The organism is Sediminimonas sp., from assembly GCF_024637375.1.
Lineage (GTDB): Bacteria > Pseudomonadota > Alphaproteobacteria > Rhodobacterales > Rhodobacteraceae > Sediminimonas.
The window spans coordinates 1-81,046 of record NZ_JAGXFK010000046.1 but is presented as its reverse complement, the minus strand read 5'-3'; the positions used below and the strand labels follow the sequence as shown (position 1 = coordinate 81,046).

66 protein-coding genes and 1 pseudogene are annotated in these 81,046 nt (G+C 66.6%); 38 read left to right on the top strand and 29 right to left on the bottom strand.

From position 1 onward, the window contains the following. Positions 1-559 precede the first annotated feature (559 nt). Positions 560-1,141: pseudogene (locus Q0L89_RS07425) on the top strand (transposase); the annotation flags it as partial. A gap of 334 nt (positions 1,142-1,475) precedes the next feature. Then, on the top strand, positions 1,476-3,374 hold the full coding sequence (locus tag Q0L89_RS07420) for an ice-binding family protein (protein ID WP_296763520.1): 1,899 nt from the start codon (positions 1,476-1,478) through the stop codon (positions 3,372-3,374). A gap of 561 nt (positions 3,375-3,935) precedes the next feature. Here Q0L89_RS07420 and Q0L89_RS07415 read toward each other — a convergent pair. The 6 genes from Q0L89_RS07415 to Q0L89_RS07390 all read right to left on the bottom strand — a co-directional run bounded on the left by Q0L89_RS07415 (position 3,936) and on the right by Q0L89_RS07390 (position 9,531). After that, positions 3,936-4,985 (bottom strand): permease, encoded by a 1,050-nt coding sequence (locus tag Q0L89_RS07415; RefSeq protein WP_296763519.1) that lies wholly within the window; start codon positions 4,983-4,985, stop codon positions 3,936-3,938. Positions 4,986-5,035: 50 nt separating this feature from the next. Then, complete coding sequence (locus tag Q0L89_RS07410; protein WP_296763518.1) at positions 5,036-5,353, bottom strand: metalloregulator ArsR/SmtB family transcription factor; 318 nt, start codon at positions 5,351-5,353, stop codon at positions 5,036-5,038. A 76-nt stretch (positions 5,354-5,429) separates the two neighbouring features. Next, positions 5,430-6,701 (bottom strand): organoarsenical effux MFS transporter ArsJ, encoded by a 1,272-nt coding sequence (gene arsJ / locus Q0L89_RS07405; RefSeq protein WP_296763517.1) that lies wholly within the window; start codon positions 6,699-6,701, stop codon positions 5,430-5,432. Further along, positions 6,698-7,696, bottom strand: a complete 999-nt coding sequence (locus Q0L89_RS07400; RefSeq protein ID WP_296763516.1) for an ArsJ-associated glyceraldehyde-3-phosphate dehydrogenase — start codon at positions 7,694-7,696, stop codon at positions 6,698-6,700. Before Q0L89_RS07400 ends, arsJ begins: the two co-directional genes overlap by 4 nt. Next, positions 7,693-8,538 (bottom strand): helix-turn-helix domain-containing protein, encoded by an 846-nt coding sequence (locus tag Q0L89_RS07395; RefSeq protein WP_296763515.1) that lies wholly within the window; start codon positions 8,536-8,538, stop codon positions 7,693-7,695. The genes Q0L89_RS07400 and Q0L89_RS07395 overlap by 4 nt, the downstream gene beginning before the upstream one ends. Positions 8,539-8,631: 93 nt before the next feature. Further along, positions 8,632-9,531: an MBL fold metallo-hydrolase gene (locus Q0L89_RS07390; RefSeq protein ID WP_296763514.1), complete on the bottom strand. Its 900-nt coding sequence runs from the start codon at positions 9,529-9,531 to the stop codon at positions 8,632-8,634. A gap of 252 nt (positions 9,532-9,783) precedes the next feature. On the opposite strand from Q0L89_RS07390, the gene Q0L89_RS07385 reads away from it, so the two are divergent. The 10 genes from Q0L89_RS07385 (at position 9,784) to Q0L89_RS07340 (ending at position 24,945) form a co-directional block, all read left to right on the top strand. Then, entirely contained in the window at positions 9,784-11,154 is a 1,371-nt protein-coding gene (locus tag Q0L89_RS07385) for a YcjX family protein (RefSeq protein ID WP_296763523.1), read from the top strand. Then, the gene (locus Q0L89_RS07380; protein ID WP_296763513.1) at positions 11,151-12,149 is read left to right on the top strand and encodes a YcjF family protein; all 999 of its coding nucleotides are present in this window, start codon (positions 11,151-11,153) and stop codon (positions 12,147-12,149) included. The genes Q0L89_RS07385 and Q0L89_RS07380 overlap by 4 nt, the downstream gene beginning before the upstream one ends. A 21-nt stretch (positions 12,150-12,170) precedes the next feature. Further along, a complete protein-coding gene (gene hrpB / locus Q0L89_RS07375) occupies positions 12,171-14,624 on the top strand; it encodes an ATP-dependent helicase HrpB (protein ID WP_296763512.1) in 2,454 nt (817 codons plus the stop codon). 154 nt (positions 14,625-14,778) lie between these two features. Beyond that, positions 14,779-15,258: an NUDIX hydrolase gene (locus Q0L89_RS07370; RefSeq protein WP_296763511.1), complete on the top strand. Its 480-nt coding sequence runs from the start codon at positions 14,779-14,781 to the stop codon at positions 15,256-15,258. A 64-nt stretch (positions 15,259-15,322) separates the two neighbouring features. Next, positions 15,323-16,804, top strand: a complete 1,482-nt coding sequence (locus tag Q0L89_RS07365) for an inorganic phosphate transporter (protein WP_296763510.1) — start codon at positions 15,323-15,325, stop codon at positions 16,802-16,804. Between the two features lie 148 nt (positions 16,805-16,952). Next, entirely contained in the window at positions 16,953-18,773 is a 1,821-nt protein-coding gene (locus tag Q0L89_RS07360; RefSeq protein ID WP_296763509.1) for an autotransporter assembly complex family protein, read from the top strand. Further along, positions 18,773-22,096: a translocation/assembly module TamB domain-containing protein gene (locus Q0L89_RS07355; RefSeq protein ID WP_296763508.1), complete on the top strand. Its 3,324-nt coding sequence runs from the start codon at positions 18,773-18,775 to the stop codon at positions 22,094-22,096. The genes Q0L89_RS07360 and Q0L89_RS07355 overlap by 1 nt, the downstream gene beginning before the upstream one ends. 117 nt (positions 22,097-22,213) lie before the next feature. Continuing rightward, complete coding sequence (locus Q0L89_RS07350; RefSeq protein ID WP_296763507.1) at positions 22,214-23,194, top strand: lauroyl acyltransferase; 981 nt, start codon at positions 22,214-22,216, stop codon at positions 23,192-23,194. Next, complete coding sequence (locus Q0L89_RS07345) at positions 23,191-24,222, top strand: N-acetylneuraminate synthase family protein (RefSeq protein WP_296763506.1); 1,032 nt, start codon at positions 23,191-23,193, stop codon at positions 24,220-24,222. The genes Q0L89_RS07350 and Q0L89_RS07345 overlap by 4 nt, the downstream gene beginning before the upstream one ends. Positions 24,223-24,258: 36 nt before the next feature. Next, on the top strand, positions 24,259-24,945 hold the full coding sequence (locus tag Q0L89_RS07340) for a sulfotransferase family 2 domain-containing protein (RefSeq protein ID WP_296763505.1): 687 nt from the start codon (positions 24,259-24,261) through the stop codon (positions 24,943-24,945). Here the strand turns inward: Q0L89_RS07340 and Q0L89_RS07335 are convergent. Continuing rightward, positions 24,933-25,664 carry a hypothetical protein gene (locus tag Q0L89_RS07335; RefSeq protein WP_296763504.1) on the bottom strand — a complete coding sequence of 244 codons (732 nt, stop codon included), beginning with the start codon at positions 25,662-25,664 and terminating at the stop codon, positions 24,933-24,935. The genes Q0L89_RS07340 and Q0L89_RS07335 overlap by 13 nt on opposite strands. 132 nt (positions 25,665-25,796) lie before the next feature. On the opposite strand from Q0L89_RS07335, the gene neuC reads away from it, so the two are divergent. From neuC to Q0L89_RS07320, 3 genes are read left to right on the top strand one after another with little or no spacing between them, the layout of a single operon-like run. Further along, a complete protein-coding gene (neuC, locus tag Q0L89_RS07330; protein ID WP_296763503.1) occupies positions 25,797-26,918 on the top strand; it encodes a UDP-N-acetylglucosamine 2-epimerase in 1,122 nt (373 codons plus the stop codon). Then, positions 26,911-28,215, top strand: coding sequence for a glycosyltransferase N-terminal domain-containing protein (locus tag Q0L89_RS07325; RefSeq protein WP_296763502.1), 1,305 nt, complete (start codon positions 26,911-26,913; stop codon positions 28,213-28,215). The genes neuC and Q0L89_RS07325 overlap by 8 nt, the downstream gene beginning before the upstream one ends. Next, on the top strand, positions 28,212-29,558 hold the full coding sequence (locus Q0L89_RS07320) for a glycosyltransferase N-terminal domain-containing protein (protein WP_296763501.1): 1,347 nt from the start codon (positions 28,212-28,214) through the stop codon (positions 29,556-29,558). Before Q0L89_RS07325 ends, Q0L89_RS07320 begins: the two co-directional genes overlap by 4 nt. On the opposite strand, the gene Q0L89_RS07315 is transcribed toward Q0L89_RS07320, so the two are convergent. After that, positions 29,555-30,262, bottom strand: a complete 708-nt coding sequence (locus tag Q0L89_RS07315) for an acylneuraminate cytidylyltransferase family protein (protein ID WP_296763500.1) — start codon at positions 30,260-30,262, stop codon at positions 29,555-29,557. The two genes, Q0L89_RS07320 and Q0L89_RS07315, sit on opposite strands and share 4 nt — an antisense overlap. Positions 30,263-30,375: 113 nt before the next feature. Between Q0L89_RS07315 and Q0L89_RS07310 the strand changes: the two genes are divergently transcribed. Then, complete coding sequence (locus Q0L89_RS07310; protein ID WP_296763499.1) at positions 30,376-30,624, top strand: sulfurtransferase TusA family protein; 249 nt, start codon at positions 30,376-30,378, stop codon at positions 30,622-30,624. A gap of 11 nt (positions 30,625-30,635) precedes the next feature. Here Q0L89_RS07310 and Q0L89_RS07305 read toward each other — a convergent pair whose 3' ends face one another. Together Q0L89_RS07305 and Q0L89_RS07300 are read right to left on the bottom strand one after the other, a co-directional pair. Further along, positions 30,636-31,331 (bottom strand): anti-sigma factor, encoded by a 696-nt coding sequence (locus tag Q0L89_RS07305; RefSeq protein ID WP_296763498.1) that lies wholly within the window; start codon positions 31,329-31,331, stop codon positions 30,636-30,638. Then, entirely contained in the window at positions 31,328-31,870 is a 543-nt protein-coding gene (locus Q0L89_RS07300; protein WP_296763497.1) for a sigma-70 family RNA polymerase sigma factor, read from the bottom strand. The genes Q0L89_RS07305 and Q0L89_RS07300 overlap by 4 nt, the downstream gene beginning before the upstream one ends. Before the next feature lie 179 nt (positions 31,871-32,049). On the opposite strand from Q0L89_RS07300, the gene cobS reads away from it, so the two are divergent. The 6 genes from cobS to Q0L89_RS07270 all read left to right on the top strand — a co-directional run bounded on the left by cobS (position 32,050) and on the right by Q0L89_RS07270 (position 38,178). Further along, complete coding sequence (gene cobS, locus Q0L89_RS07295) at positions 32,050-33,036, top strand: cobaltochelatase subunit CobS (RefSeq protein ID WP_296763496.1); 987 nt, start codon at positions 32,050-32,052, stop codon at positions 33,034-33,036. Between the two features lie 140 nt (positions 33,037-33,176). Beyond that, positions 33,177-35,048: a cobaltochelatase subunit CobT gene (cobT, locus tag Q0L89_RS07290; RefSeq protein WP_296763495.1), complete on the top strand. Its 1,872-nt coding sequence runs from the start codon at positions 33,177-33,179 to the stop codon at positions 35,046-35,048. 8 nt (positions 35,049-35,056) lie between these two features. After that, the gene (locus Q0L89_RS07285; RefSeq protein WP_366937903.1) at positions 35,057-35,341 is read left to right on the top strand and encodes a DUF2188 domain-containing protein; all 285 of its coding nucleotides are present in this window, start codon (positions 35,057-35,059) and stop codon (positions 35,339-35,341) included. A 2-nt stretch (positions 35,342-35,343) separates the two neighbouring features. Beyond that, complete coding sequence (locus Q0L89_RS07280; RefSeq protein WP_296763494.1) at positions 35,344-35,967, top strand: hypothetical protein; 624 nt, start codon at positions 35,344-35,346, stop codon at positions 35,965-35,967. Between the two features lie 11 nt (positions 35,968-35,978). Next, a complete protein-coding gene (locus Q0L89_RS07275; protein WP_296763493.1) occupies positions 35,979-37,781 on the top strand; it encodes an aminopeptidase P family protein in 1,803 nt (600 codons plus the stop codon). 52 nt (positions 37,782-37,833) lie between these two features. Continuing rightward, entirely contained in the window at positions 37,834-38,178 is a 345-nt protein-coding gene (locus Q0L89_RS07270) for a DUF427 domain-containing protein (protein WP_296763492.1), read from the top strand. A 579-nt stretch (positions 38,179-38,757) separates the two neighbouring features. Here the strand turns inward: Q0L89_RS07270 and Q0L89_RS07265 are convergent. Beyond that, positions 38,758-40,446, bottom strand: coding sequence for a chloride channel protein (locus tag Q0L89_RS07265; RefSeq protein ID WP_296763491.1), 1,689 nt, complete (start codon positions 40,444-40,446; stop codon positions 38,758-38,760). Positions 40,447-40,543: 97 nt separating this feature from the next. Between Q0L89_RS07265 and Q0L89_RS07260 the strand changes: the two genes are divergently transcribed. Genes Q0L89_RS07260 through nadC form a run of 4 tightly spaced genes read left to right on the top strand, consistent with a single transcriptional unit; the run spans position 40,544 to position 45,491 of the window. Next, positions 40,544-41,953, top strand: coding sequence for an FAD-linked oxidase C-terminal domain-containing protein (locus tag Q0L89_RS07260; protein WP_296763490.1), 1,410 nt, complete (start codon positions 40,544-40,546; stop codon positions 41,951-41,953). 40 nt (positions 41,954-41,993) lie between these two features. Continuing rightward, on the top strand, positions 41,994-43,046 hold the full coding sequence (gene nadA / locus Q0L89_RS07255) for a quinolinate synthase NadA (protein WP_296763489.1): 1,053 nt from the start codon (positions 41,994-41,996) through the stop codon (positions 43,044-43,046). Between the two features lie 13 nt (positions 43,047-43,059). Further along, positions 43,060-44,643 carry an L-aspartate oxidase gene (locus tag Q0L89_RS07250; protein WP_296763488.1) on the top strand — a complete coding sequence of 528 codons (1,584 nt, stop codon included), beginning with the start codon at positions 43,060-43,062 and terminating at the stop codon, positions 44,641-44,643. After that, positions 44,640-45,491 (top strand): carboxylating nicotinate-nucleotide diphosphorylase, encoded by an 852-nt coding sequence (gene nadC / locus Q0L89_RS07245; protein ID WP_296763487.1) that lies wholly within the window; start codon positions 44,640-44,642, stop codon positions 45,489-45,491. The genes Q0L89_RS07250 and nadC overlap by 4 nt, the downstream gene beginning before the upstream one ends. Positions 45,492-45,611: 120 nt before the next feature. Here nadC and Q0L89_RS07240 read toward each other — a convergent pair whose 3' ends face one another. Then, the gene (locus Q0L89_RS07240; RefSeq protein WP_296763486.1) at positions 45,612-48,116 is read right to left on the bottom strand and encodes an FAD-dependent oxidoreductase; all 2,505 of its coding nucleotides are present in this window, start codon (positions 48,114-48,116) and stop codon (positions 45,612-45,614) included. 267 nt (positions 48,117-48,383) lie between these two features. Here Q0L89_RS07240 and Q0L89_RS07235 point away from each other — a divergent pair, with 267 nt between their 5' ends. Continuing rightward, positions 48,384-48,581 (top strand): heavy-metal-associated domain-containing protein, encoded by a 198-nt coding sequence (locus Q0L89_RS07235; protein WP_296763485.1) that lies wholly within the window; start codon positions 48,384-48,386, stop codon positions 48,579-48,581. Positions 48,582-48,591: 10 nt separating this feature from the next. On the opposite strand, the gene Q0L89_RS07230 is transcribed toward Q0L89_RS07235, so the two are convergent. The 4 genes from Q0L89_RS07230 to def (Q0L89_RS07215) form a co-directional block, all read right to left on the bottom strand. Further along, the gene (locus Q0L89_RS07230) at positions 48,592-48,828 is read right to left on the bottom strand and encodes a GlsB/YeaQ/YmgE family stress response membrane protein (RefSeq protein ID WP_296763484.1); all 237 of its coding nucleotides are present in this window, start codon (positions 48,826-48,828) and stop codon (positions 48,592-48,594) included. 36 nt (positions 48,829-48,864) lie between these two features. Further along, positions 48,865-49,785 (bottom strand): methionyl-tRNA formyltransferase, encoded by a 921-nt coding sequence (gene fmt, locus Q0L89_RS07225; protein ID WP_296763483.1) that lies wholly within the window; start codon positions 49,783-49,785, stop codon positions 48,865-48,867. Between the two features lie 58 nt (positions 49,786-49,843). Further along, positions 49,844-50,338 carry a peptide deformylase gene (gene def / locus Q0L89_RS07220; RefSeq protein WP_296763482.1) on the bottom strand — a complete coding sequence of 165 codons (495 nt, stop codon included), beginning with the start codon at positions 50,336-50,338 and terminating at the stop codon, positions 49,844-49,846. A gap of 61 nt (positions 50,339-50,399) precedes the next feature. After that, complete coding sequence (def, locus tag Q0L89_RS07215; RefSeq protein WP_296763481.1) at positions 50,400-50,921, bottom strand: peptide deformylase; 522 nt, start codon at positions 50,919-50,921, stop codon at positions 50,400-50,402. Between the two features lie 134 nt (positions 50,922-51,055). On the opposite strand from def (Q0L89_RS07215), the gene Q0L89_RS07210 reads away from it, so the two are divergent. Together Q0L89_RS07210 and Q0L89_RS07205 are read left to right on the top strand one after the other, a co-directional pair. Beyond that, positions 51,056-52,228 (top strand): MalY/PatB family protein, encoded by a 1,173-nt coding sequence (locus tag Q0L89_RS07210; protein WP_296763480.1) that lies wholly within the window; start codon positions 51,056-51,058, stop codon positions 52,226-52,228. A 200-nt stretch (positions 52,229-52,428) separates the two neighbouring features. Beyond that, positions 52,429-53,634: an aminopeptidase P family protein gene (locus Q0L89_RS07205; protein ID WP_296763479.1), complete on the top strand. Its 1,206-nt coding sequence runs from the start codon at positions 52,429-52,431 to the stop codon at positions 53,632-53,634. 12 nt (positions 53,635-53,646) lie between these two features. Here the strand turns inward: Q0L89_RS07205 and Q0L89_RS07200 are convergent, their stop codons facing one another. Further along, on the bottom strand, positions 53,647-53,994 hold the full coding sequence (locus Q0L89_RS07200; RefSeq protein ID WP_296763521.1) for a hypothetical protein: 348 nt from the start codon (positions 53,992-53,994) through the stop codon (positions 53,647-53,649). A 285-nt stretch (positions 53,995-54,279) separates the two neighbouring features. Here Q0L89_RS07200 and Q0L89_RS07195 point away from each other — a divergent pair, with 285 nt between their 5' ends. Then, a complete protein-coding gene (locus Q0L89_RS07195; protein WP_296763478.1) occupies positions 54,280-55,266 on the top strand; it encodes a glutathione S-transferase family protein in 987 nt (328 codons plus the stop codon). 9 nt (positions 55,267-55,275) lie between these two features. Here Q0L89_RS07195 and Q0L89_RS07190 read toward each other — a convergent pair whose 3' ends face one another. Continuing rightward, positions 55,276-56,136: a crotonase/enoyl-CoA hydratase family protein gene (locus tag Q0L89_RS07190; RefSeq protein ID WP_296763477.1), complete on the bottom strand. Its 861-nt coding sequence runs from the start codon at positions 56,134-56,136 to the stop codon at positions 55,276-55,278. A 140-nt stretch (positions 56,137-56,276) separates the two neighbouring features. Here Q0L89_RS07190 and Q0L89_RS07185 point away from each other — a divergent pair, with 140 nt between their 5' ends. Further along, positions 56,277-60,179, top strand: coding sequence for a histidine kinase N-terminal 7TM domain-containing protein (locus tag Q0L89_RS07185; protein WP_296763476.1), 3,903 nt, complete (start codon positions 56,277-56,279; stop codon positions 60,177-60,179). Positions 60,180-60,206: 27 nt separating this feature from the next. Here Q0L89_RS07185 and Q0L89_RS07180 read toward each other — a convergent pair whose 3' ends face one another. The 3 genes from Q0L89_RS07180 to Q0L89_RS07170 form a co-directional block, all read right to left on the bottom strand. After that, positions 60,207-61,376, bottom strand: coding sequence for a UDP-N-acetylglucosamine 4,6-dehydratase family protein (locus Q0L89_RS07180; RefSeq protein WP_296763475.1), 1,170 nt, complete (start codon positions 61,374-61,376; stop codon positions 60,207-60,209). Then, positions 61,355-62,185: a hypothetical protein gene (locus tag Q0L89_RS07175; RefSeq protein ID WP_296763474.1), complete on the bottom strand. Its 831-nt coding sequence runs from the start codon at positions 62,183-62,185 to the stop codon at positions 61,355-61,357. The genes Q0L89_RS07180 and Q0L89_RS07175 overlap by 22 nt, the downstream gene beginning before the upstream one ends. 492 nt (positions 62,186-62,677) lie before the next feature. Beyond that, positions 62,678-63,103, bottom strand: coding sequence for a hypothetical protein (locus Q0L89_RS07170; protein WP_296763473.1), 426 nt, complete (start codon positions 63,101-63,103; stop codon positions 62,678-62,680). A gap of 247 nt (positions 63,104-63,350) precedes the next feature. On the opposite strand from Q0L89_RS07170, the gene Q0L89_RS07165 reads away from it, so the two are divergent. After that, positions 63,351-65,864, top strand: coding sequence for a cation:proton antiporter (locus Q0L89_RS07165; protein ID WP_296763472.1), 2,514 nt, complete (start codon positions 63,351-63,353; stop codon positions 65,862-65,864). A gap of 82 nt (positions 65,865-65,946) precedes the next feature. Here Q0L89_RS07165 and Q0L89_RS07160 read toward each other — a convergent pair whose 3' ends face one another. The 8 genes from Q0L89_RS07160 to Q0L89_RS07125 form a co-directional block, all read right to left on the bottom strand. Next, positions 65,947-67,740, bottom strand: a complete 1,794-nt coding sequence (locus Q0L89_RS07160; RefSeq protein WP_296763471.1) for an AMP-binding protein — start codon at positions 67,738-67,740, stop codon at positions 65,947-65,949. A 12-nt stretch (positions 67,741-67,752) separates the two neighbouring features. Beyond that, positions 67,753-70,128, bottom strand: a complete 2,376-nt coding sequence (locus Q0L89_RS07155; RefSeq protein WP_296763470.1) for an amidase — start codon at positions 70,126-70,128, stop codon at positions 67,753-67,755. Positions 70,129-70,130: 2 nt separating this feature from the next. After that, positions 70,131-70,847: an ABC transporter ATP-binding protein gene (locus Q0L89_RS07150; RefSeq protein WP_296763469.1), complete on the bottom strand. Its 717-nt coding sequence runs from the start codon at positions 70,845-70,847 to the stop codon at positions 70,131-70,133. Beyond that, on the bottom strand, positions 70,840-71,880 hold the full coding sequence (locus Q0L89_RS07145; protein WP_296763468.1) for a branched-chain amino acid ABC transporter permease: 1,041 nt from the start codon (positions 71,878-71,880) through the stop codon (positions 70,840-70,842). Before Q0L89_RS07145 ends, Q0L89_RS07150 begins: the two co-directional genes overlap by 8 nt. After that, positions 71,880-72,746 carry a branched-chain amino acid ABC transporter permease gene (locus tag Q0L89_RS07140; RefSeq protein ID WP_296763467.1) on the bottom strand — a complete coding sequence of 289 codons (867 nt, stop codon included), beginning with the start codon at positions 72,744-72,746 and terminating at the stop codon, positions 71,880-71,882. Before Q0L89_RS07140 ends, Q0L89_RS07145 begins: the two co-directional genes overlap by 1 nt. A gap of 99 nt (positions 72,747-72,845) precedes the next feature. Next, on the bottom strand, positions 72,846-74,072 hold the full coding sequence (locus tag Q0L89_RS07135; protein WP_296763466.1) for an ABC transporter substrate-binding protein: 1,227 nt from the start codon (positions 74,070-74,072) through the stop codon (positions 72,846-72,848). Between the two features lie 46 nt (positions 74,073-74,118). Further along, complete coding sequence (locus Q0L89_RS07130; RefSeq protein WP_296763465.1) at positions 74,119-75,747, bottom strand: flotillin domain-containing protein; 1,629 nt, start codon at positions 75,745-75,747, stop codon at positions 74,119-74,121. 136 nt (positions 75,748-75,883) lie between these two features. Further along, positions 75,884-77,008 (bottom strand): substrate-binding domain-containing protein, encoded by a 1,125-nt coding sequence (locus tag Q0L89_RS07125; protein ID WP_296763464.1) that lies wholly within the window; start codon positions 77,006-77,008, stop codon positions 75,884-75,886. Positions 77,009-77,113: 105 nt separating this feature from the next. Between Q0L89_RS07125 and Q0L89_RS07120 the strand changes: the two genes are divergently transcribed. The 6 genes from Q0L89_RS07120 (at position 77,114) to Q0L89_RS07095 (ending at position 80,804) form a co-directional block, all read left to right on the top strand. After that, the gene (locus Q0L89_RS07120) at positions 77,114-77,548 is read left to right on the top strand and encodes a MarR family winged helix-turn-helix transcriptional regulator (protein ID WP_296763463.1); all 435 of its coding nucleotides are present in this window, start codon (positions 77,114-77,116) and stop codon (positions 77,546-77,548) included. Between the two features lie 343 nt (positions 77,549-77,891). After that, positions 77,892-78,626 carry an IclR family transcriptional regulator gene (locus tag Q0L89_RS07115; protein WP_296763462.1) on the top strand — a complete coding sequence of 245 codons (735 nt, stop codon included), beginning with the start codon at positions 77,892-77,894 and terminating at the stop codon, positions 78,624-78,626. Then, positions 78,623-79,642, top strand: a complete 1,020-nt coding sequence (locus Q0L89_RS07110) for a thiamine pyrophosphate-dependent dehydrogenase E1 component subunit alpha (RefSeq protein WP_296763461.1) — start codon at positions 78,623-78,625, stop codon at positions 79,640-79,642. Before Q0L89_RS07115 ends, Q0L89_RS07110 begins: the two co-directional genes overlap by 4 nt. Positions 79,643-79,647: 5 nt before the next feature. Beyond that, positions 79,648-79,959, top strand: coding sequence for a hypothetical protein (locus Q0L89_RS07105; RefSeq protein WP_296763460.1), 312 nt, complete (start codon positions 79,648-79,650; stop codon positions 79,957-79,959). A gap of 7 nt (positions 79,960-79,966) precedes the next feature. Further along, a complete protein-coding gene (locus Q0L89_RS07100; RefSeq protein WP_296763459.1) occupies positions 79,967-80,425 on the top strand; it encodes an SDR family oxidoreductase in 459 nt (152 codons plus the stop codon). Positions 80,426-80,435: 10 nt separating this feature from the next. Next, positions 80,436-80,804, top strand: coding sequence for a cupin domain-containing protein (locus Q0L89_RS07095; protein WP_296763458.1), 369 nt, complete (start codon positions 80,436-80,438; stop codon positions 80,802-80,804). Positions 80,805-81,046: the final 242 nt, after the last annotated feature.

Sequence of the window (81,046 nt, the reverse complement as noted above, 5' to 3'; positions counted from 1 at the left end):
TGTCGGCGCAGGGCAAATGGCGCAAACTCGACGGCCAAAACCGCCTGCCCGAAATCATCGAAGGGGTTGAGTTCCGCGACGGGCTCCGCCACGTTCAAACCGCCGCCTGATGCAGCGTCACCAACTTCTGCGCATATCTCCTCACGTGGAGGCTCGTATTTCTGGTTGATGGGCATTGCGTATCTCCTGGTGTGACTGCCGGGAGATGGGTTCAGAAGCAGCTCCGCAAAAACTGCGATATGGCCCGTTCAGGTGGACGATCTATCCACAAGAAGTGTCAAACCGCCCGCAATGATGGCGACACCGAAAATTGTGCCTGCACTGCAATCGTACCCGCGGAAAGAAAACCCGCTCTGCCGGCGATCTTTTCCGAAACGATTGCAGGGAAACCCGTACTTATGGCTCCCGGCGGCGGTCAAGGCCTTGAGCTTGTGGGAAGAAGTGGCCAAAGAACGTATTGGAACGTCAAGAACCATGAGAACCCCCTGCAGGGTGGCTTTTACGGCTGCCGCGGATCCGAGGCCCGCAGACGGCGGCTTTGCCTTTTCAATGTGGTACGATACCCGCCAACAACGTCCTGCGTGAGAAGATCGCACATCAGTTGACCCGCCCCGTTGGGCGGCCGTCAAAGACCAAGGTGAAGCGGTTCTACGAGGACTTCCAGTATCAGGCGCAGAGCTGGGACAAGCCACGCCGCGTGATTGCCAAGATCGAGTGGCATCCGGGCGAACTGTTCCCCAAGGTCGGCTTCATCGTCAGCAACCTGCCGATGGAGCCGGATTGGGTGATGCGGTTCTACAACCAGCGCGGCACGGCCGAGCAGCACATCAAGGAAGGCAAATACGCCTTCCACTGGACACGGCTGTCGTGCAGGCGGTTCCGCGACAACGAGGTCCGGCTGCAACTGCACGCGCTGGCCTACAATCTGGCCACTTTCCTGCGGTGCATCGAACTACCCGAGGAAATGGCCGACTGGTCGCTCACCAGCCTACAACTCAAGCTGATCAAGATCGGGGCCCGCGTTGTGCGTCACGCCCGCGCCATTACCTTCCAGCTGGCCGAGGTTGCGGTCACAGGCCCGATGGTGCGCGCCATCCTCGCCGCCATTCACCGACTGCGAGCGCCACCGTCATGCGCGTGATCGCGATCCAGACCCAAACTGAACGAAAACGGCGGGACAGGTCTGTCCGCCGCGCTGAAAAACGTCGCCACCAAGCCGAGAAGATGCGGGTTCGTGGCCCGATCCGCCCAGTTTCAGCCGTTGGCGCGACCGCAGACGGCGCTCGGTGCAGGGAAAAATTGCCTCGCCGGCTGAATCATGCGACATTGACGTCAGAAGGCAGACCACTTGGGGTTTGTCGGGTAGTAAAGAGTGGCGCAAGATGGTAGACGATCGCGGCGTTAGGAGACGGTGCTCAAGGTCCAATTCAATCCGTAAGGTTGGCGGTTCTGTGCTTGCCGCAGCCGCCCTGAGCATGGCCCAAGTCGGCGAGGGCGCCGCGCAAGATTTGCAAAGTTTCGCCGTGATTGCCGGCCAGTCGCTGACCAACACCGGCCCCACCACGATCAATGGCAACATCGCGGTCAGCCCGGGGACCTCTTACACCGGCTCGGCCAGCGTGACGCAGACCGGAGACGCGTTCATCGGCGATGCCGTGGCCGTGCGTGTCCAGGATGATCTGACCACGCTTTACAACGCGCTGGCAGGACGTCCGACCTCACCTGGGGGCAATTTGACAGGGCAGGACCTTGGCGGCATGACGCTGTCTCCAGGCGTCTACAATTTTGACACATCGGCGTTGATTTCGGCGGGTAAGACATTGACGCTCGATGGTGGCGGCGATCCGAATGCGGTTTTCATCTTCAATATCGGATCAACGCTGACGGCAGGAAGCGGCGCCAACGTGTTGCTCCAGAACGGGGCACAGGGTGGCAACGTGTTCTATCGGATCGGCAGTTCCGCGACTCTGGATACGTCGGCCGACTTGGTGGGCCAGATTGTGGCGCTGACCAGTGCCACAATGAACACGTCTGCCACGCTCGGCTGCGGTGCCGTCTACGCGCGCAATGGATCGGTGACGCTTGACACCAATACCATCGGGATTTGCACCTTGGCGGCGCCGGACCTTGATGATGCCATCGACGAGTCGCTGCTTACAGAAGCCGAGCGCGCCATTGCCGAAACCTTGTCGGATTATGTGGCAGATGGTGGCGTGCTGCCAATCGGGATTGCCATTCTCGCAGCCACTCAGACACCAGAAGAATTGGCCGCAAGTCTCGCTCAGATCTCCGGAGAGGTGTCGACTGGGATAGCCCCGATGCAGACGCAGTCTATGGATGCGTTCCTTGACGTGGTTACGAGATCAGGTCGCAATCGGCGCGTTCAGGTTGCGCGCCCTCCACGCGATGAGGGGGTTCCGGCAGGTCTGGTGGTGCGCGATGAGGTCGCCACTGGTGGGAAGTATGGGAAGTATGGATCGGATGAACCGACCCGGGCCGCGCAACCGCTGGCATATTCGACGCCTTTGGTCCCCCAGTTGCGTCCCTGGGACGCTTGGGTGTCTGGCTACGGCTCTCACAGCGTGACCGATGGTAACGCCAGCATTGGTCAGCACAAGCGAACATCGGATAACAGCGGGTTTGCCGCAGGCCTGAATTTCTGGCCGAACAACAATCTGGATTTCGGCATCGCGGTGTCCGTCAATGAGGCTGATTTCGCTCTGAGCAATGGGTTCGGATCCGGCACCAGCGACACGGTTTTTGTTGCGTTTCGTGGACGTGCTTCGTCTGAACGGGCATACGTGGAAGGCACCTTGGCCTACGGGGACAGCGACATCACCACCGACCGCACGGTGACGATCGCAGGAACTGACCGGCTTATCGGCGAGACGACGGGGAACACCACAGCGGCGCATGTCGAAGCGGGCTACCACATGGGAATCTTCACGCCGTTTGCGGGTCTGCGCGCGCAGTCCACCACAATCTCAGCCTATTCAGAGAAGGCCGTGTCGGGCTCATCAAGCTATGCGCTGCGCTTTGAAAAACACACCACAACATCGCTTCGCAGTGAACTGGGCGTAGAGATGCAGTGGTCCACAGCCCGTGACGAACGCGGAACGGCGGCGTTTGGGTTCCGCGCGGCCTGGGCGCATGAGTTCGCGTCGAATGAACCGAGCGATAGATCGCTGCTGACCACCCCCGGCGTGACGTTTCCCGTGTCCGGGGCGACCGTTGACAGAGATTCCCTGTTATTGGCGGCAAACGCCGAGTGGACCGCTTCAAACGGCGTGTACATTGATGGGGCGATCAATGCGGAATACTCCGGTACGTCGCAAGACGCCGGCGGGTCGCTCACGGTCGGCTATCGCTGGTAGAGCAGCGGATAGTTCCGGTTTTGCAACTCACTGCTCATTCAGCACAGTCCATCGACATTCGGTCACCGCGAGAAACCGGCATAAATTAACCTTCGTCAGCTCGAGCCCAACTAAACACAGATTCATAGGTCAAGCTCTCTGATCTTGCCCCCATTTCACCGGACACTCAGGCGGTTGCGTTTTGAGCTGCGATGAACTCGCGGGGCGAGCGCCATTTCAGCCCTGAGTGCGGATGGTTCTCCAACCCGGCGATCCGGGCCACCGGGGTGCTTTACCTGACCATTAACGTCACCGGGTTCGACCTGGCGACGGTGGCCTGGCTGCATGTCGTGGTGACCTATGCGATGGCGATTCTCGTGGTGATCCATGTCTACATGGCCACCACCGGCGAAACGGTCACCGCCTACCTCAAGGCGATGATCACCGGCTACGAATGGGGTCAGCGTCGAGGAAACCCGCGACCGCGCCGGCAGATGACGACGGCGCGCCGGAGCCGATCCGGCGCGCCGCGTGGGTGGGCGTGCATGCGGGCGGGCGGGCGTGCAATGCCGTCGCCCCGGTTCAGGACAGCGTCCAGAGCTGGAACAGCAACCCCGCGGCGAAGGCGCCCGATAGCGACAGCGCGAGGTACAGCATGAAGACGCGCGGCTTGACCAGGGCCCAGACGGCGATGGCAGCAGGTAGCGATGTCACGCCCCCGGCGACGAGAAACGCGAGTCCCGCGCCATGTGCCATGCCCTGCTCGATCAACCCGCCAACCAGCGGCAGCGCGGCATAGCCGTTGAGGTAGGCCGGCACCCCCACCAGGGTGCCCAGCGCAATCGGCGCCAGCCCCGTGCCACCCAGCACCGCGGTCACCGTCTCGGCCGGCACGAAGGCCAGCATCAGGCTTTCCAGCAGGAAGGCCAACGTCAGCCACTTGGCCAGGAACAGCGTCACGCTCAAAGCTTCGCGGCCGAACCTGGCGCGCCGGTCGGCGTGCTGCCAGAAGCGCCAGACCACCGGCTTGGGCGCGCGCACCTTGCCGCCGCCGCAACCGCCATCGCCGATGCCCTCGCGCAACGGCTCCGACAGCCCGCCGGCCCGGCCCAGAAAATGCACCGTCCAGCCGCCGAAAAGGCCCAGCCCCACGGCCGCCAGCGTCTTGGCGATGGCGAACTCCAGCCCCAGCACCCCGGTGGTGAGCACGAACATCGACGGGTCCATCACCGGGGAAGCCAGCCAGAACGCCATCACCGCCGACAGCGGCACACCCATGGCCAGCAGGGCGGCGATGAGCGGGATTACCCCGCACGAACAGAATGGCGACAGCCCGCCCGCCAGCGCGGCGAGCCCGATCATCACCGCCGGTGCCCCGGTAAAGGCTCGTGCGATCAGGTTGTCGGCCCCGGTCGCCACCGCCCAGGACGCCACCACGATCGACAGGATCAGGAACGGCGCCGTGTGCAACAGCGATTCAGCCGTGAAGCGCAGGCTCGCCCCGGCCTGGTCGATGTCGAACACCGCCACCACGGCCAGGATCAGTGCCGAGGCCAACCAGACGCGATGGTCGCGCCACAGCGTTCGCAGGAATGCGCCCGGGCGCGACGGGGTCTGCGTGGCATCTGTCATTTCTAAATCTCCGGTTTTCTAGTTTCTATGGGGCAAAAAAGGGGTGGAAGTCAGGCCGCGTCCCCGGACCGGCCCAGATCGAGGCCAACGCAGCACTCCGATGTCAGAAAGCCGATCACCCGCTGCATCGCCGGGTAATCGGCCTTGTTGAATACTTCGCGGCCCTGCTTTTCCTGCACCACGAGCCCCGCGTCCACGAGCGTCGAGAGATGGTGCGCCAGTGTCGAGGGCGCCAGCCCGAGGTGTTCGCCGATTTCGCCAACGCGCAAGCCGTCCTCGCCCGCCTTCACCAGAAGGCGGAAGATCGCAAGCCGGGCATCGTGGCCAAGGGCGGCTAGCGCGCGGGCATGGGGGCTACTGGTTGTCATGGGGTCATATATAACTACAATACTGGTTTTGTAAAGGTTTCTTTTTCGACCGTACCGGCGCGGGCTTGGCCGGGGCTCATGCCGGCGTTGTGTGCGTGTCCCGAAGGCTCAGCCGCCCCGCAGCCAGCGCCGAGGCCGCAACCATTGCCGCCGCCGTCGCCAGCATCAGCGCCAGCCCGCCCGCTTGGTATGTCAGCCCCGACAGCAGCGTGCCCAGCAGCCGCCCGCCGGCGTTCGCCATGTAATAGAATCCCACATCCATCGTCACCCGTTCGTCTCGGGTGAACGCGAGGATCAGGTAGGAGTGCAGCGCGGAATTGATCGCGAAAGTCACGCCGAACGCCAGCAGCCCCGCGACCAGCACGCCGGTCAGCCACGGCGCCGGCCCGGGCGCCGCGAACGCGGCCACCGACAACACCGCGGGCACGACGAACAGCGCCCACGCCCAGCCGCGCGCGACAGAAATCAGCGCCGTCTCGGGGCGGCGGGCGGCGCCCAACAGGCGCGGTGCAAGCGCCTGAACGGCCCCGTAAAGGATGATCCAGGCGGCCATGAAACCGCCCACCATGAAGAACGCCGTGCGGTTACCCTCGTCGGTGCCATCGGACAGAACACCGTAGAAATAGACCGGCAGGCCGACCACGAACCACACGTCGCGCGCGCCAAACAGGAACACCCGCGCGCCCGACAGCCAGTTGATATTGGCGGACTTGGAAAACACTTCCGAGAACTTGGCGCCCTTGCGCCCGCGCGGCAGCCCGGGCGGCATGGCCAGCACCACCGCCACGAGGATCGCCGCCAGCACCATTGCCATACCCAGTACCGCCCAGACGAAGCCGACCCCGGCGAGCAGCGCCGCGCCCAGCAGAAAGCCCACGCCCTTGACCGCGTTCTTGGACCCCGTCAGCGCCGCAACCCAGCGAAACAGCCCGCCATCTTCCCTGGGCGCCAACAGTTTGACCGCCGATTTCGACGACATCTTGGCCAGATCCTTGGCCACGCCCGAAGCGCCCTGAACCGTCATCACGTAGACCACCGACAGGCCGATGGCCCAGCCCGGATCAAGCTGTGCCAGCGCAATCAGCGCCACCACCTGCAGCCCCAGCCCGGTGTAAAGCGTCGAGGTCAGGCCAAACCGTGCCGCGATCCACCCGGCCGACAGGTTGGTGATCATCCCCGCGACCTCGTAGAGAACGAACAGGTAGGCCAGTTGCACCGGGGTAAAGCCCAGCGTGTGAAAATGCAGCAGCACCAGCATCCGCAGCGCGCCATCGGTCAGCATAAACGCCCAGTAGGCCGCCGTGACGGCGATGTAGGCGGACAATCCTTCGGGGCGCGCTGCGCTCACAGCGACGCCCCGACCATGAATGCCACGTCGACCAGCCGGTGGGCATAGCCCATCTCGTTGTCGTACCAGGCGTAAACCTTCACCTGCGTGCCACCCACGACCATGGTCGAGGGTGCGTCGATGATGGCAGAGCGGGTGTCGCCCTCGTAGTCCGCGCTGACCAGTGGCCGCGTCTCGTAGCCGAGGATGCCCTTGAGCGGCCCCTTGGCGGCCGCCTCGAAAAGCGCGTTGACCTCTTCGGCGGTGGTCTCGCGCGCGACCTCGAACACGCAATCGGTAATCGACGCATTGAGCACCGGCACCCGCACCGCGTGGCCGTTCAGCTTGCCGGTCAGTTCGGGGTAGATCAGGGTGATCGCCGTGGCGCTGCCGGTGGTCGTGGGGATCATGCTGTTGAGGGCCGAGCGCGCGCGGCGCAGATCCTTCGCCGGGCGGTCGACGATGGTCTGCGTGTTGGTCACGTCGTGGATCGTGGTGATCGAGCCATGCCTGATCCCGACCCCCTCGAGCAGCACCTTGACGACGGGCGCGAGACAGTTGGTGGTACAGCTTGCCGCCGTCACGATGTCATGCGCCGCCGGATCATAGGTACCGTGGTTCACGCCATAGACGATGTTGGCCGTCGGCCCGTCCTTGACCGGGGCCGAGACGACGACCTTTTTCACGCCGGCATCGAGATATGGCTTCAGCTTAGCCTCGGACTTGAACACGCCTGTGCAGTCGATCACCACATCGACACCCTCCAGCGGCAGATCGGCCAGATCGCGCGTGCCGATGAACGGCAGGCGCACCCCGTCGATGGTGACGCTGTCGGCGTCGTGGCCAAACTCCGCATCCCAACGCCCATGCACGGTGTCGAACTCCAGCAGATGCGCGTGCATGGCCGCATCGCCCACGGCGTCGTTGATCCAGGCGACATGCGCGCCGCGTTCCAGAAGCGGGCGTAGCGCCAGCTTGCCGATCCGTCCGAGGCCATTGATGGCATAAGTGGTCATCGGGCCACCTCGGGGGTTTCGCCAGCCAGGTCATCGACCGCCTTTTGCAGCGAAATACGGTCAAGCGCATCGAACGGTAGCGCCGTGAAGGCGATGATACGATTGCGCAGGGCGCCATAGGCCTGCTGGAAGGCCAACGCCTTCTCGGCGTCTGTACCCTCGGCCTTGACGGGGTCGGGTATGCCCCAGTGGCCGGTGACCGGCTGCCCTTCCCATGCCGGGCACTCCTCGTTGGCGGCCTGGTCGCAGACGGTAAAGACGAAATCCATCACCGGCGCGTCGTCGCCCTGGAACTCGGTCACGTTCTTGGCGCGCAGGCCCGACACGTCATGCCCCTTGGCCCCGAGCACCTCGAGCGCGAACGGGTTGAGTTCGGATTGTGGCCGGGTACCGGCCGACCAGGCGGTGAACCTGTCCTCGGCGATGTCGCGCAGCAGCGTCTCGGCGAAAATGGAACGGGCGGAATTGCCCGAACAGATGAACAGCACGTTGTATTTCCTGTCGGTCATGGCGGTGGCCTTCGGGCTGTGGGGGTTGGGGAAAGGCGCGCACATCTCGGCGCGCCCACGGCAGCAATCGTCGAACAGGAATTCCATGATCTCGGTCGCCGCGCCCGTCTCGGCACGGTAAAGCAGCGACGTGCCCGCGCGCCGCTGGCTGACAAGCCCCACCTGCAAGAGGGCCGACAGGTAGACCGACAACGTCGAGGGCTTGATGCCCAGCGCGCGCCCGATCTCGCCGGCGGCGACAGCGCCCGGAAGGCGCCGCACCAACAACCGGAACACCGCCATGCGCCCGGCATGGCCCAACACGGTGAGACGATCGAGAATCATAGATTCCATATTTCATGGATAATTGAAATATCGCGCGAAGCAAAGGAAAACCGCGGGCAAGTCACCCGCGGCCCTGACGTGTTTTCCGGATCGTGTGGCGGGCTATTCCCACTCCATCTGTTGATAGGTGGTCTGGGCGTTGCGCCCGGCGAGGCTGTCGAATTGCTTGAGGTAAGCCCAGTTCGACTGGTCGATCCCGGGTGCCTCCAGGATGTCGCCGCCCGCGTCGATCAAGGCCCCGATCCGGGTACGCAGGTTGACCAGGTAATCATGGGTATCGGCCCGCGCCCGCGCCAGGTCTGTGGCATGGCCGTGGCCGGGCACGACATGGGCCGGGTCGAATGCCGCCATCGCCTCGAACGCGCCGATCCAGCTACGCACGTTCGACTGCCCGCCGACACCGAGGATGCGTTCGACATAGACGATATCGCCGGTGAACATCACGTCGCGCGCAGGCACCCAGACAAAACTGTCGCCCGGCGTGTGGGCCTGCCCCCGATGCATGATTTCAAAGGTCAGCCCCCCGAGTTCCAGCTTGTAGTCCGTCTCGAAGGTAACATCGGCGTAAGATGGCTCCGTCCCCTCAAGCTTGTCGCCAAGGAAATTCGATAGCGCCGTCATCTGCATCGAGCCGCGATCCCTGTGATCGGCAACCGCCGCCTCGGACGCGATCACGGTCGCGCCCTGCGCCTGCCAGTAACCGTTGCCGAGCCAGCGGTGATCCTGCCCGCCGGTGTCGATGACGTATTCGACGGGTTTGTCGGTGATCGTGTCGATGACAGCGTCGATCATCGCCGCGCCCTTCCACGACCCGCCCGGGTCGATCAGCACGACGCCGGCGTCGGTTTCGACCACGCCGAAGGTGGCGTTGTTGCCAAGGTTCTCTGGGTCGCGCTGTTCCATCGGCCCGACCAGCGCCCAGACGCCGTCGGCCACGTCCTGCACCTCGAGCACATCGGCCAGCAATGGCACTGGCACCACGGCGACCAGAGCCGCCAGCATTGCATGTCTCAAATCATGTCCCCCCTGATCCGCCTGCCCGCCCAAGACCGGGCGTTCGCTCGATCCCGACGATAGCGACGGCGCCTGTGATATGCAAATACATGAATTCAATCGCCGGGCAGCATCCGCCCTGCCCCGCTGGTAAAGCGGCTGCGCAATGTCTATCTCTGCACACGAATGCAGCAGGCGCGGAGGACGCAGGGTTTGAATTTCCTCGACATCGCCGACGATATCTCGCGCCGGATCGAAGGCATGGGCGACGCGGTGACCGGCGCGCTGTTCGAACCGGTGGTCCGGCTGGGCGTCACCGGGCTGTCGCGGGCAGGCAAGACGGTGTTCATCACCTCGCTGGTGGCCAACCTGCTGGATCGTGGCCGCATGCCCGGGCTGCGCGCCGCGGCCGAAGGGCGCATCGTTGCCGCCTACCTGCAACCGCAGCCCGACGATACCGTGCCGCGCTTCGACTTTGAATCGCACCTCGCCGCGATGACCGGCCCGACGCCGCACTGGCCCGAAAGCACGCGCGCGATCTCGCAATTGCGGCTGTCGCTCAGGGTGCGGCCGGCGGGGTTTCTGGCCGGACTGCCGGGGCCGCGCACCGTGCACCTGGACATCGTCGACTACCCCGGCGAATGGCTGATGGACCTGGCGCTACTCGACCAAAGCTACCAGTCCTGGGCGCAGGACACGCTAAGCCGTCTGGACAAGCGCGCCGATGCGCAAGGGTTCATGGAGCGCGCGCGCGCCGCCGACCCCGACGCGCCCCATGACGAGACGCTGGCGCAAGACCTGGCGGGGCGCTTCACTTGCTATCTGGGCCGCGCGCGCGACAGTGGCGCCTACGACTGCATCCCGCCGGGGCGCTTCCTGCTGCCCGGCGACCTGGAGGGCTCGCCGGTGCTGACCTTCGCGCCGCTCCCGGTGGCTTCGCCCTCGCGGCGCGGCACGCTGCATCGCGAAATGGAGCGCCGCTTCGAAAGCTACAAGGCGAAAGTGGTCAAGCCGTTCTTCCGCGATCACCTGTCCCGGATCGACCGGCAGGTGGTGCTGATCGACGCGCTGCAGGCGATCCATGACGGCCCCGCCGCCGTCGAAGACCTGCGCCGCACCATGGCGGATATCCTGACCGTCTTCCGCCCAGGGGCGAACACGGCCCTGGCGCGGCTGCTGCGCGGCCGACGGGTGGATCGCATCCTTTTCGCGGCCACGCGCGCTGACCACCTGCACCACGACCAGCACCCGCGTCTGCGCGCCATCATGCAGGCGCTCACCCGCGACGCACGCGACCGGGCAGAATTCGCCGGCGCCCGAACCGAAGCGATGGCCATCGCCGCCTTGCGCGCCACCGTCGAAGATACCATCGCCCATGACGGCCAGCGCCTGAACTGCGTGCGCGGCGTGTTGCAGGGCGGCACGCGACGCGTTGCGCTCTACCCCGGCGAACTGCCCGAAGACCCGGCGCAACTGCTGTCGCCCGCGCGCTCGGGGGCAGAACGCTGGCTCGACGCGCAATATGACGTGATGCGTTTCGCCCCGGCGCCGCTGTCTCTCAAACCCGGCGACGGGCCGCCCCATATCCGGCTCGACCGCGCCGCCGAATTCCTGATCGGTGACAAGCTATGACCAACGGACCCGTCATTCTGGACCTGGCCGAAGATGGCGACGCCCCCGGCCCCGAAAACGCCCCGCCGGTACCCGACGACGCACCAGGCGCGGCCCCGCAGGGCGCGGCGATGCAGCGCGCCGCCCGGCTGGCGGCGCGGCGGCCCTCGCGTTTGGCCCGCTGGGGCTGGGGGCTCGCGCTGGCCCTTCTGGGCGCGGCGCTGGCGACCGCGGCATGGGATTTCGCCGCTGCAATGATGGACCGCGCGCCGATGCTGGGGTACGCGGTGGCGGCGCTGGCCGCGGCGCTTTTGGCGGTGCTGGTCATAGCGGCGCTGCGCGAGGCGGCGGCCTACCTGCGGCTGGGGCGCATCGACCGGCTGCAGCGGCGGGCACTGGCGGCGCTGGAAGGCGGCGCGCTCGACGAGGCGCGCGCGGTGGTGGACGATCTTGACACGCTATACAGCCGCCGCGCCGATCTTGAGTGGCCGCGCGCACGCCTGGCCGAGCGACGCGGCGACCCGGTCGATGCCGCCGACCTGATGGCGCTGGCCGAGAACGAGGTGATGGCACCGCTTGACCGCGCCGCGCTTTCGCAGGTCGAGACGGCGGCGCGGCAGGTGGCGCTGATCACCGCGCTGGTGCCACTGGCGCTGGCCGACGTGATCGGCGCGCTGAGCGCCAATATTCGCATGATCCGCGCCATCGCCGAAATCTATGGCGGCCGTTCGGGCCTTGTCGGGGGCTGGCGGCTGACTCGCGCGGTCATGGCGCACATGCTGGCCACCGGCGCAGTGGCTATCGGCGACGACATGATCGGCTCGCTGGCCGGCGGCGGGCTGCTGTCCAGGCTCTCGCGCCGCTTCGGCGAGGGGGTGGTGAACGGGGCACTGACCGCGCGCGTCGGCCTCGCGGCGATCGAGGTCTGCCGCCCCCTGCCCTTCGCGGCGCGGCGCCGGCCCTCGGTCTCGGCCACGGTGCGGCGCGCGCTGGCCGGGCTGTTCACCAACGGCTGATCACAGGAAGTGCGCAACCCGATGCAAGACCGCCTGCCCATCGACGACGTCCTGCCCGAACTTGTCGAGGCGCTGACAACACGCCGGCGCGCGGTGCTGCAGGCCGAGCCGGGCGCCGGCAAGACAACGCGCGTGCCGCTGGCGTTGATGGCGGCAGACCACGTCAAAGGCCGCATCCTGATGCTGGAGCCGCGCCGCCTGGCCGCGCGCGCCGCCGCCGAACGGATGGCACAGACCCTGGGCGAACCGGTGGGCCAGCGCGTCGGTTACCGCATGCGCGGGGCTTCGAAAACGTCCGGGCAGACGCGCATCGAGGTGGTGACCGAGGGCATTCTGACCCGCATGATCCAGTCAGACCCGGAACTGACCGGCATCGGCGCGGTGATCTTCGACGAGTTCCACGAACGCTCGTTCAACGCCGATCTGGGGCTGGCGCTGTGCCTCGAACTGGCGGGCGCGCTCCGCGAGGATCTGGTGCTGCTGGTGATGTCGGCCACGCTCGACGCCGCCCCGGTGGCGGCACTTATGGGCGACGCGCCGGTGATCACCGCGCAGGGGCGCACCCACCCGGTCGACATCCGCTGGCGTGATACGCCCCTGCCCAAGGGCGCCCGGCTGGAGGCGGCGACCGCCGATCTGGTCGATCAGGCGGTGACGGAAACCGAGGGCGGCGTGCTGGTCTTCCTGCCCGGCGAGGCGGAAATACGCCGCACGCAAGCCGCGCTTGTCGGCCGCCTGCCCGGGAACTGCACGCTGTGCCCGCTGTTCGGCGCCATGGATTTCGCCGCGCAACGCGCCGCCATCGCGCCCCTGCCGAGCGGCAGAAAGGTGGTGCTGGCCACCGCCATCGCCGAGACATCGCTGACCATCGAGGATATTCGCGTGGTGGTCGATGCCGGGCGCGCGCGGCGGGCGCGGTTCGACCCGGGCGCAGGCATGTCGCGGCTGGTGACCGAGCCCGTCACCCGCGCCGAGGCCGCGCAACGGGCGGGGCGCGCCGGGCGCGTGGCACCCGGGCGCGCCTACCGGATGTGGACCAGGGGCGCCGAGGGCGCGCTGCCCGCCTACCCCCCGGCCGAAATCGAGGCCGCCGACCTGTGCGACCTGGCGCTGGAACTGGCGCTGTGGGGCGCCGCGCCCGACGATCTGCCGTTTCTCACCCCGCCCAACCCCGGCGCGCTGGCGCAGGCGCAGGCGCTGCTGCGGATGCTGGGCGCACTGGATGCAAAGGACCGCATCACCGCGCACGGCCGGGCGCTGGCGGGGCTGCCTCTGCATCCGCGGCTGGCGCACATGCTGGCCTGTGCCGGCACGCAGGCCGCGCCACTGGCCGCGCTGCTGTCGGACCGCGACCCGCTGCCGCGCGGCGCGCCGGTGGACCTGTCGCTCAGGCTGGCGGCGCTGGCTGATCCGAAAGGATACGATGACAGCCACCCGCACCCCGCCAACCGCGCCGCGGTCGAGCGCATCAACGCCGAGGCGCGGCGCCTGCGCGCGCTGGCCAAGGGCGCGCCCGGCACTTCCGCCAGCCCTGCCGAGATGGCCGCGATGGCCTATCCCGACCGCATCGGGCAGCGCCGCAAGGGCAGCGCGCCGCGTTTCGTGCTGTCGGGGGGCAAGGGCGCGGTGCTCGACGAGGCCGACCCGCTGGCGGACAGCCCGTTCATCGTGGTTACCGATACCGACGGCAACCCCCGCGAGGCCCGCATCCGGCAGGCCGTGGCCATCGGGCAGGGCGAAATCAGGGCGTTGTTCGGGGACACCATCGCATGGGTCGCGCTGTGCGAATGGTCGCGCCGCGACCGCCGCGTCGTGGCGCGCCGGCAGGAGCGGCTGGGGGCGATGGTGCTTGATGACCGGGTGTGGAAAGACGCCCCCGCCGACGCCATCGCGCGCGCCATGCTCGATGGCGTGCGCGAACTGGGGCTTTTCCCGTCGGATGCCGCGCGGCGCCTCTTGGCCCGCGTGGCGCTGGTGCGGGCGCGCGGTGCCGACCTGCCGGACATGAGCGACGCGGCGCTGCTGGACACGCTGGAGGACTGGCTGCTACCCTTCCTGGCCGGCGTGCGCTCGGCGCAGGAGTGGAAGGATTTCGACATCCTGTCTGCCCTGCGCGCGATGCTGGATCATCGCCAGATGCAGCTTGTTGACCGCGAGGCGCCGGCGCATTTCACCACGCCACTGGGCCGGCGGATTCCGATCGACTATTCCGGCGAGGCGCCCGAGATCGCGCTGCGCCTGCAAGAGATGTTCGGCCAGACCACGCATCCCACCGTCGCCGGGCAACCGCTGCGGGTGACGCTGCTGTCGCCCGCGGGGCGACCGTTGCAGACAACGATGGACATCCCCGGTTTCTGGGTCACCTCCTACGCGGACGTGCGCAAGGACATGCGCGGGCAGTACCCGCGCCACCCCTGGCCCGACGACCCGACAGAAGCCGATCCGACCCTGCGCACCAAGCGCCGCGGGCGTTGAACGGGCGGCAAAGGCCGGCCCCGGCGGGCGCGGCTTTGCGTTTTTCGGGCGAAAAGTGTATCATCGCCTGCAAAACAAACCAGAATGCGCAGCCAAAACAAACCAAAACGCGCAGCCAGAATGCGCGGAACGAGCAGAAAGCGGCACAGGATTCATGCATGACGGATTGAAACGGGCGTGGGCCGAGGTCGTGCGCCCATTGCTGGTACGCCCGAAGGGCTTTCAGGTGGCGGCGCTGTGCCGGCGCGGCGAGGGCGCGGACAGGCGCATCCTGCTGGTCACCTCGCGCGGCACCGGGCGCTGGATATTGCCCAAGGGCTGGCCCATCGACGGGCTCGATGCCCCGGGCGCCGCGTTGCAGGAAGCCTGGGAAGAGGCCGGCGTGAAGAGTGCCGTCGCCAGCAACGAGGCCATCGGCACCTTCGACTACGAAAAGGTGTTCGACAACGGCGCGCGGGCGATGGTCGAAACCCATGTCTTCGCGCTCGACGTGCTGGAAGTGACCGATGATTTTCCCGAGGCCGATTGCCGGACGCGCCGCTGGGTGCGCCCCGCAGAAGCCGCCGAGATCGTCGACGCGCCCGGCTTGCGTGACTTTTTGTCCACATTGCAACATCCAGCTAACGGATTGTAACGCCCACGCCTTGCGCCGGCCAGCGGGCCACCGTAAGCCCCGGCGCATCGGGCAGGGGGGCGCAATGGCCGGGACACCGCGGCGCAAGGGCTGGAAAACTCTCGACAAGGATCTCGACCGGATATCGCAGGTCGAGTATGCCACCGCGCATGTCGCGCGCCCGCTGGTGGCGCCGGGGGTGGCACTGGTCTTCATGGCGGCGGCCGGGCTGATCGCCGCGGTTTTCCTGGATCAGAGCCCGGGCAACCTGGTGGTCGTGGCGGCAGCGGTGTTCGGCGCCTACATGGCGCTCAACATCGGGGCCAACGATGTCGCCAACAACATGGCGCCCGCCGTCGGGGCCAACGCGCTGAGCATGGGCGGTGCCATCGTGATCGCGGCGGTTTGCGAAAGCGCCGGCGCACTGCTGGCCGGCGGTGACGTGGTCGCGACCATTTCCAAGGGCATCATCGACCCGGCAGGCATCGCCGCGCGAACGACCTTCATCTGGGCGATGATGGCGGCGCTGATGAGCGCCGCACTGTGGATCAACCTCGCCACCTGGATCGGCGCACCGGTCTCGACGACCCATTCGGTGGTGGGCGGCGTGATGGGGGCGGGCATCGCCGCCGCGGGGCTGGCCGCGGTCAATTGGTCGACGATGGCCGCCATTGCCGCGAGCTGGGTGATCTCCCCGGTCCTGGGTGGGGTGATCGCGGCCGCGTTCCTCGCCTTCATCAAGGCCAGGATCATCTACCGCGACGACAAGATCGCAGCCGCACGTCGCTGGGTGCCGGTGCTGGTCGCGGTCATGGCAGGGGCTTTCGCGGCCTACCTGGCGCTCAAGGGGCTCAAGCGGGTCATCCACATAGACGTTGGCACCAGCCTGGCCATCGGGCTGGCAGCGGCGGTGGCCGTCTACATGCTGGCCCGGCCGCTGATCCGGCGCCAGTCGGAGGGGATGGAGAACCGCAACAAGTCGCTCAAGACGCTGTTCAGCCTGCCGCTGATCTTTTCGGCGGCGATGTTGAGCTTCGCCCACGGCGCCAACGACGTGGCCAACGCGGTGGGGCCACTGGCCGCCATCGTCCATGCCGCGCGCGACGGCGCGGCGGCCGGCAACGTGGCCATCCCGGTCTGGGTGATGGTCATCGGAGCGTTCGGCATATCTTTCGGGTTGTTCCTGTTCGGCCCCAAGCTGATCCGCATGGTCGGCAGCCAGATCACCCGGCTCAACCCGATGCGGGCCTATTGCGTCGCCCTCAGCGCCGCGATCACCGTTATCGTCGCAAGCTGGCTGGGATTGCCGGTCAGTTCGACCCATATCGCCGTGGGCGCGGTGTTCGGCGTGGGGTTCTACCGCGAATGGCACAACGAGCGGCGGTTCCGCCGCGACAACGCCCAGCGTGCGCCGAAGATGCGCGTCGCCCCCGAAGAGCGCCGCCGCCGCAAGCTGGTGCGCCGCAGCCATTTCATGACCATCATCGCCGCCTGGCTGGTCACGGTGCCCGCCGCGGCGCTGTTGTCGGGGGGCATTTTCCTGCTGCTACGCATGATCACGGTCTGATATCGCGCCGCGCAAGCAAGCGAAACGTTGCGCGGTTGCGCCACAGAAGACGAATGTCGCTTTCCTCCGGATCGCGCTATCCTTACTCATGGGGTGTGACGAGTCGGCGCGCCCGCGAATGCGTGCGCCGAGAAACAGGGCAACGGGTATGACCGCCGCGTATCGCAAATTCGGCCTCGGTAACCTGGTCCTGCTGCTGGCGCTGGCATGGGCCGGGCCGGGCATGGCGCTGGAACGGTTGCGCCTGTCGCTGGTGGGCGCGACGCCGGAAGAGGGCGCACAACTGGAGCCCGCGCTCAAAGCGACCTCGACGCTTTTTTCCGCGCGCCGGGACGGGCGCACAGACCCGCAAGACCTGATCTCGGCGGCACTGGCCGATTACGCCGGGCTGGTGGAAGTGCTTTACGGCACCGGGCATTACGGCGGCACGGTCTCGATCCGTATCGACGGGCAAGAGGCCGCGCGCATCCCGCCACTGTCGCCGCCGCCGCGCATCGAACAGGTCGACATCACCATAGACCCCGGCCCGCGGTTCCGTTTCGGCGAGGTTCGCATTGCACCGCGCGCACCCGGCTCGGCCCTGCCCGAGGACGCGCGCCGCGGCGAACCCGCGCGCGCCGCGGCCCTGCGCGGGGCCATCCGCCAGGCCGTCGGGGACTGGCGCGCCACCGGGCACGCCAAGACCCGGATCGCCGCGCAACAGGTCACCGCCGACCACCCAAGCGCCCGGCTTTCGGCACGTATCCGGCTGGCCCCGGGGCCGCGCCTGCGCTTTGGACGTCTTGTCGTCACCCCCGGCAGCGCCGTGCGCGCCGAGCGCATCCGGGCCATCGCCGGGCTGCCGGAAGGCACGGTTTTCACGCCCGACGCCGTCGAAACCGCAGCCAAGCGTCTGCGCAGCACCAGTGCGTTCCGGTCGGTCGTCCTGCGCGAGGCGGACGCGCCGCGCGCCGATGATCGGCTCGACATCACCGCGACCGTGGTCGATGAAAAACCCCGTCGCATCGGCGCGGGGGCCGAGTTGTCGTCGCTGGAGGGGCTGCGCCTGTCGAGCTACTGGGTGCATCGCAATCTGATGGGCGGGGCCGAGCGGCTGCGCCTCGAAGGGGTAATCGGCGGGATCGGCGGCGAAAGCGGCGGCGCGGATATCGAGCTTGGCGTGCGCCTGGACAAGCCGGCGATCCTGGGGCCCGATACCGGCCTGTTCCTGCATGCCGATGCCGAGGACCTGCACGAGCCCGAGTATACCACCCGCGAAGTCAGCCTGGGCGGCGGCATAACCCGGCGTTTCAGCGACACGCTGAGCGGCGAGCTTGGCCTCGATGTCAGCTATTCCGAGGTCAACGATGCCCTGGGCCGGCGCAACTTCACCCTGGTCAGCCTGCCCGGCACCCTGTTGTGGGACAGGCGCGACGATACGCTTTCGCCCAAGGCGGGCACCTACCTGTCGCTTGAAGCCGAGCCCTTTGTCCGGGTGAGCGGCGGCAGCGGTGCCGGCGCGCGACTGGTGGCCGACGCCCGCGCCTACCGCGCGTTTGGCGCCCGCGATCGCACCGTGCTGGCCGGGCGCCTTCAGCTTGGCACGGTGGTCGGGCCGGCGCTCGACGACACGCCGCCGAGGATGCAGTTCTATTCCGGCGGCGGCGGCACGGTGCGCGGCCAGCCCTACCAATCGCTGGGCGTCCCGCAGGCCGGCGGAGGACAAACCGGCGGGCGCTCCTTCGCGGGGGTGTCGGCCGAGTTACGCCTCGGGCTGAGCGGCAAGATCGGCGTGGTCGGCTTTGCCGACGCGGGCTATATCGGCGCCGACGGCAGCTTCGCCGGGTCGGGCGACTGGCACGCCGGGGCGGGGCTGGGCCTGCGCTATGACACGCCGGTGGGGCCGCTGCGGCTGGACCTGGCGGCGCCGGTCGAAGGGCGCACCGGCGACGGCATGCAGATCTACATCGGCATCGGGCAGGCGTTCTGATGAGGCAGACACGGTTGATGATACCACGCATGATCGCCTTGGTGCTGGCGGCGCTGCTCGCGGCGATGCCCCTTGCCGCCCGCGCACAGGATGACGCGGCCGATACGGCCGGGCCGCGCGACGGGCGCAGCTTTTTGGAAGGTGTTCTCGAAGATGCCCTGTCGGCACCGGAGCGCCGGGTGCGGGTGATCGGGTTCGAGGGCGCGCTGAGTTCGCACGCCACGGTCGAGACGATCACCTTTTCCGACCCCGAAGGCACATGGCTGACAATAAAGGAAGCCGAGCTGGAATGGAGTCGCACCGCGCTGCTGGGCGGGCGGCTGGACGTGACCGCACTCAGCGCCAAGTCGATCACGCTGACGCGCCCGCCGCTGCCGGCCGCGCCCACACCACCCGATCCGCAGGCGCGCGCGCCCTTTGCGCTGCCCGAGTTGCCGGTTTCGGTAAAGATCGGCGAATTGTCGGCCGACAAGGTCACCCTCGGCAAGGCCGTTCTGGGCCAGCGGGCGGTGGTCGCGCTCAAGGCCGCGCTGTCGCTCGAAGGCGGGACGGGACAGGCCAATCTGTCGCTCAAACGCATCGACGGGCGCGAAGGGGTACTGCGGCTTGACGCTGCCTATTCCAACGACGACCGGGTTCTGTCGCTGGACCTCGATGCGCACGAGGCAGCGAGTGGCATTGCGGCCACCCTGCTGAATATACCCGGCCAGCCCGCGGTGGCGCTCAGCGCCAAGGGCACCGGGCCGATAAGCGACTACACGGCGCAGATCACGCTCGCCACCTCGGGGCAAGAGCGGCTTGCGGGCACCCTCACACTGGGCGGCGACAAGCAGGCGCAGACAGCGACCGACGCGGCCGGCCCGGTTCCACAAGCTTTCGCGCTGGATATCGGCGGCGACATCGCGCCGCTTTTCGCGCCCGACTACCGCGCCTTTTTCGGCCCCGACATCACGCTTCGGGTTGCAGGGGCGCATCATGGCGACGGGGCGTTCACGCTCGACCGGCTGGCGCTGCATGCGCGCGCCATTTCCCTGCGCGGCGCGGGCCGGATCGCCGCCGACGGATGGCCCGAGCGGCTGGCGCTGACCGGACAAATCGCCGCCCCCGATGGCGCGCCCGTGCTGCTGCCGCTGGCGGGGCCGCGCACCACGATCGAGGGCGCGAAGATCTCGCTCGATTTCGATGCCGACAGGAACGACAGACTCGATGCCGAAATCAGCGCGCGAAGCATTGACCGCCCCGACCTGTCGCTGGCCGAAGCCACGCTGACCGCGACCGGTCTGCTGCGCCGTGGGTTGCAGAGCACGCCGGGGCTGGCCGAAGTGGACTTGAAGGCGCGGCTGTCGGGGCTGGCCCCGTCCGATCCGGCACTGGCGCGCGCGCTCGGCCCCGACCTGCGCGCCACGGCGCGGGCGGACTGGTCGCCAGGCTCCCCGCTCAGGCTGACGGGGCTGGCGCTGGCGGGCAGCGACTATGAACTGTCGGGCGACATGACATTGCGCGGCGTCGAAGGAACGGTGGACCTGTCGGCCGACACCGACCTGCGCGCCCAGGCGCAAGACCTGTCGCGTTTCGACGCTCTCGTCGGGCGGCCGTTGCGCGGCCGCGCCGATATCGCGCTGCGCGGCACGATCCAGCCTGTTTCCGGCGGCTTCGACCTGACGCTCGACGGCGAGACGCGCGACATCGCCATCGGTGACGCCACCCTCGACCCGCTGCTACGCGGCACCACCACGTTGTCGGTTGATGCGCTCCGCGATACCGATGGCACGACGCTGGAGGCGCTGGAGATGTCCAACCCGGCGCTGCGCCTCGACGGGCGCGCGCATCTGGGGGCCGCTCGCGGGCAAGCGCAGCTTTCGGCCCGGCTGTCGGACCTGGGGCTGCTGGCCGACGGGTTCCGCGGGCCGGCAAGCGCAACGATCACCGCCGACCACACCGGCGGTCCGTGGTCACTGACGGTCGATGCCACGGGGCCCGGCGGCACGCAGATGCGCGCCGAAGGCACTGCCGCACAGGACGCATCGCGCGCCGATCTGGCAATCACCGGGCAGGCACCGCTGGCGTTGGCCAACGCGCAGATCCGTCCGCGCAGATTATCGGGCACGGCGCGGTTCGACCTGAGGCTTGACGGGGCACCCGGCCTGGCGGCGTTGTCGGGGACAATTTCGACCGAGGGCGCGCGGCTGACCCTGCCCGACCTGCGTCTCGCGCTTGGCCAGATAGATGGGCAAGCACGGCTGGCACAGGGGCGTGCCGACCTGGACGTGACCTCGGCGCTTTCCAGCGGCGGGCGGGTGCGGCTTTCGGGCCCGGTGACTCTGGGGCCACCGTTCGACGCAGACCTCGCACTGGACCTGCGCCGGGCAAAGATCAGCGAGCCGGGGCTTTTCAGGACCACGGCCGACGGCAACCTGACCATACGCGGCCCGCTGGCCGGCGGCGCGCGCATCGGCGGGCAAATCACGCTGGGCGAGGTCGAGATGCGCGTGCCCGAAACCAGCGGTCCCAGCTATGGCGACCTGCCCGGCCTGCGCCATGTGGGCGAACCCGCCGACGTCCATCGCACCCGCGTACGGGCCGGGATCGCCGGCAACGCCGGCGCGTCCCCACGCGCCGCCGGGCCTGCGTACCCGGTCGACCTGCTGATACGGGCCCCGGCGCGCATCTTCGTGCGCGGCCGCGGGATGGATGCCGAACTGGGCGGGCAGATCCGCCTGACCGGCACCACCGCCGATCTGATCCCGCAAGGGCGGTTCAACCTGATACGCGGGCGGCTCGAAATCCTCGGCCGGCGCCTGGAACTGAGCCAGGGGCTGATCAGTCTGCGGGGCGCCTTCGACCCGTTCATCCGTTTCACCGCCCAGAGCCGCGTCGACAGCACCGATGTGCGCATCGGCATCAGCGGCCCGGCATCTTCGCCCGAGCTGGAGCTGACATCCCGCCCCGAATTGCCGCGCGACGAGGTGCTGTCGCTGCTGTTGTTCGGGCGCGGCGTCACCGATATCTCGCCGCTGCAGGCGTTGCGACTGGCCAATGCGCTGCGCACTTTGTCCGGGCAGGGCGGCGCAGGGGTATCCGAACGCCTGCGCAGCGGCGCGGGGCTCGACAACCTCGACCTGACCACCGACGCGAACGGCCAGGCGCAGGCACGGGCGGGCAAGTACATTTCGGAAAATATCTATACCAACGTGGTGGTCGATACCCAGGGCCGCACCGAGATCAATATCAACCTCGATGTCAGTCGGAACATCACCGTGCGCGGGCGTCTCGGGTCAGAGGGCGACACCGGCCTGGGCGTATTCCTGGAGCGCGACTACTGACCGCCCTCCCCCCGCGCGCCCTTTTGGGGAGGGAAATCTCGCGCCCGGTTCTTTCCATCGCGGCGATTTTCGGCAATAGACGGGGCCGGAGCCAAGCCCGGAGACCGACAAGGCAGCATGACCAAGGCCGATACTTCGAAACGCCCCCGGCGCGGACGCAAGCGCAACCGTGGCCCCGTCGGCCGCCGGCTGCGGGCGCTGCGCCACTGGGTCGAGAATGCGCTGATCCGCGCCACGGTGTGGCTGCTGCACCGCATCCCCTATCGCTGGCGCGTACCCTTTGGCGGCTGGGTCTTCGCCCATATCATTGCGCCGGTGGCCGGATATCGCCGCCGCATCCGCGCCAACCTGGAGCTGGTGATGCCGGATCTGGATGAGGCGGAAAAGGCGCGACTGGTGCGCGAGGTGCCGCGCAACATCGGTCGCACGGTGACCGAGCTGTACTCGCCCGACGAATTCCTGGCCATCGCCCGGCGCACACAGATCACCGGCCCCGGCCTTGCGGCGCTGGAACGGGCGCAGCACCACGGGCGCCCGGCGATCCTGGTGTCGGGACATTTCGGCAATTACGATGCGATCCGCGCCGGGCTGCTGCATCGCGGCCACCGCATCGGCGGGCTTTACCGCGCCATGAACAACCGCCGCTTCAACGCGCACTACGTGGCCACGATTTCACGCATCGGCACGCCGCTCTTCGAACGCGGCCGCCGCGGGCTGGCGGAAATGATGCGCTTTCTGCGCGGCGGCGGCACGCTGGCCATCCTGATCGACCAGCGCATGGGCAAGGGCGCGCCGCTGCGGTTCTTCGGGCGCACCGCCTGGACGGCGCTGTCGGCGGCGGACCTGGCGCTGAAATACGACGCGGCGCTGATCCCGTGCTATGCCATCCGTCGCCCCGATGGCATGACCTTCGATGTGGTGCTCGAGGCGCCGCTGCCCCACAGCGACGCCGAGACGATGACACAGGCGCTCAACGACAGCCTCGAGGCACAGGTGCGCGCCCACATGGATCAATGGTTCTGGTTGCACAAACGCTGGAAACTGCCCAAGCGCGCCCGCGGCCGCGACGTCACCACCAAGAAGGAGCAGACGCCATGAAGATTGCTCATCGCGACATCGGCCCCGGTCACCCGCCACTGGTCATCGCCGAGATCGGCATCAACCATGGCGGCGACCTGGCGGTGGCCAAGCGGATGGTCAGCCTCGCCGCCGCGGCGGGCTGCGAATGCGTCAAGCACCAGACCCATGTCGTCGAGGACGAGATGACCGAGGAGGCCAAGGCGATATTCCCGCCCAATGCCGATGTCTCGATCTGGGAGGTCATGGCACGCTGCGCGCTCTCAGGCCCGGACGAGGCGGCACTCAAGGCGCACGCCGAATCGCTGGGGCTGATCTACATCTCGACGCCGTTCTCGCGCGCCGCCGCCGACCGGCTCGAGGCGCTGGACGTGCCGGCGTTCAAGATCGGCTCGGGCGAGGCCGACAACCTGCCGCTGATCCGCCATATCGCCGCCAAGGGGCGGCCCGTGATCATGTCCACCGGCATGCAGAGCATCGACAGCCTGCGCGCCAGCGTCGCCATTCTCGATGCCGCGGGCATCGAGTACGCGCTGCTGGAATGCACCAACCTCTACCCCAGCCCGCCGGAAATCGTGTCGCTCAAGGGTGTGACCGACCTGCGCGCGGCATTCCCGAACGCGGTGGTGGGGTTTTCCGACCACTCCATCGGCCCGGAAATGGCGCTGGCCAGCGTCGCGCTTGGCGCTTGCGTGCTGGAGCGGCACTTCACCGACACACGCTACCGCGCCGGGCCCGACATAAGCTGTTCGATGGACCCCGCCGAACTGCGCCTGATGGTCGACCGCGCGCGCGAAATCTGGATCGCGGCGAATAACGACAAGCAACGCACCGGCCCCGAGGAAGACGTCTACCGCTTCGCCCGCGCCTCCGTGGTGGCCGAGGCCGACCTGCCCGCCGGCCACGTCATCACCGAGGCCGATATCTGGGCCCGCCGCCCCGGATCGGGCGAAATACCGGGGTTCGAGTTCGACAAGGTCGTGGGCCGCCGCCTTACGCGCGCGGTGACTCGCAACCAGCAACTGAAGTGGTCCGATCTGTCGGATTGACGCCCCCCACACGCGCCCAGCCCGGAAAGGCCCGACATGATCCTGTCGACCAGCCACAATTTCATCTTCGTGCATGTGCCCAAGACCGCCGGCACCGCGCTGATGACGGCGCTTGCGCCGTTTTCGGCCAACCCGCAACGCACGCTGTGGCGGTCGGTCATGCGCCGGCTACCCGTGCGCGAGGCGCCGGGCCGCGCCTACCTGCGCAAGCACGACCCGGCCGCGCGGATCATCGCCAAGCTGGGGCGCGAGGTCTATGACGGCTTCCACAGCTTTACCGTGGTGCGCAACCCGTTCGATCACGCGGTGTCGCATTTCGAGTTCATGAAGGAATTCCGAATTCCCAGCGTCGCCGACAAGATCGCCGCGATGAGCTTCGAGCAATACCTCGACTACCGCGCCCGGCGCCCGTTCTGGAACGACACCTTCTTCGCACGCCAGCCGGATCAGAGCTGGTTCCTGCTCGATGCGCGCGGCCGCATCGCGGTGAACCGGATCATGCGGTTCGAAACGCTGAGCAAGGATTTCGCCACGCTCAAGGCCGACCTGGGGCTGGACGGCGCCGAGTTGCGCCACATCAACCGCACCAGGGCCAAATCGGACAAACGCCCGTTCCAAAGCTATTACGACGCCACCACGCTGGATATGGTGCGCAGCATCTACGCCCGCGATTTCGACCTGCTGGGATATGCGCGCGAGTTGCCGCCGGTTCAGGCCGGGTAACCGAACATCTCGAAGGTGCGGCGGTATTTCTCGTAGCAGCGCGCCTTGTGCGCATCGCCGAGCGTCTCGCGCGCCGGGCGGCGGTCGCCGCGCACCTTGTGCTTGGTGAAGGGCAGGTTGCCCACCAGATCCAGATCGAAGCGCCGTTCCAGGTCGGCCAGGTCCTCGCGCAGGGTCTCGTAGCGCAGCACGATGTCGGGCCGGCGCGGGCCGAACAGGTAGGCATCGTTGATCGGCGCCATCTCCAGCACCCGTTCCAGCATCTCGTCAAAGGGCGCGCTCCGGCCCCTGGACAGGTGCCAGGCATAGGACACAAGCTGCTCGTAAGGGTCGCGGACCACCGTCACCATGGTCACGCCGTCAAGAAACCTGCGCGGGGCCCGCCGGGCGATCGTTGCCGGGGTGATGTGGTTGTAGTAACGCGCCTGCCACTTGGAATAGAGCTTGCCGCGCCGCAGCCCGAACACCCGCGGCGGTATCTCGCCGGTCTCAAGGTAATGGTCGAACTTGCGACGATAGGCCGTCTCCGTCCCCTTGAGCCACGCCCAGTTGACCGGGAAACGCCCACCGGCGTTGTGGCGCACCGCCTCGTCGCCGGGAATGAGCGGCGTGACGATGTCACCCGCCCCGGCATTGCATGACAGCGCGATTTCCACGCTGGTGCCGGCCACCTTCTTGGGCTTGACGAACAACAGCTTGCGCTCGGCGAGGTAAATCATGGCCACGGCCCTCCTGGCCGCGTCTGTTACACAGCCCGGCGCGCGGGCGCAATGCAGCGCCGCGCGTCCTGGTGCGCCGCGCCCTGCTGCCCCGGTGCTTGCCGGAGGGGCATTTTTGCGCGATGAGAGGCCATGAGCAGACGCATCCTCTTCGTCACCGGCGCGCGGGCCGATTTCGGCAAGCTGGAGCCGCTCGCCGCGCGGGCGCGCGATGCGGGTTATGACGTGACCTTCTTCGTCACCGGCATGCACATGCTGGAACGCTACGGGCTGACCAAGCTCGAGGTCCACCGCATGGCCGGCGTGGCCGTGCACGAATTTCTCAACCAGCGTATCGAGGACGCGCAGGATACCGTGCTGGCCAAGACGGTGCTGGGCTTTTCGGATTACGTGGCCGAACATCGCCCCGACCTGGTGGTCGTGCATGGCGACCGGGTCGAGGCGCTGGCCTGCGCACTGGTCTGCGCCACCAACTACATCCGCTGCGCCCATGTCGAGGGCGGCGAGGTGTCGGGCACCATCGACGAGATGTTCCGCCACTGCAACACCAAGCTGGCCAGCCACCATTTCGTCAGTTCCGAACGCGCCGCGCGCCGGGTCATGGCACTTGGCGAGGCGCGCGCGGCGATCCATGTCATCGGCTCGCCCGAGCTGGATTTCCACGCCGGGCCTTCGGGGGTGACAATGAAAGAGGTGCGCGCGCGCTACGAAATCCCCTTCGACGACTACGGCATCTGCACCTTCCACCCCGTCACCTCGGAACAAGGCACCATGGGCGCGCAGGCGGCGGCGTTTTTTGCCGCGCTCGAACGCTCGGGCCGCGATTTCGTGGTCATCCTGCCCAACAACGACCCCGGCGCCGAGGCGATCCTGGATGTCATCCGCGCCCTGCCGTCAGGGCGGTTCCGGGTGCTGCCGTCGATGCGCTTCGCGCATTTCTCCGAACTGATGAAGAACGCCGCCTGCGTCGTCGGCAATTCCTCGGCCGGGGTGCGCGAGGCGCCGTTCCTGGGCGTGCCCAGCCTCGACATCGGCACGCGCCAGACCAACCGCGCGACAAGCGGCTCGATCCACGCCTGCGCGGCCGATGACGCGGACGCCATCGCCGCCTTCCTGGCGCGCGAATGGGGCCGGCGCCACCCGCCCGACGCGGGCTTTGGCGAGGGCCGCGCCGCCGACCGCTTCGTCGAAGTGCTGGACGACCCGGCCTTCTGGGCGCGTGGGCTGCAGAAAGAGTTCCACGACCTTGACTGAGCACCCCCGCCCCGCGCGCGCGCCGGGCCCGGCGCTGGCCGCCTATCTGGGGCTGAGCGCGCTGGCCCTGCCGCCGCTTGCCCCGCTGGTGTTGCGCCGACGACTGGCGCGCGGCAAGGAACTGCCCGATCGCTGGCGCGAGAAGCTGGGGCATGCGTCGGCGCCGCGCCCGGAGGGGCCGCTGGTATGGATGCACGCCGTGGGCCTGGGCGAGGTGCTGGCGCTGCGCGCGCTGGTCGCCCGCCTGCGCGCCCGGCGCCCGGATGTACAGGTTCTCATCACCTCGACCACCCGCGCCTCGGCCGAGGTTCTGGCCGCCAACATGCCGCCCGGCTGTCGCCACCAGTTCCTGCCGCTCGACACGCCCGGCGCGGCGCGGCGGTTCCTCGATCACTGGCACCCCGACCTGTGCGTCTGGGCCGAGCAGGACCTGTGGCCGGGGCTGACCTGGCGCGCGGCGCGGCGCGGCATCCCGCTGGCAATGGTGGGGGCACGGATGAACGCGCGCGCCTACCGGGCACGGGCACGGGCGGCATGGCTTTACCGCGATCTTTACAAGCGCTTCGCGCTGATTTCGGCGCAGGACGAGCGCACCGCCGCGCATCTTGCCCGGTTGGGTGCCGGAAATGTGCAGGTGGACGGCTCGTTCAAACCCGCGGCGCCGCCGTTGGCGGCGGACGCGGGCGCGCTCGATGCTTTGCGCCGCGCGATCGGCGGCCGTCCCGTCTGGCTGGCCGCCTCGACCCATCCCCCCGACGAGCCACTGGCGCTGACCGCACAGCGCGCGCGGTTGGGCCAGGACCCCGCCGCGCTGTTGATCGTGGCGCCGCGCGACCCGGCCCGCGGCGCCGACATCGCCCGCATCTGCACCGACGCGGGAATGGTCGCGCAACAGCGCAGCGCGAACTCCATCCCCGACGCGGGGGCGCAGGTCTACATCGCCGACACGTTCGGCGAGATGGGCCTGTGGTACCGGCTGGCACCGGCGGCGTTCATCGGCGGCACCACCAGCCCGGTCGAGGGTCACAACCCGTGGGAGGCCGCGCAGCTTGGCGCGGCCATCCTGCACGGCCCGCACGTGGCCAATTTCGCCGCCGATTTCGCCGCATTGCACGCAGCGGACGCGGCGCAGGAAGTCACCGACGCCCCGGCGCTCGCCGCCGCGCTCGGGGCCCCCGAAACCGCCACCATGGCCGGGCGGGCGCAGGCGCTTGTCGCGCGCGGCGTGGACCGCATCGACGATCTGTGCGATCAGCTCGCGCAGCTTGTCCCGTCCCTACCCGAGCCGCGCCGATGACCCCGCCGCCCTTCCCCTCGCCCCGCCTGCGCCGCGCCCTGATGGCCTACCGCGTGTTCTGGGTGCTGGGCCTGCCGCTGGTGCTGGGCTACCTGCTGTGGCGCGCGCGGCGCGACCGGCTATATGCCGCGCATCTGGGTCAGCGCTTCGGCCTGCACCGCCGCCGCAACGCACCGCACGTCTGGATTCACGCCGTGTCGCTGGGCGAGCTGCGCTCGGCGGTGCCGCTGATCCGGGCGCTGCTGGCACGCGGTGAACGGGTGGTGACCACCCACTTCACACCCGCCGGCCTGCGCGAGGCGCGCCGCGTCTTTGGCCCCGAGATCGAAATTGGCACGCTGAGCGCCTGCTACGTGCCTTTCGACGATCCGCGCCCCTACCGCCGCTTCTTCCGCGCCTTCCGGCCGAAATACGGGCTGGTGATGGAAATCGAGTTCTGGCCCGGCATGATCATTGCGGCGCGGCGCGCGGGCGTTCCTCTGATGCTGTGCAACGGCCAGTATCCGACCCGCACGTTCGAGCGTGACCGGACGAAACACCCGCTGCGCGGCGAACTGGTGCGCGGCTTTGCCGGGGTGATGGTGAAATCCGAATTGCAGGCGGCGCGGTTTCGGGAACTCGGCCAGCACAACGTCGCCATCACCGGCGAGATGCGGTTCGAGCAGTCGATCCCGCCGGAGCAGACTGCCGCCGCCCCGCATGTGCGCCAATGGCTGGGCGCCGCGGCGCGGCCCGTCATTACCATCGCCAGCGCGATCGAGGGCGAAGACGCGCTTTACGCCCGCACCATCGCCGACACCCTCGCCGCGCATGACGCGGCCGGCGCGGCGCGGCCCTTTTTCGTCTATGTCCCGCGGGCGCCGGAACGCTTCGACACCGTCGCGGATATCCTGTCGGATGCCGGGCTGCGGCTGGCCCGGCGCAGCGCCGTACTTGGCCCCGACCTGGCCCCGGCGGGCACGGCGCCGGAGGTCGACCTGCTGCTGGGCGATTCGATGGGCGAGATGTATTTCTACCTCGCCATGGCCGACCAGGTGATCGTCGGCGGCGGCTTTCACCCCAAGGGCGCGCATAACGTGTCCGAGGCGCTGGCGCTGTGCAAGCCGGTGCTGGTCGGCCCGCATGTCTGGACGATCGAGTACCCTGCTCGGGAGGCCATCGCCGCCGGGGTTCTCAAGTCGCTGGAGGATGGCGACGCGCTCACCCGCGCGCTGGCCCCCGGCGCTGTCTGGGATGTCCCACCAGAGCGGATCGAACGGTTCTTCCGCGCCCATTCCGGCGCCGTCGACAAAACGCTCGCGGCGGTTCCGCGGCTGATCGCCGCGCAGCAGGGCGCGCGCTAGCGCTGCCCCAGCCGGATCTGGCGCTGGAACAGAAACTCGACGATTTCCCAGTCCAGCGGCGAATCCACGTCCAGGCCCCGTTCATTGGGCACGACATAGGGAATCACCCGCCCGTCATAGAGCCCCCGCGCGCGGCGCAGGTAATCGGGCGCCAGCACGTAGACCACGCCGACATGGTCATACACCACCGGCGCCTGCTGGCGCGCCACCACCGCACCGGGCAGCGGCTTGGAGATGTGCAACGCGCCGGTCTCGTCGGGCTCGACCATGTTGAAATAGGGGTTCTTGCGGGATTCGCAGCACGACATCACCATGTCCGGCGCCTGCGCCGCGAACAGGTCCAGCGCGCCTTCGACATCCTGCGGCAGGCGCAGCGGCGCGGTGCAATCCAGATCGACAAAGGCGCGCGGGCCCGCGTCGGTGCGTGCCTCGACCTGCGCCAGCGCGTGCTGCCACACATCCCACTTCGCGGCGGTGTCGGTGGCCAGATGCGCAGGCCGCAGACCGATGTCCAGCGCGCCCCGCGCCACGGCGTGGGCGTGGATTTCCGGGTCGTCCGTGGACACGACGACCAGATCGATGCGCGCACAGCCAAAAAGCTGGTCCAGCGCCCAGTCGATCAGCGGCTTTCCGGCCAGATCGCGAAAGTTCTTGCCGGGAACGCCCTTGGACCCCTTGCGCGCCCCGATATGCCCGATGATCATGCCGTCTTTCCTCTTGGCCGTCGCTTGCGGTTATCGGCCAACGCGACCGGCGCCGCAAGAGACCACGCGCGAAACCGGTTTGCGGCGGCCCCGCCGCGATCTATACCGCGCCCATGACGTGGGATGACGAGGTCGATGCGCGCGGGCTGCTGTGCCCGCTGCCGGTGCTCAGGGCGCGCAAGCGCTTGCTGGCCATGACGCCCGGCGCGGTGCTGCGCCTTGTCGCCACCGATCCGGCCGCGGTGGTGGACGTGCCGCATTTCTGCGCCGAGGCCGGGCACACGCTGCTTGACAGCGCCACGACCGACACCGCGCCAACCGCGCCCGAACATGTGTTCGTGATCCGCCGCGGCCCCGGCTGAGGCCCCCGCCGTCACGCACCCTGCCGCACCACCTGCCCCGTCGCCAGCACATCGCCCGTCGGCGCCCCGGTGGGCGAGCCGCCGGGCGGCTCGTCGCTGATCGCCAGCACCGCGCCGGGCAGTTTCCGGGTCATCTCCGCGGGAATGGCAAGCGCCGCCTCGCGGCCCTCGGGCAGCACGCCCAGCGACACCGGCGCCGCCTCGCCAACGATCAGCCACAGCTCCAGCGCCCGACCGGGGCGCGCCTGCCCGGCGGCGCGGGTAATGCGCAACTGCCCGCGCGCGCCGTCATAGGCGGCCGTGACCCGCAGGCTGTCATCGGGCGCGGCGATCTCGGCGCGCAACGACGGCACGTCCCCATCGGGCACCAGCAGATCGTTGGACACCACGAAGAAAGCCAGCAGGCTGGCCAGAACCGCGCCCGGCACGATCCAGCTCAACCCCAGCTTCGACAACAGGCCGGGTTTGCGGGTCGGTCCGTCGATCGCCTCGGCGATACGGTCGGGCATGTCGTGGGGCGGCGCGACCTCGTCGATGTCATCGGTGAGCGCGGCCATGTCCTCGGCCCAGCCGGCATAGGCCGCGCGCAGGCCCGGATCGGTCTGCATGCGGGCCTCGAAGGCACGGGCCTCCTCGGGCGACAGCAGGCCGAGGGCATACTCGCCCGCCAGCACGCGGTCGTCGTCGGGATCGGTCTGGCCACTCATCGCGAAAGGCACTCCCTGAGGGTCAAGAGGCTGCGGCGCAGCCATGTTCGCATCGTGTTCAGCGGCACCTCGAACCGGGCCGCCAGATCGGCGTAGGTTTCGCCCTGAAGATAGGCCAGACGCACCGCCGCCGCGCGAGCCTCGGGCAACTCTTCGAGGCAGTCGAGCAAGCGCGCACGCTCGGACGAGCGGATCGCCAACGCCTCGGGGCCGGGGGCCGCGTCGGGCTGCTCGGCCGCCGTTTCAAGCCCCTCGGATGCCGCGCGCCGGGCGCGCAGACGGTCAATGCAGTGGTTGCGCGCCACCGTGATCAGCCAGGTCATCGGGCTGAGCCCGTTGGCCCGGTAGCGCCCCGCGCCGCGCCATATCTTGACATATACCTCCTGCAGCGCGTCCTCGGCTTCGGCCCGGTTGGACAAGACACGAAGGCAGATGCCAAAAAGTTTCGCCGAGGTGAGTCGATAGAGCCCGTCAAGGGCCGCGCGATCTCCGACCGCCAGCCGCGCAAGCAGCATCTCGATGTCTTCGGGGGTTGCCATTCATCCTCGCCACTGCCCGCCTCGTACACATGCTAGCCCATGGCGCGGACCCGGCCAAGGCTTGCGCGCGGTGGCACGGCGGCCCGGCTCCGGCCGCCCTTCCCCTTGCCCTTGCCCGCAATATATTGCACGACACCCCGGAAGGCGAAGCAGCCGGCGACGAAAGGACGAACACAACAATGGCGGACGGCACCATGGATATCAACGCAAGGCCCACCGAACCGATTTCGGTGCGCGACGTCTTCGGCATCGACACCGACATGACGGTCAGGGGCTTCGCCGACCGCAGCGAGCGCGTGCCCGATGTCGACAGCACCTACAAGTTCGACCCCGACACCACGCTGGCGATTCTTGCGGGCTTCAGCCACAATCGCCGGGTGATGATCCAGGGCTATCACGGCACCGGCAAATCGACCCATATCGAACAGGTCGCCGCGCGGCTCAACTGGCCCTGCGTGCGCGTCAACCTCGACAGCCACATCAGCCGCATCGACCTGATCGGCAAGGACGCGATCAAGCTGCGCGATGGCAAGCAGGTGACCGAGTTCCAGGAAGGAATCCTGCCGTGGGCGCTGCGCAACCCCGCCGCGATCGTCTTCGACGAATACGACGCCGGGCGCGCCGACGTGATGTTCGTGATCCAGCGGGTGCTGGAATCGGACGGCAAGCTGACGCTGCTGGACCAGAACGAGATCATCACCCCGCACCCCTGTTTCCGCCTCTTCGCCACCGCCAACACGGTGGGCCTGGGCGACACGACGGGGCTTTACCACGGCACCCAGCAGATCAACCAGGCCCAGATGGACCGCTGGAGCCTTGTCGCGACGCTGAACTATCTCAGCCACGACGCCGAAACCGCCATCGTGCTGGCCAAGAACCCGCATTACAACACCGAGAAGGGCCGCAAGATCGTCAGCCAGATGGTCACGCTGGCCGCACTGACGCGCACCGCGTTCATGAACGGCGACTTGTCAACGCTGATGAGCCCGCGCACGGTGATCACCTGGGCCGAGAACGCCGAGATATTTCGCTCCGTCGGTTATGCCTTCCGGGTCTCGTTCCTCAACAAGTGCGACGAGCTGGAACGCCAGACCGTGGCCGAGTTCTACCAGCGCTGCTTTGACGAGGAATTGCCCGAATCGGCTGCCTCGCAAGCCCTGACGTGACGATGATGTGAGGCGCCCGCGGCGCCTCGCAGGTTTTGCGCCCGTTCCGGGCGCGCATGCCTCCGGCGGGGATATTTCGGGAGAGAGAAAGACACCGGCCCGAGTTTCCCGCGCCGCGCGCACCGCGAAGTGAGGACCTGATGGTTCAGAAAAGCGACAACCCCGCCGACCCGTTCAAGAAGGCGCTGGCCGAGGCGACCAAGGTGATGTCGCACGACCCCGACCTGACGGTCAGTTACTCGGTCGATCCGGCGGGTCTGTCGGGCGAGGCGATGCGCCTGCCGCAGGTCAGCCGCCGGATGAGCCGCGACGAGGTACTACAGGCGCGCGGCACCGCCGACGCCCTGGCCATGTACCGCCGCTATCACGACGAGGGCATCGCCGCCCGCTATACCCCCCCGGGCGACATGGCGCGCGATCTGTACACCGCGATGGAGACCGCCCGCTGCGAAGCCATGGGCGCGCGCGACATGCCCGGCACCGCCGGCAATATCGACGCGCGCATCGACCACGAGGCGCAACGCCTGGGCTACGACCGCGTGACCCAGACCTCGGACGTGCCGCTGGCGACCGCAGCGGGGTACATGATCCGGCAACTGGCCACCGGGCGCGACCTGCCGCCGGCGGCCGAGAATGCGCTGGAGATGTGGCGCGGCTTCATCGAGCAGGAGGCCGGTGCCAGCCTGGACGAGCTGAACGACAAGCTGGCCGACCAGACCGAGTTCGCGCGGCTGGCCCGCCGCGTGATCGAAGACCTGGGTTACGGCGACCAGTTGGGCGACGACCCCGACCAGCCCGACGAAAACGACGACGACGCAGACGACAACGCCGAGGACCAGGAAGAGCCCGACAGCGCCGGCGAGGATGAGGCCGACGAGGAAAACGAGGCCACCCCCGAGCAAAGCCAGGAAGAAGAGCAGGACGCCGCGCAGGCGCAGGTAAGCGCCGACGAGTTGGCCGACGAAGAAATGGACGAGGAGGCCGAACTGCCCGAGGGCGACGCGCCGGCAGAGCCCCCCCCGCCGCCGTCCGCATCGGAAGCCGACCCCGACTACAGGGTCTTCGACAACAGCCACGACGAGCAGATCCGCGCCGAGGACCTGGCCGAACCGGTCGAACTGGAACGCCTGCGCGCTTACCTCGATCAGCAGCTCGACCCGCTCAAGGGCGCGGTCGGGCGTCTGGCCAACAAGTTGCAGCGCCGTCTTCAGGCGCAACAGAACCGCAGCTGGCAGTTCGACATGGAGGAGGGTATCCTCGACGCCGGACGCCTGGCGCGGGTGGTGGCCAACCCGACCACGCCGCTGAGCTTCAAGGTCGAAAAGGACACCGAGTTCAAGGACACGGTGGTAACGCTGCTGCTGGACAATTCCGGCTCGATGCGGGGGCGGCCGATTTCCATCGCCGCGATCTGCGCCGACGTTCTGGCGCGCACGCTGGAGCGTTGCGACGTCAAGGTCGAGATCCTGGGCTTCACCACCCGGGCGTGGAAGGGCGGACTGGCGCGCGAGAAATGGCTGGCCGACGGGCGCCCGGCAACGCCGGGGCGGCTCAACGATCTGCGCCACATCATCTACAAGGGCGCCGACGCGCCCTGGCGACGCACCCGCAACAACCTCGGCCTGATGATGAAGGAAGGCTTGCTCAAGGAAAACATCGACGGCGAGGCACTGGAATGGGCGCATCGGCGGATGGTGACCCGCCCCGAGGCGCGCAAGGTGCTTATGGTGATTTCCGATGGCGCCCCGGTGGACGATTCGACCCTGTCGGCGAACCCGGCCAATTACCTGGAAAAGCACTTGCGCGACGTGATCACCATGGTCGAGCGGCGCCGCCAGGTGGAATTGATCGCCATCGGCATCGGCCACGATGTCACCCGCTATTACCAGCACGCGGTCACCATCACCGATGTGGATCAACTGGCCGGCGCGATGACCGAGCAGCTCGCCGCGCTGTTCGACCACGACCCGCGGGCGCGGGCGCGGTTCCTGGGGTTGAAGAAGGCGATGTGACCGCGGAAATGCTTCTTTCCGAAGCGAGGTTTTCAACCTATACTCACCGCCTGAAATGGAGGTCGAACATGTCGTCTAAGGGTCTGCACGTCGTGCCGAGCGATGGCCGCTGGAGCGTTCGTCGCGCGGGGGCTTCCCGCGCAAGCAAGGTATATTCAACGCAGAAAGAAGCAATTGACTCGGCGCGGGAAAGAGCCCGTTCCGAAGGCGGAGAACTTTATATTCATGGTCGTGACGGTCGCATTCGTGAACGCGATACTTTTGGACAGGACCCATACCCGCCAAAGGGATAGCATTGAGTTTCGATCAGAACGTCTTCATCAACTGCCCGTTTGACAAGGAATATGCGCCGATCTTGCAAGCGGTGCTGTTTGCCACTGTGCTGCTGGGTTTCAAACCTCGTCTCGCCACAGAGCGCCATGACTCTGGTGAAACGCGGCTCGACAAGATCCGTGAACTGATCGAAGAAAGCAAATACTCCATTCATGATCTAAGTCGCTGCCAAGCTAGCCAGAAGGGAGAGTTTTTTCGTTTGAACATGCCATTCGAGTTGGGCATGGACTGGGGTTGCCGCAGCTATTTTGGCGACCGGCGTGAAGAGAAAAGATTCCTGATCCTCGAAGAAAAGCCGTTCAGATTCCAAGCGGCGATTTCTGACCTGTCAGGCTGCGATATCGAAACGCATGGCGGAAAATATGACCGCGCAATAAAGAAAGTGCGATATTGGCTGCGGCAGCAAACAGGTTGTGCTGCACCCGGACCGTCGCGATTGTTGACTGACTATGCGACGTTCAGTGAATGGGAATACGAAACAAAAATGAAACAAGGGTATTCTGAGGAAGACATCAAGGAATATCCGACATTCGAGCGGCTTGAAGCGATGCAAGAATGGGTGGACGCGGGCAGACCGGCAGGCTAGTTCGTAATAATATGCTGCAATCATTCGACGAAACCGCCCGCCCCGCGCAGGGCCCGCCGCGCCTGGCGGCGCTGCGCGAGGTCATGCGCCACGAAGGGCTGGCGGGCTACCTGGTGCCGCGCGCCGACGCGCACCAGGGCGAATATGTCGCCCCCCATGACGAGCGTTTGGCATGGCTGACCGGGTTCACCGGTTCGGCCGGGTTCTGCGCGGTGCTGATGGACGCGGCCGGCGTGTTCATCGACGGTCGCTACCGCACACAGATCAAGGCGCAGGTTACAACCAATCATTTCACCCCGGTGCCGTGGCCGGAAACGGCATTGCACGACTGGCTGCGCGGCGCGTTGCCCGATGGCGGCGTGGTCGGGTTCGACCCGTGGCTGCACACGGTCGAGACGATGCGCAAACTGGCGACCGGGCTTGAGGGCACGGGCATCACGCTCAGGCCGACACCGGCGCTTGTCGATGGCATCTGGCACGACCAGCCACCACCGCCGCAGGGCGCCATCGCCCCCTACCCCGAGAAGTTGGCCGGCGAAGCCCAGACCGACAAGCGTAGCCGCCTTGCCGCAGCGTTGCGCAACGCCGGGCAACGGGCCGCGGTGCTGACCCTGCCCGACTCGATCGCCTGGCTGTTCAACATCCGCGGCAGCGACATCCCCCGCAACCCGGTCCCGCATTGCTTCGCCATCCTGCACGACAGCGGGCGTGCCACCCTTTTCGCTGCTCCGGCCAAGTGCAACGATGCACTGCGCGCGCATCTGGGCGAGCAGGTGACGCTGCGCCCCGACACCGCCTTCGGCGCCGCGCTGCGCAGCCTTCAGGGGCCGGTGCGCATCGACCCGGCAAGCTGCCCCGTACAGGTCGGGGCACAATTGCAGGAGGCCGCGATCGCCATCGCCGAGGCCACCGACCCCTGCGTTCTACCCAAGGCGTGCAAGAACTCGGCCGAAATCGCCGGCGCCCGCGCCGCGCACCTGCGCGACGGCGCGGCGGTGGTCGAATTCCTGTGCTGGTACGATGGCCAGGACGCCACGCGCCTGACCGAGATCGACCTCGTCACCCGGCTGGAACAGTGCCGCCGCGACACCGACGCGCTACGCGACATCAGTTTTGACACCATCGCCGGCAGCGGGCCCAACGGCGCAGTGATACATTACCACGTCACCCGCAGCAGCAACCGCGCATTGCAGGCGGGCGACCTGGTGGTGCTCGACAGTGGCGGGCAATACCTTGACGGCACCACCGACATCACCCGCACCCTGCCCGTGGGCACCCCCGACGAATCCCGGCGCACGGCCTTCACGCGCGTGTTGCGCGGCATGATCGCGCTGTCGCGTCTGCGCTTCCCCCCCGGCGCGACCGGGGCGCATATCGACGCCATCGCCCGCGCACCGCTGTGGTTGGCCGGGCAGGATTACGATCATGGGACGGGGCATGGCGTGGGCGCCTACCTGTGCGTGCACGAGGGACCGCAGCGCATCAGCCGCCTGTCGGACCAGCCGCTGAAGCCGGGGATGATCGTGTCGAACGAGCCGGGATACTACCGCGAGGGTGCCTTTGGCATCCGCATCGAAAACCTGATTGCGGTGCGCGAGGCCGCGCCGCTGCCGGGCGGCGATGCGCGCGAGATGCTGGATTTCGAAACCCTGACCCTGGTGCCCATCGACCGGCGCCTGATCGTGCCGGAGATGCTGGCAGAGGAAGAACGTGCGTGGCTCGACGCCTATCATGCGCAATGCCGCGCGGCGCTCTCGGAGCGGCTGTCACCGGCCGCGCGGGCCTGGCTGCTGGACGCGACGGCGCCGCTGTGACATCACTCTGTCATAACGCAAAGGCAGAATATGAACACGGGGGAGGGAAAGCATGACCGGAAAGATCAGGGTAAGGAAGGCCGAAGGCACCTGGGTGGTGCGGGCCGGGGGCGCGGTGCTGGGCGAGTCCCGCAACGCTCTGGAACTGGATGAGGAAGGCCTGCGACCGGTGATCTACTTTCCCCGCGACGATATCGCCATGGCCTTTCTCGACGACAGCGATCACCGCACGCATTGCCCCTGGAAGGGCGATGCCAGCTACTTCTCGATCGTGACCAAGAGCCGCACGCTGGAAGATGTCGCGTGGTCCTACGAGGAACCGACCGAGGATGCCGCCCGCATCAAGGGTTACCTCGCCTTCCAGCCATCGGATTTCGTGACCGTCGAACAAGTGTGACCACGGGCCCCGGTCGGAATACCCCAATCGCCCCCTTGACCGGCCAGACTACTGCGGGATGAGCGACACGGCGCCCCATGGTTCACCATCTGACAAAAAGTTCCCGATCTGCCGCTGGTGCGCCGTCACGGACCTTCGCCGCACGATTCGCCGAGGTCCGGTCAGCGCGGCGAAGCGGGCGCTCGGTTCGGTTTGGGAAGTGGTCAAGATGGCCTGTTGCGGACATTGGGCGACCGGCTGATGTGCCGCGCGGTGCCCGACCGCCGGGTGGGCGCTGCAACACTTGTGTCGCGCACTTTGTGCCGGCCAAATACATCCGCGTTATCATCAGCTTGATACGCTGCAAAAGCGCCCGCCCGAGGGGGCGGTCGGGCGCTGCGCGGCGGCGCGTTCCGCGCCTTTGTTCCGCGCATTGGCGCCACGCCTCAACGTCCGCAACCGGCCACGCGCTGCCAATACCGCGCCGGCCTGATCCGGCGCAAAGGGCTCGACCCCGTCATTTGACCGTCTCGCTCACGGATGCCGGACAAGGGTCCGATGCCCAGCATCCATGGGGTATCTTGTGTCAGATGGCGATCACTAGCTGTGCTCTTCCGCGGCTGTTGCCGCCAACGCGCGATTGTAAACCTTCAGCGCATCGACATGAAACAGCGCACCGGCCAGTTCGGGCGCGGCGTCCGGGCCATCGGTGCGCAGCACCGGGATGAACTCGGCGCCGGTGCGCTCGAAAACCGGCATCGCGTTCTCCAGCGTGGCGTTCTCGCCGATGTAGTTGCCCGCCTCGACCATCCGCCAGCACTCTGCCTGATCGGCGGCGCCGGGCGCATCGGGCGCGCGCATGACGCCGCCGGCGCGAAACATCGCCAGCAGGTAGGTTTGCGGCCCGGCCGCAAGGTGCAGGTGGCGCTCTTCCAGTTGGGTCAGGAAGAACGATCGCTTTACCAGCCGCGAACTGAGCGCGGTCGACATCGACACCGCCACCATCACCGCCAGCCCGGTCTGCCAGTCGCCGGTCATCTCGAACACGATCAGCGTCGTCGAAATCGGCGCCCCCAGGACCGCCGCCGCCACCGCGCCCATACCCGCCAGGGCATAAAGCGTGGCCGCCCCCGACACGGTCGGGGCGAAACCGGTCGCGATCAGGCCGAAGGCCAGCCCGGTAAGCGCGCCGACCATCAGCGACGGCGAGAAAACCCCGCCGCCCATGCGCCCGCCGAAGGTGATCGCCACCGCGGCCGTCTTGACCATGGCAAAGACCACCGCCTCGTGCAGAACAAGCTGCCCGGTCAGCGCCGCCGACGTCGTCTCGTAGCCCACGCCGATGATGTGCGGGAACTGTGTCGCGATGATGCCCAGCACCAGCCCCGACATCGCCGGCCGCAGCCAACGCGGCACCCGTAGCCGCACCTGGACCATGTTGCCGGCCTGCTCGACCGCGAAGATCGCCCGCATCAGCACCGTGGCCACCAGCCCGCACACCAGCCCCAGAAGCAGGAAGGCAGGCAGTTCGACATAGAACTGCAACGCACTGCCCCCCGGAAGGGTGAACTCGGTCACATCGCCCAGGGCAAGGCGGCTGATCACCGTTCCCGCGACGCTGGCGATCACGATCGGGGCAAAGGCGTGCAGCGCGAAATGCCGCAGCACCACCTCGAGCGCGAACAGCGCCCCGGCAATGGGCGCATTGAAACTGGCCGACACCGCCGCCGCCACCGCGCAGCCCAGCAGATCACGCCCATCGATCCCGTTGGCATTGATCCGGTCGCTGACCCATGTCGCGATCACCCCGGCCATGTGCACCACCGGCCCCTCGCGCCCCGACGAGCCCCCCGTGGACAGCGTGATCAGCGAGGCTGCCGCGCTGGCCAGCCCCTCGCGCTTCTCGACGCGGCCGTCATGCATCGCCGCGCCCTCGATCACGTCGGCGACCGACCGCACCCGCCCGTCGCCGGTGAAGCGGTGCAGGATCACCCCCACCGCCAGCCCCCCGGCGACCGGGATCGCCACGATCCAGCCCCATGGCAGCGTTTCGGCGAAGCTGTGCAGGTGGGTGGTATCCTGGGTGCCGTAAAGCATCGATTGCAACGACGTGATACCGACGCGAAACAGCAGCGCCGCGAACCCGGCGCCGATCCCGATGGCCAGGGCGATCAGCCAGAACTGGAACTGGCTGGGCCCCTCGTGGCGCAGCACCGCCCAGCCGTTGCGCGTCGCCCGGGCACCCCGGGCGACGGTTCTGCGCATCAGGGATGGCTTTGCTTGCACCATGTTCCGCCCGCGATTATCAGGCTGCACCCGCGGCCCCTTTCGCGGCCAGCCCGCTTGACCTAGCATGTGCCGCGAACGCCCAAGATCAGGAACAGACATGAACATCGCAAAAGCACTTGCCGAACTTGAAACCTTACTAGGCCAACGGCTGACCCGGTCCAAGCCCGATCTCGAACAGCACGGCGGGTCCGAGACACATTTTCCGCTGGCACCGCCCGATGCCGTCGCCTACCCCGAGACAAAAGACGAGGTCGCCCGGATACTGTCGATCTGCGCAGCGCATGGCTGCCCGGTGATCGGCTGGGGCGCGGGCACCTCGCTGGAGGGGCAGGCGCAGGCCTTCAGCGGCGGAGTCTGCGTCGACTTCCGCCTGATGAACCGGGTGCTACACGTCAACAGCGATGACATGGACGTCGTCGTCCAACCCGGCGTGACGCGCGAGGACCTGAACACCCAACTTCGCGCCACGGGGCTGTTCTTTCCGGTCGATCCCGGGGCCAATGCCACGCTGGGGGGGATGGCCGCGACCCGTGCCAGCGGCACCACCGCTGTGCGCTATGGCACCATGCGCGACAACGTGCTGGCACTTGAGGTGGTGCTGTCGGATGGCCGCATAATCCGCACCGGCACGCGGGCGCGCAAGACATCCGCGGGCTACGACCTGACGGCGCTCTTCGTGGGCTCCGAGGGCACACTGGGGCTGATCACCGAACTGACGCTGCGGCTGCGCGGCCAGCCCGAGGCGGTGACCGCGGCCGTTTGCGCCTTCGACCAGATCGGCGACGCGGTGCAAACGGTGATCGAGACCATCCAGATGGGCATCGGCATGGCCCGGATCGAGTTCGTCGATGCCGCCACCGCCGCCGCCTTCAACGCCTACAAGGGCAGCGACCTGCCCGAGTGCCCGCACCTGATGGTGGAATTCCACGGCTCCGAGTCCGGTGTGCGCGAGCAGGCCGAAACATTCGGAGAGATCGCCGCCGAACACGGCGCGCGCGGTTTCGAATGGGCCGAACGCCCCGAGGCGCGTACCGCGTTGTGGACGATGCGTCACCACGCGCACTGGGCCATCCTGGCCTCGCGCCCCGGCGAACGCGCCGTGGTCACCGATATCTGCGTGCCGATCTCGCGCCTGGCCGAGGCGGTCGAGGCAACGCGTGCCGACATCGCCGCCTCACCCATTTCCGGGCCGATTCTGGGCCATGTGGGCGACGGCAATTTCCATTGCATCCTGCTGTTCGACGAATCCGATCTGGTGCAGGTGGACGCCGCCAAGACGCTGGCGGCGCGAATGGTCGAGCGCGCCCTCGACATGGGCGGCACCGCCACCGGCGAGCATGGCATCGGCATCGGCAAGCTTGACTACATGCAGGCCGAACACGGCGCCGCATGGTCGGTGATGAGCGCGCTGAAGTCGGCGCTGGACCCGGCGGGAATCATGAATCCCGGCAAGATGGTCCCGGCCCCGGCGGATGCCATTGAGGCTGGAAGTCTGCCCGCCAAGTGAATAGATAAGGGGCGAACGCCAACTACATGGGAGCGTTTCGGTGCTTGATGCAACCAAGATCGGGTCCGTGCTGGCGGATCATTACGACCTGTCCCCGTCCGTCGACCTGGCGGAGGAGATGCGCGACGTCTACGCGCGCATGTCGCGGGTGGTCACGCCCGCCGACTGGGCGATCCATGCGCCATACGTCGCCGCCATCAACAAGCTCAAGAAAGACCGCGACGCCGTCATCCTGGCACATAACTACATGACGCCGGAACTCTATCACGGCATCGCGGATTTCGTCGGCGACAGCCTGCAACTGGCGATCCGCGCGACCGAGGTCGACCAGGATGTGATCGTACAGTGTGGCGTGCATTTCATGGCCGAGACGTCGAAAATCCTCAACCCGTCCAAGACGGTTCTGATCCCCGACATGAATGCGGGCTGCTCGCTGGCCGAAAGCATCACCGCCGAGGGCATCGAGCAGATGCGCGCGCGCTATCCCGGCGCGGCGGTGGTCAGCTACGTCAACACGACCGCCGAGGTGAAGGCGGCCTCGGACGTGTGCTGCACCTCATCCAACGCGCTGCAAATCGTCGAGGCGATGGAGGGTGACACCGTCATCATGACCCCCGACCAGTACCTGGCGCAGAATGTCGCCAAGCAGTCGAGCAAGAAAATCGTCTACTGGGCCGGGTCGTGCATCGTACACGAACTCTACACCGCCGCGGAAATGCGTGCCTACCGCGAGAACGACCCCGACATCGCCATCGTGGCGCATCCCGAATGCACCCCCGATGTGGTGGCCGAGGCCGATTTCACCGGCTCGACCAGCGGCATGATCGACTGGGTCCGGCGCAACAAGCCGGAAAAGACCCTGCTGGTCACCGAATGCTCGATGGCGTCGAACATTGCCGATGAACTGCCCGGTGTCGAGTTCGTCAAGTCCTGCAACATGTGCCCGTTCATGAAGAAGATCACGCTGGAGAAAGTGCTTTATTCGCTGCACACGATGACCGAGGAAGTCACCGTCGAGGCGGACGTGGCGCAAAAGGCGCGCGCTTCGGTGCAGCGGATGATCGACATCACCAACGCCGCCGGCAAGGCGTGACGGCGCCGGCGGGGTGGGCAACGATATTATCACCACGGACCGCCTGCTGATCGTGGGTGCGGGCCTGGGCGGGCTTTATGCCGCGCTCAGCCTGGCGCCGCGTCCGGTCCTGATGGTCTCGCCCGAAAGCCTCGGAACCGGGGCCAGTTCGGCCTGGGCGCAGGGCGGCGTCGCCGCCGCCATCGAGGCCCCCGACAGCCCCGCCGCCCACGCCCGCGATACGGTGCGCGCCGGTGCCGGCACGGTCGACGCGGACGTGGCCGAGCGTGTCACCCGCGCCGCCCCCGAACATATCGCCGGGCTCAGCGCGCTCGGAACGCCGTTCGACCGCGACGACACCGGCCACTACGTGCTGTCGCGCGAAGCGGCACATTCCATGGCCCGCGTGGTGCGCGTACAGGGCGACCAGGCCGGCCACCAGATCATGGAAACCCTGATCGCCGCGGTGCGCGGCACCCCGTCGATCCAGGTGCTGGAAGGCGCCATCGCCACCGCGCTGGAGACCGACGGCAATGCGGTGACCGGGCTGCGCGTGCGCGCCGCGACCGACGCCGGCTCGGACGAGCTGAGCATCCGTACTCCGGCGGTCCTTCTGGCCGGGGGCGGCTCGGCGGGGCTCTACGAACTGACGACCAACCCGCCACGGGTGCGCGGGCAGGTCATCGGCATGGCGGCGCGCGCCGGCGCGATGATCTCGGACGCCGAGTTCGTGCAGTTCCACCCCACCGCAATGGACATCGGCGAAGACCCCGCACCGCTGGCGACCGAGGCGTTGCGCGGCGAGGGGGCGACACTGATCAACCAGCATGGCGAGCGGTTCATGCTGGACGTGCACCCCGATGCCGAACTGGCCCCGCGCGACGTGGTCGCACGTGCCATCTTCGCCCAGAAACAGGCCGGCAACCGCCCCATGCTCGACACCCGCGCGGCCCTCGGCGCGCGCATCACGGAACAGTTTCCCGCTGTTGCCGCCGCCTGCGCCCGCGCCGGAATCGACCCGGTGCGCGAGCCGATCCCGGTTTCGGCGGCGGCGCACTACCACATGGGCGGCATCGACACAGACGCGCACGGGCGCGCCTCTCTGGCCAACCTGTGGGTTTGCGGCGAGGCCAGCGCGACGGGGCTGCACGGGGCGAACAGGTTGGCATCGAACGGGCTGCTGGAGGCACTGGTCTATGCCCGCGCGGCGGCGCGCGACATCTGCGACAGCCAGCCCGCCACCCCCGGCGATGCGGTCGCCGACCCGGTCGCGATCCGATTCACCGGCGCGGGTGGTCACCCCGACCCGGCGCTGGTGGCCGATCTGCGCCACGTCATGACCGCCGATGTCGGCGTGATCCGTACCGAAGCCGGGCTGACCCGCGCATTGGTGCGGATCGCCGCGATCGAGGCGCGCCAGCCCGACTGCCCGACACTGTGCAACATGACCGCAACGGCAACCCTGATCGCCGCCGCGGCGCTGGCACGGCGCGAATCCCGCGGCGGGCACTGGCGGGCGGATTTTCCCGCCCCCGACCCCACGCAGGCACACCGCAGCCATATGACCCTGCAAGAGGCGCGCGTTCTGCGCGACCGCGCCGTGGAGGAAACCACATGACCCGCCAGCCCCCCCTGCCCGACCTGATCGTCGAGCCGATCGTGCGCAACGCGCTTATGGAGGATCTGGGCAGCGCCGGCGACGTGACCACGCGCACCGTCATCCCCGCCGATACCCGCTACGCGGCACGGCTCAACGCGCGCGCCGAAGGCCGCGTGTCAGGCATGCAGGCGGCGCGACTGGCATTTTCGCTGATCGACCCGGACCTGGCCATCGACACCATCGTGCCCGATGGCGCGCCCTGCACACCCGGCGACACGCTGATGACGATTTCGGGCCGCGCCGCGTCGATCCTGGCGGCCGAACGCGTGGCGCTGAACCTGGCCGGGCGCATGTCGGGCATCGCCACGCTGACCGCCGCCCATGTCGCGCGCGCGCAGGGCACCGCCACGCGCATCACCTGCACCCGCAAGACCACGCCGGGCCTGCGCATCCTGGAAAAGCAGGCGGTGCTGCACGGCGGCGGGTTCAACCACCGCCACAACCTGTCGGATGCGATCCTGATAAAGGACAACCACATCGCCGCCGCCGGCGGTATCCGCCCGGTGCTGGAGGCGACGCGGGCGGCGCGCTCGCACATGATCCGGGTCGAGATCGAGGTCGACAGCCTGGCGCAACTCGAAGAGGTGCTCGCCACCGGCGGGGCCGAGGTGGTGCTGCTGGACAACATGGACACCGATACCCTGGCCCGCGCCGTGACGATGGCGCGCGGCAAGGTCGTCACCGAGGCGTCGGGCAACATGACGCTGGCCCGCATCGCCGAGGTCGCGGCGACCGGGGTCGATTACATTTCGATCGGGGCGCTCACGCATTCCGCCGGAACGCTGGACCTGGGCCTGGATTTCTAGGGCGGCACAAAGACCGGGCTGAACGATCAACGCGGAAAACCGTCTACACCCGCCATTCCAGGCGCGGAATCGCGGCGCGACACGTCAGACGCGCCCCGGGATCGACCACCGGCTCCGCAATCAGCCGTCCTTGCGGATGGCCTCGTTCTTGGGGTCGTAGGGGCTGTCGACGGTCACCTCTGCATCCCAGAGCTTGTTGAACATCCGCACCTGCAACCGCGTGCCCGGTTCGGCCATCTCGGGTTTCACGTATCCCATGCCGATGGACTTGCCGAACGCGACCGAATAGCCGCCCGAAGTCAGCCGCCCGACGCGGGTGCCTTCGGGGGTGTACAGTGCCTCGCGCCCCCACGGATCGGCATCATCGGGGCCGTCGATCAGCAGCGTGCAGCATTTCACACGCACGCCCATGGCCTCCATCGCGGTCTTGCCCTGGAACTCCTTGCTCGTGTCGATGAAGCGCGGCAGATCCGCCTCCAGCGGGGTGGCATCGCGGCCCAGCTCGTTGCCGAAGGCGCGATAGCTTTTCTCCTGGCGCAGCCAGTTTTGCGCGCGGATGCCCACCAGCTTCATCGCGTGCTTTTCGCCCGCCGCCTCAAGCAGATCAAAGAGGTAGTTCTGCATCTCGATGGGGTGGTGCAGTTCCCAGCCCAGCTCACCGGTATAGGCCACGCGGATCGCGTTGACCGGGCACATGCCCAGCTCGATCTGGCGCGCCGACAGCCACGGGAATCGCTTGTTTCCCAGAACGGTGTCGGGGTCGGCATCCTTGACGACCTCGCGCAGAACGTCACGCGCCTTCGGCCCGGCGATGGCGAATACGCCGTATTGCGTGGTCACGTTTTCCACCGCAACATAGCCGAATTCGGCCGCCTTGTCGGCGGCCGCCTTACGCAGCCAGTCACCATCGTAATCGGTCAGCGCGCCCGAGGAGACAAGGTAGTATTCGTCCTCGGCCAGCCGCACGATGGTATATTCGGTGCGCGTGGTGCCCTTCGGGGTCAGCGCGTAGGTCAGGTTGATGCGCCCCACCTTGGGCAGGCGGTTGCAGGTGAACCAGTCAAGAAACGCGGTCGCCCCCGGCCCCTTGACCGTGTGCTTGGTAAAGGCCGAGGCGTCGATCAGGCCCACGCCCTCGCGGATCGCGCGCGCCTCGTCCACCGCGTATTGCCACCAGCCGCCGCGGCGGAAACTGCGCGCGTCGTGGTCGAAATTCTCGTGCGCATCCAGCGGGCCATAGTAATTGGGCCGCTCGAACCCGTTGACCACGCCGAACTGCGCACCGCGCGCCTTCAGCCGGTCATAGCACGGTGCCGTGCGCAGCGGCCGGCAGGCGGGGCGTTCCTCGTCGGGGTGGTGCAGGATATAGACGTGCTCATACGCCTCCTCGTTCTTGCGGGCGGCGTATTCGGTCGTTATCCAGGTGCCGAAACGTTTGGGGTCGAGCGACGCCATGTCGATCTCGGCCTCGCCGTTCACCATCATCTGCGCCAGGTAGTACCCGGTGCCGCCAGCGGCGGTGATGCCAAAGCTGAATCCCTCGGCCAGCCACATGTTGCGCAGCCCCGGCGCCGGGCCGACCAGCGGGTTGCCGTCGGGGGTATAGCAGATCGGGCCGTTGAAATCGTCCTTGAGCCCCACCTCCTCGGTCGAGGGGATGCGGTGGATCATCGACATGTATTCTTCCTCGATCCGCTCCAGGTCCAGCGGGAACAGATCGGCGCGGAAGCTGTCGGGCACCCCGTATTCGAACCGCGCCGGCGCGCCGCGCTCGTAGGGGCCAAGGATCCAGCCGCCGCGTTCCTCGCGCACGTACCACTTGGCGTCGGCGTCGCGCAGCACAGGGTGTTCGGGGTTGCCCTGCTTGCGGTAGTCGACCAGCGCCGGGTCGGGCTCGGTGACGATGAACTGGTGCTCGACCGGGATCGCCGGCATCCTGATGCCCAGCAGGTGCGCGGTGCGCTGCGCGTGGTTGCCGGTGGCGGTGACGACATGTTCGGCGGTGATGACGGTCTGCTCGTCCGACGGCACGAGGTTGCCGCCCTTCTCGACCATCCTGGTCAGCGTCACGCGCCACTCCGACCCGGTCCATTCATAGGCGTCGGCCTGCCACTTGCGCTCGATCGCCACGCCGCGCTGACGCGCGCCCCTGGCCATCGCCATGGTCACGTCGGCAGGGTTTATGTAGCCGTCTTCGGGGTGATAGATCGCGCCTTTCAGATCATCCGTGCGCATCAACGGCCAGCGATCCTTGATCTGTGCGGGGCTCAGCCATTCATAGGCGATGCCCACGGTTTCGGCGGTCGCGGCATAGAGCATGTATTCGTCCATGCGCGCGTCGGTCTGGGCCATGCGCAGGTTGCCAACCACCGAGAACCCGGCGTTTAGCCCGGTCTCCGCCTCAAGCGTCTTGTAGAACTTGACGCTGTAGTCGTGGATATGGCTGACCGCGTAGCCCATGTTGAACAGTGGCAGCAGGCCCGCGGCGTGCCAGGTCGATCCGCTGGTCAGCTCGTCGCGTTCCAGCAGCATCACGTCGTCCCAGCCTGCGCGCGCGAGGTGGTAGGCGACCGAGGTGCCGATGGCGCCGCCACCGACAACCAGAGCTTTGACATGGGTTTTCATTGCGCAACCGACTCCCTTGGCATGTGTTGCCATTATCTCTAACGATCACGCTGAAAATCTCAGGGCTGGGCCGACACAACATCATGCGAAAGCGACTCCGCAGCCGGGAAAACCCTTGCGGCGGCGCAGCGCCGTGCCGAGCAACGTGGCACGGCCACGCGACGCGGTACCGCGCGCGCCCGGCAGGCGGCACAAGCGGGGCTTGACCTTCCAGCGCAGGAAGCCCGCTGTTAAGGGAGACACGAAGCTGGATGGAGGAGCCCAGAGATGACCCGATTCGCCGTTCCCGAGATGAGCTGCGGCCACTGCACCGCCGCGATCGAGGCCGCGCTCAAGGCCGCCGACCCCGAGGCGCGCGTGGACTGCGACCTTGGCACCCGCCATGTCAGCATCGAAAGCCGTCTCGACCCGGACGCGCTCAAGGCCGCGATCGCCGGCGCGGGCTACGACGCCACCGCCGCCTGACGCGCCCGGCTCAGCGCCCCTTGTAGCGCTGCCAGAACCACACCAGCAGAAGCGCCCCCAGAAGGGCGCCAACAAACCCGGCCGCCAGCCCCATCACCGTCACCAGTGCGCGCAGCACGACCCCGCCGATCAACGCCCCGGCGATGCCGATGGCCATTGTCGTCCAGATACCGGCCTCGACGCGCATCAGCCGCGTGGCCAGGAACCCCGCCGCCGCGCCCACGATGATCAGCCCGATGATGTTCATGGCCTCTTCTCCCGATGGACCTGTTCGCGGCGCAGCCTAGTCGCCCAGCCGTGCCCCGGCCGCCAGCGGCATGCCGCGCAGGAACGTATCGGCATCCTGCGCCGCGCGACCGGCGCGTTGCAAGCGGGTTATCCGCACCGCCCCCGTCCCGCACGCCACGTCGAGCCCGTCCGGCCCGGTCGCGACAACCTCGCCGGGCGCGCCCTGCCCCGCGGCCGGCGCCGCACCCAGCAGCTTGACCCGCTGGCCCTCGATCCAGGTCCAGGCGCCGGGAGAGGGCGACAGCCCCCTGATCTGCCGGTCGACCACCGCGGCCGGGCGCGTCCAGTCCACCGCCGCCTCGGCCTTGTCTATCTTGTCGGCGTAGCTCACGCCGTCATCGGGCTGCGGCACCGGCGTCAGCGTATCGAGCTTCGCCAGCGCCTCGACGATCAGCGCCGCGCCCATCTCCGACAAGCGGTCGTGCAGATCGCCGGCGGTTTCCCCGGCGCCGATGGGGGTGGCCCGCGACGCCAGCACCGGCCCGGTGTCCAGCCCCGGCTCCATCTGCATGATGCACACGCCCGTCTGGGCGTCACCGGCCATGATCGCGCGCTGGATCGGCGCCGCGCCGCGCCAGCGCGGCAACAGCGAAGCGTGAATGTTCAGACAGCCGCGCGCCGGCGCATTCAGGACCGGCCTGGGCAGGATAAGCCCGTAGGCGACCACGACCGCCAGTTCGGCGTCGAGGGCCGCAAAGGCCGCCTGTTCTTCGGCCGATTTCAGGCTGGCAGGGTGGCGCACCTCCAGCCCCAGCGCCTCGGCCCGGGCCTGCACCGGCGAGGGGCGGTCGCGCTTGCCACGTCCGGCAGGCCGCGGCGGCTGGGTATAGACAGCCGCAATCTCGTGCCCCGAAGCGACCAGCGCCTCCAGCACCGGAACCGAGAAATCGGGTGTCCCCATGAAGATCACACGCATGTCAGCCCCTTCATCTTTCCACAAATACTCAACTCCACCCCCGCCTGGGGTGCGGCCCTCAGCCGATCTTGCGCGCCCGTCGCAACAACATGTCGCGCTTCACCTTGCTCAGCCGGTCGAAATACATGCGCCCATCCAGGTGGTCGATCTGGTGTTGCACGCTTGTCGCCCAGAGCCCGACGAAATCACGCACCTCAACCGCGCCGTCCGCGTTCAGAAACCGCACCGTGACGGCGCGCGGCCGCGCGATCTTCGCCGAGACACCGGGCAGGTTGGGGCTGGCCTCGTCATGGGTACGCATCTGCGCGCTGGCGTGGACGATCTCGGGGTTGGCCATGCATACCGCCTGTCCGCGCGCCTCGCTGGCATCGACGACCGCCAGCCGAAGCATCACGCCGATCTGCGGCGCCGCCAGTCCGACGCCGGGCATCGCTTCCATGGTATCAGTCATGTCGTTCCAGGTGGCGCGCACATCATCCGCGATCGCCGCGACCGTCTCGGCAGGGCGGCGCAGGCGCCCATCGGGCCACGGGATGCAGCGCCGCACGGTCATGCGCCCGTGCCCGGAGGCCGCCCAGAAGCGGTTCGACCCGACACAGACACTGCCCGCGGCGTCATGCCCGGGCCTTCTCGCGCTTGAGCTTTACCATCTTGCGGGTGATCATCTGCCGCCTCATCGGCTTGAGGTAGTCGATGAACAGCTTGCCGTTCAGGTGGTCTATCTCATGCTGCACGCAGGTGGCCCACAGGCCGCCGAAATCCTGCTGGCGCTCGTTCCCGTCGCGGTCGATCCAGCGCACGCTGACATCCGCCGGGCGGGTGACTTCGGCGTATTGTTCGGGGATCGACAGGCAGCCCTCCTCGTAACTCGTCAACTCGTCCGAGGCGGCCACTACCTCGGGGTTGAACATCGCCATGGGCTGCGGCGTCGCGCCTTCCTCCTTGACGCAGTCGAGCACGATCAACCGGCTGAGCACCCCCACCTGCGGCGCCGCCAACCCGATGCCGGGGGCGTCGTACATGGTTTCCAGCATGTCGTCGGCAAGCGCGCGCAACCCGTCCGAGATATCGGGCACGGGGTCGCACACCTTCTTGAGGCGCGGATCGGGGTGGATCAGGATCGGGCGTTTCGTCATGTCATGCATTTAGGACATGGCCCCTTGCGGTGCAATAACCCACTGCGACGCGCCCACCATCCCGACCACGGCCCGCGTTTCACCATTGAACCGGCTGCCGCCATGGCTAAGCTGCGCCGAAAAGGAGACAGTGCATGAGCTTTGACGAGATAATCGACCGCACCGGCACCCATTCGATGAAATGGGACATGATGGAGCAAATCTATGGCCTGTCGCCCGGGGACGGTCTGTCGATGTGGGTCGCCGACATGGATTTCCGCGCCCCCGAGTGCATCCAGCGCGCGATTGGGCAGATGCACGAGCACGGCATCTACGGTTATTTCGGCGATGACCGCGCCTACAAACAGGCGATCACCTGGTGGATGGAAAACCGCCACGGCTGGAAGGTCGATCCCGACTCGATCTTCACCACCCACGGGCTGGTCAACGGCACCGCGATGTGCGTCGACACGTTCACGGAGCCGGGCGACGGCGTGGTTCTGTTCACCCCCGTCTACCACGCCTTCGCCAAGGTGATCAAAGCCAACGGCCGCCGCGTGGTCGAATGCCCGCTGGTCGACAACGACGGCCGCTACGAGATGGACCTCAAAGCCTGCGACGCGGTGCTGGACGGCAGCGAACGCATGGTGATCCTGTGCTCGCCCCACAACCCCGGCGGCCGCGTCTGGACGCGCGAGGAATTGCAGGGGGTAGCCGATTTCGCCCGCCGCCACGACCTGATCCTGGTCTCGGACGAGATTCACCATGACCTGGTGATGCCCGGCCAGCGCCACATCCCCATGAGCTTGGTGGACGACAGCGTGCGCGACCGGCTGGTGATGATGACCGCGACGACCAAGACCTTCAACATCGCCGGCAGCCACTCGGGCAACGTCATCATTCCCGACCCCGACCTGCGCGCGCGTTTCGCCGCGCGCATGGCCGGGCTGGGCCTGTCGCCCAATTCCTTCGGCCTGCACATGGCCACCGCCGCCTATTCGCCCGAGGGCGCGGCCTGGGTAGACGACCTGATGACCTATCTCGACGGCAACCGGCGCCTGTTCGACGATGCCGTGGGCGCCATACCGGGGCTGCGGTCGATGCCGCTGGAGGCCACCTACCTGGCCTGGGTGGATTTCTCGGGCACCGGCATGACGCGCGCCGAGTATACCGACCGGGTCGAAAGAACCGCCCGCATCGCCACCAACCACGGCCCGACATTCGGCGCCGGCGGCGAGGATTTCCTGCGCTTCAACCTGGCCACGCCGCGCGCGCTGGTCGAACAGGCAGTCGAGCGGCTGCAATCGGCCTTCGCCGACCTGCAGTGATGCCTGCGGCGCCCTTGCCGGGGCGCCGCAGGCCCTGTATGAACGTAACCGGGCCCGCGGCGATGGCGTCGCCGCAGGGGCCGCGCGCATCCCGCCGCGCCGCCTCGCCCGCGGACAGCGATCCGCCACGTCCTGAACGCCGGGACCTTTCCGGGGGTCTGGCGTGAACAGGCATCAGGCCCCTTCTCGGAGGTCTGACCATGACACGACGCCCCCAATTCTACCGCTTTCACCAGGGCGACCGCCACCTGCCCTTCGCCACCGCCGAATACGAGGTGCGCCTGGCCGAACTGCGCCGAACCATGGCCGCGCAAGGCATCGAAGCGGCGGTGTTCACCTCGATGCAGAACATCGCGTACTATTCGGGGTTCCTCTACTGCGCGTTCGGGCGGCCCTACGGGCTTGTCGTCACTGATGACGCCTGCGTGACCATCAGCGCCGGCATCGACGGGGCGCAGCCATGGCGGCACAGCCACGGCGACGCGATAACCTATACCGACTGGCACCGCGACAACTACTGGCGTGCGATCCTGTCGGTCACCGGCACAGGGCGCGCAATCGGGATCGAGGGCGATCACCTGACGCTCACGCAATCCGCCGCGCTCGACACGTTCCTGGCGCCTGTCGCGCGCGTCGATCTCGCCCCGGCAACGATGCGCCAGCGCATGCACAAATCCCCCGCCGAACTGGACCTGATCCGCGCCGGCGCCGCCGTCGCGGATATCGGCGGCCACGCGATCCGCGACGCGATCCGCACCGGCGCACGCGAAATAGACATTGCCATCGCCGGGCGCGACGCGATGGAGCTTGAAATCGCCCGCCGCTTTCCGCTGGCCGAGTACCGCGACACATGGGTCTGGTTCCAATCGGGTATCAACACCGACGGCGCCCACAACCCCGTCACCGCCCGCAAGTTGCAGCGGGGCGATATCCTGTCACTGAACACCTTCCCGATGATCTCGGGCTACTACACCGCGTTGGAACGCACCCTGTTCCTGCAAGAGGCGGACCCCGATTCGCTGCGCATATGGAACGCCAATGTCGCGGCGCACGAACTGGGGCTCAGCCTGCTGAAGCCCGGCATGCGCTGTGCTGAAATCACCGAACGGATCAACGCCTTCTTCGCCGAGCGCGACCTGCTGCAATACCGCAGCTTCGGTTACGGGCATTCCTTCGGCATCCTGTCGCACTATTACGGGCGCGAGGCGGGGCTGGAGTTGCGCGAGGACGTGGAAACCGTACTGGCGCCGGGCATGGTGATCTCGATGGAACCGATGCTGACCATCCCCGAGGGCCAGCCCGGTGCCGGCGGCTACCGCGAACACGACATCGCCATCATCACTGCGGACGGCCACGAGAACATCACCGGTTTCCCATATGGCCCCGCGGCCAACATCGTGGGCTGACAGGTGCGGGCGTCAGGGCCCGATCAGGGCCGTGGGCGCGTCGTCGTCGCGGGCGAAATCGACCGGAGCGCTGTCATGGGCGGCGGTGATGCGTTTGAACTCGTAATGCATCTCGCCGCCTTCCTGGGCGCTGGCCACGATCAGGCATTGCGACAGGTGCCTGCCGCCATCGTAAAGGTCCACCAGCCCGCGCAGGTGCGGGGCCTCATCGGCCTCGAGCGCGAAGCCGCCGTCCCACAGGCGCAGCACCGGCCAGGTTTCGCCGTCTACCCTGAGCCTCAGCCGGCTGCTGCGCCGGGCGGCGCGCTTGCGCGCCTGTTCGAGCCCCTCGCGCACTTCACGGGACAGGAAAGTAGTCATCGGGCGGCCCTCCGTCGCGGTCGTCATCCTCAAGAATGGCGTTTTGGCCTGCCCGGTCAAGTGAAGCTTTCGCAACGCCGCGACCGGAACGCCCCACGGTTGCCGTTGCGCATCGGTTGCCCCGTCGCGCTTGCCACGCGGTTCCCACGGGATGTTTCGGGCGAGCGGAACAGGCAGCCAATGTGCCGGGCGTGTGCGTGGGCGCAGGTGGCATGCGCGGCCATCAGCCTGTCGCCGCCCGGTACTTTCGCATAGTCTGTAGGTACACTGGAAGGAGTAGCAGCGATGGGTCAATTGATCGACGGTGTCTGGCACGACGCATGGTACGACACCGGCAAGACCGGTGGGCGGTTCGTGCGCTCGACCTCGGCGTTTCGCAACTGGGTGACACCCGATGGCGCTGCCGGCCCCTCGGGCGACGGGGGATTCGCCGCACAAAGCGGTCGGTATCACCTGTATGTCAGCTATGCCTGCCCCTGGGCGCATCGCGCGCTGATCTTCCGCAGCCTCAAGGGCTTGGAAGGTCACATCGGCGTGTCGGTGGTGCATCCCGACATGTTGTCGGATGGCTGGACCTTTGCCACCGATTTCGCGGGCGCAACGGGTGACGACCTGTTCGGGCATGATTTCCTGCGCGAGGTATACCTGCGCGCCGATCCGGGCATCTCGGGGCGGGTGACGGTGCCTGTGCTATGGGACAGGCAGCGCGACACGATCGTGTCCAATGAAAGTGCCGAAATCATCCGCATGTTCAATTCGGCGTTCGACCACCTGACCGGAAACGCAGACGATTACTGGCCCGAAGACCTGCGCGACGGCATCGAGGAGGTCAACGCGCGCGTCTACGACACGGTCAACAACGGCGTCTACAAGGCCGGTTTTTCCACCACGCAGGCGGCCTATGACGAAGCGGTGCACGCGCTGTTCGACAGCCTCGACTGGCTGGAGCAGCGGCTGGCCGACAACCGCTACCTGATGGGCGCGCGCATCACCGAGGCCGATTGGCGCCTGTTCACCACGCTGATCCGGTTCGACCCGGTCTACCACCTGCATTTCAAGTGCAACCGGCGGCGCATCGTGGATTATCCCAACCTTTGGGGGTACACGCGCGAGCTATACCAGTGGCCGGGCGTGGCGAAGACGGTGCATTTCGATCACATCGTGCGCCACTACCATTACAGCCACGACACGATCAATCCGTACCGCATCATCCCGATCAACCCGGTTCTGGACCATGACGCGCCACATGGGCGTGAGAAAATCGGCGGCTGAGCCGCGGCTTCAGCCCCGGTTGCTGCCGGGCAGCGGGCCGTTGGCCGTCCAGTCCCAGGTGCCGGTATCGCGTTCGGCGACCGCCTGTTTCCAGCCCACGGCCTCGGCGCGTTCCTTGAAATGGATGCCTTCCGGCGAGTGACGGGTGATGCCGTCGAAAACCGTGGCCAGGCGTTGCGTCGTCTGCATGGTTTGTTCGACCGCCTGGTTGATGACCATCTTCTGCATCGCAAGCTGATTGATCGGCACGCTGGCCATGCGCTGCGCCATTTCCTCGACCGCGTCGTCCAGTTCGTCATCCGGCACCGCCTTGAGGACAAGCCCCATCTCGGCCGCCTCGCGCCCGGTGACCTTGTCGCCGGTGAACAGCATCCGCTTGGCGCGCTCGGCGCCCAGCCGGTAGACCCACATCGCCGTGGTCGGGCAGCCCCAAACCCGCGCCGGCATGTAGCCGATGCGCGCCTCTTCCCCCATGATCGTCAAATCGGCACACAGCGCGATGTCGGAACCGCCGGCCACGGCAAACCCGTGGACCTTGCAGACCACCGGTTTCATCGCCCGCCACAGCGACATGAACGCCTGCGTGTTGCGCCACATGAAGCGGTAATCCTTGATCGGGTCCCAGGGCATCGGTTGCGTTACGTCGCCGGTTCCGTTGCCCTCTGCGTAATAGGCCAGGTCGTAGCCCGCGCAGAAGGCATCCCCTGCCCCGGCAAGCACCATCACATGCACCCCGTCATCGGCATCGGCGCGCTCGACCGCCTGCTGAAGCAGCACCGGCACGTCGTCGTCGATCGCGTTGAGCACCTCCGGTCGGTTGAGCGTGATCCGTGCGATTCGCCCGTCTTTTTCGTACAGAACCTTGGTCATGATCTTCCTTCCCGCGATGTCGTGTCATATCGACAAGAGCATATCCCGCGCATGCGGCACACCCCAATCGGAGCGATTGCCTTTCGCCGCAACAGCGGTATAGTCGAACCATTGGGGGGAACGAAAACGAAAGCCCCGATTTGTCACAATTCGCAGTCGCCCCCACCTTGCATTTTCCCGTCATCTTCGCACTGGCCATATGGCTCGCAGTATTGGTTTCCGCGCTTTGGGTCAGGCGCCAGGCTGGATTTCCCGGTCGGCTCTATTTCCTGGTCGCGATGGCGGGGCTGCTGGTGTGGCTCGGCGCCGCGGCGCTGGAAATGGGCAGCCCGACCCTTCAGGGAAAGGTGTTGTGGGCCAAGGCCGCCTGGCCCGGAATCGCACTGACAGCCACGGCTTGGGCGCTGTTCCTGGTGGATTATTCCTTCGCCAAGGACACCACTGCCAGCCCGTGGCGCCGGGCATTGCTGGTTGCCGGTCCGGTGGGGATAAGCACGCTGGCCTTCACCAACCCCTTGCACGGCCTGTTTTACGGCCCCGATACGCACCTGGCGCCCATCGGGAACTGGGTCAGCGCCGTATACGACCACGGGCCGCTGTTCTATCTCGCGGCGGGTTACCTCTACCTGTTCATGGCTGCCGCCCTTGGCGTGGTGATCTATTGCCTGTTTCGCGCCCATCCCAGCTATCGCGGCGCCTTCGCCAGCCTGGCCATCGCAACCGCCATCCCGATCGCGGTCGACCTTGGTTACGTGCTGTTCGGCTTCACGTTGTTCGGGTTCGACCCCACCCCGTTCACCTTTGCCATCTGGCTGGCAGTGATGGCCCGGGTGGTTCTGGCGGGCCAGATATTCAACCTGGGCGGCATCGCCCGCGAGATGCTGTTTTTCGAAACCGGCAACCCGATGATCGTTTTCGACGACCGAGGGCGTATCACCAGTGCCAACCCGGCGGCGAGGCGGGTGCTGGCCGACGGGCACGGCGTGGTCGGCAAAGATATCCGAACCCTGCCGCAGGTCGGCCTGCTGGCCCACGAGGTGCTGGAAACCGATGCCGCGCCGGAAATGACGGAAATGACGGTCGAAGGGCGCAGTTTCGACATCGACATCGCGCCCATCCTCCGCCCATTGGGTCGCGACGCCGATATCATGGGCTGGGCGATCCATCTTACCGATGTTACCGCGCACAAACAGGCCGAGGCCGAGCACGCCCGCGCGGCGCGGCTGGGCCGGATGATCGAGGAAAGCCTGAACGAAATCTATGTGTTCGACGCGCGCACGCTGCGCTTTACCGAGGTCAACCGCGGCGCACGGTCCAATCTGGGCTACAGTTCGGACGAACTCAGCGGCATGACGCCGCTCGACATCAAGCCCGACATGACGCCCGCGGAATTCGACGACCTGGTCGCGCCGCTGCGTGCGGGCCGCAACGAGGTCGTCACCTTCCAGACCCGGCACCGCCGTCGCGACGGCAGCCACTACCCCGCCGATATCCGCATCCAGCGGATGGACGATGCGGGCCGCTCGGCCCTGGTGGCGATGGCGTGGGACATCACCCAGCAGGAAGCGGCGCGCAGCGAGGCACAGCGCGCCCGCGAACAGCTTGCCACCGCGATCGATGCGCTGCCCGACGGATTCGTGCTGTACGACGCCGACGATCGGCTGGTGATGTGCAACGAACGCTACCGCGAGTTGTTTCCGCGTACCCGCCCCGCCATGATTCCCGGCGCCCGCTTCGAGGACATACTCAAGCATGGGCTGAAAGAGGGCCAATATGCCAATGCCGTCGGCCGCGAAGAGGAATGGCTGGAAGAGCATCTCGAGGCGCACCGCAACCCCGGCCAACCGTTCGAATTGTCGCTTGCGGGCGGGCGCACCTTGCGGGTGCTGGAACAGCTCACCCCCGATGGCGGGCACGTTGGCCTGCGCATCGACATCACCGAGATCGTGCGCACCCGCCAGCAGCTATCCGACATCATATCCGGGGCACGCGTTGTCACCTTCCAGGTGGACGTGGAACGCGATACCATCTTCGTCAACGCCTTGCTGGCCGATATCCTGGGCCACCAGCCCGGCACGCTCGATTCCATGTCGCGCGCACAGTTTCTGGCCATGCTGCACCCCGACGACCAGAAATCGCTGCGCGAGGAAACCCTGCGGGTGCTGTCGGGCCAGGACACCGTCGAACAGGAACTGCGCGTTCGCCATGTCAGCGGCCGCTACGTGTGGATGCTCACCCGTGCCCGGGTTACGCAGCGCGATCCCGGCGGCAAGACCGCGATGCTGTCGGGGATCGCCATCGACATTTCCGAGCAAAAACGCCACCAGCACATCATGCAGGCGATCGCGGGCACGTCCGAGAGGTTGCTGGGCAACGGCGACTGGGTGCAGGAGCGCAACCGCATGCTGGTCGAGATCGGGCGCGCGGCGTCCGTGCACCGCAGCTACTACTTCCGCCTCGACAACCCTGCCGCGCCCGACGATGCCGAAGCCGACTGGATCGTCAGCCAGGAATTCGAGTGGTGCGACGACACCGCCACGCCGCAGATCGACAACCCCGATTTGCAGGAATTGAACCTTTTGACCGTCGGGCTGAACCGCTGGCAGGAACAGTTCAGCAAGGGCGAGCCGGTCATCATCGCATCCCCCGAACAGATGACTGCAGCAGAACGCGCCATCATGGATCCGCTGCAGGTGCGGGCGCTTTGCAATTATCCGGTCATCGCCGAGGGTCGGCTGGTCGGCTTCATCGGCTTCGACATCTGTGACGACGACGCGCACGGCGGCTTCGACGGCTGGCCACCGTCGGTGACCGGGGCGCTGGCCACCGCGGCGCATGTCACGGCGGCGGCGCTGGAGATGGACATGGCCCACACCCGCCTGGTGGAGGCGCGCGAGCGCGCCGAGGTCGCCAATGCCACCAAGTCCGAGTTCCTGGCCACCATGAGCCACGAGATACGCACCCCGATGAACGGCGTTCTCGGCATGGCGGAACTGCTGGAATCGCAAGTCACCGACCCCGAGCAACAGCGCATGGTGCATGTGATCCGGCAGTCGGGGGGGACGCTGCTCAACATCCTCAACGATATCCTCGACATTTCCAAGATCGAGGCGGGCAAGCTGCAACTGGAAAACGCGCCTTTCAGCATTGCCACCGCCGCGCGACGGCTGGAAGCCGTCCACCTGCTGAAGGTCGAGGAAAAGAATATCGGGCTGGAGGTCATGATCGGCTCGGGCGCGGAACTGCCGCGCAAGGGCGACGCGCACCGCGTCCAGCAGATTCTGCACAACCTTCTGGGCAACGCCATCAAGTTCACCGAAGAGGGGCATGTCCGCATGACCATCTCGGGGCGCGAGGGCCAACCCCTGACCGTCGTGATCAAGGATACCGGCATTGGCATGAGCGCCGCGCAGGTGGACCGCGTCTTCGACGATTTCACCCAGGCCGACAGCTCTACCACCCGCCGCTATGGCGGCACCGGGTTGGGCATGTCGATCGTGCGCAACCTTGTCGGCCTGATGAACGGTACGATCAAGATCGACAGCAACCCCGGCGAAGGAACCACCGTCACCGTGACCCTGCCGCTGGACATGGCCGAGACGCCGCCGCCCGAAATAACCGCGGCCGATACTGACGACAGCGGCTTCGCGGAGCTGCGCGTGCTGGCGGCGGATGACAATGCCTCCAACCGAATGCTGATGCAATCCATGCTCGAAAGACTCGGCGCGTCGGTCGAGATCGTCAACGACGGGCAGGCCGCCGTCGCGGCGGCCGCGGCGAAGGATTACGATATCGTTCTGATGGACATCGCGATGCCCGGTATGGACGGCGTCAGCGCCCTGCACGAGATCCGCGCGCAAGAGGCCGCGCGCGAGAGCGGTGACAGCCGCCCGCCGGTGCCGGTGGTGGCCGTGACGGCCAATGCGATGGCGCACCAGATCGTGGACTACATCAGCGCGGGTTTTGATTCGCACCTGTCAAAGCCCTTCGGCCTCGACGATCTGCGCCGCCTGCTTGCAGTGCTGTCCGGCGGCGAGGCGTAATCGCAAGCAGGTGGCGGCACCCGCCTTTCAATCCTTGCTGCTGGCCACTTCGAGCATGCGTGGGCCGTCATCGACCGTTCCCGACATCGAGGCGACCCACATCAGGTCGTGCACCTCGTCGCTGGTCGGGCGGTAGGCCAGGGGCGCCTCGGTGAAAACCTGGCGGATCGCGGGGACGTCGAAGGCCTGGCAGGCGCGAAACAGGCGTTCGAGGAAGCCGTCCAGCTCGGCACGGGTCAGCGAGCCCTCGGTCGCCGTCATGATCCGCGGATGATCCGTGGGATGCGGGTCTTCGCCGATCAGGAGTTCCTCGTAAAGCTTTTCGCCCTTGTTGAGCCCGACGATGCTGATCGGGATGTCACCGGCCTCGACCTCGGGGCGGCCGGCCTCGTCCACAAGGAACGGCTTCAACCCGTGCAAGCGCACCATGCTCTGCGGCAGGTCGAGTATCTTGACCGGCTCGCCCATGTCCAGCACGAAGACATCCCCGCCCCGGGCCATGGCCCCGGCCTGGATGATCAGTTGCGCGGCCTCGGGGATGGTCATGAAAAAACGCGTGATCTCGCGGTGGGTCACGGTCACCGGGCCGCCCTGTTCGATCTGCGCCCGAAAACGCGGGATGACCGACCCCGACGACCCCAGAACGTTGCCGAAGCGGACCATGGAGAACGTCGTGCGCGGATGATCGCGTGCCAGGGCCTGGCAAACCAGTTCCGACATGCGTTTCGACGCGCCCATGATGTTGGTTGGGCGCACCGCCTTATCGGTCGAGATCAGGATGAAGTCCTCGATGCCCGCTTCTACGGCCGCCTCGGCGAGGGTCCGGGTGCCGAAGACGTTGTTGCGAACACCCTCGACCACGTTTTCTTCCACCAGGACCACATGCTTGTAGGCGGCGGCGTGATAGATCGTCTGCACCCCGAAATTCCGCAATACGGCGGCCACGCGGCCGCGGTGCTGTACCGAGCCCAGCACCGGCTCGACCGGCACCTCGCCGCCGTCCTCGGCCAGCGTTTCGCGCAACTCGTTGGTGATGCAGTAGAGGGCCAATTCCGACATTTCCAGCAACACCAGCGCAGCCGGACGATGATTGATGATCTGGCGGCAAAGCTCGCTGCCGATCGACCCCCCGGCCCCCGAAACCAGCACCACCTTGCCGGTGATGTTGCGGCTCATCAGTTCCTCGCGCGGCGCCACCGGATCGCGGCCCAGAAATCCTCCGGGGTGACATTGCGCAGGTCGCTGAACTTTGCCCTCCCGGCGACGATATCGGCCATGCCGGGGATGGTCTTGACCTCGACCCCCAGCGGCTCCAGCGCCGCGACGATCTCGCGCCGCCGGGCGCGGCCGGCACTGGGCATGGCCAGCAACACCGTTCTGACCTGTCCTGCATCGACGAGCGCGCCGATCTTTTCCGGCGCATGAACGCGCTTGCCGCCAACCGTGGTGCCCTGCAAGGACGGGTCGTCATCGACGAACGCCACCGGCAGGTATTCGGGGCCATCACACAGCGCGTTCAACAACTGCCGGCCTGATGCTCCGGCACCGTAGATGATCACCGGCACGCGGTTGCGCAACACGGGCTGGCGGAACAGGCCACGCATCAGAAAACGCAAGCCGCCGGCGGTCACGAACAGCAACAACGCGTAGATGCCCGGCACCGACCGCGGCACCGGGGCGGAGAAGAGTTGCGCGACGACGAAAAGCACGACCGACGAGACGACAACCCCGATCAGGATGACGCGCAAGGCCAGCCCGGTGATGTAGCGGACGACGGCGCGGTAAAGACCCAGCCTGGCGAAAACGACCAGGGTGACGGGCAGCACAAGAAGAAGCGGCAGCCAGACCTGCACATCGAACACGAATCTGACGCTTTCCAGCCGCAGCGCCATGGCAGCGGTAAAACACAGCAAGATCAGAACGCTGTCGGCGAAGACCTGCAGCGCGCGCTTGCTGGGCCGATTAAGCTCGGTCAGGCGAGCGAGAAATGCATTCGGTTGGAACATCGAAAACGCGCTTATACAAACTACGGTTGTAAGTACATCAGAATACCCGCGATGGCAATCTGAGAGGATCCCTTCCAAGGCGACGGCGCGCGGGGCCAGGCAGACCGGTCGTCTTGGTGATGAATACGCCGTCTACCGACCACACACGCTGCCGAAACCTGAAGGCACTGGAAACCTCGGGGACTGTTGCGACCGATCCGGTCCGTGCGGCAACGTCAATGGTTCGGCAGACCATCGCGAGAAACGCATACCCCAAGCGCAAACGCGGGGCCAGAGGGCGCCCTGCATCTGCGCTTGGCCTATCGTCGTTGTGACAAAGGCCCGCTCCTTGCAGGTTGGGCGCTGGTCAATACGCAAGGCCGGACGCTCAGTGGAGTCGAAGACCGGCTGCGCTCAACGCGCCGTGCCGATCTTCCCAATCGTGTGCCTCAGCCCAAGCGAGCGAACTTCACCCTAGACCGGGCATTGTGGGCGCATGGCGCCGCGCACGGATTACTTCATTCCCTCGATGATCGTATCGGCACATGCATCCGCCACGTCCGAGCGATACTTTTCGCTCACATTATCGACCCAGCCGGCATCAACCACGAAGTTGTCGCGCTGGTAACGCCGTTCTTCCTTCAGCAACGCGATCTGTTCCGGCTCTTGTTCGGCCTTGACCACGCAGAGCGGCGTGAACGCCTGGACGATGGCTGATTCCGCGCCTGCGGCCTGCATCTTGCTGGCCTGCCCGCCGGTCACCCATCCGCCCCAGGCGAAACCGATCACGATTGCGACGACTGCGCCGCCGACTGCACCCCAGAGTGCGGGTTTGGTAGCTTCCGGAAGACTCATTTTGATCACCTTTGTTATTGTGTCTTGTTTCCCAACAACCCCCAATAACAACGCGAGATCACGGGCCAGGAGGCGCTCGGGCATCTGCTGAGACTGGGTACCATGAAAACAGGGCCCGCGCACGACTGGTAATATCGTTTCTGATCACCACGCGCGCGCCACGCGCGCGTGCGACGCCATGCCGGGGCTGAGCCCCCGCGAACCGCGGCGCAGGCGCAGCTGCAGAGCCACGCACATGATACAACGAACAACGTAGCGGTTTTGCCGGAAACCGATGCATTTCCTGTTCGTACCAATTCCCCATGGCCGGTTTTCCCGCTATTTCATGATTATGGATATCGTTCTGATCACCACGGTCATCGCATCGCTGTTCCTCGTCATCGGCGTGGCCGAACCGCTGGCGGCAAAGCTACGGTTGCCCTACAGCGTGATCCTCGCCGGTCTTGGCGTCTTGATCGGAGCGGCCGCGACCTTTTTCCTGCGCACCGAACTGACGGATGCGCTGAACCCGGTCGCCGAAGCGATCCTGGGCCTGCCGATCCGGTCGAACGTCTTTCTCTACGTCTTTCTGCCGACGCTGCTGTTCCAGGCGACGCTGGGAATGAACCTGCGCCGGATGCTCGACGACTGGGTGCCGATTCTCGTGCTCGCTGTCGTGGCGGTTGTCGTGGCGATGTTAAGCGTCGGCTACGCGCTTGCGTGGGCAAGCGCGCTGCCGTTGGCGACCTGTCTTCTGATCGGCGCAATCGTGTCAACGACCGACCCTTCGGCGGTGGTGTCGATCTTCCGGTCGATCTCGGCGCCACGCCGGCTGGCGCGGATCATCGAGGGCGAGAGCCTGTTGAACGACGCCGCCGCCATCGCGCTTTTCGGGCTGTTCATGAGCTTCGTCATGCTGGGCGTACCGGACCCGAGCCTCGGCGATGCGCTTGGCCGGTTCCCGCTTCTGATCGCTGGGGGCGCGCTGACGGGCTGGGTGGCGGCGCGGGTCGCGGTGTGGGTCATGGCGCTATTTTCCCGCCACGAGTTGGCGCAGATATCTATTTCCGTCGCATTACCCTATCTTGCCTATATCGGGGCGGAGCAGAGCATCGGGGCGTCGGGCGTGATCGCCGTCGTGTCGGCGGGCCTGACGCTGAACCTGACCGGGCCGGGGCGCCTGCCGCCCGTCGCCTGGTCGAACCTGCGCGAGGTCTGGGACTTGCTTGCGCATTGGGCGGGGGCGCTCATCTTCATCCTCGCCGCGCTTTTGATCCCACGGCTTCTGGAGGAAGTCCGAACCGAAGATTTCGTGCTGGTCGGCGTGGTGATCCTCGCCGCGATCGCGGCGCGGGCGGTGATCCTGTTCGGGCTGCTGCCACTGTTGACGTTGCTGCGCGCCTCGCCGGCGGTCGAGCGGCCCTACCGCATTGCGATCCTCTGGGGGGGCTTGCGCGGCGCGATCACACTGGCGCTGGCGCTGGCCGTCACCGAAAGCTTCCGGGTTCCCGTGGAGACCAAGCGCGTGGTCGGCATTCTGGCCACGGGTTTCACGCTCTTCACGCTCGTCTTCCAGGGCACGACGCTGCGAAACGTGATCGCCTGGCTCGGCCTCGACCGGCTCTCGCCCATCGACCAGGCGCTGTCGCGGCAGGTCATCGCCGTGGCGTTGCAAACCGTGCGCGAGGACGTCGCCCGCACGACCGAGAACTACGAACTGACGCGCGAAATCGTGCGCTCCGAGGCGAAACGCTTCGGCGAGCGGCTGGATGCGGCGGTGAAGAGCGCCGAGGATCGCGCCGAGATTCTCGACCGCGACCGCATCACGCTGGGCTTGATCGCGCTGGCAGGGCACGAACGCGACACGATCATTACCCGCGTGCGCGAGCGCACGATCTCGGCCCGGATGGCGGAGCAGGTCCTGTCCGACGCCGACCGGCTGATCGAGGGCGCGCGGTCCGGCGGGCGCAGCGGCTACATGCGTGCCGCCCGTCGGTCGGTCGCCTATGGACGCGTCTTCCGCGCGGTGGTGATGCTGCACAGCCGGCTGGGCATATCCGTGCGTCTGGCCCGCATGACCGCCGACCGGTTCGAGTTGCTGCTGTCGAAACGGTTGATCCTGCGCGATCTCGGCACCTTCATCGACGGGCGCATCCGCCGTATCCATGGCAAAAGGGTGGCCGACCTGCTGCACGAACTTCTGTCGCGGCGGGTCGAGGCGGTGGAAACTTCGCTTGAGGGCCTGCGCCTGCAATACCCCGGCTACGCGGAGAAGCTCGAACGCCGCTTCATCCGCCGCACGGCGCTGCGGCTGGAGGAACGGGAATACATGGCGATGCGCGAGGATGGGCTGATCGGGTTGGAGGTCTATACCTCCCTCATGAACGGCCTCGCCGCGCGCCGGGCCGCGGCAGAACATCGCCCGCGCCTGGATATCGCACCGCAGCGGGCCGAGCTGGTCCGGCGGTTCCCGCTGTTCGCGGACCTCGACGATGCGCGTGTGAAGCGGCTGGGACGGGCACTGGTGACGCGCTACGTCAACATGGGCGACGTCATCATCCGCAAGGACAGCGCGGCAAAGAGCGTGTTTTTCATCGCGTCGGGCGCCGTCGAGCTGCAAAGCGCCGGGCAGACCTGGCGGCTGGGTCGCGGCGAGATGTTCGGGCAGATGGCGATCCTGATGCAAAAGCCCCGTCGCGCCGAGGTGCGAGCCATCGCGCCGTCGACGCTCCTGGTGCTCGACGAAGAACGTTTTCGGCGCCTGCTCAAGCGGAGCGAGGCACTTCGCCAGGCCGTGCGCGCGAGCGCCGAGAAGCGCGGGATCGACCCCGATGCGCTTCAGTCGGGTGCCCCGCGGGTGGCATGAGCGGGCAGCGCCCTCGATCTGCCCGTTGCCCGAATGCCCGGATAACCTGCTTCGCTCCCCCGGAACGCCGCCACCGGGTGCCTCAGCCAGTGCTTTCACCCGGTCGCGAGTCGGCGCCGGTTGCGCCGCTCAGCTCTTCGATCATCCGGTCGCGCATGATGAACTTCTGCGGCTTGCCGGTCACCGTCATGGGCAACTCGGTCACGATGCGCACATGTCGCGGCACCTTGAAGTGCGCGATCTGGCCGGCGCAATGGGCGCGCAGGTCTTCGGGGGTCAGCGTCGCACCGGGCCTGGGCACAACCCAGGCGCAGATTTCCTCGCCCAATCGTTCGTCGGGGATACCGAACACCTGCGCATCCTCGATGTCGGGGTGGCCGTAGAGGAACTCCTCGATCTCGCGGGGATAGATGTTCTCGCCGCCGCGAATGATCATGTCCTTTGATCGCCCCACGATGGAACAGAAGCCTTCGGCATCGAACCGGGCCAGATCGCCGGTATGCATCCAGCCGCCGCGCAGGGCCTCGGCGCTTTTCTCCGCGTCGTCCCAATATCCCTTCATCACCGAATAGCCGCGCGTGCACAGCTCGCCGTCTTCGCCCTGTGGCACGATGCGCCCGTCGGCGTCGATGATCTTGACCTCAAGGTGCGGATGCACGCGGCCCACCGTTTCGCAACGCTTGTCCAGCGGGTCGGTGACGAAACTCTGAAACGACACCGGTGCGGTTTCGGTCATGCCGTAGCAGATCGTCACCTCGGGCATGTGCATGTCGCTGACAACGCGGCGCATGACATGTACCGGGCACGGGGCCCCGGCCATCACGCCGGTGCGCATCGCGCCCAGGTCGCGCGGCGCCTTGTCGAGCGCCTGCAACAACGTCACGAACATGGTCGGCACGCCGTAAAGCGCCGTGCATCGCTCCTGCGACAGGGCGGCGAGCGTTTCATCGGGGTCGAAAGACGGACCGGGAAAGACCATGGCCGCGCCCTTGCTCAACGCCCCCAGCACCCCCATGACCATGCCGAAGCAATGGTAGAGCGGCACCGGAATGCACAGCCGGTCGGCATCGGTCAGGTTGATCCGGTCGGTGACGAAACGGGCGTTGTTGACGATGTTGTAATGCGACAGCGTCGCGCCCTTGGGGTGCCCCGTGGTCCCCGAGGTAAACTGGATGTTGATGGCGTCGTCGGGATCGAGCGCACGGTCCAGCACCGGCAGTCGCAACTGCTGCGCCGGTCCGCCCAGTTTGCGGATATCGCCGAACAGGTGGGCGCCGGCGACTGCGCCTTCGCCCATGACGATGACATGGCGCAGATACGGCAGGCGCTCGGCCCGCAAGCGCCCCGGCGCGCAGGTCTCCATTTCCGGCGCCAGGCGGCGGATCATCTCGACGTAATCCGAGGACTTGAACGACCGCGCCGTGATCAGCGCCTTGCAGCCCACCTTGTTGAGCGCATATTCCAGTTCCGAACGCCGGTAGGCGGGGTTGATGTTGACCATCACCAGCCCGATGCGCGCGGTTGCGAACTGCGTCAGCACCCATTCATGGCAATTGGGCGCCCAGATGCCGATGCGGTCGCCCTTTTCCAGCCCCAGCGCCAGCAGGCCGCTGGCCAATTCGTCCACCGCACGATCGAGGTCATAATAGCTTTGCCGGATGCCCTGCCGGGGAAACACGACCGCGTCGCGCGGCCCGAACCGGGCCACGGTTTCGCGGAAAAGCTGCGGGATGGTGATGAACCGCAGATCGGGCGCGGTGGTCCCCCTGACATAGGACATACCGTCGATCGGGATGGCAGTATCGTCCGTCTCGAAGGGGCCCGCATGGCCAGCCTGCCGGATATGGCCGGACAGGCTTTCGTTGAGGATGGACATGCGCGGCCTCCCTTACATGATGCGCCAGTCGTCCGATTGCTCGAACGCATGGGCGGCCTGATAGATCTTCATCTCGCCATAGCTGGGCCCCACCAGCATCATGCCGATGGGCAGCCCCTCGCTCAGACCGCAAGGCAGGCTCATCGCGGGCAGACCGCCGTTGAAGGGCGCCGTGTTGCCGATCATCTCGAATGCGCGTTGCACATAGAGGCTCAGCGAGCAGTCGGGCGGCGGGATTTCCTGCGGCTTCATCGGCACCGTGGGCATCAGCAACAGATCGAACTGCCGCAGCGCCTGTGCGTATTTCTCGTTCGCCTTGCGCATCAGGTTCTGCGCCTTGCCGTAGAATCGCCCGCGATAGTGATCCTGGAAATACTCGCCCAGGAACATGCAGGCCTTGAGAGAATGGCTCAACTCGTCCGCCCGGCCGCGCCATTGCGACATCCGGTCCATCATCGACGGCAGGAACAGGCCGCGATAGTTGGTGCCGCCGGCATTGCCGTGCATCATGTGATCCTGAAGCCCCTCGACGGTGATCGCGGTCCAGCAATCGACCGCGAGGTTGTGTTCGGGGATCGACACCTCCTCGACCCGCGCGCCCAGTTCGCGGAACCGCTCGGCGGCGGCCAGTACCTTGTCGTCCACGTCCGCCTCGCCCTCGGGGCGGTGAAAGCCCTCTTGCAGGATGCCAATCCGCATCCCGTGCGCACCGCGGCCCAGGGCCTCGGTATAGTGGAAAGTCCGGGGGGCGTATTGCCGCGGGTCAAGCCCGTCCTCGCCGGCCAGAACCTCAAGAAGCCGCGCGTTGTCGGATACCGTCTTTGTGATCGGGCCGACATGGTCGATGGTCTGTTCGACCGGCATAACCCCGGTGTAGGGCACAAGCCCATGCGTGGCCTTCATGCCGTAAACCCCGCAATTCGAGGACGGAATGCGGATCGAACCACCCTGGTCGCCACCGATGGCCATGTCCACTTCGCCCGCTGCGACCAGCGCCGCCGAGCCGCCCGACGACCCGCCCGCCATGTAGCCGCGTTTCCACGGGTTGTGAATCGGCCCCTTCGCATTGGTGTGTGACGCCCCCGAAAGACACAGGTTTTCACTATGCGCCTTGCCGGCGATCACGGCGCCCGCATCCAGCATCCGCGTGACGATGGTGGCGTCGATCTCGGGCACATAGCCCTCGATGATCGAAGAGCCGTTCATCATCGGCACCCCGGCCAGGCAGACCGTATCCTTGAGCACGATGCGCTTGCCGCGCAACGGGCCATCGGGCGCACCGCGCACCTCGGTCTTGACGTACCAGGCATTCAGCGGGTTCTCGGTCAGGTCCGGGAAATGCCCCGGCGCGCGAGGATAGCGGACTTCGGGCAGGTTGTCGGGCTGCGCGTCGAGCCGGTCGTAGGCCTGGATATAGGGCTCGATGATCTGTCGGTATTCCTGCAGATCGTCATCGGTCAAACTCATGCCGAAGCGGTCGGCCATCTCGCGCATCTGGGCGAGCGTGGGGCGGTTTATCGTCATATGTGTCACCGGGGTTGAGGGAGCGGGAATATCCGGGCGCTTGCGCGGCGCAGGGGCGGGCATGCCGGCAGCGTCCTGCCCGGCGCGGGTGTCGGGCCGCGGCGATGGCGCGGGGTCGGAGCCGCGTGTCGAACGCGCGGCGCCGAAACCGAGGAACTGATCCACCTTGGTGCGGTCCGCCATGTCCTCGCGCGACAGCTCGGCCGTGATGCGCCCGCGTTCGAGAACCAGAACACGGTCGGACAAGTCGTGAATGAAATCGAAGTTCTGCTCGACCAGCAGGATCGATACCCCGCGCGTCTTGCGCAGGTGCAACAGCGTTTCCTCCATTTCCTCGATGATCGAGGGCTGGATACCTTCGGTGGGCTCATCGAGCAGCAACAGGTCGGGATCGCCCATCAGGCTGCGCGCCAGCGACAGCAATTGCTGCTCGCCCCCCGACAGGGTGCCGCCCTCGCGGTCGAGCAGCCTTTCGAGGCGGGGAAAATCGGCAAGCACGCCGTCGAGCGCCTCGGCCTCGTTGCCACCGACGTAGTCGTGCCAGGCAAAGCGCAAGTTGTCGCGCACGCTGAGTTGCGGGAATATCCCCCGCCCCTGGGGCACGTATCCGATGCCCAGCACCGCGCGATCATGCGGCGCCAGGCGGGTGACATCCGCGCCGTGATAGCGCACCTGCCCCGAGCGCGCGGGCAGAAACCCCATCAGGGTCTTGAGCAAGGTCGTCTTGCCCATCCCGTTGTGGCCCAGGATGCCCACGACCTCGGATTCGGCCACGTCGAATTCCACGCCGTGCAGGATCGGCACCTTTCCATAGCCGCCGGAGAGGCTTTTGACCTGAAGGCCCGGGTTGGTTTCGTCCGACATGCTCAGGCCTTCTTTCCAAGGTATATGTTACGCACATGCGGGTCCGACATGACGGCTTCCACGTCCTCCTCGATCAGGATCGCGCCCTGATGGAAAACGGTTACCTTGCTGGCGATCGAGCGGATGAACTGCATGTCGTGCTCCACGATCACGACAGCCGCCGTGCGGTTGAGCTCGTGGATCACCTCGGTCATCCGCGCGACTTCACCGGCGGTCATCCCCGCGGCGGGCTCGTCCAGCAGCACCAGCCACGGATCGCTGGCGGCAACGAACCCCAACTCGACCTGCTGGCGCTCGCCATGCGCCAGTTGTCCCAGGTCGGTGCGGGCGATCGCGCCCAGCGCCAGCCGGTCGATGACCTCGCGGGTCTTGGCGTCGGCCTGCGCAGATGGCAGGAAGCGGCGCGCGGCCAGCCAGATGTTCTCCTGCACGCTCAGCGCGTCCATCACGTTGGGCACCTGCGTCTTGATCCCGACCCCCAGCGCGGCCACCTGATGGGGCGGCCAGCCGGTGGTCTCTTCACCCTGCATGAGGACATGGCCCTCGCTCGGGGTCAGCAACCCGGTGAGGCATTTGAAAAAGGTCGACTTGCCGGCGCCGTTCGGCCCGATCAGGCAGCGCAGCTCGCCCCGACGCAGGGTGAAGGTGACGTTGTCGAGCGCGACAACACCGCCGAAGTGCATGCTCAGATGCTGAGTTTCCAGAACCGGTTCAGCCATCGTCCCGATCCCTCCTGCGGTTGCGACGCATGGCGCGGGCACGTCCCGTTCGGCGCGGGCGGCCGACGCTGGCGCGCCAGACCGAGATCGCCGCCGGCACCACGCCGCGCGGCAGGAACAACACGAACAGCACCAGGATCAGCCCCATCAGCATGGTGTTGTTGATCATGCTCTGCTGACCCAGCAGGAATTTCAGGTATCCCAGCCCCGCCGCGCCCAGCAGCGGGCCGAACCGCGTTCCGAGCCCGCCGACAATGCACCAGATGATGATCTCGGCCGATTGCGACAGGCTGAACAGCCCCGGCGTGACGATCGCGCCCCAGTTGGCGTAAAGCGCCCCAGCCAGCCCGGCGATCGCCGCCCCTATGGCGAACATGACCGTCTTGCGGATACGCACGTCATAGCCAATGAGCGACATGCGGGTCTCGTTCTCGCGGATGCCCACGGCAATGCGCCCGAACGACGACCGCAACAGCCACGTCACACCGAGGTAGACCAGCACCAACGCCACCGCGCACAGGTAATAGAGCGCGTCACCCCAGATATACAGGTCGGTCCGCCCCGGCACGTTGAGGGTCGGAAAGCCCGGTATCCCGTTGTAGCCGCCCAGGCGCGCGTTTCCGATGGTGTAGGCGGGCCCGGCGGTCGAGTTGACGAACTTGAACAGGATCAGGGTGACGACCAGGGTGATGACCCCCAGATAGACATCCCCCAACCGGCCGTAGAACATCATGGCCCCCAGCAGCGCGGCAAAGATGCAAGGCACGATCACGGCAATGATCATCGGCAACGTGCTTTCGCCGATATTGATGGCAGCGATGGCATAGGTATAGGCGCCCAGGCCGAAAAACGCGGCCTGCCCGAAACACAGGATGCCGCCGAAGCCCCAGATCAGGCCAAGGCTGAGGCCGAGCATGGCGTAGATCGCCAGGACCGTCAGCGTATAGGTTCCGACCATCAGCGGCAGCGCCCAGATCAGGATGACCGACACGATCAGCGTGGCGATCACGTCTCTTCCGACAGAGCCCTGCATCACATCCGGCCTCGAAAGAAGCGCGCCGTGATCCCCTGCGGTAACAGCCGCAACAGGACAACCGCGGCAATCAGCAGCGCCACCTCGCCGATCACCGGCGACATCGCGAAGGTGAATATCTGGTCGATGACGCCAAAGACGCTCGCGCTGCTGACCAGCCCGGCAATAAGCGACGGTCCCCCGGCGATCACGGTGATGAAGGCCTTGGCGATGTAGGCGCCGCCCGATGTCGGCACCAGGCCTACCAGCGGTGCAAGGATGGCGCCGGCCAGCCCCGACAAGGCCGAGCCGCAAAAGAACGTCGCCATGTAAATCCGTTCGGGGCTGTACCCCAGGCTTGACGCCATGTCGGGCCGCTGCATCGTGCCGCGCGCGATCAGGCCCAGCCGTGTCCTGCCCAGCACCAGGTACAGAGCGACCATCAACAGGACCGACACAACGACGATGAACAGGTTGTAGCCGTTGATCTGGTAGTCTCCGACCGTCAGCCCCGGTATCGGGGTGGAAATGCCGGTGGTGGTATTGCCGAAGATTACCGTCGCAATACCGATAAAAAACAGACTGAGCCCCCAGGTGGCCAGCATCGTGTCCACCAGCCGCCCATAGAGGTGCCGGATGACCAGCCGCTCGACCACCAGCCCGATCGCCCCGACCACGAGCGGCGCGATGATCAACATCGCCACGAACACGTTGATGCCCAGGTTGACGGCGGTGATTGTGGCATAGCCGCCCATCATCATGAATTCGCCATGTGCGAGGTTGATCACCTTCATCATGCCGAACACCACCGCCAGCCCGACACTGATCAGCGCAAGCGACGCGACGGCGTAGAGTATCTCGATAAGGATGACGATTGTCAGATCCATGTGTCAGGGCCTTTCGGACAAGTAACGGCTCCGGCCCGGCGCCATGCCGGAAAGACGGGGCCGCCGCGGGGCGGCCCCGTCCACGGGCGAAACGGTCGATCAGATATCGACGTCGATTTCGTATTGCGTGTTGTCGTCAGGGTTGGCGCCCAGATCGCACACCGCCTGCGTATCCAGCGGCTGACGCTGCGGCAGGGTTTCGAGAACCTGCATCTTCTGATCCCTGATCTCCATCAGGCGCACATCGGCGATGGCATGGTGGGTTTGCGGATCGACGGTGAGCTTGCCCGAAGGGCCGGTGACCGACAGCCCCGATTCCAACGCCTCGACCACCGGATCGTGGGCGACCGTGCCGGCCTGCCGTACACCCTTGGCCCAGGTCATGATGCCGGCATAGGTCGAGACGGCGAATTCGTTGATCTCGGTCGCGTTGCCGCCCGCGGCCTCCCACTTGGCCTTGAACGCCTCGTTTTCCGGCGAATCGATCTGCTGGCTGTAGTTGTAGGCCACCATGATCCCGTCACCCTCTTCGGCGGTCAGCACCTTGTGTTCATTGCCCACCCCAAGCGTGGTCGAGGCCAGCGGGATACGATCCTTCATGCCCGACGCCGCCCATTGGCGGAAGAACGACAGATGTGCGCCCCCGACGAGCGGCGCCACGACCAGGTCGGGCGCGGCGGACTGGATCTTGGCGATGGTCGATCCGAAATCGGCCACGTCCAGCGGGAAGAAATCCGTCGCCACGACCTCGCCACCGTTGTCGCGCACGAACTTGTTGATCCAGCGCGCCATGATCTGGCCGTAGTTGTAATCGGCGGCCAGCACGTAAACCTTCTTGCCCGATTGCTTCATCGCATGTGGGATCAGCACCTCGACCTGCTGGGCGGGCGTCACCCCGTTGATGAAGGTGTTGCGGTCGCAGACGCCGCCTTCATACATCACGTTGTAGAAATAGAGCGTGTTGCTGCGGCGCATGGTCTGGCGTATCGCCTCGCGCGAGGCTGACAGGATACCGCCATGCACCACGTCGACACGGTCCTGCCGGGTCAGTTGCTGGGCATACTGCGCGTAAAGCGCCATGTCCGACTGGGTGTCATAGGCGTGAATTTCGATCGGACGATCCAGCAGGCCGCCGCTATCATTCAGATCGGCGACGGCAAGGCGCATCGCGTGATCCATGGGCTTGCCATAGGCGTCGAAGATACCCGACGTATCGAGGATCGATCCCAGCTTGATCGCTTCGGCCGCGCGCCCGAGCCGCGGCAGCAGCCCGGCCCCCGCCATCGCCGTCCCCGTCGCAAGAAAGTGTCTTCTGTTCAAGGTCATCTGTGGTCTCCCGGTTGGTGTGATGTTGCGCCACGCTTTGCGGTGGTCAGTCCTTGGTCTTGCTCTCGCTTGTCTTGTCCTTGCCGTCCCTGGGCGTGATGCGGTTGGCGTAATCCGCGGTTCGCCCGGCCAGATTGGCGTCGAAGTCGAAGCCGATTTCCTCGCCCATCTGCTTCATCGCGGGCAGGCGCACCGCCATGCCCAGGATCTGATCCATCGCGGCGCCAAAGGCCCCCTCGACGCCCACGCCGTCGCCGCCGTTCATGCCGCTGCCGGCGCCGCCGATCTGGTTGATGCGGATGGAATCGATCTTTTCCACCGGCTTCATCATCTGCGTCATGATCTCGGGCATGCGGTCGAGCTTGTGCCCTTCCATGCGCATCCGAAGCACCGCGTCGCTCAACGTGTTCTCGGCTTCGTTCAGCGCGATCTGGCCGGCGGCGCGGGCCTGCATCCCGATCTTTTCGGCCTCTGCGGCGGCCTGCGCGGCGCGGGCTTCGGCCTGTGCGCGCGACAGCATGATCTCGACGTCCGAGGCGACCTTTTCGCTTTCCAGCTCCAGCGCGCTTTGTTGCTTGAGCCCCGAGATTTCGCGCTCCCGCTCGGCGATGGCGCGCTCTTTCTGGGCCTGCACCTGTTCGGCCGCCAGCAGAACCTGCGCGCGCGAGGCTTCCTCGGCCGCTTTCGCCTCTGCCTCCTCGGTGCGTTTGCGTGCAAGTTGAATGTCGTTGCTGATCTTGGCCTCTTCCAGCGCCAGGATCGCCGCCATCTCGGCGCGGCGCAGTGCCTCGTCGTTATCGACCTGCGCCGTCTTCAGGCGCTGATCCTTGTCGATGCGGGCGGATTCCGCGGCCAGTTCGCCCTCGACGGTCGACGCCTCGCTGCGCGCGCGCGATTCCGCCTCCAGCCGGGCGATATGTTCGCTCTGGGCGATCTCGGCCTCTCGTTCGGCGCGCTGGACCTCCAGACGCTTGTTGTGCTGGGCCAGACGGCTTTCGCTGATGGCGATCTCGGCCTCGGTTTCCACCTTCACGCGCGTCTTGCGCTGCTCGGCCACCAGTTCGGCCAGCTTGCGCATCCCCTGCGCATTGAAGGCATTGCTTTCGTCGTGTTGGCTCAGATCGCTCTGATCCACCCCAACCAGCGAGGCCGAAACCAACACCAGCCCGAGCCGTTCGGCATGCGCGCCGACAAGGCGCGCGACCTCGTCGGTGTATCCCGACCGATCCAAATGAATGCCGGTCAGCGGGCGGGTGGCCGCGGCGTTTTGCATGGCATTTGCCAGCGGACCGGCCAGCACCTCGTGCACGCCCTCGCCGTCGCCGCGGGCAATCCGCCGGCCAAGCGCCTGCGCCGCGGTGGCAATCCCTTTCTCGCTGGGCTCGACATAGAACTCGAACTCCATGTCGACATCGGCGCGCAACTGATCCTGCGTCATCAGCGCGTCGCGGCCGCTGCGCGACGTGGTGAACGAGATCGTACCCATCGAGACGCGCTGAACCTGGTGCACGATCGGCAGCGCCAGGCATCCGCCATCGACCACGACGCGCCGGCCGCCCATCCCGGTACGCACCAGTGCCGTCTCCAGCGTGGCCTTGGCGTAGTAGCGGTGCAGAAACCAGATGCCGATCAGAAAGACAGCGGCCAGAGCAAGCAGAGAAAGAAACCAGATCAAGGCCAGATCCCCCAATGTAACAGGTGATGCCGCCACTGCGGCGACGACTAGGTCCGTTACGTCAGAGGATTGGAAATTTTCATTTCCATTTCAAGTAAATTATTTTCCTTTTCAAATATTACCTCAACCCATTGTTTCAAAATCGTTTTATAACGGAAAACTGCATACCGTCCGCGCGGGCAAGGTAAATCGGCGTGCGCATCAGCCCCTCGCCAGGGGTTCGTTCGCGCCGGGCGCTGCGATAGTCGAGCGTGGACGGAATCACCGCCTGGGGCTCGCGCCAGTCGGTGGCGTTGTGCCCAAGAAGACCGGCGAGGAAATGCATGCCCTCATAGGTTGATTGACCGATCGCATTGAGCACCGGCGCGTGCTCTCCATGCAGGCTGTAGTATTTCTCCTTGAATGCACCGTTCGCCTCGGTCGGCAAGGCGCCGAAATACGATGCCGCCGAGAACAGTCGCTTGAGATTCTCGCTGCCGCTGGCCAACAGACCGTTTTCCTCGACCGCACAGGACAGGCGCACGATCCGGCTATCCAGCCCGGCCATCCCGAATGCCCGGTTGAAGGCCACCGCGTCCTGCCCGACGAGCGAGATCAGAACCGCCTCGGCGCCCGAGGCCGCGATCTCGTCGACATGCCGCCCCATGTCGCGCAGGCCGAACGGCAGATATCGCTCGAACGCAAGATCCACGGACATGTCGCGCAGCTTTGCCTTGGCATAGGCATGGGAACTGCGCGGCCACACGTAATCATTCCCGATAAGCGCCCAACTCCGCGGGCGGAACTGCTTTTGCAGGTATTGCAATGCCGGGCCAAGCTGCGCGTCCGGGGTTTCACCGATGGCAAATATGCCGGCGGTCTGTTCGCCGCCCTCGTAAAGCGGGGTATAGATATAGGGCACACGTTGGCCGACGACCTTGCTCAGCCGCTGGCGCACGGCGCTGATATGCATCCCGACAATGGCGTCTATCGCGCCCGCCTCGATCAACTCGTGCACCACCGCCTCCACCGGCGTGCTGGCCTCGACGGCCGCGTCGACCATGACCAATTCCACCGGCCGCCCGGCGATCCCGTGGCGGCGGTTGAGTTCGCCAACCGCGACCTGTGCACTTGAGATGCACGACGGCGCCCACAAGCCGGCCGACCCGCACAACGGAATCAAGAGCGCCACGCGATAGGTTCGCGCCGCGCCACGCACCGGGCGGTCGCCGATTTCCGGCACCTCCATGGGAAACAGAGCCTCACCCATAGAAGAGGTCATTCTGCCAAACCTTGCACAATTGTCAGGTCGTTTCGCAACACTGCAATTGAATTTACTTTCCAAGTCAACTATTAAATGGGCAGGCAAATTATGATGGGTTTCTCCATGAAACAGGCTCCAACCCCCATGGACTCCTACATTTCGTACATGCTGGCCGCGGCGCATCGCGCCGTGCATCAGTCGCTTGCTTCGCGACTTAAGGAGCACGGGATGCAGGTCGAGACCTGGCGCATCCTGGAGACGCTCGACAGCGAAAGCCACCTGACCATGGGAGAACTGGCGCGGATCGTGCTGATGAACCCGCCGACATTGACCAAGATGGTCGACAGGATGGTCGCGCAAGGCCTCGTTCACCGTCAGATTGCCGCCTCGGATCAGCGCAAGGTCAACCTGCTTCTGACCGACCTGGGCCGCAAACGCATGACCGATATTCGCGAACTGGTCCGCCTGCAGGACCGCGAAATCCTTGCCCAGTTCGACACCCAGCAGGTCGAGATGCTCAATCGCGTTCTGCGCGACCTCTCCGGCACCACAGGCTGAGACGCAGCCCCGAGCTTTCGGTCTCGGAGTTCTGCGCGGGCGACAGGATGGCGGCGGGCTCGGTCGGCCAGCGGCCAGCGCCGCCATTGAATGCGTGCGTGTTTTTGCCGCCGCGTATTGGTGCCTCTCTGCCGCGGTGCCAGAGTCTTCGGGCAAGCGCGTAGTGCCCTTGACAGGTTCGTTTGTTCCAAAATAGGCTCGATCATGTTCCGTTAGATGGAACAATGTTAACTTGGTCACGACCGTGGGGAGGCGAGAGTGGCAGAGGCGCAGATATCTTCGGTCAAGACGATTGGCCGCGCCGCGCTTGTGCTGCGCGCTGTCGGACGGACCGGCGGGAGGGATGCGCCTTGCAGATGTCACGGCGGTGGTCGATCTGGGCAAGGCGACGGTTCATCGGCTTCTGGGTGCGCTGACCGAGGTGGGGTTCGTCGAGTTCGACGATGGATCGAAGCTTTACCGGCTTGGCTACGGGCTGTTTTCGCTTGCGGCGGCGGCGCAGCAATTCAGCATCGTGGAGCAGGCCCGCCCGTCGCTTGTGCGTCTGGCGGCGGCGACGGAAGATACCGTCTATCTTTCGGTGCGCGAGGGCGATCAGGCGCTGTGCGTGGATCGCTGCACCGGCAAGTTTCCCATTCGTACCCTGACGCTCGATGTCGGGGATCGTCGCCCGCTTGGCGTGGGGGCGGGATCGCTGGCGTTGCTGGCGTTCCAGCCCGAGGGCGATATCGACCGCATCCTGCGCGACGATCATGCCGCGCGGCAGGGGTTTTCCGGGTTCGACGCGGACGGCCTGCGCGCCATGGTGCGCGCGACGCTGCGCGACGGGTACGCATTCAACGGCGGCCGTATCGTGAGCGCGATGGCGGCGGTGGGGGTGCCGGTGAAGGATCATGACGGTCGTGCGCTCGCGGCGCTATCTATCGCTGCGATCCGTGAACGGATGGGCCCTGCGCGCATTTCGGAACTGGTTGGCATGTTGCAGCAGGAGGCCGAGGAACTGGGCCGGAGCCTCGATCAGCGCGGGCAGACGCGAACAGAGGCCGGGCAGAACAAGGTCACGGAGGAGCAGTTTTGACACAAGGTACCGCAACCCGCGGGATTTCATCCGGCAACCTGGAGAGCGAGCGGTTTCTGCCGCGCCTGTCCCTGATGTGGAAAATTCGCGCCTTCGAGGAGCTGGCCATCGAGGCCCAGCGCGAGGGGCTGGTTCTGGGCGCGATTCATCCGTCCATCGGGCAGGAGGCGGTGGCCGCAGGTATCTGCCCGAACCTGTCGCAAACCGACCTGCTGCTGTCCACGCATCGCGGCCACGGGCATACGTTGGCCAAGGGGGCCGACCCGCTGGCAATGATGCGCGAGCTTTTCGGCCGCGAGGGCGGCACCTGCGGTGGCAAGGGCGGGTCGATGCATATAGCCGATTTCGGTGTGGGAATGCTTGGCGCGAATGGTGTCGTGGGGGCGAATATCCCGATCGCGACGGGCGCGGCGCATGCGCTCAAGCTGCGCCGGGCGGGCGAGGTGGTGGTCTGTATCTTCGGCGACGGGGCGATCAATCGCGGCCCGTTCCTGGAAGGGCTGAACTGGGCCCGGGTGTTCGATCTGCCGGTGCTGTTCGTGTGCGAGGACAACGGGTTTTCCGCCACGACGCGCACCAGATCGATGACCGGCGGTGCGGGGGCTGCCGCGCGGGCTGAAAGCCTTGGCCTGCCGGCGGCAGAGGTGGACGGCAACGATATTCTGGCGGTCGATGCCGCGGCTCAATCTGCGATTGCCGCGCTGCGCGGCGGCGAAGGGCCGCGCCTGATGCATTGCCGCACCTACCGGATCACCGGGCATACGGCGGTTGATCCGGCCGCCTATCGGCCCGAGGGGGAGGTGGAGCAATGGCGTGAGAAATGCCCGATCGCGCGACTCGAGGCGGGGCTGCGCCTTGCGGGCGTGAGCGATGACGTGCTGCGCGAGACCAAAGAGGAAGCATGGGAAGACATGCGCCGGATCAGCGAGGAGGCCAGCGCGACAGCGTGGCCCGACGCCAGCGGCGCCTTCGTGGATGTGCAGGACATGGGCAACCCGGCCGAGAGGGCCTTTTGATGAGCATGACGACCTATCTGGAGTCCGGTCGCCGCGCCGTGATGGAAGAGATGCAGCGCGATGAGCGTGTCTGGGCGCTTGGCGAGGATCTGGGCCGTGGCGGCGTGTTTGGTCAATACAAGGGCCTTCAGGAGATGTTCGGGGACGAGCGCATTGCCGACACCCCGATTTCCGAAGCCTGCATCATGGGCGCCGCCGTGGGCGCGGCGATGACCGGCACGCGGCCCGTCGTGGAGATGCGGTTTTCCGATTTCGCGCTGTGCGCGGTACACCGGCGGACCGCCGCCGACGCCCGCATCGGGGCAGTCTTCGGATAGCTGGAAAATGTATTTCGAGTCCATGGTCGTCTCTGTCATTGCAATCACCGATGCGGTGCTTCCAGATATGCGAGAACGCGGATGGGGTCGAATTATTACCTCAACCTCATCCGGGGTGGTCGCACCAATCCCGAACCTCGGCATGTCGAACGCCCTACGCCTTTCCCTCGTTGGATGGTCGAAGACCTTGGCGCGCGAAGTGGGCCCCGATGGTGTAAACTGCAACATCGTTCTTCCTGGTCGGATAGCTACCGGACGGATCCAGTTCCTCGACGAGAAAAAGGCGGAGCGAGAGCAGCGCTCGGTCGAAGATGTCCGGGCGGAAAGTACAGGTGGTATACCGCTGAAGCGCTATGGCGAACCGGAAGAATATGGAAACGTCGTGAGTTTCCTCGCCAGCGAAAAAGCTTCTTACATCACGGGTTCAGTGATCCGTATCGACGGCGGTCTGATTGCCAGCATCTAAAGGAAAGATTATGCTTATCGACTGGAGCAAGCTTCCAACGGTTTCCGGCATGCGAGCCGGATCCGCGCGTGCCGGAATCTGCGGAGAAAAAATATCGGCCGTTCGCGTCGAGACATCACCGGAAGCAGAGTTCGACGGCAAGACCCATTGGCACGATAACGAGCAGCTTCTGATCATGGTCTCAGGTATGGTCCGCCTCGTCATTGACGAAAAGAAGATCGAGGCCAATGAGGGGGACCTCGTTTTCTTCCCGGCGGGATCAAGGCACGCGGCTATTGGAACCGGACCGGAAGGGTGCGTTTATTATGAGATCTTCGCTCCCGCACGTCCGGACCAGTTGCCCGGCTGGGTCGGCCCGTCTGTACTCAAATACGACTGAATTCGGCCAAGGAGCCATCTTCCGAGAAGGGCGCGTCTATTCGGCGGGTGGCTCCCCGATAACGCTCGGGACAGTCAATCTGAATAACTCGTGCCTAATTAAGACTCTGTTGCACAAATCGTCTGCAGAACGGAGTTTCCCTTTCCCCAGATGGACTTATCCTACGGACTCAGTGATGGGTATGCCGAGCGCGGTGTAGTCGTTGAGGACGGCGATGCGGACATGGATTTCTGCGACCTGGC

What these genes read in the sequence shown, in the direction of transcription:
- Q0L89_RS07420 (WP_296763520.1), top strand. Translation starts at nt 1,476, where the DNA reads ATGGCCCAAGTCGGCGAGGGCGCCGCGCAAGATTTGCAAAGTTTCGCC.
- Q0L89_RS07415 (WP_296763519.1), bottom strand. Translation starts at nt 4,985, where the DNA reads ATGACAGATGCCACGCAGACCCCGTCGCGCCCGGGCGCATTCCTGCGA.
- Q0L89_RS07410 (WP_296763518.1), bottom strand. Translation starts at nt 5,353, where the DNA reads ATGACAACCAGTAGCCCCCATGCCCGCGCGCTAGCCGCCCTTGGCCAC.
- Q0L89_RS07400 (WP_296763516.1), bottom strand. Translation starts at nt 7,696, where the DNA reads ATGACCACTTATGCCATCAATGGCCTCGGACGGATCGGCAAGCTGGCG.
- Q0L89_RS07395 (WP_296763515.1), bottom strand. Translation starts at nt 8,538, where the DNA reads ATGGAATCTATGATTCTCGATCGTCTCACCGTGTTGGGCCATGCCGGG.
- Q0L89_RS07390 (WP_296763514.1), bottom strand. Translation starts at nt 9,531, where the DNA reads ATGCTGGCGGCTCTGGTCGCCGTGGTGCCAGTGCCATTGCTGGCCGAT.
- Q0L89_RS07385 (WP_296763523.1), top strand. Translation starts at nt 9,784, where the DNA reads ATGGGCGACGCGGTGACCGGCGCGCTGTTCGAACCGGTGGTCCGGCTG.
- Q0L89_RS07380 (WP_296763513.1), top strand. Translation starts at nt 11,151, where the DNA reads ATGACCAACGGACCCGTCATTCTGGACCTGGCCGAAGATGGCGACGCC.
- hrpB (WP_296763512.1), top strand. Translation starts at nt 12,171, where the DNA reads ATGCAAGACCGCCTGCCCATCGACGACGTCCTGCCCGAACTTGTCGAG.
- Q0L89_RS07370 (WP_296763511.1), top strand. Translation starts at nt 14,779, where the DNA reads ATGCATGACGGATTGAAACGGGCGTGGGCCGAGGTCGTGCGCCCATTG.
- Q0L89_RS07365 (WP_296763510.1), top strand. Translation starts at nt 15,323, where the DNA reads ATGGCCGGGACACCGCGGCGCAAGGGCTGGAAAACTCTCGACAAGGAT.
- Q0L89_RS07360 (WP_296763509.1), top strand. Translation starts at nt 16,953, where the DNA reads ATGACCGCCGCGTATCGCAAATTCGGCCTCGGTAACCTGGTCCTGCTG.
- Q0L89_RS07355 (WP_296763508.1), top strand. Translation starts at nt 18,773, where the DNA reads ATGAGGCAGACACGGTTGATGATACCACGCATGATCGCCTTGGTGCTG.
- Q0L89_RS07350 (WP_296763507.1), top strand. Translation starts at nt 22,214, where the DNA reads ATGACCAAGGCCGATACTTCGAAACGCCCCCGGCGCGGACGCAAGCGC.
- Q0L89_RS07345 (WP_296763506.1), top strand. Translation starts at nt 23,191, where the DNA reads ATGAAGATTGCTCATCGCGACATCGGCCCCGGTCACCCGCCACTGGTC.
- Q0L89_RS07340 (WP_296763505.1), top strand. Translation starts at nt 24,259, where the DNA reads ATGATCCTGTCGACCAGCCACAATTTCATCTTCGTGCATGTGCCCAAG.
- Q0L89_RS07335 (WP_296763504.1), bottom strand. Translation starts at nt 25,664, where the DNA reads ATGATTTACCTCGCCGAGCGCAAGCTGTTGTTCGTCAAGCCCAAGAAG.
- neuC (WP_296763503.1), top strand. Translation starts at nt 25,797, where the DNA reads ATGAGCAGACGCATCCTCTTCGTCACCGGCGCGCGGGCCGATTTCGGC.
- Q0L89_RS07320 (WP_296763501.1), top strand. Translation starts at nt 28,212, where the DNA reads ATGACCCCGCCGCCCTTCCCCTCGCCCCGCCTGCGCCGCGCCCTGATG.
- Q0L89_RS07315 (WP_296763500.1), bottom strand. Translation starts at nt 30,262, where the DNA reads ATGATCATCGGGCATATCGGGGCGCGCAAGGGGTCCAAGGGCGTTCCC.
- Q0L89_RS07310 (WP_296763499.1), top strand. Translation starts at nt 30,376, where the DNA reads ATGACGTGGGATGACGAGGTCGATGCGCGCGGGCTGCTGTGCCCGCTG.
- Q0L89_RS07305 (WP_296763498.1), bottom strand. Translation starts at nt 31,331, where the DNA reads ATGAGTGGCCAGACCGATCCCGACGACGACCGCGTGCTGGCGGGCGAG.
- Q0L89_RS07300 (WP_296763497.1), bottom strand. Translation starts at nt 31,870, where the DNA reads ATGGCAACCCCCGAAGACATCGAGATGCTGCTTGCGCGGCTGGCGGTC.
- cobS (WP_296763496.1), top strand. Translation starts at nt 32,050, where the DNA reads ATGGCGGACGGCACCATGGATATCAACGCAAGGCCCACCGAACCGATT.
- cobT (WP_296763495.1), top strand. Translation starts at nt 33,177, where the DNA reads ATGGTTCAGAAAAGCGACAACCCCGCCGACCCGTTCAAGAAGGCGCTG.
- Q0L89_RS07285 (WP_366937903.1), top strand. Translation starts at nt 35,057, where the DNA reads ATGCTTCTTTCCGAAGCGAGGTTTTCAACCTATACTCACCGCCTGAAA.
- Q0L89_RS07275 (WP_296763493.1), top strand. Translation starts at nt 35,979, where the DNA reads ATGCTGCAATCATTCGACGAAACCGCCCGCCCCGCGCAGGGCCCGCCG.
- Q0L89_RS07270 (WP_296763492.1), top strand. Translation starts at nt 37,834, where the DNA reads ATGACCGGAAAGATCAGGGTAAGGAAGGCCGAAGGCACCTGGGTGGTG.
- Q0L89_RS07265 (WP_296763491.1), bottom strand. Translation starts at nt 40,446, where the DNA reads ATGGTGCAAGCAAAGCCATCCCTGATGCGCAGAACCGTCGCCCGGGGT.
- Q0L89_RS07260 (WP_296763490.1), top strand. Translation starts at nt 40,544, where the DNA reads ATGAACATCGCAAAAGCACTTGCCGAACTTGAAACCTTACTAGGCCAA.
- nadC (WP_296763487.1), top strand. Translation starts at nt 44,640, where the DNA reads ATGACCCGCCAGCCCCCCCTGCCCGACCTGATCGTCGAGCCGATCGTG.
- Q0L89_RS07240 (WP_296763486.1), bottom strand. Translation starts at nt 48,116, where the DNA reads ATGAAAACCCATGTCAAAGCTCTGGTTGTCGGTGGCGGCGCCATCGGC.
- Q0L89_RS07235 (WP_296763485.1), top strand. Translation starts at nt 48,384, where the DNA reads ATGACCCGATTCGCCGTTCCCGAGATGAGCTGCGGCCACTGCACCGCC.
- Q0L89_RS07230 (WP_296763484.1), bottom strand. Translation starts at nt 48,828, where the DNA reads ATGAACATCATCGGGCTGATCATCGTGGGCGCGGCGGCGGGGTTCCTG.
- fmt (WP_296763483.1), bottom strand. Translation starts at nt 49,785, where the DNA reads ATGCGTGTGATCTTCATGGGGACACCCGATTTCTCGGTTCCGGTGCTG.
- def (WP_296763482.1), bottom strand. Translation starts at nt 50,338, where the DNA reads ATGACCGTGCGGCGCTGCATCCCGTGGCCCGATGGGCGCCTGCGCCGC.
- def (WP_296763481.1), bottom strand. Translation starts at nt 50,921, where the DNA reads ATGACGAAACGCCCGATCCTGATCCACCCCGATCCGCGCCTCAAGAAG.
- Q0L89_RS07210 (WP_296763480.1), top strand. Translation starts at nt 51,056, where the DNA reads ATGAGCTTTGACGAGATAATCGACCGCACCGGCACCCATTCGATGAAA.
- Q0L89_RS07205 (WP_296763479.1), top strand. Translation starts at nt 52,429, where the DNA reads ATGACACGACGCCCCCAATTCTACCGCTTTCACCAGGGCGACCGCCAC.
- Q0L89_RS07200 (WP_296763521.1), bottom strand. Translation starts at nt 53,994, where the DNA reads ATGACTACTTTCCTGTCCCGTGAAGTGCGCGAGGGGCTCGAACAGGCG.
- Q0L89_RS07195 (WP_296763478.1), top strand. Translation starts at nt 54,280, where the DNA reads ATGGGTCAATTGATCGACGGTGTCTGGCACGACGCATGGTACGACACC.
- Q0L89_RS07190 (WP_296763477.1), bottom strand. Translation starts at nt 56,136, where the DNA reads ATGACCAAGGTTCTGTACGAAAAAGACGGGCGAATCGCACGGATCACG.
- Q0L89_RS07175 (WP_296763474.1), bottom strand. Translation starts at nt 62,185, where the DNA reads ATGTTCCAACCGAATGCATTTCTCGCTCGCCTGACCGAGCTTAATCGG.
- Q0L89_RS07170 (WP_296763473.1), bottom strand. Translation starts at nt 63,103, where the DNA reads ATGCCCGAGCGCCTCCTGGCCCGTGATCTCGCGTTGTTATTGGGGGTT.
- Q0L89_RS07165 (WP_296763472.1), top strand. Translation starts at nt 63,351, where the DNA reads ATGGATATCGTTCTGATCACCACGGTCATCGCATCGCTGTTCCTCGTC.
- Q0L89_RS07160 (WP_296763471.1), bottom strand. Translation starts at nt 67,740, where the DNA reads ATGTCCATCCTCAACGAAAGCCTGTCCGGCCATATCCGGCAGGCTGGC.
- Q0L89_RS07155 (WP_296763470.1), bottom strand. Translation starts at nt 70,128, where the DNA reads ATGTCGGACGAAACCAACCCGGGCCTTCAGGTCAAAAGCCTCTCCGGC.
- Q0L89_RS07150 (WP_296763469.1), bottom strand. Translation starts at nt 70,847, where the DNA reads ATGGCTGAACCGGTTCTGGAAACTCAGCATCTGAGCATGCACTTCGGC.
- Q0L89_RS07145 (WP_296763468.1), bottom strand. Translation starts at nt 71,880, where the DNA reads ATGCAGGGCTCTGTCGGAAGAGACGTGATCGCCACGCTGATCGTGTCG.
- Q0L89_RS07140 (WP_296763467.1), bottom strand. Translation starts at nt 72,746, where the DNA reads ATGGATCTGACAATCGTCATCCTTATCGAGATACTCTACGCCGTCGCG.
- Q0L89_RS07135 (WP_296763466.1), bottom strand. Translation starts at nt 74,072, where the DNA reads ATGACCTTGAACAGAAGACACTTTCTTGCGACGGGGACGGCGATGGCG.
- Q0L89_RS07125 (WP_296763464.1), bottom strand. Translation starts at nt 77,008, where the DNA reads ATGACCTCTTCTATGGGTGAGGCTCTGTTTCCCATGGAGGTGCCGGAA.
- Q0L89_RS07120 (WP_296763463.1), top strand. Translation starts at nt 77,114, where the DNA reads ATGAAACAGGCTCCAACCCCCATGGACTCCTACATTTCGTACATGCTG.
- Q0L89_RS07115 (WP_296763462.1), top strand. Translation starts at nt 77,892, where the DNA reads ATGCGCCTTGCAGATGTCACGGCGGTGGTCGATCTGGGCAAGGCGACG.
- Q0L89_RS07105 (WP_296763460.1), top strand. Translation starts at nt 79,648, where the DNA reads ATGACGACCTATCTGGAGTCCGGTCGCCGCGCCGTGATGGAAGAGATG.
- Q0L89_RS07100 (WP_296763459.1), top strand. Translation starts at nt 79,967, where the DNA reads ATGTATTTCGAGTCCATGGTCGTCTCTGTCATTGCAATCACCGATGCG.
- Q0L89_RS07095 (WP_296763458.1), top strand. Translation starts at nt 80,436, where the DNA reads ATGCTTATCGACTGGAGCAAGCTTCCAACGGTTTCCGGCATGCGAGCC.